Genomic DNA, 115343 nt, shown 5'->3' with positions numbered 1-115343 from the left:
CGTCAGGTGGCTTCTTCGGGTAAATCAGCCAGGCCTGAAGCAGGAAATCCATATAAATATGATGTGCAGTTGCTGGTCAGCGATAAAAAATACACCCGCAATGCCGCCATTTTCAATAAACTGAGAGGCACCATCCGGAAGGAACAGCTCGTGATGAACAGTAAGAAAGTAAATAAATATAAATACATCTGGGGCAGTTTTAAGTCCCGTTCTGAAGCTAATGCTGCTTTGCGCCAGGCAAAGCAGCTTGGCTTCAGGAAAGCTACGCTGATGGGTCAGGACGATGAAGAAGTACAGCTGGCAGCCGCTAAATCCCCCTCCCCTACTCGAACAAGCGTCCCGAAGGTCAGTTTCAAATATGATGTGCAACTGCTGATCACCGACAAGAGATATACACGTAGCGCGCCTATTTTCAAGGGCTTACGCGGCACTATCATCCGCGAAACCGTTGTGATCAACCGCAAATCCCTTAATAAATATATCTGGGTCAACTTCAAAACTGAAAAAGAAGCCAATGCTGCATTGACCAAAGCTAAAAAAGCAGGATTCTGGAACGCTTCTCTCGTATCCGCAGATAATATTGCCAGCCGCTAAGAGCCTCCCAAAGGATAATTAACCCGATACATACCCCTACCCCACCATCTCCTTTTAACATATTATTACTTTACTTTTTCTCCTGAAAAGCTGCATATTTGTCTGCCGTTAAAAAACAGGCAACGGATTCCGTGTTCGCCCCAGAGGGCAGGAGCATGATTGCCCGCAACCTTTTTTGATTATTTTTGCAGCAACGTATAACGTATTCTATGTTTAAAGTATCAAACGAAACCAAAGTAGGCGTTCTGGCAGCCGTCTCGATTGCTATGCTGATTTTGGGTTTTAATTTGTTAAAAGGTAAAAGCCTTTTTTCAAAAACAAAGAAAATTTATGCCGTATATAGCCAGGTAAATGGACTTCAGCCCTCTAACCCTGTACAGGTGAACGGCCTCGTAGTGGGTAACGTATCCAACCTGGAAATTATGGATAAGAATGCCGGCAGGATCCTGGTTGAGCTAAGGATCACCAAAAAAGTGGATATTCCTCAGAACTCTGTAGCCCGCATAGCCAGCGATCTCTTAGGCACTAAATCTGTACAGATTGACTTTGGTAACGCTAATGCCTATCTTGAGGATGGCGATACCATCTATGCCGCTGTAGATGGCTCTATTACCGATGCGCTTAAGGAACAGCTGAGCCCATTGGTAAAAAAACTGGAAGGAACACTCGGTACTGTTGATTCAGTACTCCTAACCGTAAATTCCATTTTCGACCCTGCTACCAAAGGAAATCTCCGTGAGGCTGTTGCTCATCTGAATACCACCATGAACAACTTCACACGTACTTCTGCTTCCCTGAACAGTATGCTGGATCCCCAGCACGGGAATGTAAAAGCTACGTTTGATAACCTGGAGGCGCTGACTGCCAACCTGAAAAATAATAACGACAAGATTAACGCCATCCTGGGCAATGCGGAAAAAACAACCGCCGCCCTGGCAAATGGCCAGCTCGATAAAACGTTGCTGGATCTGCAGCAAATGGTAACGCGCCTGAACGAAACAATTGCTAAATTAAACAGTACGGATGGGTCTATCGGCTTGATGCTGAACGACAAGAAAGTATATAATAACCTGCAAGCTTCGCTCAACAGCCTGAATAAATTACTGGAAGACCTGCGCGTAAACCCAAAACGTTACGTACACTTCTCCCTGTTTGGCAAAAAGTCTAAAGTACAGCCCATACCATCTGATACCGCAAAGACACTATGATCTTGAAAATGCAGCAATTAGCAAAATGCGGGCTTATCCTGGCAGGGCTCTTTCTCGGCAGGTTATTTCCGGCTACCGCGCAGGAGACACAACCCGCGGCAAGGGACTCGAATAATGTAATACATATCATTCAGTCAGATAAACTGAATGTACTTACCAAGGACAGTGTTCAACTGAACCGGTTCATTGGCAATGCCATTTTCCGCCAGGGTAATACCTTATTTTATTGCGATAGTGCATTGATCAACAGGGCATCTAACATACTGGACGCTTACGGTCATATCCACATTAACCAGGCAGACAGCATCCACATCTACGGAGAATACCTTCACTATGAAGGCAATACCAGGATGGCTACCCTGCGGGATAATGCCCGGCTGACTGATGGCAAGGTAACTCTTACCGGCCCTGAGCTGCAATATGACATGAATGCCAGGATCGGTACTTATGTAAAAGGCGGGAAACTGGTGAATGGCAGCAGTGTGCTGACCAGCCAGGAAGGATATTATTATGCCGATACCAAAGATGTATATTTCAATTACAATGTACTGCTGGTAGATCCGGAATATACACTCAGCACCGATACTTTATTATATAATACCCAGTCCAAAATAGCCACTATTGTGGCCCCTACTACCATCAATGATGGGAAGACGGTCATGTATGCTACTTCCGGGGAATATAATACCGAAACAGGACAGGGTAATTTCGACAGCAGGCCTACTATTGAAGATAGTACTGCTACCATTACTGCCGATAATATCCAGATGGATAAGCGTACCGGACTGGCCTATGCCACCGGCAATATGATCTATCGTGATACTGCGCAGCATATGACACTTCTGTCCAACTACGGTACGGTGAACCAGATTGAAAAGACTGTGCTTGCCACCCAGCATCCGCTGATGATCCTGGAGCGGGAAAAGGATACGCTTTACCTGGCGGCAGATACGCTGTTCTCCGGTGTACTGAAAAGGGATACGTTCACCGTAGCTCCTGTCCGTACCTCGACAGACAGTACGATATCGGTTGACAGCACTTCAAATGTACCCGACTCACTACGAAAACCGCTGCAGGATTCAACGGAAGTTATGCCGGCAGATACTTCTGCCTTTGCTAAGAAACTGAAGAATGCATTGGCGCCGGGCGATTCGGGCAAATTGGTCCCGGTGATGGTGGCAAAGGATTCCGCGCTTATTACACTTAAACCTAAAGCAGTCGGTATACTCAGCGACACCGCCAAAGCAATGGCCATCCTGCGGGATAGCACACGTGCGTTGAAACCAGACAGTATCGTATTGTCGAAAGATTCCGCAGTGATAGGTTTAAAATCAAAGGCACTGGCATTAACGAAGGATTCACTACGTTCACAACCGCCTGCCCTGGCTATGGAAACAGATACCAGCGCAACAAAAGATACCAGTGAGATCAGATACATCCGTGCATGGCATCATGTGCGCATCTATTCCGATTCCCTGCAGGGAGTAGCAGACAGTATCTACTATTCCAGCAAGGATTCCATCTTCCGCTTTTACCGGAACCCGATACTGTGGGCCAATGAAACGCAGCTTAGTGGAGATACTATCTTCCTCTATACCAAAAACCAGAAAGCAGACAAGCTGTTACTTGATCAGAATGCCCTGCTGGTAAAAGAGTCTGATCCACAGTTGTACAACCAGATCAAAGGCAACCAGATCACAGGTTATTTTTTAGGTCAGGCCCTTGATTGGATGCATGTGGATGGAAATGCGGAAAGTATTTATTACGTCCGGGACGACGACTCGGCATATGTCAGTGTGAACAGGACCCTGAGTGGTATCATCAATATCTATTTCAGAGAAGGGCAATTGCATCATATCTCCTTTATTAAGGATCCTGAAGGAACGATGTATCCTTTCACACAACGCCCGCTGGACCAGATGCAACTGGAGAATTTCCACTGGGATATCAGGCGTAAACCTAAAAGCAAATATGAGCTGATGGGCACTGTGAGTGAGGCTAAAATAAAAGAAGAAGAAAAACCGGTACCAAAAGCGGAAGACGAGTTTTGATAAAGCGATTATTATCACCCATTTACGAGTTTTTACAGGATAGCCGGGCAGTAGGGATTGTGTTGATCATCTGTACGGCTATCTCACTTTTACTCGCTAATTCAGCCTGGCAGCAGTCGTACATTGCCAGCTGGGATACCCTTGTGCATATCCCCATCCCACAGCTGCATCTGCCACATACCATCCTTCACTGGATCAATGATGGCCTGATGGTTCCTTTCTTTTTCCTCGTAGGGATGGAGATCAAAAGGGAAGTGACTATCGGGGAATTGTCTTCCATCCGCCAGTCAGTGTTGCCTATACTCGCTGCTCTCGGCGGTATGGTCTGCCCTGCCCTGATCTTCACAATATTTAATGGTGGTACTCCATTCGCCAATGGCTGGGGTATTCCGATGGCTACGGATATCGCATTTTCACTGGGGATCCTTTCCCTGTTAGGAAACAGGGTGCCACTTTCACTGAAGATCTTCCTGACGGCACTCGCCATCATTGATGATCTGGGTGCTATCCTTACCATCGCAGTTTTCTATACTGCCAGTATACAAGTGGGTTACCTGCTGGCTGCCGGTGTTATACTTATCCTGTTGATTATCCTGAATCGCTGTAAGGTACGCCAGCTATGGTGTTATTTTATTCCGGGCATTATACTCTGGTATTGTATTTACAATTCCGGTATCCATGCCACCATTGCGGGTGTGCTCCTGGCAGCCTGTATACCACTATCTAAAGTCTCCCGGCTGATCCACCAGTTGCATGATCCTGTCAATTTTGTGATTATGCCCATTTTTGCACTATCGAATACGGCTATTGTTTTTCCGCCGGATATGCTTCATACTTTCAACAGTAGTATTAGTTATGGTATAATTGCCGGATTGGTGATCGGCAAGCCACTGGGGATCTTTCTTTTCTCTTATATCGCAGTACGGCTTAAACTGGCTGCCTTACCAGACCAGGCTAGCTGGGGGCAATTGATCGGTATAGGGATGATTGCCGGTATTGGTTTTACGATGTCAATATTTATTTCAACCCTGGCGTATACACAGGTGGAATGGCAGATTATCTCCAAAATAGCCGTCATTGCTGCATCTCTGCTTGCCGGTATCGTAGGTTACTGCTATTTAAGGATAGCAAAATGACCAGTTATTTACAATACAAAAAATAATAATCTGTATCTTGGCATCGTTATTGCCATTGCATTGCAATAACATGAAAAAGCGCCTTTTCATATTCATAGCCCTGCTACTTGGAGTTGGTATTCAGATAGTGAATGCCCAGACAAAGAGTAATGCACAAGTGGGACTACGCCTTGGCCTACCGTTGGGTGGCACCGTACGTTATTTCTTTGACGATGCGAATGCCGTCGAAGGTATTGCCGGCGTATACTCCGGGACCTTTACCGTGACTGGCCTCTATGAACGGCATTTCGACCTTTCAGCACTTACAACTGAAGGTTTTGCATGGTTTATCGGAGGCGGGGCACACATGGGAACACGAGACACAGATGGGAATGTGAAATTTATAGCTGGCATAGATGGCATCGGGGGGATTGATTATACATTTCCAACATTGCCACTGAACCTAAGTCTTGACTGGAAACCGGCAATCCACTTCAATACCTCTTCCGACCTGACGGATTTCGCAGTATCCGTTCGGTACACCTTTGGAAGATAACAGCATAGAAAAACCTAAAACGCAATTTCTAAACAGTAACAAATATGAAACAACTTGTGTTATTATTTAGCCTGTGTGCAATGATGGCAGTACAGGCAAATGCACAAAGACGTGGTGCAAGCGCATCATCCAACTATGAAACGGCTGTAGGTATACGCGTAAATCCCTGGCTGGTAGGTGGTACCATCAAGCACTTCATTGCAGGACCTCATGCAATAGAAGGTTTGATCACCACAAACGTGAGCAACAGGCGGAACGTAACCTTCACAGCCCTGTATGAATATCACATCGCTCCATTCCCTAAACCAGAATTCCGCCTGTATTTCGGTGGTGGTGTACACCTGGGTATTTATGACCGTTATGACTATGATCCTGACCGTTATTACAGACATGGTAAGGGTACCTATGTTACTCCGGGTATGGATGGTATCGTAGGTCTGGAATATAAATTCAAAAAAATTCCTTTAGTGGTAAGCGGCGACCTGAAACCTTTCTTCCACTTCACCGGCGAGACCAACTTCATCGGAGAAGAGATCGGTGGTGCTTCTGTAAGATATACCTTCTAAGCAGGGACCAAAATATTGAAAAGCGATCATGCCTTACGGGACATGGTCGTTTTTTTTTGCTTATATTTATAAGCTATGCCCCTGGCGGATACTGACTATGAAAATATTTACAGCCCAGCAAATACGCGACGCAGATGCCTATACAATAAGGCATACACCCATCAGCAGCCTAGCCCTGATGGAAAAGGCAGCCATTGCCTGTACGGCGTGGATCTGCCGTCATTATAACGAGGATACACCGGTCTATATATTCTGCGGAATGGGCAACAACGGAGGTGACGGACTCGCCATTACCCGGCTGTTGCGTAACAGGGGGTACAATGCAGTGGCCTACATCCTCCACCATAGTACTAAAGCTTCTGATGATCATACTGCTAACCGGGAGGCATTGCAACAACAATACCACGCCGCAATACATGATATTCCTGACAATGGCCTCCTGCCCCAGTTAGACAGGAATGCCCTGATCGTAGATGCGATCCTCGGCACAGGTCTGAGTCGTCCGGTGGAAGGCTGGATAGCCGGTATCATTGAGCAACTCAATGATCTGAAACCGCAGCACGACATTGTAGCCATCGACATGCCTTCAGGATTACAGGCGGATGCTTCTTCTGTAAATACACCCGTTATAAAGGCAGATCAGACGCTTAGTTTTGAGTTCTATAAACTGGCCTTTCTCCTGCCTGAAAACGCAGCATTTGTGGGGGAAATATGCATTCTTTCCATAGATCTGTCACCGGATTATATTGCGCAAACCCCTTCCCGTTTCAATATAACGGACGCTTTCCAGGTACGCAGCATTTACCGGCCGCGTAAACCATTTTCCCATAAAGGCACATTTGGACATGCCCTGCTGATAGCCGGCAGCGAAGGCAAGATCGGCGCGGCCGTATTAAGCGCCAAAGCCTGTCTGCGGGCAGGCGTAGGACTGCTGTCCTGTCATATTCCCAAATGCGGATATCAGATCATGCAGATTTCAGCGCCGGGAGCGATGTGTTTCATTGACGAACAGCAGGACCACAGTTCCGGCTTTCATAATCATGTGCTCACGCCTGAAGCAGCGGCTAAATATAAAGTCATAGGTATAGGCCCGGGGCTGGGCACTGCGGCAGGTACTTCCTGGGCATTTGAAAAGCTGCTGGAACATTATCACCAGCCTATGGTTATAGATGCTGATGCACTGAATATCCTCGCCTCCTCTCCTGCCCTGCTGAAGAAAGTGCCGGCGGGATCTTTATTGACACCGCATCCGAAGGAATTTGAACGCCTTTTCGGAACAACAGCCAATGATATGGAAAGGCTGAAAGTATTATCTCAGCATGCCGTTGAAAGACAACTGAATATCCTGCTGAAGGGTCGTTATACGGCCATGGCATTCCCCGATGGCTCCATCTGGTTCAATGCCACGGGCAATCCCGGTATGGCCACAGGTGGCAGCGGGGATGTATTGACCGGTATACTCACCTCTTTATTGGCCCAGGGGTATAGTCCGCAGGAGACCATGCTACTCGGCGTTTACCTGCACGGCCTTGCCGGCGACCATGCCGCAGCAGCCCACTCAGAAGAAGCCATGATAGCGGAAGATATTGTTGAGTTCCTCGGTAAGACCTTCCTGGAGTTGCATAAACTAAAACCCTGCTGACCTTTTTTTACCCACATCATGTCAGTAAAACCCCTCCTTTTATAAACCATAAAAGGTTATATTTATAGAATTGTTAAAATCACGTATATGAATATCGTTTACCTCGTTCCATGTTTTGGATTACTAGCTTTGTTATTTACCGCTATCCGGAGTTCCTGGGTATCCCGCCAGGAGGCCGGCAATGAAAAGATGAAAGAAATAGCCGCACATATTGCTGAAGGGGCAATGGCGTTTCTCAAAGCTGAATATAAGATCCTTGCCTATTTTGTGGTAATAGCCGCGCTGTTGCTGGGCTATATGGGAGCAACAAACCATAACTCCGACTGGACTATCGCCGTGGCCTTTATTATCGGAGCCCTGTTTTCTGCCACCGCAGGCTTCATAGGCATGAAGATCGCAACCAAAGCTAACGTACGTACTGCACACGCAGCGCGTACCAGTCTTTCCAGCGCATTAAAGGTATCCTTTACAGGAGGTTCCGTAATGGGAATGGGGGTAGCCGGGCTGGCCGTATTGGGTCTCGGCTCACTATTCATCATACTGAAATCATATTTTGGCGCTAATGCCAATACCGAAGAAATGATCCGCACCATCGAGGTACTGACAGGTTTCTCCCTCGGTGCGGAAAGCATCGCTCTCTTTGCCCGTGTAGGCGGTGGTATCTATACCAAGGCCGCCGACGTAGGTGCTGACCTGGTGGGTAAAGTAGAAGCAGGCATCCCTGAGGATGATCCCCGCAACCCCGCTACCATCGCTGATAATGTGGGCGACAACGTAGGCGACGTAGCTGGAATGGGTGCTGACCTCTTCGGATCTTATGTAGCCACTGTACTGGCCACCATGGTACTGGGCAGTGAAATTATTTCCAATGACAAATTCGGTGGCGTTGCCCCTATCATATTACCTATGCTCATCGCGGGCCTGGGTATTGTTTTCTCTATCATCGCTACTTTCTTCGTAAGAATATCCGATAGCGTAGGTTTAAATACAGGCTCGGTACAAAAAGCCCTGAACATGGGTAACTGGGGCTCTATCGTCCTTTCTGCTATCGCGAGCGCAGCCCTGGTATATTATATCCTGCCAGGAGAAGCCATCTATCTGAAACGTGACTTCGTGCCAGGCACCAGTGAGCTCAAAGCCGGCACCAAAGCCATCACCCAGAACGGCGTGGTAGGCGCCATCTTCGTAGGTCTGGCAGTAGGTACATTAATGAGCCTTATCACAGAGTATTATACAGCTATGGGCAAACGTCCGGTGTTGTCGATCATCCGTCAGTCTTCCACCGGCCATGCTACTAACGTAATTGCCGGTCTGGCGATAGGTATGGAGTCTACCCTGCTCCCTATCATCGTACTGGCAGCAGGTATATATGGTTCATTCGCCTGTGCAGGTCTCTACGGCGTGGCGATTGCAGCCGCAGGTATGATGGCCACCACCGCTATGCAGCTGGCGATCGACGCTTTCGGTCCTATCGCTGACAATGCCGGTGGTATTGCAGAAATGAGTGAACTGCCAAAAGAAGTGCGTGAAAAAACCGATATCCTGGATGCTGTAGGTAATACCACTGCCGCTACCGGAAAGGGTTTCGCGATTGCCTCCGCAGCTTTGACAGCGCTGGCGCTCTTTGCAGCCTTTGTAGGTGTAGCGGGTATTGATGGTATTGACATTTATAAAGCTGATGTACTGGCAGGCCTGTTCATAGGCGCCATGATTCCTTTCATATTCTCCTCTCTCGCTATCAGAGCGGTAGGTGAAGCGGCTATGGCCATGGTAGAGGAAGTACGCCGCCAGTTTAAGGAAATTCCAGGTATCATGGAAGGTACAGGTAAACCTGAGTATGATAAATGCGTGGCGATCTCCACACAGGCTTCCATCAAGAAAATGATGTTGCCGGGTGCAATTGCTATTCTGACGCCTTTAGTGGTGGGTTTCATCTTTGGGCCTGAGGTGCTGGGTGGCTTCCTGGCGGGAGCAACTGTGGCGGGCGTGTTGATGGGAATGTTCCAGAATAATGCTGGTGGTGCGTGGGATAATGCGAAGAAGTCTTTTGAGAAGGGCGTGGAGATCAAGGGACAGATTTATTATAAGAAATCAGAGCCGCATAAGGCTTCTGTTACCGGTGATACTGTAGGGGATCCATTTAAGGATACTTCTGGTCCTTCTATGAATATCCTGATTAAACTGATGTCGATTGTGTCATTGGTGATAGCGCCGACTTTGGCGGGGATACATCATACAGGCGCGGTTGCAGGGAAAAAGGCGCCGGCTACTGAGCAGGTGGCGCAGGTGAAGGTGCGGGCTGTAGCGCCGGCGAATAATTGACCGATTAGATTACTTTATATAAAAGGTGCATTCTATCTGGAATGCACCTTTTTTGTTTTATTCGGTTTTGTTTTGGACTGACGGTGATTATTTCGCCGATCGTCTTGCTCACGGTGGGGGCATTAGCTAGGTTCTTTGAAGATTCTTACTATTAAGCTTTGGAGGGCGGTTGGGGGTGTTTTTTTGCGAATGTGGGCTGACGGCGATTAAGCGCCGACCGTCTTGCTCACGGTGCATAACTATCAGCTTATAATAGAAAAACACTATAGCTGGCTAAAGAATAAGTATATGCAAGCTATAGCCATGGCCTCATAGGCTTATGGGGACAATTTTCGGCCAGATGAAAGAAACTCGCCCTTGCCTATTTAAGCTTACTTGGACTAACACCAAATTTCTTCTTGAAGGCAATACTGAAGTGCTGTATAGAGGAGAAACCCAGTTGCTCAGCAATCTCAGTCAGCGAAAACTCCCGGGTGGCGATCATCTTCCTGGCATAATCCATCCGGTGATCATTGAGATAGCCAAATACCGTATTGTCAAAAACCTGGCGGAAGCCATTCTTTAATTTGAATTCATTCAACCCTGCCTGTCTTGACAACTCTGCCAGTGAAGGCGGGTTTTCCATATTTTTTAGTAAGAGGTCCTTCGCATAGTGGATCTTTTCTTTATCGGCAGGGGATATTGTAAAGGAATCAGTCCGCACATGCTCTACCCGCTCATATTGTTCACATTGGAGCGCCAGGAGTTCCAGCGCTTTGGACTGCAGGAACAATTTTTTTACACCTCCGGTGAACTGGCACTGGCGGATCTCTTCCAGTACCATCAGCATACGGGTGGTAATGGGTGGATTGAGTTTTTTGTTAAGGTAAGCGCCCTTGCCTCCTGCTACTTCATTGGCCAGATTATCGAGTACGCGGCCCCCATTTGCCGCGATGTCGAGGAAACGTTCGGTAGAAAAGGCGAGCGCCATCAGTTCAAAGCCGCGCTGTTTGTCTACATCGATGTTTTCTGCCGGACTGGGATTAAAGAAAAGATTGTGCTCAAGGGATTGATAACGCCGTTTGCCAAAATTGCCGGTAACCATATCCGGACCTGCCACAAACTGGCCGTTCAGCATGAAGATCAGCGATATTGTCGGGATATGCTCTGTAGTATAGATGTGCAGATTCTCATATACATGGACATCTCCTATAGCGATATGGTATCCGTCAAAATAGATCTCCTGAAAATTGGCATCTGCAAAATGATAGTTGAAATGCTGTTTTTCCTCAATCAGGGAAGGAGACAGGAACTTCGGCATCGGAAATTCCATCTGCTCACTGAATATCAGTTCACTTGCATCATTTTTAATCTGGATATCCATAAAAATCCTTTAAATATAAATTTTAATCCCTTTTATGTAACAGCTATCCGGATGAAGAGCATCAATTTTGCACAAAAATATTCCTAAATATTTAATATCATAGTTATGGAGATTGGAATATTCCGTACAAATATATGCACCCATCAGGATAAGAAGGATGTCATAGAAGCAATACAGCAACACTTTAACATTACTAATTGTAGTATCGATATTGAGGACTGTGATAAAGTGATGCGTATTGTGGCCGGCCCCACTACTGTAGTTGAAAACGATATTATACTTTTTATCCGCCGCATGGGCTATCAATGCGAAAGACTTGACTAGATATCCGGACTAAATTATCCAGTTCAAAAAAAATCCCCTATAGCCTTATAGGGGTACCCCCTTCTCCCCACGTCATATATGCGTAAATAAAACATGTTATAGCAAGGCCAGCTATCCGCAATTAAAAAATACAAGAACCTTAACCTTATATGAAGACAAAATTACTTATGCTGCTTGGCGTATGCCTGCTGCTTATGCAAGCTCGTCATGCCTGCGCACAACAGAAATACACTGTAAGCGGTTATGTAAAAGACCAGCAGAATGGAGAAAGCCTGATCGGAATATCCGTATCAAAAGCGGGAACCAGTATGGGCACAGTGACCAACGAATATGGCTTTTACTCTCTCACCCTACCTGCGGGCGATCATGAGATCCAGTTCTCCTACATTGGTTATGCACCCATTAAAATGAGTGTGTCACTGAAGTCCAACAAGAACCTGGATGTTAAAATGGAGAAGTCCAGCAGCCAGTTAAGTACTGTAACCGTAACCGGCAATAAACAGGAAAAAGCGGTGAATACACTTACTACAAGTCTTAACAGGCTGGATATAGCTCAGATGAAGAAAATGCCCACATTCATGGGTGAAGTGGATGTACTCCGCTCTATCCAGACCCTTCCCGGTGTGAATACAGTGGGTGAAGGCGCGAACGGTTTCAACGTGCGTGGTGGTGCGGCAGATGAGAACCTCATCCTGCTGGACGAGGCCCCTGTTTATAACTCTACGCATATGATGGGTTTCTTCTCTGTGTTCAACCCGGATGCGGTGAAAAGTATCAATCTCCTTAAAGGCGGTTTTCCGGCCGAATACGGCGGTCGTACTTCCTCTGTACTGGATATACGCATGAAGGATGGAAACAACCAGAATTTCAACGTAAATGGCGGTATAAGCAATGTATTCAGCAGGCTGTCCCTGGAAGGACCGATCAAAAAAGATGAATCCTCTTTCATCCTGGCTGCCCGCCGTTCTTACATCGACATCCTGATGAAGCCTTTCCTGAAAGGAGACATGAAGGACACCAAGCTGAATTTCTACGATCTGACCGGTAAGGTGAACTTCAAACTGAACAAGAACAATACCCTGTTTGCCAGTGGTTATCTTGGAAGGGATGTCTTTGGTTTCGGTACTCAGATCAATATGAACTGGGGTAATAAAACAGCTACTGTACGTTGGAATCACGTATTTACCAACCGTACGTTCCTGAACCTGACCACTTTCTACAGCAACTATGATTATAGCCTCAAATTCAACAACGAAAGTAAGAAAGGCGCAGACGAAGAAAATCAGGCTTACCACTGGACATCCAACATCATCAACTACGGTGTGAAACCTGCATTTACTTTCTACATCAATACACATAACAGTCTGCACTTCGGTCTGCAGGGTATTTACTACACCTTCAAACCAGGTACCGGTACAGGTGTGGAAGGAGACGAAACAAGCGTAAAGCAACTTACACAGCAGCATGGTCTGGAAGCAGCCGCTTACCTGGATCATGAATGGAAGCCCAGCGATAAGTTAGGCATCCAGTACGGTGTGAGGTTCTCCAACTACCAATACCTGGGTAAAGGCACTGCATACTACTATAATGATACTACTGCCGGTATCCGTAAAACACTGGTTGGAACCAGAGAGTATGGTGCAAATGAGCTGATCAAGGCTTACAGCTACCTGGAACCAAGGATTACAGCACGCTATGCACTTACTCCGGATCATGCGATCAAGGCGTCTTATGCACGTACTACACAGTATATGCACCAATTGTCCAACACCGCATCTCCTACTCCACTGGACATCTGGACGCCAAGCACAAACAATATACAACCACAGGTTGCTGATCAGTACACCATAGGATATGTATACGATGCACCGTCTAACATTTTTGAAATATCAGCAGAAGCTTTCTACAAAAAGATGGAGCATCAGCTGGATTATATTGACAACGCAAACCTGGAACTGAACCAGCAGATTGAAGCTGATCTGCTCCAGTCACACAGCCGCTCTTACGGGCTGGAACTGATGGCCAGAAAAGATGTGGGTAGAACTACCGGATGGGTAAGTTATACACTATCCCGTTCCGAAAGACAGACCAATGGCATCAGCCAGAATGAGTGGTTCCTGAACCGTTACGACCGTACACACAACCTGAACCTTGTTGTTACACATGAACTGAGCAAGCGTACCTCTCTTTCCGCCAACTGGGTTTACGCTTCCGGTACACCGGGTACATTTGCCGACAGCCGGCTGGAGTTCCAGGACTGGGACATTCCATACAACAGTACCGATAAACGCAACAACTACAGGCTGCCAGCCTTCCATCGTCTGGACATGTCCTTAACGCTGAAAGGAAAACAGCTGCGCCGCTGGAAAGGCGAATGGGTATTCTCTCTGTATAATGTATATGGCCGCAGAAATGCCTACACCATCTACTTCAGGCAGAATGAAGATGATCCATCCAAAAAAGAAGCCGTTCGCCTTTCTATCATCGGTTCTATCATTCCTGGTATCACCTACAATTTCAAATTCTAAACCATCCTTTAAAAAGAATACAGATGAAAAAGATAAGATTTAGCATATTAATAGCGATGGTGGCAGCTTTCACTGCCTGTGAAGATGCGATAGATATCAACGTAAAGAAAGGAACTTCCTATCCGGTACTGGATGCCTGGATCACGACAGAACCGGGTGTACAAAAGATCAGGTTCACGAAATCAGTGCCATACACCGATCAGGCGCCGGCTCCGGTAATAGACGACGCACGGATCACGCTCATCGATGAGACAGCAAACAAATCCTATCTCTTCGCATTCGCCAACGGGGTTTATTCATACGATCCTGGAGATAATGAAACCCTTGGTGTAATCGGACATGCTTACAGATTGAGAATAGAGTATAACACGGAGGTGTTTGAAGCAGTAGATACTATCAAAAGGATAACACCGATCGATTCCATCTCTTACAAGTATGAAAAGAAAGATGAAAGTTTTGTGGAAGAAGATGGATATGTTGCGAAGTTCCATGCCATAGATATCAAGGGTGGAGTGGATTATTACTGGATGCGTTCTTACAGGAACGATCTGCAGCATAAGGTAGGCGATGAATTCTCTGTTGATGGTTATTTTGATCAGAGTGTGAAAGACGGTTCAGCATTTATATTGCCGATCCAGGAAGCGGTGACAGACTTTGACAAACCATTCCAGAAAGGAGAAAAAGTGATCGTGAAATTGCGTTCACTCACCTATCAGAGTCATTTCTTCCTGACACAGGTAGACGATCAGCTCGAGTCCGGCGGTCTCTTTGCCAAGGTATTGGAAAATGTAAGATGTAATGCCATCAATGTAACTACAGGCGGAAAACAAAAGCTGTTAGGCTGGTTCGGTACTTCTGCTGTAAGCAGTAAGGAAAGGGTTATCGAATAATATTAATCTCTCACTATAATATCAAGCTGGCTAAAGAACACGCTTTAGCCAGCTACACTCAAAACAATTTCAAGCAATTTTTTATGAAAAAGATTTTATCAGCGCTGCTGGTGCTAGTTGCACAGCAGGCCTGGGCACAGCATGCCACAACCGAAACATTATTTTCTTCTAAAAGTGGTAAAAAGACAACTATTGGAGCATATGGCGCGCCTGCAGCTAAATTTACACCCATTGATGGTAAATTTGGATTGCTGACTGGTGGATACGGTGGTGTATTATTGAATGGCAAGGTGATGCTCGGAGCGGGTGCCTATTCACTGGTTAACAATGTGGACATGCCGACACTGAATACGAATGGTCAGAAAGAATACCTGAATCTTTGGTACACTGGTCTGGTATTCGAGTACATCCATAACTCAGACAAACTGATACACTGGACAGCTGGTACATTGATTGGTGGTGGTGCGGCAGGCCGGAGAAACAAGAACTGGTGGGATGATGGTGAATTTGACAATGACCACACGTATGATAACCACGGTTTCTTTGTAGCAGAGCCATATGCCAACGTTGAGCTGAACATTACAAAATTCCTGCGTCTGGATATAGGAGCTTCATACCGTTATGTGGCCGGTTCCAATACAACGGGTATTACTGACGGAAAGTTAGGCGGCCCATCTATTAATGTTGGCCTCAAAGCCGGTAAGTTCTGATAAAACAGGTATTACTGACGGCAAATGTAAGTAGCCCGTCCGTTAATGTTGGCCTCAAAGCCAGTAAGTTCTAAGTAGTCATATTGATACAGGCATCGTTGCCCATCTAGCTGAACGATTTCATGCAGAGGGGTGACATGCCTGTTTTTTTTGCGCCCCATTTAACCCTGATAATCACCGTTCCCCACCCTTCCCTAAAAAATTATTCCTTCACATTTGGCAATTACGAAAACTATCGTACATTTGTTACGAAAATATTCGTAGATCAATAATCATTGGAAAATAAAATGAGTACCGCCAAAAACATCAAGCCGACAGAAAGTGAGCTGGAGATCCTTGGGATATTGTGGGAGAAAGGTTCCGGTACTGTAAGGGATGTGCACGAAATACTGGAGAAAAGCAAAGACGCGGGTTATACTACTACCCTCAAGCTGATGCAGATCATGCATGAGAAAGGGTTATTAAAGCGGGATACCAGCAGCAAGACACATGTGTACGAAGCTGCCATTTCCCAGGAAAGTACGCAGCAGCAACTACTCAATAAGATGATTGATACGGTGTTTAACGGCTCTGCCTCACAGCTTGTGTTGCAGGCACTGGGTAATCATCGTTCTTCACAGGAAGAGCTGGATAAGATCAAACAGTATCTGAATGAGATAGAGCAGCAACAGAAAAAGTAAAACCGCGTTCAGACGCGTTAATCTGTACAATCATGATTGCACAACTTCCTTTCACCGCAGACCTGATCCAGGCTTTCGGCTGGGCCCTTCTGCACTCATTCTGGCAGGCATTTTTCATCTTCGCCTGTCTGCGGATCGTTTTACTGCTCTGGCCACAGGCAAGTTCCAGTATAAAATACAACCTGTCTTACATTTCGCTGGCAGGCATTTTTACCTGGTTTTCCGTGACACTTTACTTACAGGTAGAAGCTGTAAGAAGAGTGCATCAGGCGGCTTATTTAATGATAGAAACCGGTATACGGCCATCTGCTGCAGTAACCGTTCCGGCCATCTATAAAAGCCAGGCAGAGCTTACAGATCTGTTGCCTGGCCTGGAAATGTGGTTCCCTGTATTAGTAGCCATTTATGTGGCCGGGGTTGCCGTCATGACCATCAAACTGACTGTGGACCTGTTACAGTTACAGCAGATAAAGAAGAAACAGGTGCTCCCTATTGACGACGCATGGGAAAAACACCTGCAGAAACTTGCTGCCCAACTGAAGATCCCACGCCGGGTGAAACTGTTGATATCACAGTACATCCAGGTGCCGGTCATGATCGGCTTCCTCAAACCAGTCATTTTATTACCCGTAGCCATGTTCAACAACCTGACGGCAGAACAGCTGGAAGCTATCCTGTTGCATGAACTGGCACACATCAAACGCAATGATTATCTACTGAATATTTTCCAATCCATTGTAGAAACCATCCTGTTTTTTAATCCTTTCGTGTGGTGGATATCAAAGAACATCCGCCTTGAAAGGGAACACTGTTGCGACGATCTTGTACTTACAAATCAGGTGCAACCGCTGCATTACGCCAAAGCCCTGGTAGCATTGGAAGAATACCGGTTAACAGTCAATGCTATGGCCATGGCGGCGGCAGACAATAAACAACATTTATTTCACCGCATCAAACGCATCATGGAAATGAAAACTAAAAATATTAATTATACGCAAAAGTTATTGGCTGTCATGATCATTGCAGTAGGACTGGTGTCCATTGCTTGGCTCAATCCTTCCAATAAAGACGAGCAGCGCGAGAATAAAAAACCTGCTGTAAAGGAAGAAGTCGCCGATGCTCCCATCGCTCCTGCTATAGCAGCTCCGGTTGTTACACACGCCCTCAGGATGGCGCAATATTTCCTGGACACTGTACCAGGAAATGATAAACGCCGGGCCGAAAAAGAAGCCGCTGAGAAAGCTGCAAAAGAAGGCCTGGACGCAGCCCAGGAGGCAATGAAAAACATAGACTGGAACCAGATCAATAGCGAGGTTTCCAATGCTATGAAGAATGTCGACTGGAAGAAGATCAACGAAGAAGTTTCCACTGCTATGAAAAACGTTGACTGGAAAAAGGTCAACGAAGAGGTATCTACTGCGCTGAAGAATGTGGACTGGAAAAAGATTAACGATGAAGTTAAAACCAGTCTGAAAAACATGCCTGATACGCTGGTAGATCCAAAGATGATTGAAGAAAGTATACGCATTGGTATGGAAAGCGCTAAAGCTGCTATGGCCAACATCAATATTGATGACATCATCAAAAAGAGCATGGCGGAAGCCAGAGGTGCCATGGACAGTAAAGAGTATAAAGAGGCGATGGAAAATGCCAGGAAGGAAATAGAAAAAGCAAAGCAGGAAATTAAAGAAGCTCAGAAAAATGTCAGAAAAGAGATCACGGCCTCTGATAAGCATGTAATCGTTGACAAGAAGATATCAGATAAATACAAAAATATGGTTAAGAGAATGGCCGAAGATAAACTCATAGATGTGGAAGAAGGATTCACCATCGAAAAAAAGGACGGTATCCTTACCATTAACGGTGTGCAACAGTCTAACGATGTGTTAAAGAAATATGCCGACGCACTTGGCAAAGCCGATGAGGCTACCATCACGGGCAAAGGAGATAACCTGAGTGTCAGCGTCAACGAAAAATAACTTACTTTTTTCCGTCATTCTATGCGCCACTGCCGTTCATACAGCAGTGGCGCTTTTTATATGCCTTTAGCCCTTATCTTTAGGAAGTAAATCTCCCTTTATATGAGATCATATCTAGTATTATCAGCGTTATTCCTCTGCATACAGGGCCGGGCCCAGGAAACAAAAACCCTCGAGGAGATCCGGATCATCAGAAATAACCCTGTAACATCTGTAAAAGACCAGGCGAATACCGGTACCTGCTGGTGTTTTTCCTCTACCTCCATGATCGAATCGGATTGCCTTCGTAAAGGCCAGCCAACGCTCGATCTCTCCGAAATGTTTACCGTGCGTAACATATATCTTGAAAAGGCTGAAAACTATATTCACAGGCAGGGATTTGCCCGTTTTGATGAAGGAGGCCTTGGCCATGATGTACTTCACGCGGTAGCTGCATATGGTATCATGCCTGAAAACGTCTATAGTGGGCTAAAAGATGGCCGTATTTCGCATGATCATGCGGAGATGGTGTCTGAGATGAAAAGTTACCTTGACAGCATTCTGAAGCTTCCTAAGCCGATTCCTGCTACCTGGGAAACAGGTTTCACCGCTATCCTGGATAAATATCTGGGTACGCCGCCGGCAAACTTCAGCTATAATGGGCGTAATTATACGGCCAAAACATTTGCCAAAGATGTGATAAAGTTCAATCCTGAAGATTATGTCAGCCTCACTTCTTTCACGCATCATCCTTTCTACAGCTCCTTTATCCTGGAGGTGCCCGACAACTTCTCCAACGGGGCTTATTTTAATGTGCCTATCAATGAGTTGATCGATATTGCCAAAGATGCGGTTAAAAGCGGGTATACCGTGTTGTGGGATACAGACGTGAGTAACCGGGGATTCATGGTGGGCAAGGGATATGCCATGCGTCCTGTAGTAGATTCGCTGACGCGCGGCAACATTATCAATCCGGATCTGGAGGAAAAGAAATATACACAGGATGAGCGTCAGCAGTTATTTGACGGCTTAATAACCCAGGATGACCACCTCATGCATATTACAGGTATAGGAAAGACTGCAAAAGGAAAAGAATTCTTTATTGTGAAGAACTCCTATGGCAGTAAGTCAGGGCCGTTTGACGGGTTTATCAAAGTATCTGTTCCTTATTTTGCTATTAATACGATCACTATCATTGTACCTAAAGCTGCTCTTGCCCGGGACAAATCGTTCAACGGCAGGCTTGCATCGAAGTGATCATCATAAAAGTGAACCGATATACAAAAGGGCAGCCCTGTGAACCCACAGAACTGCCCTTTTGTATGGTAATTTGTTTGAGGGAAAACACTTAAAGATGCGCTCAACATCTGCTAATATCACAAAGTTCAGCACACTTGCAGCCGCAGCAAATATTTGCTGACACTGCAATTATTTGCAGCTGCAACAGGCACCTGCAAACAAAAACCTATATAAAACTATTAAACAATAACAGCATCAGCGGATCTCAGTGCACTACATCAAACGCTTTGTAATCCTGTAAAGGGGCAACAGTAATAATCAGCTCAGTAACTTTAGCAAAAGGTGGTCCCTGTCTGCACCAGGCAATAAACGCTTCCATCTTACTCTCATCTCCTTCTGCAGTAATCAGTACATTACCATTGGGTAAATTCCTCACTTCTCCTGTAATGCCAAGATCATCTGCTGTGTGTTTCGTACTGGCCCTGAAATACACTCCCTGGACTTTTCCTTTTACCAGGATCTGCTTATGTATCTTTTCCATATAACGCGGTGATGAAGGATGAGTAATTGTATTGCTCAAATCTACAAACAGCCATGTAAACGGAAAAATTAAAATCTGAATGAGAATGGGTTAACAAACATGGGATAAAAGCCAATAAGAAAAGGTATTTTATGTATTTATGTTATATTGATAATGCGGACTATGCAGTGTTATGAAAACAATGCAGCGACGCAGAATTATGTGGTTTTATGAATATGGCCGCAAATGAAGTCTGTCGGGTATTTCGCAATCACCCGCTTATATAACAACACAGACAATGCTTGCTATGCAGTTTTATAGAAATGTGATCGCAGATGAAATCTGAGGGTATTAAAAATCATCGCTTATAAAGTAACACAGATCATGCAGCTATTATATTGTATAGATCCGCACACCGTATACACCTGAACTAACTGCCTATGCAGCTTTCAAAACACATGGCATATGCAGATTATAGCAACAGTTTACCGGATAATACCGCTCAACAGACCTAACTGACGATGTAATATGGAAAATATACAGCGACTATATTGCGTACGCAACCATGTAGCCTACCTCGTTATAGCACTACAATTTATACGATTATGCAGCGTAATTCGCGTAGTTAAACAGCGTTGCATCCTGCTGAACAGCTTCATCTCCGAATACAAATTCCTTCACAAGTTCATAGCTACCGCCACTGGCTGGCTTACGCAATAATGAAAAGCTCTTGCATTGGAAACTACGTACAAAAACCTGGTTGTAGAAGTGATCATATACTTTATCAAATTCAGGTGTACTGATAGCTCTTGCAATGGTGATATGTGGCTTGAATGAACCTGGCTTTATATCAAACTCCTGCAGTATTTTTTTATGCAGCTCAGCGAGAGGTTTGGGATTAGCTACATTGATATAAATGGTACGTTTGTCAGGACCATGTTCAAAATGATCAAACTTTGAGGTATATAACGTGAAGCCTGATTGTTTCTTTGCTACATCATCCAGCAGATGAATAAAATCATCCTGAAATCTTGCAGGAAATACAGATCTGAAAAGGCTGATATGGGCTTTGGAAAAGCGACTGCCATACATTCCCAATTCCTGGGCTACTAATTTCTTCAATGCTGTTACGTCATTGGTAATGTTAGTACCGGGACTTACTACCAACAAGTAATCATACAATGTTTCCTGTTCAAATGCAATGTTGTTATTTGTATGCATAACCAAGTAAGTTTTTAACTTAAGATGTACTGGTTATTTGAATATTGACAATACAAATATAAAGAAGATTTCCTGAAATACTAACTTTTTTAGCATAAAATACTAACTTTTTTTGCTCGCTGATATATCAAACTGGAACTGAATCTGATACGCCAATCCTATGTGGGGCCTTATGCATAAAAAAGCAGCCCACCCGCGGCGGACTGCTCTACAATGATATATTCTTTTACAATTATCCCAGCTTCTGAATAATAGCGAGGAAATCAGCAGCTACCAGAGAGGCACCACCGATCAGGCCCCCATCCACATCCGGACAAGCGAACAGCTCTTCCGCATTGGAGGGTTTAGCGCTACCGCCGTATAGGATAGTCATACGTAATGCTGCTTCCCTGCCATATTTAGCAGCTATCTGAGCCCTGATGAAAGCATGCATATCCTGAGCCTGAGCAGCGCTGGCAGTCAGCCCGGTACCGATCGCCCAGATTGGCTCATAAGCAATCACTACATTTTTTACCTGCTCTTCAGTCAAATGGTACAGACTTTCTTCCAGCTGTTTTGCTACATATTCGTTTTGTGTTTCTGCCTTTCTCACTTCCAGTGGCTCTCCACAGCAGAAGATTGGTTTCAGGCCGTTAGCAAGGGCCAGGTCAATCTTCTTCGCGAGCGTTGCATTACTTTCCTGGAAATACTCCCTTCTTTCAGAGTGTCCCAATATTACATAATCAACACCTACAGACTGTAACATCTCAGCAGATACTTCACCGGTATAAGCGCCTGATTTTTCAGATGCGCTGTTCTGGGCTCCCAGATAAAAACCAGGAGTGTTTTTTAATAATGACTTTGCTTTCAACAGATACGGAAAAGGCGTGGCCAATACCACTTCCTGTCCATCTTTCAATCGCAGGCCAGCCTGCAAAATGTCATTGATCAGCTGTTCTGCCTGGCCCAGGGTCAGGTTCATTTTCCAGTTTCCAGCAACGATTTTTTTTCTCATGTCTATCGCTATATTGATTTTAAAAAGTGTTAATCACGTAAAATTGTGAAAAGAGCTTCCAGTACCTGTCTGTCCGCCGCTTCCATTTGCCTCCCTTTAAACTGCATCCACATACCAGCATCCCTCACGGCCTGTTCCAGCCGGTAAGGTTCCAATCCGTCGGCCCCACCCCATGAAAAAGAAGGAATGAACTTAGGAGGCAGGCTTCCGCCGAAAATGTTGCAGGATACGCCAATGACCGTTCCGGTATTGAGCATCGAACCGATCCCGCAGCGGCTGTAATCACCCATCAACAGTCCGCATTTCAGACCAGCAGACTCGGTTCTGTTATAGGCTTCCATCCATACTTTTACAGTGCTGGCATTGTTCTTTAGATTGGAAGCCGTTGCGTTTGCCCCAAGATTACACCATTCCCCGATCACGGCATCTCCCAGATATCCATCATGTCCTTTGTTGGAATGGCCGAACATTACCACATTCTTGATCTCTCCCCCACCTACACTGCCGGGTCCCAGGGTCGTAGCTCCATATACCTTACTTCCCATCTTCAGTACGGCTTTTTCTCCCAGTGCCAGCGCTCCCCTGATCAGGCAGCCCTCCATAATCTCCGCATTTCTACCCACATATATAGGGCCAGTACTCGCATTGAGGATACTATGTTCTACAACGGCTCCTTCTTCCAGGAAAATGCGCTCGGGCGCTGTCACCTTATTGGTATCACTGATGGGAGCAGATACCCTCTCTTTTGTCAGCAGTTCAAAATCACTCCGGATAGCCTGATCATTCAGTAAAAAGAAGTCCCACGGCATCCTGATCCGGGATACCGCACCAAGATACTCTTTTCGTTCTACAGCTTCTGCATCCAGGTTGTTTCCGGCAACAACTTTTGCAATCGGCTCATCGCCTTTATACAATTCCTGGCCTGGTTGGAGCTCCTGTATAGCCTGCACCAGTGTCTCATCTGGCAACACATGCCCATGGATCAGGACAGCATATACTGCCTCGTCTTTCTTAAGAGGATATTTCTTTTGTAAGTGGGGAACGGTAAGGTAACTGATACCGGCATTCAGCCAGTATTCCCATTTTTCCCGGATGGTCAGTATACCAATACGGCAGGCTGCGACCGGTCTTGTATGGGTGAAGGGATATAACAACTCTCGTGCAGGTGTGTCAAAAAGAATGTAATTCCGCTCCATAGGGGATAAAAATAAAAAATCCCACCGGAAATGCCGATGGGATTAGTAAAATTATTTTAAAGGCCTTATTAGGCTTTCTTAGCGTAACGCTTGTTGAATTTGTCGATACGACCTGCTGTATCCACCAATACGTTCTTCCCGGTATAGAAAGGGTGAGAAGTATTGGAAATTTCCAGCTTAATTAACGGATATTCATTACCATCTTCCCATTTGAGAGTTTCTTTGGAAGGAGCGGTAGAACGGCTTAAGAAAGTGTGTCCGTTAGACATATCTTTGAATATTACAAATCTGTAATTTTCTGGATGGATTCCCTGTTTCATCTGAATTTAAATTTTCTTTTTGTTACCAGATGCAACCCCGCATATTCATTCCTCTGATTGCATGATGAATGCCATGCTTGGTTTCAACCAATATTATTAGACAGGGTGCAAAGGTAAAATAATTTTTTCAAAAACAACAAGAAAAGACTAAATATTTTAGCTCTTCATGTTGGTATACTGTAAAGGAATGCCTAAGTTCGCTTCCTTTGTTTTCTGTATAACCTCTTGTAAATCATCTATTTTCTTGCCGGTAACCCTCACAATATCATCCATAATGGCGGCCTGCACCTTGATACCAGAATCCTTTATCAGTTTTACAATCTTCTTGGCATCTTCCTGTTTGATCCCGTTTCTTACCGGAATCTCCTTTTTTACCACTTTTCCACTCTGATATGGCTCCTTGCTCAGGTCATAGATATTTGCGTCAAGTCCCTGGCGCATTGTACGGCTTATCAGCACATCTATTACCTGTGTCATCTTCATTTCGCTTTCCACTTCCACATTTAAGGACAGGTCCTTTTTATTCAATTCCATGTTTACATGGGAATCTTTAAAGTCGAACCTGGTGGTAATCTCCTTTTTTACGGTATTTACCGCATTGTCAAGTGTCTGAGTATCTACTTTGCTAACAATATCAAAGGACGGCATGATAAAATAATTTTATAGCGTTAATGGCTTAAGGGAGACAAATATAAATCATACTGAGGAGTTATAAAAAAACCCCGGGACGATACCCGGGGTGTGTTAACGGAATGCTTTCCGATAACCGGCTGCGTTGTATGCAGCCAACAACTGTGTTTAGTCTATTTTGGAGATCTTAGCCATACCGGAAGAGGACTGATTAATAACAGGTGATCCTTTATAGCGGATTTTACCCATTCCGGATACGCTGAGATCCAGTTTTTTCGCAACAGCCACATCCAGCTTGCCGGAACCTGAGATCGAGATATTAGCATTATCAGACTGCAGATCCAATGCTTCCACGTCAGCAGAACCGGATATATCATACCTGGTGGCAGGGATACTTCCTTTCAGGTTCAGATGGCTTGAGCCCGATACCTCTACCCGCAGATCATTTGCATTCAGGTCCAGTTCGGTATTTGTAGAGCCGCTGAAAGAAAATTTCACATTACCTCCTTTGAGTTTGCCTTTGCTATAGAAACCTCCGCTTCCGCTGGAAGACAGCTCTTCCAGCTGGTCCAATGTTACATAGACATTAATGGTTTTGGAAGGCTTGATATCATATCCTTTTTTTGTATAGATCTCAAGATCATTACCGCTCACCTTAGTGATGATCAAAGGCAGCAGGTTATCATCCGCTTCTACCCTTATATCGTGTTTCGCGCCCTGTGTAATGTATACATTATAGGATCCGGAGGTCCTGATACTTCTGAATGGTCCTTCAGTGCGGGCCTCTTCTTTAATATTTCCACTCCCCCTTACCTTTTCATTGTTAATGATGGTAAACGCAGAAAATGTGAACACGGAAAAGAGCAATAGTACTGGTAATAACCAGCCAAGACGTAACGTTTTCATAAATGAGATTTAGCGGTGAGAGTTTACATGTTTAACGAAGGAATTATTTGTCAACGGCTTTCAAAAGCGATGTTGCTGTACACGCCATTCACACTTATGGATGGAGATCTGTCATCAGCAGAATTGGTAGAAGCCGTATATGTTAACTGCGAGTTTTTCTTAATGTTGACAACATTTTTCAGTGAAAGCTCTCCCGTGCTCACATCTCCCCGGTTAAACTGCACCTTTATGTGTAGGCCAAGCCGTTGTGGTACGCCCACCTTCACATCTGTATAGGTCAGCTGGAAATCTCCACTCTTAAATCCTGTGCCTAATGTTTTAGCCGAGAAGTCGCCGTACACCAGTTTTGAACTGATCTCTGTCTGTACTTCTGCAATACGGAAATCAGTGTAAGTATTCTTGCCGTTAAAAGAGCCTACTTTGTTTACATTATATTCATCATAATTGCCGGAAGTGTTCAGACTACCCACAGTACCCAGGTTATATTCGCAATAGTTTGATCTGGTTACGAGTGATGAAATCGCATCACTTTTAAGATTGGAATAGTTAGCTCTTATGTTTACTGATTCTGCCTTTCCTATACGCCCGCGATCGCAATAATTCATATTGAGATCAAGTTGCCTCTCCGACTCCTTAATATCGTAATTACAGTAGTTCATGTTGATCGATGTAGGAAAGGAAAGCACATCAGTGATAATATCTCCGAAATTATTGTCGAGGGATAGTTTAGCCAGTCTTTCAGGCACATACAACTCATAGTCGATGTTCACATAATCCTTGGAATCTTTTTTACTTCCCCAGGAAAACCATTTGCTCCCGGACGCTGAAGGATTGTATACGGTTTGCAGGCTTGCATTATTTCCGCTGTTGTTCATATCAATATCTACCATATTGACAATGGAAGTAGCTTCTTCCACACTCTTACCAAAACCGGTAATCGTGATTGTTGCCTTCACTTCATTCTTCTGCCATGTATGGACAACGATCTTACCATATTTGTTAGATATACTAAGGTTTGTACCAGCATTTGTACTGAATTCTTTTACTATAACTTTTTTGAATTCACTATCGCCTTTTTTACCATAGGTAAGTATAGGTAACAATAAAAATAACAGAATACTAAATTTCTCTTTCATAATCAGATTGCTTTTGGCTTACGGGCTGTTTTTCTCTCAGCTCTTCTAATATTTTATCCAGCAGGTCCAGTTTAAGTTGATAGTAGCGGACCATTGCTGCTTTAATTCTTTCGTTACCTGGATTCTGTATCAGTTCGGTTTCAAGTACCTGATACGTTTCATTGCGCAGTTCGAGCTCTTTACGCGCCATGCTATCCAATCCCAACAATGCATCAGGATAGCGTTTGATAGTTTCCAGCCGCTGTTCGATCTGTGCGGTGTAATACATTTTGGCTTCCTGCATTTCAGGCGAAACATTTGTAAGATGTTGCGCTTTCTTCATCTGAATAAACTGATAGATCATGACACTATTTACCATCAGCACCAGCACGGCGGCAGCTTTCAGCCAGTGACGGCCCATCAGTTGTATTACTTTCCTTTTTTTACCTGGGGCTAGTTGCTGTTCTAACTCTGCCCAGACTCCCGGAGGAGGTCCGGCCTCTTCAAAATTCTGACGGTGCTGCCTGACAAAATCTTCAAAGTTACTTTCCGACATCAGCGTATTACGTTTTTTTGTTTAATTATCTGTCTCACTTTATCTTTTGCACGCATGTACTGTGTTTTCACTGTTGACTCAGAAATATCAAGCATGTTGGCTATTTCTTTATGTGAGTACTCTTCAAATATGTACAAGTTTAAAACGGTACGGTAACCGGGCGGTAAAACGTGTATGGCCTCTTTTATCGCTGCTACCGTCCATGCAAAATTATCTTCGTCTACGATTGCGTTATCTTCTTCTATGTCTATATTATCTACTTCTTCAAAGTATACTTTCTTCCTCCGCAGGTGACTCAGACAGTGGTTGACCACTATTCGCTTGATCCAGGCTGTCACACTTCCTGCATTCTCCAGGCGCTCAATGTTCCTGAATATCTGCATAAAAGCCTCCTGCAAAGTATCTTCAGCATCCGCCGTGTTCCCTGTCATACGCAAACAGATGTTATACATTGCACCTGAATATGCGTTGTATAGCTCACGGAATGCGTGCACATCTCCCTTTTTACACCGGGATACCAGGTGGTCTGTTATGGTAGTATTGTTCAAGTTGTTGGCTGATGCTTGCATAATAAAGACATTATTTCAGAAAAAGGTTGCACGGAACGGGGAATATTTTTGGAGACAGCAGGGGCTAAAAACACTCAAAACATCACAACTATATAACTATCAATAATTTACTAATTCAAGAAAGGACGCAACCTAAGAATAGGTCGCGTCCCGTTCCATCCTTATATATACCTAAAAACAGGTCATATTAGTTTCCGTTTTTTACGCGGTTCTGTTCATCTTCCAGACCCGTTTTACGGGTGCGGGCGGCTTTAATGCTTGTGTTTCCAAAACGGTAGTTGAAGGTGAGCCTTACCTGCCGGCTTTCCCATTTGCTGGTTACACCTGTGTAACGGCCTGCATTTTCAAAACTTCCGCGGAAACGCTGTACGTTAAAAACGTCACTTACGTTGAGTTTAATATTTCCTTTCTTGTGCAGGATCTGCTTGGAAACGCCCAGGTCAACAGCAGACATTGGCTTCATTCTGAACAGACCCTCATCGGCGATCTGTGGAGAAAGATAGAAGACACTTACTTCAGCCGCGATACCTGCCGGTAAGGTGAAAGTCTGTTGTGTGCGTCCCATAAATCCACCGCCTGAAACACTTACAGACTGGTTATCGACAATAGTCTGGTACTTGTTATAATACGCTGACAGATAAGTAAAGCTGCTCCACCATTTGGTGATCGTCACCGGGAAGGAAATATTCAGGTTTACAATGTCTGATTTTGCAACGTTCAGGTATTTATAACGCAGGGTGAGTGTATCTCCGGTATTTACATCCTTGTCAGCTTCCACGATCTGTGTGATCTTATTTTTCGTGTGTGTATAGCCGACTGAAGTAGTCAGGAAATGTTTAAATGTATGTGTCAGCTCAATATTGTTAGAATAAGAAGGCTTAAGATAAGGGTTACCTGCTACGATGGTATATCTGTCCAGGTAGATCTCAAATGGATTCAGATCTTCGTAATCAGGTCTCTGCAAGCGACGGCTGTAAGAAATTCCAAGCTGATGATTTTTTGCGGCATCGTAGCTTACAAAAACACTTGGAAAGAGATTAAAGTAGCTGGTATCTGTTACCCGGTTGATAGTAATGGAATTGCCTTCGACATTACTCTGTTCTGCACGTAAACCTAATTGTACATTGACTTTTTTGAACTGTTTCTGGAAGTTGATGTACGCTGCATTTACATTTTCTTTATAAATAAAATGATTGGAACGGTTCTTATCATATACCCAGTTACCGCTACGTAAGGAATCAAATCTTACGTCGTTATCCGTTTTTACAAAGCTCAGTTTAACCCCTGCTTCGAATTTAGCCTGGTGAGGTAAAGGATGAACATAATCAGCTTTAACCGTTTTAATATCGATCGTATTAGGCTGGTTATTACGTGAAGTATCACCATGCATATAGTTCTTACCAAGAGCATCCCAAATAGTAGAATAAATGCTGTTACCCTGTTTATCTGTATTGCGTGCATAGTCCAGGTCCACATTCAACTCCCTGCCTGTTGTATCAAGAATAGCTCTGTAGTTTACATTATAGGCCCATCTTCTCCAGTTTCCTTTATTGAAGGTATGTGTCTTCAATGTTGAATCTATTGTTTCCTTACCTCCTATTAAGGTGATAGAATTTGCCGGTTCACTTTGGTCCCTGAAGCCTGCATCTACCATTACGCCAATCGTGTTGTTCTTATTGAGGAAATAGTCCATACCAACTTTAACGCCGTGATAATCTGATTTCCTGTTGCGAACGTTCTGCTGATCGAATACGTTGTACTGTCCGTTCGTAGTACCTGTACGGTATAATCCAAGATGCTGTTCATTCTCCCTGTGATTATAGTTATAGGATCCGAAGAGGTTGAACTTCTCATTGCGATGGTTCAGGTTCAGCGAGCCGCCCCATTTAGGAGTCAGGCCATAGGCGCCAAATATTGAGACGTTACCGTTAGAGCCTACTGTTTTGTTTTTCTTCAGTTTAATGTTGATGATCCCGGCGTTGCCCGCTGCATCGTATTTGGCGGAAGGATTGGTGATCAGTTCAATTTGCTCAATATTACTACTGGGCATACTTTTCAGCAGCTGGGCAACGTCCTGGGAACTCATATTAGTGGGTTTACCATCAATCATGATGATAACACCACTCTTATTTTTGAGGTTAATGTTATCGTCTTTGTCTATTGAAACACCGGGTGATTTTTCCAGCACTTCCATGGCAGTACCACCGGAACCGATGATGCTGTTTTCGACGTTTACTACCGTTTTATCGGCCCTCTGCTCGATAAATGGCTTTTTTGCAGTTACATTCACTTCTTTCAGATTCTTTGCATCTGTACCCAGTGAAAGTGTTTCAATGTTTACAGGTGCGCTTCCCCTGATCTCAAAAGGTTTGCTAAAGGCTTTTGTCATACCGACATAGGCAGCAGCGATCAGGTACTTGCCCTGTTTCACCTGCTCGAATTCATACTTACCGTTGATGTCGGCAATAGCCCCTTTCACCAGGGAGGAGTCTTTTGCTTTTAATAAGGTAATGGTGGCAAATTCAACAGGCTTGTCCCCTGTTTGTGTTACGCGGCCAGCGATCCTGGCGGTCTCAATGGTCTGTGCCTGGATGGTTTTGATGCTGCACAGTAATAAGAAGGAGGCCAACAATGTAGTAGTCGATTTCATATAAGGATGATTTAAATTTATTATAAGCTTCTTTTCAACTTTTTGCTGTTATAGAACCATTCTTGATAAAGAACCTTTCTTAAACAGCTACAGTGTAAAGGTAGGTATTGTGCAATGCATAGTACATAGTTTTACACAAGCGGTATCCTGGCAGGGATGATTGGCAAAAGTTCAAGAAAGGTGACAGGGAGTTTTTTATAAAGACGATCGAAAATGGGTTTCGTTACAGGATAGGCTACAATGAAAAAGGCATTGCCCCAAAAAAGCAATGCCTTGATAATTATAAGGTTATTGAACTCAGGTCCACTTTATAGCTTCCAATACTTCGGGAAGTTCTGTCTGCAGTTTCTCAAAGAATACCCTCTCTTCCTTTCTTATGTGCTCCTCCAGGCTTCTGGCCAGCACGTCCATTGCGGAAATCAGGTCTGTATTTTCAGTGAGAGCGCTATACATACGGGAGATCTTCTGATGCTCCTGATTCAGTTCTTTTATTATTTCGTCTATTTCGGGATGACGGCCGGCACATACTTCAAAAAGATATTCTTCTTTCTGGATATGAGGGACCATTACTTCCTGGAAGACATTCACAATATAGGCAAGCTTCGCATTGGTTTCCAGGGGGAATCCTTCATAAGCTGCTGCATCTTTTTTTAAGTACCTGCACACGAACAGTAAACGCTGGTGTTCATGTGACAGCGGTATCAGGACCGGGTGTCTTTGCATGTTCAGGCTGCTGGTTTTGGCGCTTTATATATTTTACGGCAATACCAGACTAATGCGGCGCCACCTATTATCATTAAAGAAGAGATTATTTCTGCCTGAGTAGGACGAAATCCAAAGATGTCATATTTCGTGTTTACCCTTATTTTTTCGATGAAGAAACGCTCTAATCCGTTCATTATAAGGTATACTCCGAAAATAACACCCGGAACAGTGATCTTTTTACGCAGGCTCCATAAAACAGCGAAGAGTAAGAGACAAACGATGATCTCGTAAAGGGCTGTAGGGTAAACCGCTATAGGCAATACGCTACAGTATTTGCCCGTGCAGCCAGCCATCTGTACACCTTCGTTGATCACGTTATGAGGATATCCATAGGCAAAGAACCAGTCTGGCAGGAAACTTAAGCCGCCGGGTTTAGTAAACGCAGCATGAGGTATGTGCTCCAGGCTTCCATACTGCCGTATGAAAAACTGTTCATTTGCTTTCAGTACTTCCTGGAATTTTGATGGATCCACTGCCTGCACCTTGCCTGCTGCGTCGGTGATATAACTGCTGTTATAAATTCCCCAGTCACCATCTCCGGAAAAGTGGCATCCCATACGTCCTACTCCATAAGCCAGCATCAGTCCGGGAGCTGCACTGTCTATCAGATGCCAGATATTGATCCCTTTTTTAGCTGCATAACGGATAATAACTATAGATGCGAGGATAAGTCCGCCGTAAAACGTAAGACCACTAAAAGACAACAGTGCGCCTATAGGGTCCTGTACAAAGTCGCCCCAGTTCTCCAGGTTATGAAAGATCTTGGCGCCCAGCAGACCGGCAACAGCTGCCATGACTGTAAAATCGGGTACCCGCTGATGGGGCATGATCATGACAGTTTCTTCTTTCGGCTTGGGCAGCTCCTGCTTTTTGGCAGTTCTGTATTTCAGGTAGGCGAAAACACCTCCCAATACAATTCCTCCCAACAGGCTTCCGCGGGCGGATAATATATATGACTGAAGATCCTGGGAGGCTTCCGCCCATTCAAAGGCTAATCCTAATATCTTGTATCCTAACACAAAGCCCAGCAAACCATGGATCAGTACTTCCGTCATGTTAACCGGCTTACCGGTGATCACTTTCTCCGGTACTCCCGTCAGCCATCCTAATTGTTCTCTTCTTTTTAGCTCGCTTGTCAATACATAAGCGGCCGCCAGAAAAGCAACGGCTACAAAAAAACCGAATGTCTGCAGAAGTTTAAGTAAAGGGATGTCTACACCGAATAGGTCGTGAAACGCGTAATATAAATTAGGATACATAGCCAAAAAAAATTGGTGATCTGAATTTTCCTATGAACAAAGCCGAATTAGTCAAATGGAAAATCAAACCACCAAAGTAAGCTGTAAAAATCACAAATTCCAAATCATAATTCCTTTTTCTATTGTGTATATAATATGTTAACAGTAGAAAAAAGAATTACGATCCGGATAAATTTTAGCAGTATTGCTCAAACGCGTCAACCAGGTTTGCAGCGATCATCTGTGCAGGACGACCTTCGATCATATGACGCTCAATAAAGTGTACCAGCTGACCATCTTTAAATAAAGCGATCGCAGGTGAAGATGGAGGGTAAGGTAACAGGTGAGAACGGATCTGTTGTACAGCGGCCATATCAAACCCTGCGAAGCTGGTTGTTAATCTGTCGGGTTTCTTCTCGCTATGAGCTACAGCTAATAAAACACCCGGACGAGCAGTACCGGCAGAGCAACCACAAACCGAATTGATCATTACAAGTGTCGTTCCTTCCTGTTTTAAAGTCTCATCAACTTTTTCTGGTGTGAGCAATTCTTCAAAACCATTATCTGTCAACTCTGCCTTCATTGGCAGTACAAGTTCTGCTGGATACATATAACTACAATTTTTTTTGTTCGATAGTTTTCACAAAGTTAATCATAAGCTGATAAATAGAAAAACATGAATGAATATGCCGTAATGTCACTTAAAAGTAATCGAAAACGACAAAAAGTCTGTCGCATAGCCCCATATTATAGCAAAATAGCAGGTTTAATGCCATGGTATTCTGTTTGCATATACTCTCACGAACAAATTTTTAAAACAAACACTAAAATTTATAAACTATGACATTCGTAAAATTCAACCAGGCACCTGCAGTAAAATCCTTCGGTGGTTTAGTAGAAGAAATTTTTAATAATGCCGGTTTTAACAAAGCCTGGAAAGACGATTTTCACACACATGATTTTTATGGCGCTTATCCCCCAGTGAACATCACAGAAACTAAAGATGCCTACCAGGTAGACCTGCTGGTTCCGGGATTATCTAAAGAAGATTTTAAGATCAATCTTGAAAACAAGACCCTGACTATCAGTGCAGAGAAAGTTGCAGAAAGCAAAGATGAAAACCAGAAACAATTACGCAGGGAGTTTAGCTTCCGTTCATTCAAACGTTCCTTTACCCTGAATGAACAGGTGGATGCTGAAAAGATCCAGGCTAAATATGAAAATGGTATACTGAAACTGCAGCTGGCTAAGAAAGAAAATGTGCAGGACGCAGCTAAAGTGATTGTTGTAGAATAAGAGAAAGGTTGAATAAGTGTGAAGTCCCCTCCTTACCGGAGGGGATTTTTTTATTTTAGCCTGTTTATCAAATTCGTGAATAATTCACACAAACGTTTAAGAACGAAACTGTTTTTAAAAGATAATTTGCCATACAACTATATGGGCCATGCCGCAACTGTTCAAAAAAATATCTACACTGGCAGTTAAAGTCTACCGCAGCACTGAAGATGCGGTGATTGGCAATGCGTTACATATTACTACCGACTCAAGGGATAGATGTAATGTGAGGCTATTATTTGATTATCTGTTCTTTCACCTGCTACTTTTAATCCCTGTAGCCCTCATTGGACTATATACACATAATACAACGGAACTGTTACTGATCGTCGCCTTTCTGGTCTCCCTCGGGGGATGCCTTATAATGGTCCGTGCCGGCGTACCGGTCAAAACCGTTAGTATCATTGCGGCCTTTGTTACATTTATCATTCCTGCGGCCTGTTCCTTTTTAAATAACCAGGACCTTTCCCTCAGATACTCCATGATCTGGATACTGAGTGTCCTGTTTTGTTATATTACTACCAATATTGCGGCTACACTTGCCCTCGGCGGACTGCTCTGCAGTTATCTAAGCCTGGTGGCCTGGATGAAGGTGAATAATGTGGTGACTTACGTGATGCCTGGCTTTACCCCGGAACAGAGCTTTATTTTTACTCCCGTGCTGGCCGGTTTTTACATCATATTCCTTATCAGGGTGTTAGGCGCTCACTACCGGAATATCTTCAGATCGGAACATGAGCGCACGCTGCAGAAACAAAGACAACATTCCTCTTTGCTGAGCCAACACCTTACCAAACAATTCATTATTCTCAAAGGACTCTCCCGCTCGGGGAAATCCAAGTACCTGGATGGAAACAGGGAACTGCTGGAAGCCTGCCTGATAGAAATTGAAAAGCAATGCGAGAGTGCTATAGACTACCTGGATAATAGTCCGCACCTGGAAAGTTAAAGGCCAAGTCCGGCGGGTACACGTCCGTGTGAGAGGTATGATATTATGGTAAAGAACCAATTAAAAAATTACAACTTTCGGGTATTTCCCACCTTTCAGAACGCCCTTACCTTTGTTATGTAAACAAACAGGGTCCTATTCTCCCTATACACCGACTGATTCTTTTTCTCCCTATACACCACAAACCTTTTTATCCCTTCTCAGTCTTATTTTCCTATATGCTTTTGACGGTAAACCTATGCCATGAAATCCCCCGGGGGTAAATTCCTGGGCTACAAACACGTGACCCTTAACCGGGTCGAATGCCGGAGAAACAATTCACCGCATTTCAGCCCGCCTCTGGCGGGCTATGTGTTTTTTGGCAGGAACGATAATCCGGAGTATACTGTTAAGGGCATATACCAGACGCATACCGGACGTATACCAGACGCATCCCGGGATAAACACGAGACATACACGACGTATATACGGCGCATACACGACGCATCTTCCGCTTCAAGACAATGCCTAATGGTATAAAAACAAAAAACCCCGCGAGAAATCGCGGGGTGTGTCAGTGGATTACTAACCCATTTTTTTAATAACCCAAAATCTTTAACATACTCTGGGCGGTCTGTTCCTTGGCATACAGCCAGTCTTTCAGTTGCCCGTTTTTGTCATATCCGACGATCACATGTTTCGGTGATGGTATCAGACAGTGCTTGATACCGCCATAACCGCTCAGCTGATCCTGGTAAGCCCCTGTATGGAAGAAACCGATGTAAAGCGGTTCTTCTCCGGATAACTTCGGCAGGAATACTGCATTTATGTGTTCTTCAGAAGTGTAAAAGTCATAACCGTCACAGGTCAGCCCTCCAAGGTGTACCTCCTGGTATTCCTGATCCCATTTATTGATCGGAAGCATCAGGAACTTCTCACCTATTCCCCAGGTATCCGGCAAGGTGGTAATGAAGGAACTGTCAATCATATACCAATTTTCCCTGTCGTTCTGCATCTTTTCCCCTACCACGCTGTAAATTACAGCACCGCTTTCGCCTACGGTAAAGGAACCGAACTCAGTATAGATATCAGGTACCGGCACCTTGTTCTTCTTACAAACACTCTTGATGTTGGCTACGATCTCATTTACAATGTAATTGTAATCGTAATCGAAGCCCAGGGAATGCTTGATCGGGAATCCGCCACCTATGTTGATACTATCCAGCTCAGGACAGATCTTCTTTAACTGGCAATACAGGTTCAACACGCGGTTAAACTGGCTCCAGTAATAGATATCGTCCTTGATACCCTTGTTCATGAAAAAATGCAGCATTTTCAGCTCAAATTTTTCATTTCCCTTCAGCTTGTCTACATAGAACTCCAGCACATCGCGGGAACGGATACCTAATCTGGACGTATAAAAGTCAAAGGTAGGTTCCTCTTCAGCTGCAATACGCAGCCCCAGTTTCACCTTATCCTTCGCGCGGATAAATTTCTGGTAGTCTTCCAGTTCCTCTTTGTTATCCAGTACGGGGATCACATTGCGGAATCCGGAGTTGATCAGACGGGCGATCGCTTTTGTATACGGTTTGGTCTTATAACCGTTACAAATCACGAACGTATCCTTGTTGATCTTCTTCCTTTCGTACAACTTGGTAATGATATCAATATCATACGCGAAGGAAGTCTCGATATGTATATTATGTTTCAGCGTTTCCTCCATTATAAAGGAGAAATGCGAGCTTTTGGTGCAATAACAATAGTAGTAGTTCCCATCGTACCTATTCTTCTTAATTGCATCCTGGAACATTTTCTTGGCCTTGTTTATCTGCATTCCAATCTTCGGCAAATAAGTCAGCTTGAAAGGTGTCCCGTACTTGTCGATTAAAGCCTTGATATTAACCCCGTTAAACTCCAGGTAGCTGTCCTGTACGTCAAATCCTTCCTGTGGAAACTCGAAGGTCTGGTTAACGAGATCTGTGTAGGTGCTGTTCATTTAAACCTATGAAACATTTTAAGGATTAGTAAAAAGCAATCACAACCCTCGCTGGAAAACTCCTGGTTTACACACCTACGTCAGTTCGAAACCCAGCAAAATTGGTTGCAAAGCTAAATATTTTGTCCAATTGGCTGGGCAAAAACTTTCAATTTTTTTTAAATGGTTAGATATTATGCTAAAACGTTACATATCAAGCAATTGATGCTAAATACATATGTCATTTTTATACTATCTAAGCAGCTCGATACTCCGCTTTCCTTCGCAGAAAATCAGGTCAAGAATACTCATATCCGGTAGGAAACCAGTCCTTTCCTGGAAGACCTGGGTATAGCGGACTGTATCTTCGTCTACCTCCTTCGTTGAGGGATGCATGACATCCCTTACATCAGTAATTCCCTTACCGGCCTCATATATTTTATGATACTCATCCGTAAAGGTGATCGGAGAAGTCACACCCACAATCTTATTAGCCCATTCCAGACACATGAGGTTCCAATCAAGCAGATAGGTTACCTCTTTTGTAAAAAGCCTGCCCAGCTCATCCTCGTAATATTCAAACCAGGGAGAACGGCGGTAAGCAGACACAAGCGTCTTCCAGTGCAGGGCCTGCCATCTTTCATCATTACTGATTCGAACATCTTTCATGACAGTTCTCTGGTTCTTCCCACGAGCCAGGGGAACACTCAAAAGTATGCTTCCGTTCGGTCCGGCTATATAACACCTGTTACGAAAACTGACCTTCTGGTAGTGTTCATATCTTTCAATCAATAATATATCGTGGTTAATTAAAGTTTTATAAAAGGAAATGTTCGGAAAGTATTGTGATTCAATAAGTAATATCTTCTTAGTTGTCTCAGCTGCCATATCGTCAAAAATTGGTGTTTTAGAGCTAAAAATGTATGTTTCAATTAGTTGAAAGGTTTACCTTTAATTAACTGACAGGCAGACTTAATTTCCTGATAAACAATTCATAGAAAAATTATAAATATGCTATTTTCATTAGCATTTGAGTACTTAAAGTAAATAATTAAATGCCTGCAAATTTACTAAACTCTTTAGTAGCTTTTTCAGTTCATTTTTCCTTTTTTTCACTTCAAGTAAAATGTTAGGTTATGGTTTTGAGGCCGTTAAAACTTTCCTAATTCCCCATCCACCCCTTGACGTTCTATTCAGTTTGCCGTAGGTTTGGTAAAAATTTGTCATGAGATTTTTTAGACTGGGTATACTTATTATGACAATCTGGGGCGTAGTTAGTTCATGCGAAAAAGCAAAAGATCTTGAATTTGTCAGGGTTGCCGGAATCAATTTTGACAACCTCGGCTTTTCCAAAAGTGTCGTACGGCTGACCCTGGCTTATTATAATCCGAACAATTTTAAGCTGAAACTGAAGGACGCTTCTTTCGATCTTTTCCTCGACGATACCCCGGTCGGACATTCTGTTCAGGACACCATGATCGCCATTCCGGCAAGGGATACTTTTTACTTTCCGGTAAGACTGGAGGTAAACATGGATAACATCTTTAAAAATGCTTTAGGCGCCCTCATGAATAAAGAGGTGACCATTAAGGCTACGGGAAATTGTAAAGTAGGTAAAGGCGGGGTTTATCTGCCGTTCCCAATAAAATGCGAAACAAAACAGCCACTCAAGTTTTTCTGATCATAACCGTGTAAAAACTAAAAAGGCCTCGTTGCTAAGCAACCGAGGCCTTTTCGTTAATACGCTTTTCAATGGGCTTAGTGTTTCTTGTTTTCACCACCACCATCTTCCGGCTTTTTACAGCAGGTAGGTAATTTGGCGTAAGCCTCCTCACTGGCAGTTACATTGTCTGCATCATACCCCGCATTGGCAATTGCCGTCTTTACGTTTTCTATATTGGTACGATCACTGAAAAATTTCACGGTAGTAATACCTTTTTTGAAATCCACTTTTGAGGACTGTACGCCCTCTTCCCGGGAAAGGTATCTTTCTATGCGATTTTTACATTGTTCGCACTGCACTGTCGGAGTATTTATTTTGGCAGTTACCAATGTGCCTTTTTTTGTCTGGCCCATGGTAATACCGATACCCGCAAATAATAATACCATTACAAGTTTAACGATACGCATAAGTTACTTTTTACGATCCTAATATAGTAAATACTTGTTAACTGAAATATCTTTTGGGAAGAACGGCATCTTATACAGCAGGAGCTGCATTCCATTTATCAGGAGCGCTTCTCCAGGCTTCCAGGGTAGCTTGCTCTTCTGCTGATACCAATCCTTTTTCAATTGCCACCTCAATCAATGCACTGTAATTGCTCAGAGAATAGAAAGGCACTTTCGCCGCTTCAAATGCTTTTACCGCCACATCAAAACCGTAGTTAAAAATAGAGACCATTCCAATCACTTCCCCACCTGCCGCTCGGATAGCGTTCACCGCTTCCAGGCTGCTCTTTCCGGTAGAGATCAGGTCTTCCACCACTACTACAGGTTGTCCTGGCTGTAATACTCCCTCGATCAGGTTACCCATACCGTGCTCCTTTGCCTTCGCCCTTACGTAGATAAAAGGCAGTTTCAGCTGGTCGGCCACCAATGCGCCCAAAGGAATACCTCCCGTGGCTACGCCGGCCAGTACCGCCGCATCAGCAAATGTTTCAAATACTACATTACACATTTCGGATTTTACGTAGTCACGCACATAAGGATAAGACAAAATCTTACGATTGTCGCAATAAATAGGTGACTTCCAACCGGATGCCCATGTAAACGGTTCTGACGGACGCAACTTTACCGCCTGTATCTGTAATAGCTTTTCTGCTATCTGTTTTTCGCTGATCTTACTCATAAGCAGCAAAATTACTTAATTACGGATTATTTTTGCTGCATGCAAAAAGATACAGTCATTTATATCAACGAGCGTCCGCTGATCATTACTGCAACCCACCAGGGCATTCCTGCGAAGTATAAGGACGCACCATTGTACACAGAGCCCGATGCGGCCACCATAGAATCGGTCTTACAGGCATTGGAAACGGAAAAAGCCGAAGCCGCGATTTTTATCCATCCGGATACTGACACATTGGTTGAAACCGTAAAAGGCTATTTCCGGGTACTTGTGGCGGCTGGTGGTCTGATCACCAACGCAGAAGAGGAAGTATTACTGATGTTCCGCCGTGGTAAATGGGACCTGCCCAAAGGCAAAAGGGAAAAAGGAGAAACCCTGGAGATAGCGGCTGTCAGAGAAGTAGCAGAAGAAACAGGTCTGCGCTCCATCGAGCTGGAACATAAGATTGGAGAAACTTTCCATTTCTATACCACAAGGGAGAAAAAGACCCTGAAACACACTTACTGGTACAAAATGAAGTTTACCGGTACAGAACTGACCGTCCCACAGATAGAAGAAGATATTGTTGATATTCAGTGGATCAAGCCGGAACATCTGTCCAAATACCTCAAATTCTCTTACCAGAATATTGTAGATGTATTTGAAAAAGAAGGTTACGCTATCTGACCCCGCTGGGCTTAATGCTGTATGTGCATACCGGCATCCGGCATTAAGCCTTTTTATCTCTTACCGCTACTGTTAAGCGGCTGATACACACCAGTTTATTTTCATCGTCACAAATACGGATATCCCATACATGGGTGGTTGATCCCAGGTGCAGTGGCCTGGCTATGGCATGTACATAACCCTCTGAAACGCCTTTGATATGATTTGCGTTGATATCCAGCCCCACACAGATCTGCTTCTTCGTATCAATAACAAGGGAAGACGCCACACTACCCACGGTCTCCGCCAGGGCGGCAGACGCGCCTCCGTGTAAAAGCCCGTATGGCTGTTTTGTCCGGCCATCTACAGGCATGATCATCCGCAGATAGTCGGGACCTATCTCTGTAAACTCCATGCCAAGACATCCTGCCATGTTACTTACGCCGAGTTCATTCAGTTGGTCCAGGGAAACATCCAGAGAGTGCCAGATCGGTTTCATGAGTGATGACGCTATTAAAGGTTAAAAATGGATTCTGTTAACTTACGCTTTCTTTAACTCCCTGAGGATATTTTCAGGCAATAACCGGGAGGCATCTCCGCCATATTTCAGCACGTCCCTTACCAGTGAAGAAGCCAATGTGGAATAACGGGGCGAACAGCTCAGGAAAATAGTCTCAATACTACTATCCATCATGCGGTTTACGTCAGCGATCGCTTTTTCATACTCAAAATCGCCTATGCTACGTATACCCCTTAATATAAACTGGGCGCCGACTTCCTTACAGCTCTTAATAGTCAATCCCTCATAGGAGATCACTTTTACTTTAGGCGTATGGCTGTAAATATCCCGGATCCATTGCATTCTTTGCTCCAGGGAAAACATAGGTGTTTTGGCTGAATTGACTCCTATCCCTACCACTATTTCATCAAAAAGGTCCAGCGAACGGTCTATAACATCAGTATGCCCCAACGTGATCGGATCGAATGTACCGGGGAATAAACAAATACGTTTCATGCCAGTTTATTTTTTCAGCTCCTCTCTGTTTATAAAGATCGAAAAGATGGTGGTACCATAATTACGCTCCGTACGGTAGTAAGAGTAATTTTTATAGTTATTGCGGGGAGTATGTTCCAGCACAAACCAGCCCTCGGGCTCCAGCAGCTGCTTTTCAAAAATGATTAGTGGTAACTGGTCTATCGTGGTCAGGGCATATGGCGGTCCCGCAAATATAAAATTGAACTTTTCTGTGCACTGCTCCAGGTATTTGAACACGTCCATACGCTGCAGCTTTAATGGCACATCCAGTGTTTTGGCGGTCTTCTTAATGAAATCGGCCATCTCAGGATCCTTCTCCACAATTGTCAGGTCGGTCACACCCCTGGAAGCCAGTTCGTAACTGATGCTGCCTGTTCCGCCGAAAATATCCAGGGTTTTCAGTGAAGAAAAGTCCAGGTTATTTTCCAGGATGTTAAACAGCCCACCTTTTGCGATATCGGTCGTAGGCCGGGTGTGCGGCATATGTGCCGGCGGCTGAAACCGCAATCCTCCCTTATCTCCCCCGATTATACGCATAATGCCATTGCATAAAGGTTATTGAAATAGTAGCCGGGAATCTCTTCCATCTTTGGAATATAACTAAAGCCTGGCAGGCGCGGCATCCATTCCAGTTTAGGAATAAAGCGACGTAATTCTTCATGGATCTGGGAATCGGAAGTTACCGCCCCTCCCACTTTTACTTTCACCAGCTGTTCGTCCAGACCTGTCTGACGCAGAATATTTACTAGATGGTATACCACATCCAGCCCTGTCTGGCTGGTTACGTCCTGTTGTATCAGCAGTTTGCCGAACCGGAAAATCGTCAGCGAGAATTTATGCTGCTGGATGTCCACATAGGCCACCCCGTTCAGCTCCAGGAAATCACCATCAAAACGGTACGACTTCAGCAATCCCGTATTGGCGTGGATCACCTTGTCAGTAGAAAATTCTTTTCTCAGGTATCCCATCACATCCTTGTCAACAGCATATATGTTCACCAGTTGCTGGTCTGTCAGCACATCTGCCAGCACCAGCTCCTGCGTTTGTTCAGGATAGATGACATGCAGGTAATCTTTCTTCAAGGATGGATTGTAATGCTGTTCCGGTACCAGTGTATTGTTCACTCCATCAAAAGCCAGCTGTACCAGGTTAAAGTTGGTGAATAACAACTTGTCGGCATCGAATATCTGTTCGATCATCTGCAGGTCTGCCGTGGCTGTCTTCTGCGGCAGGAAGTGGTAAGACTTCAGGGCCAGAAACTTTTTAATGGCCGGATTATATACCACATAACTGAACGTTCCCTTTCCAATTAGCACCAGCAGCTGGCAGGAGGTAAGATCAGTTTCAAGCAGAGAAGTATCATCAGCTGCAAAGGCAGGATGAATATTGTACGTCACAGACATTAGTAATACATTAGATATGGCACAATAATAACCAAAAAACGTGACTTTTGCTCCTATGCAATTTGAAGTAACAACCCGACAGATCATAAAAATAGCTGCTCCTATATGCCTGGCTCTCATTATTCCACAGATAAATCACATGACAAATACCGCTTTCCTTGGTCGCCTGGGAGAGTTCGAACTAGCCGCTAATGGCATTGCCGGTATCTATTATCTTGTCATGTACATGGTGGCCTACGGCCTTAACAATGGTCTACAGGTGCTGATAGCCCGCCGCGCCGGACAATTAAATACAAAGGGTATCGGGCAGTTATTCTCCAACGGACTGGAACTCGGGCTGTTTTCTTCTTTTCTGGTGATTGCCGTTACCCTCTTCCTGGCCCCCTGGTTCTTTGCCCATAGTCTTCATAATAAGCAGATCTATGAGGCAGCCGTATCTTTTATCCGGATCCGTATCTGGGGACTGCCTTTTCTGATGATGTTAAGTATGGCCAATGCCTTTTATATCGGCAGTGGCAACTCTAAAGTATTGGCTGTCACCTCGCTTTGCCAGGAAATGGTCAATATCTTCTGTGATTATGTGCTGATCTTTGGTAAGCTCGGACTGCCCGCCCTGGGACTGAATGGAGCTGCTGTTGCCTCCGTGATTGCAGAAAGTACCGGTATGCTGGTGGCTTACAGTATCCTTTTCGGGAGAGGGTTTCACAAGCGTTTTTACCTGTTTGACTATCTGAAGCCATCCTGGCAGATCTTCCGCAGCATTCTGTCTATATCCGCCCCGCTGATCGTTCAGTTCCTGTTCAGCATCGGCAGCTGGTTCGTGTTCTTCATTTTTATCGAGCACCTGGGAGAAAGACCGCTGGCCATTTCCAATATGCTGAGAAGCATCTTCGGGTTCTTTGGTGTCTTCACCTGGGCACTGAGCGCTACCTGCAATACGATGGTCAGTAATGTGATCGGTCAGGGGAAAGAGGACCAGGTATTCAGGGCTATCCGTAAAATAGCGGGTATCAGCCTGTTATGCGCTTTTGTAGTGTGTATACTGGTCAACCTTTTTCCCTCCACTATCCTGCAGATCTATACGACAGACATGGAGCTGATTAAAGAGTCGATTCCCTCTGTGAGGATCATTACATTGAGCACCCTGCTCATGGCCATTTCGGGTGTATCATTGAGCGGAGTGACAGGCACAGGTAATACCCGGATCAACCTCGGGATAGAATTCGCGGCCGTGATCGGGTATTTGCTGTATTGCAGTATAGTAGTAGAACGCTGGCGCAGCCCATTGCATATTGCCTGGCTGGCAGATTTCATCTACTGGATCATTATTTTTGGATTGAGCGCCTGGTATCTGAAAAGCGGGAAATGGAAGGCGAAGTCGATCTGATGAACTATTCAAGCTCTTCCAGCATCTTTTTACAAGATGATTTGATACCGAGATCGTCCTGGTAGATAGGACGTAATGTGACCGCTTTGCGCAATACTTCGATGCACTTGTCCAGTTCATCGTTCTCTTTATAGGCTTTGGCGAGTTCAAGGTAATTGGGCAGAAAGGAAGGATCCATCTTACGGCATTTCTCATAGTTGGCAATGGCTTCCTGCAATGTGGCCTCAGGTAAGCCACCGAACAGCATTTTGGCAGCGGCTCTTTCCAGGGCGTTCATATTCGCCACTTCATAATTCCATTTGCCCAGCACATGATAAGCCTTTGCATATTTGGGGTTGAACTTGATAGCCAGTTCCGCATATCTTTTCACTTCCTTGGAAGCGGCCACCTTTTCTTTTGCTCCTGACGACAGGGCTATACGCCCGATGGCTACTGCCATTACATAGTTGGCGTCTGCATTTTCCGGCGCCAGTTTCAATGCCTGTTCTGCGTAACTTTTCGCCTCGGTATAGATACGGCTCTTTTCATCTTTGTCGGTTGCACGGAACCCTTCACGTGAGCACAACTCACTGGCGCCTGTCAGGGCAGCAATATTGTCAGGTTGTACTTTCAGCGCGTCTTTATACAAAGAAAGGGCGGCAGCGTCTTTCATCTGTTTTTCCTGCTGCCTGGCCTGTTCAACAATTTCGTCGGCAGTCTGGGCAAAGGATACAGCGGAAATAAAGAATAAAGCAGCAGATGCAAATACCTTAATTAACATAGGGCGGAAATTTACACATATTAAAATAACTAAATTTAATGCTTTATTGACACATAATTTATACCGGAAATCCGTGAATCTGTAAACGATGGGGCTGGGCGTCACTTTAGTAGTTCTTTTCGAGGCTCACCACCGAATTCCGGATGGAAGCACCCATGGGAGGATTCATTTTACGCAGGGAAACGATAGACTTCTGGATTTCGGGATACTTATGCTTGATGGCATCGCTCATATTATAGACCACCTGTTCCAGCAATGGCTGGGGAACGGCCATGATCTTCTTCACAATATTGTAAAGCCCCTGGTAATTAACAGTTTCGGAAATATTGTCAATATGATGCGTACCCGGAATGGTCACATACACATCCACAATAAATTCATTTCCTATAATTCGTTCTTCCGGGTATAAACCGTGGAAGGCATGAAAATGTGCTTGTTCTACTCCAATGGTAAGCATGCGGATTAAAATTAAAGATCAGGAATGTAAGTACCGGCAAAATCCGGTCCGTTCATTCCTGATCCCTTAATTAAGTATTTTGATTACTGGTGTTCCAAAGCAGATAAATATCTTTCTGCATCCAGTGCAGCCATACATCCGCTGCCGGCAGCAGTTACCGCCTGACGGTAGATCTTATCCTGTACGTCGCCGCAGGCGAATACGCCCTCCAGGTTAGTACGGGAAGTACCCGGTACGGTTTTAATATACCCCTGCTCATCCAGCTCGAGGTAATCTTTGAAGATACCGGAATTCGGCTGGTGACCGATGGCTACGAAGAAAGCGCTCACAGGAACGGTTGTTTCTTCGTTTTTAACAGTATTCAGCAGTCGTACCGCTTCTACCTTATTTTCTCCCAGTACTTCCTGTGTTTCTGTGTTCCAGTACACCATGATATTGGAAGTTTTCAGTACGCGGTCCTGCATTACCTTAGACGCACGCATTTCATGGCGGCGTACGATCATATGTACGTTGGTACACATTTTAGAGAGGTAGAGTGCTTCTTCGGCGGCAGTATCACCTGCACCTACGATAGCTACTTCTTTACCGCGGAAGAAGAATCCGTCGCAAACAGCGCAGGCAGAAACGCCGCTACCATTGAGACGTTGTTCAGAAGGCATTCCCAGCCATTTGGCAGAAGCGCCGGTAGCAATGATCACAGCATCTGCGGTCATTACCTTTGATTCATCGATCGTTACTTTATATGGTTTGCTGCTGAAATCTACGGAAGTTGCCAGGCCGAAACGGATATCTGCTCCCATACGGGTTGCCTGTTTTTCGAAGTCCACCATCATTTCCGGTCCCTGGATACCTTCAGGATAACCTGGATAGTTTTCCACTTCTGTTGTGATGGTTAGCTGCCCTCCCGGCTGAATACCCTGGTACAATACCGGTTTAAGATTCGCTCTGGCGGCATATATGGCGGCAGTATAACCTGCCGGTCCGGAACCTATAATCAATAGATGTACATGTTCCTGTTGGTTAGTTTCCATGCTTACTATGTAATGTTAGAATGATCGTTTATTAATTCCCGTATCCTGAATGCGTACATGACGAGCAAGGGATGATGCGGAGTCATGTGGCATGCAAAAATACATTTCCCCATAAAATAAAAAACACCGGCTATAAAATATACAGCCGGTGCGTCTATAGAATTGATATAGATCTATGATTTGAATGGCAACTGTTATTGCCTCTCTCTTCGTTTGAAGCCTTCCTGGGAATTAACCCAGGTAAGATTTCAGTGCTCCGCTGTAGCGGGCTTTTTGCAGCCTTTTGATGGCGCGTTCTTTGATTTGACGAATTCTTTCTTTTGTAAGATCGTACTTCTGACCAATCTGTTCGATCGTAGCTCCGTTCTCTCCATCCAGACCAAAGTATGCGTTTACGATTTCCGCTTCACGTGGGCTGAGTGATTTCAGTACACGGCGGATTTCTTCACGCAGTGAATCACGCATTACATCATCATCAGTAATATCTCCGCCTTCCAGCAGGTCGCCCATAGCCACGTCTTCTGCTTCGTGTACCGGAGCATCCAGTGACATGTGACGGGTATTGCTTTGGAAGATGTTATTGATTTCTGATTCAGACATTTCCAGGATCTCTGCTAACTCCTCAGTTGATGGCTCTCTTTCATTCTCCTGTTCAAATGCCATATAGGCTTTGTTAGCTTTATTGTAAGTGCCGATTTTATTCTGCGGCAGACGAACCAGACGGCCCTGTTCTGCTAAAGCCTGTAGTATGGATTGACGAATCCACCAAACAGCATAAGAAATGAATTTGAACCCTTTCGTTTCATCGAATCTTTGCGCAGCCTTGATCAAGCCGAGATTGCCCTCGTTAATGAGGTCGCTGAGGCTAAGCCCCTGGTGCTGATATTGCTTTGCTACTGATACTACGAAACGAAGGTTTCCTGTAGTTAAACGTTCAAGAGCCTTCTGGTCACCCATCTTAATGCGCTGCGCCAAAACGGTCTCTTCCTCAGGTGTTAACAAAGGGATCTTTGAAATCTCCTGCAGGTATTTTTCTACCGCCTGCGAATCACGGTTTGTGATCTGGGTGGCAATTTTAAGTTGCCTCATATTGAAAGTTTATTAGTTTATAAATTGAATAACATCAAAAGATTTATTTTGTTGAGATATTTTAAATAATTATCTTACAACCTATTCCACTCTTCCAATATTATCGTTTTAACAAATTAGCCTGCAAAGATCGTGCTAATACCCCATACTGCCAAATCCTTCTCAAGCCATTTAATTAGTATAACAAAGTACTCCATATAAACGATATTTAATAGCCCTTTATTAGGTATTTTTGCGGCTTTAGTTAAATTTTAACAATTGAAAAGTAATCTACTTCAAATTAGTAACTTCACTAATTTATTGTTCTATACATTGCAAATTCTTCAATGATGATTATTGATTTCAGGAGTGATACATTCACCCGGCCCACCCCCGGTATGCTCCGGGCTATGTCAACTGCTTCTACCGGTGACGATGTATACGGAGAAGACCCAAGTGTAAACGAATTGGAAAGCCTTATGGCTGCCTATTTTGGCAAGGAGGCGGCCCTGTACTGCCCTTCCGGCACCATGAGTAATCAGATAGCCATTAAGGTGCATACCCAACCAGGCGATGAGGTCATCTGCAGCGACCTTGCCCATGTCTATATATATGAAGGAGGTGGTATCGCATTCAATGCCGGCGCCCAGGTACGCGTATTGGAAGGCGACCGCGGTATGATCACCGCCGCACAGGTGGCAGCGGCCATCAATCCTGATGATGTGCACAAAGCTACTACCAGCCTGGTTTGCCTGGAAAATACATCCAACCGCGGGGGCGGCTGCTGTTATGATATGGAAGAGATCAACAGGATCAAAAATGTTTGCCGCGATAATAACCTTAAGCTTCATCTCGATGGAGCACGCCTGTTCAACGCACTTGTCGCAACCGGCGAAAACCCAAAGACTTATGGCGAACTATTCGACAGTATTTCCGTATGCCTGAACAAAGGAATGGGCTGTCCCATGGGCTCTGTTCTACTGGGAAGCGCTGCCTTTATCAAATCTGCCAGAAGAGTCAGAAAAAAACTGGGTGGCGGTTTGCGTCAGGCTGGCTATATGGCAGCTACCGGACTTTATGCCATGGAACATCATATTGCCAGATTGGCAGAGGATCATCACAGCGCCAAACAGATTGCCAAATATCTCCTGCAGAGAACCTTCGTGGGTCACATGCTGCCGGTGGAAACCAATATCCTCATCTTCGATGTACAGGACTCCTGGACTCCCAAACGGTTTGCGGACTACCTGAAAAAGGAAGGTATTCTCGTAACACCCATCTCTGAAACACAAGTGAGAATGGTAACCCACCTGGATATTACTCCCGAGATGGTGGAAAAGACCTGTGCTGTTATTTCACAGATGGAATAACCATAAGCGGATATCGTTCTAATCGGTTATTCTCTTATTTTTGCACACTTATATAAATGACATATCGCTAGCATGGAACTTTCAAAAAATTATACGCCTGCTGCTGTTGAAGGCAAATGGTACCAGCACTGGATGGACAAAGGTTATTTCCGTAGCAAACCGGACAACCGTCCCCCCTTTACCATTGTGATCCCTCCTCCTAACGTGACTGGTGTGCTGCACATGGGTCATACCCTGAACGAAACCGTCCAGGATATCCTGGTGCGCCGTGCCCGTATGAGTGGATATAATACCTGCTGGGTACCAGGCTCCGACCATGCTTCCATCGCTACCGAGGCGAAAGTGGTGAATATGCTCAAAACCGAAAAAGGTATTGAGAAATCACAGCTCACCCGTGAAGAGTTCCTCAAATATGCTTTTGAGTGGAAAGAAAAGTACGGTGGCATCATTTATAACCAGATCAAGAAGTTAGGCTGCTCCTGCGACTGGGACAGGGTAACCTTTACAATGGATGATCATTACTATCAGGCAGTTATAAAGGTATTTGTTGACCTGTACAATAAAGGAAAGATCTATCGCGGCGCCCGTATGATCAACTGGGACCCGAAAGCGAAAACGGCCCTCTCCGATGAGGAAGTACAGTACAAAGACCTGCAGGGTAAACTGTACCATGTGCAGTATGCTATCAGTGATTCTGAGAATAATCTGACCGGCGAATACATCACCATCGCTACACAACGTCCTGAAACCATCATGGGAGATACCGCTATCTGCGTAAATCCTGATGATGAACGTTATAAACACCTGGCAGGTCGTTTTGCCATCGTACCGCTGGTAAACCGCAGAGTGCCCATCATCTTTGATACTTATGTAGATAAGGAATTCGGTACAGGCGCACTGAAAGTAACACCAGCTCACGACATCAATGACTATAACCTGGGTCTGAAACACAACCTGGAAGTAGTAGATACCCTCAATGATGATGGTACCCTCAGTCCTGCTGCCGGTGTATTTATCGGTGAAGACCGTTTCAAAGCCCGTAAACTGGTTATAGCTGCTCTCCAGGAACAGGGTCTGCTGGTAAAAGAGCAGGAATACACTACCCGTCTCGGTTACAGCGAGCGTAACCCTGATACAGTAGTTGAGCCGCGTATCAGTACCCAGTGGTTCGTGAGAATGGCTGAACTGACCAAACCTGCGCTGGATGCAGTTGTGAATGGCGATGTGAGCATACATCCCGGCGATCGCTTCCTGGCTACCTATAAATACTGGATGGAGAATGTGAAAGACTGGTGTATTTCCCGTCAGCTCTGGTGGGGACAGCAGATCCCGGCATTCTATGCTCCGGATGGTACTTTTGAAGTAGCGCAGAACATGGATGCCGCTATCGCACAGTTTAAAGCAAAAGGTTTCAGTTACACTGCCGCCGACCTCCGTCAGGATGAAGACTGTCTCGATACCTGGTTCTCCTCCTGGCTGTGGCCGATGGAAGTATTCAATGGTATTTCCCAGCCTGATAATGAAGACATTAACTACTACTACCCTACCAATGTACTGGTAACCGGACAGGATATCATATTCTTCTGGGTGGCCCGTATGATCATGGCAGGGTTGGAATATAAGCAGGTAAAGCCTTTCAATGATGTATACTTTACCGGAATGGTAAGGGATAAACAAGGCCGTAAGATGAGTAAGCAGCTGGGTAACTCTCCTGATCTTCTGGAACTCATCGATCGTTTTGGCGCTGATGGCGTTCGTTTCGGCATCATGATCTCCTCTCCTGCCGGTAATGACCTGCTGTTTGATGATGCCAGCTGCGATCAGGGAAGTAAGTTCACCAATAAGATCTGGAATGCCCTGAAGCTGGTGAAAATGTGGGAAAGCAATGTAGCAGCCAGCAATACTGAAACTGACCATTTTGCAATACAGTGGTTTGAAAGCAGACTGAATGAAGTACAGGTTGAGGTGGCAGAGCTGTTCAAAGATTTCAAGCTCAGCGAAGCCCTGAAAACCATCTACAGCCTGATCTGGGACGATTTCTGCAGTTGGTACCTGGAATGGGTAAAACCTGGTTTTGAGCAGCCTTGTGATGCTGGTATCTATAACAAAACCGTTTATTTCTTCGAGCAACTGATGCAATTGCTGCATCCTTTTATGCCTTTTGTAACAGAAGAAATTTACCAGCACCTGCGTGAACGTGGCGAAGGAGAAGACCTGATCATCAGACAATACACCGCTCCAGGAGCTTCCGACGCCGGTATCCTGGCACAGGGCGAGCTGTTGAAAGAAGTGATCACCAGCATCCGCGATGCACGTAATAAAAATCAGATCAAGCCAAAGGATGAAATAGGGCTGCATATCGATACACCACAGGAAGCTACCTTCAAACAGATCGAAAGCATGCTGGCCAAACAGGTGAATGCGAAATCCATCAAGTATACAAAGGAACCTGTCGGCGGTTGCATTACCCTGGTAGTACAGAAAGACAAGTTCTACCTGGAAACAGAAACCGTGCTTGACCCTGCTGCACAGAAAGAACAGCTGGAAAAAGATCTGGTTTATCTCCAGGGCTTCCTGGTATCGGTGGAGAAGAAACTGAGCAATGAAAGATTTGTCCAGAATGCCAAGCCGGAAGTAGTTGACGCAGAACGAAAGAAGAAAGAAGATGCAGAGGCAAGGATAGCAACCATAACGGAAAGTTTGAAATCATTATAATTTTCAGGATCGCCCGGACGTTAACTATTCCGGGCGATTTTTTTATATCCCTTATTCTACTATGCGTAAATGTTATTTAATATCAGGTATGTTCTTACTGTTTTCCAGTATTCCGGCACTGGCCCAGACTGGCAAACCCAAAGCACCTGCTGCTAAAAAACCAGCTGCCACTACGAAAACCACTACTACTGCACTACGTTTCAGAAGCACCTGGGGCATTTTCCTAAGCGATTCCCTTCCCCGCCCTGAGATTTTGAAACTGCTGGACTCCCCACTGGTAGTACGGGATCAAAAGAATAATAAATATCCTGTAGTATCCTTTGATTTCACCTACGAAAGAAAGGAGCCTTACCTCAATGACACCACCGGCAAACCCGGCATCTACACCGACTTTGTGGGCGACTCTTTTAAAGGAGACAAACTGCCTTCCCTCTGGGTAGAGCGTATCAAAGAGATGCTCGAAAGAAATGAGGTATTCTACTTCGATAATATCATCATCAACTATACAGGCGATAAGTTGTATAGAGCGCCTAAATTAAAATTCAACGTTCGTTAATAATTGAACAGCTGCTGTAAGGGCAGAATAAATGCGAATCTTTGGGTTGCATTATCCAGCGGATCTTTGTCAAAGAGATGGCTGTAACGCACACCGAAGGTGAAAGGAAGTTCGTTACCTATTTTGGTATCAAAGAACAGCTCCCCACCGGCAGAAGTATACTTTGTATTCGCTTTGGTGATAAAATTATATGCCCTGCTGTAATCGTAGAATACGTTACCACGGATCCGCATGAAATACAGTAACTGAGCAAAACCCCAGTCAGGATATGCGATAGGGAAATGATAATTTACACCCAGTTTATAGATATGCTCGTAGAACGGCTCATTGTATCCTCTCGCATAAGCGAAATTATCTGTGAAAGAATAATTCCGTAACGTATCCCGCTGCTGCCAGGCTCCCTGCAATACAAAGTTGTGATTCGCAAACAGGCCAGGCAGGTACAGATCAACCCTTGCATACAGTTGCTCAGCAAATACAGTTGTCAGTGAGCGGTTGTACTGCAAAGCGACATATTGTCCGAAATGAGAATAGATATTTTGCCTCCCCCGCATGCGCTGGTTATTAAATACCAACGTATTGCTAATGTATTGTACTGATGGATGGGTAAAACGGAAATTGCCCTGCGGATATCTTTCCAGGTAGTGATACATGGAAGACAGCGACAGGCTGCGGCTGTACAAACCAGATGACAGATTCAGCGGAACGGTGAATCCTCCGTGCAGATCCATTTCCTTCCAGTACAGGCGTCCTTTACCAGAGAAAATATCCGAACGGTTAAAAGTGTATTTTGCTCCTGCCTGCAAATAAGGGAACCAGGCTCCGTAGATGAAATCACCGGTAAATCCTGAGCTTCCTTCATTACGGTTATACGTATAACCCAAAGCGGTAGACGCCGTATTCAGGATGTTATCTCCATACAGAGTGAGGCTATAATCAGGATCATCAAAAGTAGGCAACCAGCTGTGGAAGTTGAACAGGCGGGTTCCCTTGGCGTATTTCTTTATGTCATACTGCTCCTGCGGCACTTTGTCTAGAATGTTGCCACCTTCCTGGAAATCAGGCTTCAGCCAGGCACTGTGATAGTTCCTACCGGTATCGATCTGCTGCCAGCTATCCGGCGTCAGCGGTGTAGCATACAAAGCATATCCTTTAGTACCAAAAGCGCTGTACACAACCTGGTTGTCAACAGCAGCGTGCACTACACTGTTGGGATGAGCTGTTACCTGGTAAATCTTCTTGTCAGAGAGTGTAAGGGCATACACATTATCGGCATCTTTATACGCAGCAGTGTAGTATACCGTATCCTGTTTTATGATCGGAATGCCCAGCACGATATAGCTGAACGGTGTCAGTTCTTCCGTTTCACCAGTGGCCAATGACTGACGGATCATAGCCATTTGTCCGCGGTCATTGCGAACATTACTGATCACCCATTGCTCATCAACAGAAAATTTAGGATAGGTATAATACCAGTTATGCGGATTGGGCAAGGTCGATATTACGGCGCCAGTTTGTCCGTCCAGTAGTTGCAGACCGTACTGCTGTGAAGTCAACGTCAATGACACAATGATCCGTTTACCATCTGCGCTGATATCAGGCGAGAAATAACGTGTCATATGCGTCAGTGTGCTGGTATGACCAGTAGCCATATCATAGGTCTTCACAACCGAATAATCTTTCCATGACCAACGGGGATGAAAGCGGGCCTCGGTCCATACCAGCCTGCCATTGCGATAGCTGAAATAGTCGTCGAAGTTCATACCCGGGCGGGTCACCAGCTGTTGATTGCCGGTGCTGTCTAACAGGTAGAAGCCTGGTACTTTGTTATAAGCATCCTTGTATACGAGCCATTCGCCCGGTTTTACAGGATAAATGTATTTATAGTTGGTAACAGTATGAGGGGCTTCCAACAATGCTTTGCCAGGCTTACTTTCCTGTGTGGCGTAATTATTCCAGAGCGGTTGATACTCCTGCAGCATAGCCTTGTAAAAATCAGTCACGTTATGCCCTGTGCGCCTTTTCAGGCTTTGGGAGAAAGGATAGAATATACCACGGTAACGCACCGCATCGGTGGTCACATCTTTCCAGAACGTACGACCATAATGTTCACGGCCATATACAGACATCAGGTATCCCAACGGATAATGATTGGGTGTGAAGTCTATATAGGAGCCGTTCCTTATTTTCATGTAGCTGTAGTCCTTATGTTCCAGCGATAAGGCCCTGAAGCCATCAAAGAAAGCAGGCAGCCTGCCCCTGCCCTGCGCACTTAAAGCTGTTTCCATAGTAACGGCGTCTCCTTCCCAGAACCAGTTAGGCACTGCTATATTAGTAGCCGCAGCCAGCCCCATTTCTCCCAGTACAACGGATACCACTTTGGATACGCCCTGGTTGAAGTTACGGTTCTGTAATACATGCCGGTATTCATGTATGGCCAGCTGGTCTTCCCATTTCAATGATCCGAGATCTGAGGAGTTGGGTGGCGGTGTGAGATAAAATTCTGAGCGGAAAGGGCCGAGTTGTACATAACCATTGGATTCCAATGTCTGGTTCTGTAGTACGATGCTGACCTTTTTATTTCTGTTCCCGATAGAATAACGGGTATATCTATCCAGATAATGCACGAGATCTGCCACCCGGCGGCCTTGTTTTTCCAGTCCTTCCGGGAATATGATACGAGCAGTATCGTTATTGATCTGCCGCCATTTCAAAGAAGGAGGATTGCCACCGAATGTTTGTGCCAATGCAGTAAAGGGGAATACTAATAAGAGTAGGCACGTGAAAGTTCTCATAATCAATTGGAGGTATAATCAAACAAGATACGGAAATAATGCAGAACGCTGCATGCAATAATAAAGTATCCTCATTGCATGCAGCGCGTTGCCGGCGATCAGCACTCAGGCAGGCTGATTGGTATGTTTACAGCCAGACCACCGTCTGATGTTTCCTTGTATTTGCTATTCATATCCAGTGCAGTATCCCACATGGTTTTTACCACAGCATCCAGCGACACCTTTGCCAGTTCAGGATTACTTTGCAGGGCCAGCTGAGAAGCGGTGATGGCCTTGATAGCGCCCATGGTATTCCTTTCAATGCAGGGTACTTGTACCAGTCCGCCGATAGGATCGCAAGTGAGACCCAGGTGATGTTCCATGGCTATTTCAGCCGCCATCAGCACCTGGCGTTGTGAACCGCCCAGGCATTCGGTAAGCGCTGCTGCCGCCATTGCAGAAGATACCCCTATCTCTGCCTGGCAACCTCCCATAGCGGCCGATATGGTAGAGCGCTTCTTGAAGATACTGCCGATCTCAGAAGCAGTGAGCATAAACTGCATGATCTTTTCATCCTGGTAGCCGTCGCAGAAAGTGATGAAGTACTGCAATACTGCAGGTATCACACCAGCGGCGCCATTGGTGGGAGCAGTCACCACTCTGCCAAAAGAAGCATTCTCTTCATTCACAGCCAGTGCAAAACAGCTTACCCAGTCCAGCGTATAGGCAAAATGGTTGCCACCCTGCCTGATAGCGGTGATCCAGGAATCGTAGTCTGTATAAGTATTTCCTTTTAATAATTTCTTGTTCAAAGCGGCAGCACGTCTTGCTACACGCAATCCGCCGGGCAATTCTCCCGCGGTATGACAACCCCTGTAAATACATTCTTTCATCACACGCCAGATATTCATCACACCTGCCCGTGTTTCAGATTCAGGACGCCAGGCCTGTTCATTTTCCATTACCAGTTCTGAAATGGAATAACCTGTTTTAATACACCATTGCAACAGCTGCCGGGCTGTATCTATCGGAAATGGCAGATCTACCTGTGAAGCAGCGCTGCCCTGGGTCTCACCTTCTTTTACAACGAAGCCTCCACCGATAGAATAGTAGGTAGCCGCCTGTTGCTCACCATCTTCGAAAGTGACCAGGAAAGTAAGTGCATTGGGGTGAAAAGGCAATGATTCATCATACAGGAAAGAGATATCCTGTAATGGATCAAAAGGAATAGCATGGCTTCCTCCCAGTAACATGGTCTTGTTACGGCGGATGTCATCCATTTTACTATTGATCTGGTTGACATCGAAAGTAACGGGATCATCTCCGCAAAGTCCTAACTGTACAGCGATGTCCGTACCATGGCCATGCCCGGTTTTTGCCAGGGAGCCGTATAATAAAACGCTGACTTGTTTAACAGAATTGAGTGTTCTCCCCGTAGCCTGCACTTCCCGCAGGAACTGAAGAGCCGCCCGCCATGGGCCTAAGGTGTGTGAGCTGGAAGGACCTACGCCTATCTTGAAGATGTCAAATACCGATATGCATTCGTGTGCCACTACTTATAATTTGAGCAAATTTAAGGGATTCCGCATATCCAAAAATCCATGCATGACATGAACGAACAAGCCGCACCAGAACCGGTCAGAACAGGACTTCCTGATATACGGCTCAAAGCACAATAAATACGATGGCATGACTGCAAAAAACAAGTCCCGCCTGAGCTGGTCAGAACGGGACTTGCCATATAAGTGCAGAGTACAATACTATGGATTGGTGACATCGGTCAACTCGACGTCGAAGATCAGCACGGAATTGGCAGGGATATCTTTATTCACCGCCGGACCATATCCGAAATAGGAAGGAAGATACACACGGATCTTACCTCCTTTGGTGATCTTTGTCAAAGCGAACTGAAATCCGGTGATCAGACTTCCCGCAGCTCCCAGGTCGCGGGGAGTAGTTCCGGTAGAGTCAAATACCTTACCTGACAAAAGCTGTCCTGTATATAATGCTTTTATTTGGCTTTTGGTGCTTTTAACACTGTCTACACCATTTCCGATCGCTGAGATGTTATAAAAAATGCCAGAAGCTGAATCCTGGGTGGCCACCAGGTTCTTAGCTTCCAGGTATGCCTTAATGCTATCCACATCTTTGTTGAACTGTCCCAACGCATCATAAGTGTCGTTGTCTTTACTGCAGGCTGCAAACAAAGCCATCATCAGTACTGCCCCCAGCAGGAAAAATTTCCTCATGCTTAATTTTTTCATTTGAAATGCTCAGATTTTTTATGATAGTCAGTGATTAAATACGGAAGGAACTTATTTGAAATCAACTAATTCAACATCGCACACCAGAACGGTATTGGCAGGAATGATGTTACCTACGGCGGCTGTACCGAAAGCCAGCCTTGAAGGGATGATCATAAAGATCTTACCTCCCTTGCCTATTTTCTGCAGTCCGATCTGCCAGCCTACGATATGGTCTTTCAGCGCGCGGCCATCGAAGTCAGTATCTCCGAAAGAGGCGTCCAGTAAAGAGTCGTTCAGGTTGCGGCGGGTATAATTGATGGTTGGTACGGAATTGAGGGTAGGATGAATGGAATCGCCCGGTTCTTCTATTTTGAAATAGAGTCCGCTGAAATCGTGTTCCATAGCGAGATTATGATTCTCGATATATTGCTGGATAAGGCTATCCTGTTTCAGTATTGATCTTTCAATAATATTGTCTTCATAGGCGCCGGAATATTCATTCTTAGCGCAAGCCGTAAGCAATAGTACGGGCAGTAAAAAACAAAAAGTGGCGCGTAAAATAGCGTTCATACAGTTATAACGGAGAAATAGGGCTAAAGTTACAGGAAAGGTAACAAAAAGGAAAGGGTGTCCGCCGATGGCAGACACCCTTTCGCTTATATTTTGGATACTGTTTTTATTAGTAGTCCATACCCATACCGTGGCCACCATGCGGAGCAGGAGCAGCGGATTTAGGTTCAGGTTTGTCAGCGATCACACACTCGGTGGTCAGCAGCATACCTGCGATAGAAGAAGCGTTTTCCAGTGCAATACGGGTAACCTTAGCAGGGTCGATAACGCCAGCTGCCAGCAGGTTTTCATATACCTCAGAACGGGCATTGAAACCGAAATCACCTTTACCTTCTTTTACTTTCTGTACTACGATAGAACCTTCGATACCGGCGTTAGCAGTGATTTGACGCAGAGGCTCTTCGATAGCGCGTTTAACGATAGCGATACCAGTCTGCTCATCTTCGTTTTCGCCTTTCAGTGTTTCCAGGCTTTCGATAGCGCGGATGTAAGCAACACCACCACCTGGTACGATACCTTCTTCCACAGCAGCGCGGGTAGCGTGCAGGGCATCGTCAACACGGTCTTTCTTCTCTTTCATTTCTACTTCGGTAGCAGCACCAACGTACAATACAGCCACACCACCGCTCAGTTTAGCAAGACGTTCCTGCAGTTTTTCGCGATCGTAATCGGAAGTAGTAACTTCTATCTGAGCTTTGATCTGGTTGATACGAGCCTGGATAGATTCTTTTTCACCTTTACCACCAACGATGATAGAGTTGTCTTTATCGATAGTTACGGATTCTGCACGACCCAGGTAGCTGAGGTCAGCATTTTCCAGTTTGTAACCTTGTTCTTCGCTGATAACAACACCACCGGTCAGGGTTGCGATGTCCTGCAGCATTTCTTTTCTTCTGTCGCCGAAGCCTGGAGCTTTTACTGCAGCAACTTTCAGCTGACCACGCAGTCTGTTTACTACCAGGGTAGCCAGTGCTTCACCTTCCAGATCTTCAGAGATGATCAGCAACTGCTGGCCGTTCTGAACGATTTTTTCCAGGATGTGCAGGATGTCCTTCAGGGTGCTGATCTTTTTGTCGTAGATCAGGATGTAAGGATTCTGCAGTTCAGCGTGCATTTTCTCGCTGTTGGTAATGAAGTATGGAGACAGGTAACCACGGTCAAACTGCATACCTTCTACTACTTCTACAGTAGTGTCAGTACCTTTTGCTTCTTCAACGGTGATAACACCATCTTTGGTTACTTTATTCATCGCTTCAGCGATCAGTTTACCGATCTCAGCGTCGTTGTTAGCGGAGATAGCAGCAACCTGCTCGATCTTTTTGTTGTCGCTACCAACTTTCTCAGCCTGTTTGCTGATGTTGTCAACGATAGCCTTAACAGCTTTGTCGATACCACGTTTCAGGTCCATTGGGTTAGCGCCGGCTGCAACGTTTTTCAGTCCTTCGCCGATGATAGCCTGTGCCAGAACAGTAGCGGTAGTTGTACCGTCACCTGCAATGTCAGCGGTTTTGGAAGCCACTTCCTTCACCATCTGAGCACCCATGTTCTCGATAGGATCTTCCAGTTCGATTTCTTTAGCAACGCTCACACCGTCTTTTGTTAAACTAGGAGCGCCAAATTTCTTTTCAATAACTACGTTGCGACCTTTAGGACCCAGGGTAACTTTCACTGCATCTGCCAGGGTGTCCACGCCCTTCTTCATCTTATTGCGGGCATCAGTGCTAAAAAATATCTGCTTTGCCATAATAGCTGTGTGTTTTTTTAATTTGTGTTTTGGTTTGCCTGTAATGTCAGCGTGATTGATTAAACAATAGCTAAAATGTCAGACTCACGCATGATTAAGTAATCGCCGCCTTCAATGCTGATCTCTGTACCGGAATATTTACCATACAATACAGTATCGCCTACCTTTACAGTCACCGGCTCATCTTTCTTACCAGGACCGGCAGCTACTACCGTACCTCTCTGTGGTTTTTCTTTTGCAGTATCAGGGATGATGATACCACCAGCTGTTTTTTCTTCTGCGGCTGCGGGTTTCACGATCACCCTGTCAGCTAAGGGTTTAATACTTAAATCTTTTGCCATATAATTATACTTTTTAAAAAGGTAAGATGAAGATTTATTGTGTCTTGGCACCTCGATAATTGTGCCAAGGCGCTTTTGATAGTCAAATTTTCAGTCACCAACGGATAGGCTTATCAGGCACACTGACAAAAATGCCATTTTTTCAGCAAAAACCTGACAGAATCTGCCGTAAGATAGTAATTAGGAAATTAAGAATTCCTAATTCCCCAATTTTCCCCTAGCTTTGCGGCCTCATACAGTTCTTGATTATAAGATGATTAGCAGAAGAAATATCCGGGTAAAGGTCATGCAGACCCTTTATGCCCTGGAAACGATGGAACAGGGTGCCATTAAGCCGGGCACGGCTACCAGTTTACTGAACGAGAAACTGGACCAGACCAGTCAGATCTTTACATACTTATTATACTGCCTCACTCAGGTAGCACAGTATGCAGAAATCGACGCCCAGACTCGGGCATCCAAACATCTTCCCTCAGCAGCCGACCTGCAGGTAAATACCAAGATCGCCGGAAATGAATTTATTTTCCAGATAATCAATGACAAAGGCTTTCAGGTAAACCTGGAACAGTGGAAACTCAAACACCTTCCTGAGCCGGACCTGATGCGTAAACTTTACAATACGCTCACCGCTACAGACATTTACCAGCAATACATAAAAGATCCTGCCCGTAACAAAACCAGCGAGAAGGAGATCATGGAATATCTCTACAAAGAGATCCTTTCCAAAAATGAGCTGTTCGTTCAGCACATGGAAGACAATTTCCTGCACTGGGGCGACGACGCAGATATGATGGACCTCCTGGTAGCCAACTACATGCACAAACCGCACCTCTTCAACTTCCTTCAGCTGATCAGCAAAGAGAAACTGGAGTATGCGCGTGACCTGCTGCTTACCGTACTGGATAAGAAGGAATACTGCCTGGAGCTCATCAAGCCCAAATTACAGAACTGGGACCCTGAGCGTATCGCCGCAGTGGATATGTTACTGATGGAGATGGGTGTATGCGAATTCCTGTACTTCCCGACCATCCCTACCAAGGTGACAATCAATGAGTACATTGACCTGGCAAAGGCATACAGCACCCCGCAGAGCGGACAATTTGTGAACGGTATCCTGGACAATATCTTAAAAGACCTGGATCAGGCGAATCTGATAAAGAAGGTAGACCGTACAAAAAAATAGCTATTTTTGGGTCGAACCCAATAACAATATGAGAAAGATATTCTTTTACCTGATAGCCGGAAGCCTCGTGGCAGGCGCCTGTAATTCAAATAGCGGTAAAACCGGTGGCCAGGAAACTGCCGCTGCTGCCAGCACCGACTCAGTGAAAGGTACTCCTGTGATCACTTTTGATGAGATGGTCCACAATTTCGGCACCATTACGGAAGGTGAAAAAGTGGAATATGCTTTCAAATTTACCAACACGGGCGACAGAGACCTGCTCATCACAGACGCTACCTCCAGCTGTGGCTGTACTGTGCCGGATTGGCCTAAAGAGCCTATCAAACCCGGACAAAGCAGCTATATGAAAGTAGTGTTCAACAGCGCAGGAAAAGAAGGATATACCGAGAAGGAAATTATTATAAGGGCCAATACGAAACCGGAACAGGTGCAGGGACCTAAGATCCAGTGTACTATCCAGAAGCAGAAATAAGCTGCCAGGACAATTGGAGACCGGTATCAATATTGTGGGACAATAGGAAACAAGAAACAACTAAACAACTAAATACAACTTAATACGATGTACACTAACATGCTGAACGTTTTACTGATGGGTGGTGGTGCAGCTGGCGCACAAGGCGGTGGCGGCTTCCAGTTCATATTTATTGGCGGTATGATCCTGGTGATGTGGTTATTTATGATCCGCCCTCAGACCAAGAAAGCAAAAGCGCAGAAAGATTTCATCAGCAATCTGCGTGAAGGCGACAAAATCGTTACTATCGCAGGTATCCATGGTACTGTGAAGAAGATCAACGAAGATGGCACTCTCAAGATTGAAGTAAGCGCTGGTACCTACCTGACTATCGAGCGTTCTGCAATAAGCATGGAATACACTACTGCTCAACAGAAAGCAGCTGCAACACCTGCAAAATAATTGCTGTCTACAGATAGCACATCCCAAATTCCTGACGGAGTTTGGGATTTTTTTTGGAATTTGGACGTATGTTAAAAATTGGTATTACAGGCGGCATAGGCTCAGGCAAAAGCACAGTAGCGAAGATCTTCGCACTACTGGGCGTTCCTGTCTATTATGCTGATGATGCAGCCAAAACGATCATGCAGACGGATGAGCTGCTGATACAACAGGTAAAGGCACATTTCGGCAACCATATGTACGATAGCAATAATGTGCTGGACAGAGCCGCATTGGGCAAGATCGTTTTTAATGATAAGGATAAACTGGAGCTACTCAACTCTCTCGTACATCCTGCCACCATCCGTCACAGCGATGAATGGGCAGACCGGCAAACGGCCCCCTATGTGCTGAAGGAAGCAGCCCTCCTTTTCGAATCCGGCTCTTTTCAGTACCTGGACAAATGTATCGGCGTATCTGCCCCACAGCCACTGCGTATATTGCGTGTCATGAAGCGGGATAATATCGGCCGTAGTGATGTACTCGCGCGGATGTACAAACAGATCGATGATACTATCAAGATGAAACTGTGCGATTATGTGATCCGCAACGATGAACAGGAAATGGTCATTCCACAGGTGCTGGCATTGCATGAAAAGCTGCTGCAGCTGGCTGCGGAACATTAACCCGATCAATTATAACCATATTATTACATGGGGAAAACCATCACTCAAGGCAATAACAACAAACATAAAGCAACGCCTGTATTGCTGCTGGAATTACAGTCCAATCACCCTACCCCGGTGAAGATCAGTGCAGGCATTCTGAAAGAAGATGCCGGCGGCCGTACCTGCCAGCGCATGCCCCTGAACGATAAAAAGTCATTGTCCATCTTCAACACCCTGCCTGCCGGTGTGCAACACCTCCTGCAGCCCTGCACGCAGGAAGCGATGGTCTATAAAGAACTGCAACTCAAAGAGAAATTCCGGGACAATCCCGTGAAATCCCTTACCCTGCAACAATATGTGCAGGAAGGTATGCAACAATACCTGTACCACACATTGCAGCAACTGCGGCCACTGACGCCGGTACTACCCTGGTATACCATGATCACGGACGACAGTATGCTGCTCAAACATACACGGCCTGCCACGGTGAACAACTTTCCGCCGGTGCTCTCCTTTGAACTGCAACGCAGCGCTACCGGCGCATTGAGAGTGCTTGCGCTGGTCACCATCAACGGACAGGCCTTCCCGCTATCCGATTTTGAGCATTACGGATTTGTGCTCCGCAGTCGTGGGGAACTGTTCATCCTCCCTCCTGCTGCAGCCGCCACATTGGAGCAATTTCCCGGAGGATTCATGGATATCCCGTCACATGAGGAAGCCACCTTTATTGAACACACCCTGCCGGCCCTCAGTGAGCAGTACAGCGTGAATAAAAGCATCCTTTTACAAAAAGAAATTATAGACACACCGCCGGAATGTAATATCTGGCTGAGTGAACTGAATAAATCCTTCCTGGTACTGACGCCCCAGTGGCAGTACGGAAACTTCAGCATTGAGGATACCAATGAACCGGTCATTCTCAAGGCCGAAGGCGATATCCAGTATGAGATCAGGCGCCATGTAGAGGCTGAAAAAGAACTGATTGCCTTCATCCGTGGGTTGCATCCCCGTTTTGCCCAGCAACGGAATGGCTATTTCTACCTCCCTTTCGCAGATGCGGAGAAGAGCCAGTGGCTGGTGAAATGCTACCGTAAGCTGACAGACAGGAATATCGGTGTGTACGGCATGGACCAGCTGCAGCATTTCAGGTACAATACCAATGTACCCGTTATGGACGTGCGCTGGCATGGGGATGATAAGGATAGCTTTGACCTGGAAATAGACGTCCGTTACGGTGATATCCCTGTAGCACTGACAGATATTCAGAAAGCATTGCTGCACCGGCAACCGCACCTGCTGCTGAAAGACGGTACAATCGGCGTTATTCCCGACGAGTGGCTGCACAAGTATGACCTGCTCTGGAAACTGGGACAGGTCAACAAAGACAAGCTAAAGCTGTCAAGACTGCATTTTACCGTTGCCCAGGAGATGATGGAAGCCAGGGGTACCGTAGTCAAGGAAAATGACCTGGAGCAACTACGACGCCTGCAGGCAAAATCGTCCGAACACTTCCCGGTACCATCAGCCATACAGGCGCAACTCCGCACTTACCAGCAGGCCGGCTTTGAGTGGATGTGCCTCCTCGATGCCATGCGCTGGGGTGGATGCCTGGCGGATGATATGGGTCTTGGTAAGACCCTCCAGACCATCACTTTCCTGCAACATCTCTGTGAGAAATATCCCGGAGAAACACACCTCGTAGTGTGTCCTACCTCCCTTATTTATAACTGGCAGGCCGAACTGCAGAAATTTGCCCCCGGATTGCGCTACGCCGTGTATCATGGCGGCAACAGGCAGTATAATGCGGAGCATTGGAAGCAGCATCAGCTCATCATCACCAGTTATGGTACCGTGCGTAGCGATACTGCCGTTTTTACCACACATGTATTCGGGTATGTGGTGCTGGACGAAAGCCAGGTGATCAAGAATCCCTCCTCCCAGACCACGAAGGCGCTACAGGTACTACAATGCCGTAACCGACTGATCCTCAGCGGTACGCCTATCCAGAACAACACGATGGACCTCTATGCGCAGATGAACTTTGCCAATCCAGGGCTACTGGGCAACCAGGCTTTCTTTCGCTCGGAATTTGCCATGCCCATTGACAAATATGCCGATGCCGAAAAGGCAGGCCGTCTGCGTAAACTGATCTATCCATTCCTGTTGCGACGTACCAAGGAACAAATTGCACAGGATTTGCCGGATAAGACGGAGATCATTATGTGGTGCGAGATGGGCGACGAACAGCGGAAGGCTTACAACCGCATCCGCGACCTGTACAAGGCAAAACTCATGCAGCGTATCAATGAGGAAGGTATGGCTGCTAGCACGATCTATGTACTGGAAGGCCTGACCCGCCTGCGGCAGGTATGTAATGCCCCTCAGTTGGTGGCGGAAGAGTCGGATGTAACCAGCTCTGTCAAACTGGATGAACTGATGCGTGAGATCAGCGAGAACACCGGTACACATAAGGTACTCGTATTCTCACAGTTTACGGGTATGTTGCAGCTCATTGCGAAGTCGATGGAAACTGAAGGGATCCCCTTCTTTTACCTGGATGGCAGCACAAAAGCGGAACACCGTCAGCAACTGGTGAACCAGTTCCAGGAGGACGAAAATATCAGGGTATTCCTTATCAGTCTTAAGGCCGGTGGCGTGGGCCTAACCCTGACCGCTGCAGATTATGTGTATCTTGTAGACCCCTGGTGGAACCCCGCGGCAGAGCAGCAGGCTATTGACCGTACACACCGTATCGGGCAGCAGAACAAGGTATTCGCCTATAAGATGATCTGTAAAGACAGTGTGGAAGAGAAGATACTGGCCTTGCAGGAGCGAAAGAAGATGATTGCGGATGACCTGATCAGTGAAGACACTGGTTTCGTGAAAAAGCTGACAGAAGAGGATGTGGCATTCCTGTTCAGCTAACTACAATGCCTTTCGGCCTGAAAATGAATCCCTTCCGGCGAAGGCTCTTGAACGTGAACACTAATTTTCGAATATTTGTACTATGCTAAATATCTACAAATCACTTACTGCCACATTGTTCATCCTCATGCTGGCGGCCCCTTCTGCCATTGTTTTTGCACAGGATGCCCCCAGGATGCCTGAGGGATTTAACATTCAACGCGGCGTCAATATCAGTCACTGGTTGTCGCAGTCCGGTGGCCGGCATGGAGTAGCCCAGGCCGATTATTTCACTGAGAAAGATGTTGCCCTGCTGGCAGATAAAGGTTTTGATCATATCCGCATTCCTGTAGAGGAAGCGGAACTCTGGGACTATCGTGAAGAGAAGTACAAAGATGCCTGGGCACTTTTACATAAAGCGATCGGCTGGTGTAAACAATACCATCTGCGGGCGATAGTAGATATGCATATTCTCCGTAGTCATCATTTCAATTCCAAAAACATCGCGCTCTGGGAGCAATCAGCCGCGCAGGAGCGCTTTCTCCAATGCTGGCGGGAGCTGAGCGCAGAGCTGAAGAAATATCCTACCAATCTTGTTGCTTACGAGTTGCTGAATGAACCCGTGGCAGACAGTGCTTCCCAATGGAATGACCTGGCGGCGCGCGGTATTGCCCTGATCCGGGAGCTGGAGCCTAAGCGGGTGATAGTGATTGGCAGTAATCATTACCAGTCCTTCAGCACCTTTCCACAGCTAAAAGTACCTGCGGGAGATAACCGGCTGATCCTAAGTTTTCACTACTATAATCCCTTCTACTTTACGCATTATAAGGCCAGCTGGACTGCTCACAAGGATTACAGCGGCCCTGTACATTATCCCGGCGCTACTATTACTTCAAAAGAGATCGCCCAGCAACCGGCTACTATCCGCAACCTGCTGGCGGGCAGCTCAGAAGAATATGACGCTGACGTTATTGAGCAGCAGATCATGACCGCCGTGAAAGTAGCGAAGAAGCTCAAACTCCCCCTTTACTGCGGAGAGTGGGGCTGCCTCAATACTGTTAACCGCAAGGACAGGCTACACTGGTACAGGGACGTCAGAAAGACCCTGGAAAAGAACAATATTGCCTGGACTATCTGGGATTACAAAGGCGGTTTCGGCATTATCGATGACAATGGCGAGCCGGATGATAAGCTGATAAAGCTGCTGACCAGGGATTAGCCACCTTTTTCTTTATTACGTAGTATCAGATCCCGACCGGGATTAGCCACAGTGTCCTCCCTGGGAGGCATATGTGCCGGACATTTCATGTTTATAGTTCAAGGATTTGACCCCATCTCGGAGCCAAAAAAGGCACACTACTTTCGTTGCCGGCGGATCCCGCTGTTATATTCTTTCCTCCCGCCATCCCTATAACATACCATTCCTCAGAATACAGCATTAAGAATGCTTCTTTGTAGCATCTTTTCTCGCTTCTTCCATATCACTTTACCGTCATTTCCATATCATTTCACCGGCATCTCTATATCGATTCGATATAGAGATGAGCCTAAAGTGATATCCAGATGACGGTATAGCGATATGGAGATATAGAACACAAATGCTACACAAAGCGAATTTGAATCGATCTAGGATGAAGGAATGAGCGCATGAGGGCGCTGGTTAGGAATGAAATAGTACAGTCATACAATGGATGCCTGTGATTTAAAGCCATTTTTAAGCCCGTATTCCGATTTTTGCCTGATAGGAGATATAACGGTAGTAATTGGAAGCGATAGCTTAATATAGACCTCTAAAGACCGGAATTAAGGCAGATTTAGATGCGGGACATGAGAGTTTGTGGTGGCAGAGAGATGTTTGCTGCGGTTTCAGGTGGGACCACGGGCTGTACCCCTTTCCGAGGCCTGCTATTGGGCTCTGTTGGTCGTATTTAGCTTCAGAATATCTATTAAATCCCTGGTTGATCGTATCAACCTCTCCAAGGGCTAAGGCCCTTAGGTCTCCACCTGAAACCCTCCGCTACATTGGGGGGATAATAGAGGGAAGACGGGCCTTGGTTCAAGTCGCCCGCCATAGGCGGAGTTATTTGTAATACCATTAGCCTGGAATACTCCGCTACGTTGGGCGGGGTAATAGAGGAGGACAATCTTGGTTCAAGTCGCCCGCCATAGGCGGAGTTATTTGTAATACCATTAGCCTGGAATACTCCGCTACATTGGGAGGGGTAATAGAGGAGGACAATCTTGGTTCTAGCCGCTGCTTAGGTGGGCAGGTGTTTGTAACTGGGTGATCCCATGGAGCATGAAAAAAGCCCCTCGGTTGGACCGAAGGGCTTTTAATTATCAAACATTTTAGTTGAACACTACTTTTTAGCGGTAGCCGGAGCAGCTGTTTCTTTTACAGGAACAACGTCGCTTTCGTTAGACAGCTCGTTCTTCTTGTCGAAATCTACCAGTACAGGAGCCGCCACGAAGATGGAGGAGTAAGTACCGGTTACCACACCGATCAGCATTGCGAATGCAAAACCGCGGGTTACCTCACCACCGAAGATGAACAGGATCAGGATAGTCAGGAACACAGTCAGGGAAGTCATTACGGTACGGCTCAGCGTATCGTTGATGGCTTTGTTGATCACCTGGTCTCTGCTTGCACCCTTCATTACACCTGTACGGAAGTATTCGCGGATACGGTCGAACACGATCACGGTATCGTTCATGGAGAAACCAATCACGGTCAGGATCGCAGCGATGAAGTGCTGGTCAACTTCCAGTGCAAACGGAACGAAATCGCGGCAGTAAGAGAACACTGCCAGTGTTACCATCACGTCGTGCAACAGGGAGAAGATAGTACCGATTGAATATTGCCATTTGCTGAAACGCAGCAGGATGTACAGGAAGATCACGATCAGGGACAGAACGGTCGCTTTCACGGCGCCTGCACGTAAGTCGTCAGAAATGGTCGGAGATACTGTCTGGGAAGCTACGATGAACCTTGGTGAAGAGAATACTTCATAAGTCATTCCCGGCTCATAGAATTTCTTCAGACCGTTGAACAGTTTCTGTGTTACTTCTTTATCTACTGCTTCGCTCTGTTCGTCGATTTTATAGTTGGTAGTGATGCTCAGCTGGTTGCTGGTACCGATTGTCTTTACATAAGGTTCGCTACCGAATTCTTTTTCCAGTACATTACGTACTTCTTCCGCCTTCATTGGTTGTTCGAAACGAACAGTGAAGTTACGACCACCGTCGAAGTCAACACCGTGACGGAAACCATGGAAGAAAGAGGATGCGCCTAATGCGATCATCACGAATGATATGATGTAAGCGTATTTTCTCTTTCCTACGAAGTCGAAGGAAGCGTGTTTGAAGATCTTTTTAGAGATCGGAGTAAAGTATTCGAAGTGTCTTTTCTTGTTAGTCCACCAGTCAGTAACGATACGGGAAACCATGATACCGCAGAACAGAGACAGCAGCAAACCGATGATCTGTGTGGTAGCGAAGCCCAGTACCGGACCGAGACCAAAGTAGAACAGGATGATTGCAGTGAGCAGGGAGGTAATGTGACCATCCAGTACAGGTGCATAAGAACGTTTGTAACCGTCTTCTACTGCCTGTTGATAGCTCTTACCGCGGGTCAATTCATCTTTAATACGTTCGAATATGATTACGTTCGTATCCACAGCCATACCCACGGTGAGTACCAGACCAGCGATACCTGCCATCGTCAGCGTAGCACCGAGGGAAGCGAGGATACCGAAGGTGAACAGCAGGTTGAGTACCAGTGCGATGTTCGCTACCCAACCAGCAGAGTTATAGTACACCAGCATCAGGACGAAGATCACGATGAAGGAGATGATGAAAGATTTAGCACCTGCTGCGATAGATTCCTGACCGAGGGATGGTCCGACGATCTGCTCCTGAACGATTTTCGCAGGAGCCGGCATTTTACCGGATTTCAGGATGTTTGCAAGGTCGTTTGCTTCTTCCAGGGTAAAGCTACCGGAGATAGAAGAACGGCCACCTCCGATCTCACCCTGGATGGACGGAGCGGAATAAACGATGTTGTCCAGTACAACGGCTACATAGTTCAGTGTAGCAGGATTGCTTGGATCTGTAGGAGCCAGTTCGCCGGTCAGTTTTTTCCATTCTTTGGCACCAATCTGGTCCATCGTCATGGAAATTTCAGGACGGCCGCTCTGGTCGTAATCCTGTCTTGCGTCCACTACCCTTTCGCCACCTACACGTGGAGTCGGGTTGATCGGATTTACTTTGATAGCATATACCGGCAGTGGTGCGTGTTTATTTTCTTTGTCTTCAGCGCCGTATACAAACACCAGGTCTTTAGGCAGTACATTTCTTACCGCCGGGATCTGGAGGTAACGTCTGAAGGTAGCAGTATCTGTAGGGAGGATATTACCAATCACCGGCCCATAAGCGATACCTTGCTGAGGATGATATCTTGGAGCGAAAATGCTGAAGAAAGGCTCAGCTTTTGCCAGTTCAGCTCTGCGCTCAGCATCTGTTTTCAGGGAGTCAGCTTTGCCGGATTTTGCAGAGTCGTTTAAGATAGCAGTGAGGCTACCTGTAGTTGTGGTATCACCAGCAGCCTTTGCTACAGCAGCAGTAGTGTCGGCAGCCTGTTTAGCGGTACTATCAGCAGCCTTTGCAGGTGTTGTACCTACAGCAGCTTTGATAGCCTCGTTCATCGGCTGGAGAATAGTGGAGATGAACTGCTCATCATTTTTATATACCTCACGGAATTCCAGGTTAGCGCTGGCCTGGAGGTATTTTCTCACGCGCTCAGGATTGTCAACACCTGCCAGTTCCACAGAGATAATACCTTTACTCTCGTCCAGGCTGATGTTTGGAGATGACACCCCGAATTTATCGATACGTTTCTGCAACACCAGGTAAGTATTTTTGATGGCTGCGCTTGCCTCACGGCGGATCACATCCAGTACTTTGCTGTTGCTTGTAGTGAAGTCAATGTCTTTCTGGTATGCATTGGCAAAAATGGTAGCAAGACGGCCCTGCGGCTGTACTTCCTCGTATGCCTTCCCGAACAATGTAACGAAGTCAGACTGACTGGTTTTCTTACGCTGTACAGCCAGATCCAGGGCTTTGTTGAAAGCCGCATCCTGTGAATGACCGCTCAGTGAACGGATCACATCTTCCACACTTACGTCCAGTACTACGTTCATACCACCCTGAAGGTCAAGCCCCAGGTTCAGCTCTTTTTCTTTGGCTTTTTCATAAGTAACATACCAAGGAAAACCCGCCATTTCTTTGTTGCTGGTACTGTCCAGAATCCTTTGTCTTCTTTCCTTCACCAGGTCTGCCAGTGAGTCCTCATAAACAGCCTGCAGCTCTTTATTACCAGGATACTTCTGTTCAGCAGTTGGGAATGATTTGCTAATATCACTCTGAGCTTGCGCAACTACTTTCTTCTCGTAGCCACGTACCAAAAACGTGAACGACAAATAATACACAGAGATAAGGATCAATGCACCGGCAAAAAATCTAACCAGTCCTTTAAGTTGCATATTGTTTCGGGTTTATAAAAATTTTTTAAGAGTTGCAAAGATAGAATTTAAATTGATATATTAAAGCCGTTCCACGGTAGAAAAGGAAAAAGGTAGAAATAGTTGATTATCAGTACATAATACCCTTACTTTCCTGCCAAAAATTAATCTTTATTGTATGCGTCGTTCTATTTTTCTCTGGTTGATGCTATTCTTTGCAGCCTGCAATACTAATAAAAATATGGGAACAAGGCATTATCCTGTTAAAGACTCTTTTCTCGATACCCTTTTAAGTGCGCATGCGGACAGGCTGGGGCCTGTGTTCCGGCAACCGCAGGACTTTGGTTTACAGATCATTTACACCCGGATAGACCGGGATGCGGCGAACCGGCCGCATTTCACTGATTATTATTACCGGGTGGACACTGGCCGGTATTTCTACCCTGCCTCCACCGTAAAACTGGCCGCAGCCGCCCTCGCCCTGGAAAAGCTGAATGACTTGAACATTCCGGGCCTGGACAGGCATACACCCATGTTCACCGACAGCCTGAAGGATATTACGCCTGAAGTATTGTCAGATACGACTGCTCCCGGCGGACTACCTTCAGTAGGGCAATATATTAAAAAAATATTATTGGTTAGCGACAATGATGCCTATAACCGGTTGTATGAGTTCATCGGGCAGGAGACCTTTAATAAGAGATTGTGGGAGAAGGGCTTTACGGATGTCCAGATAAAACACCGGGTGGGGATTACGGGAGTAGACCCCGAGGAAAACCGGCATACCAACCCCGTCACCTTCCGCCAGGGCGACCGGGTGATATACAGTCAGCCGGAAGGTTACAGCCACCTCTCCTTCTCTCCCCGACATGACCTGATGGGCAAAGGATACTATAATGACAAGGACGAGCTGGTGAACAGTCCTATGGATGCCTCCCAGAAGAACAGGGTACCGCTGGCCGACCTCCATGGGATCCTCCGGCAGATAATTTTTCCGGAAGCTGTAACAAAAAAACATCGATTCCGTTTAAAGGATAGCGATTACCAGTTTTTGTATCACTGTATGTCTGCTCAACCGGAAGAATCAGCGTATCCCCGTTATGACACAGCAGAATTCCATCACAATTATGTGAAATTCCTGTTATTCGGAGGGGTACAAGGCAACAACATTAATGCGAACATTCGTAGTTTCAATAAACCTGGCTGGGCATATGGATTTCTGACAGACGTAGCCTATATAGCGGACTTCACACATCATGTAGAATTCATGCTGTCGGCCACTGTATATGTAAATGAAGACGGCATTTTAAGCGACAAACATTATCAGTTCGAAGAAACGGGGAAGCCATTCTTAAAAGCATTGGGCGAAATTATTTATGAGTATGAACTACAACGTACGAAAAAACATCTTCCGGATCTGTCTAAATTCAGGTTCGATTATACCAAAGATCTTGAATAACCTTTTATAACCAAATCAAACTCGCACTAAAAGATAGCAAAATGACAACTAAAAAAACTCGTGTTTGGGCAATAGCGGCCCTTGTGACAGCGGTAACCAGCTTCAGCGCCTGCTTAAAAAGTGACAACGTAACACCTCAGCGGGACAGGGCTGCGGTAGCTATTATCAATGGTATCCTCACCAGCGGAGACCTGGATTTTTATGATAACAGCACCAAAGTGAATAACAATGCCCTTTCTATTGGTTTTACCTATATCGGATATCCTATTTACGGAGGCATCCGTACGTTCTCCTTTAAAAAGGCCGGCCAGACTACTGACTTTGTAGCGGTAACCAACCTGTATGATTCCCTGACATATAATACAGTAGTGGCTTATGGCGACTCTACTGCTCCGCAGATGAGAAGCATTAAAGATGATTTCACCGGTGCTAAAGAAACTGCTGTGAACATCCGTTTCTTCCATCTGAGCCCTTCTGCCGGTCCTGTTGACCTATACATCGACGATGTAAAAGTAGACAGCAACCGCACTTACGTGGGTACCAGTGGTTTCAGAACAGCATTCACTCCGTTGACTAAATCAGTTTACACCAACAATATCAAGGTAAAAACAGCAGGTACAAGCACGGTGCTGGCAGAAAACTCTTCTCCAAGCGCCAGCTTCTCCAACGGCAGGGTTTATACCATTACCCTGATAGGTTCCAAAGATTATACAGACAAGAGAAAATTAACTGTAAATAGTTTGTACAGTCTTTACTAGTCTGTAAAAACTACGTATATACACAAGCAGGCGGCCGGGATCAACAGCAAAGTTGATCCCGGCTGCTTTTTTGTTACAGTGTATCTCTGTACATCCCATTTCTCCATTATAGCTTTCTTTTTTTTCTACTATGACACTTGCAAATTTATTGTAGGTTTGTCTCCAGTTAACCCTATAAAACTGTTATTGTATGAAGGAAATGGAACTCGCCGAAAGGCTGTCGAGGATATCCGAGCCTCAAACGATTAAGATGGCTAAATTAAGCCGTGAGCTGAAAGCCCAGGGTATAGACATTGTAGATCTGAGCATTGGAGAGCCTGATTTTGACACACCTGCCCATATCAGGGAGGCTGCAAAGAAAGCCATCGATGAAGGCTTTACACATTATACGCCTGTTGCGGGTATTCCGGAACTGCGCAAGGCTGTGGTGCACAAGCTGCAGCGCGATAACGGACTGGAATATACGCCTGAACAGATCGTGGTGTCAACAGGCGCAAAGCAGAGCATAGCCAACGCAGTACTGAGTATCATCAATCCTGGTGATGAAGTGATCATCCCTACTCCCTACTGGGTTACTTATTCAGAACTGGTGAAACTCTGCCAGGGAGAAGTAGTATTCATTCCCTGCAGTATCGAAAACAAGTATAAGATCACGCCTGCCCAGCTGGAAGCGGCCATTACACCGAAGACAAAACTGTTTATGTTTTCTTCTCCCTGTAATCCAACCGGCTCCGTATACAGCAAGGAAGAGCTGAAAGCGCTGGCGGATGTATTTGCAAAACATCCCCAGATCTATATCATGGCCGACGAGATCTATGAATATATCAACTATGTTGGTAAACACGAAAGCATTGCCCAGTTTGAAGGCATGCAGGAACGTACCATCATCATCAATGGTCTCAGTAAAGGCTTTGCCATGACTGGCTGGCGTCTTGGCTACCTGGCCGCTCCAAAGGCGCTGGCAAAAGCTGCTGAGAATATCCAGAGCCAGTTCACTTCTGCTACCAGCTCTATTACCCAGCGTGCTGCTGTTGCCGCCCTCAATGGCGATCTGACTACTGCACATGCGATGGTGGATGAGTTCAGGAAAAGACGTGCTTTCGTTTTCGAACAGCTCAGCAACATACCTGGGCTGAAACTGATCGAGCCGGACGGCGCATTCTATATGTTCCCGGATGTAAGCGCATTCTTTGGTAAATCCTACGACGGTGAGGTGATCAAAAATGCAGATGATGTATGTATGTACCTGCTGCATAAAGTGAACGTTTCTACTGTAACAGGAGCCGCCTTTGAACAGCCTGACTGTATCCGCCTCTCCTATGCTACTTCCATGGCGAAACTGGAGGAAGGTATGAAACGCCTGAAAGAAGGGTTTGCACAATTAAGCTGATCATTAAATCATCATTAATATTTGTAGCTCCGGTATCATCAAATGCCGGAGCTTTCTATTTTTGGAAACCCTTGCATATTAATTCATTTCCATATATTTGCATCTGTAATAATCAATCTGAATGGGCAACATTTCTAATAGCACTTTGCTATTTATCGTACTGGGCGCCGGTGTGCTGGCAATCCTTTATATGACCTTAAAAGACATGATCCGCAAACCGGAAGCCGCTCCCGCGCCAGCGGAAAATGCATCAAAACCAGCTGTTGATAAAGCGATCCTGCCATTACAGCTGCAGGCTTATGAGCGCCTGGTATTGCTGGTAGAGCGTATTAACCTGCAGAACCTGATCGGACGCATATTCCAGCCGGGATTAACAGCAGTAGATATGCAGGTGGGCCTGGTACAAACTATTAAAGCTGAATATGAACACAACATTGCTCAGCAGATCTATGTGTCTCCTATCGCCTGGGAAGCGGTAAAAACACTGAAAGAACAAACCATCACCATCATCAACCAGGTAGCGAGCCAGCTTCCTCCTGATGCTACGGCAATGGACCTGAACAAACAGATACTGGAAATATTCCTGCAGGCGGAAACTTCTCCTTCCGAACTGACTTCACAGATATTAAATGCAGAAGCTAAACGGTTATTTTAACCGCTTAGCTTCTCTATAATTACTTCTTCACCATCTGTACCCGCTGGGGTCTTATCACTTCATACAGCAGATACCCTCTTCCGTTAAAATGGATATAGCGGGGTGGCGACAAATACCAGGGGATGCCCGGCACTTTTACATGCGCCTGTATATGCAGATGAGGTTCTGAACTGAATCCTGAGTTACCCACACATCCCAGGGGATCTCCCTGCTTTACCACATCTCCTTCTTTTACGATCACACTGCCATGTTTCAGATGGGCCAGGAACACATAGCTGTTCACCGTTTCTATCAGCACCTGGTTGGTATTGTGCGGTCCCCTGATCATGTCAGGCGGAATATTGTCCGGATCGTCCCCTATGGCTTTGACAATACGGCCGTCACAGGGACTGTACAGCGTATCGCCGTATATTTCGTAATCTTCCAGGCGGCGGCTGAATATCGCCCTGGCTCTACTGCCATTAGGCCTCAACTTCACGATATCCATGGCATATATTGCTCCACGCAGACTGTAATGGAACAGGTTTGTAGGCAGCCCCTTTCCCCCCTGCAATACAAAATACCGGCCTGTCTTCAGTGGGAAAGCCAGGTCTATAGCCCGCGCCTTTCCTGTTGTACCGGTAAAGTACAGGATGCTAAGCGTGATGAACAATGCCGAAAAGAACATATTACCGATAAAACGCCATACACGTGGCACGGGTGTATTTTTCTTTTTGCGAAAGAAGCCCAGTAACAGGGTTAGCAGCAGACAGATGCCAAATCCCCATTTAGCATCAACACTAAGGTAAATCCAGGTACCATAGAGATAAATAAACAGGCCGAGGGAAAGTCCCAGGATAAACAGTGACCAGCCATGCCGGAAGATCCTGCCGGATGCAACAAAGACCAGGAAAATGCTTAGAAGAGCCAGGGCAAATGTGAGTAGTAACAAAGCGTAAATAAACATGGCTTATCAGAAAAAAACTTTTTGCAAATTATCAAATTTGAGCTCCACCGCAATGCCGTAATAATTATGTAACATTGCTCTTACGACATTTCATTCCACGAAAATCAGATTATGAAAGATAGTATCAAAACAGATGCCGGTATCACGATTGCACCTGTATATACCGAACCAGTGCCGATGCAGGAGTTACCTGGCGAATTTCCTTTTACAAGGGGTGTACACGCTTCCATGTACCGGGATAAGCTGTGGACAATGCGGCAGTATGCGGGATTCAGCACTGCAGAAGCTTCCAACGAACGTTATCACTACTTACTACAGCAGGGAGTAATGGGTCTCAGCGTGGCTTTTGACCTGCCTACCCAGATTGGCTATGATTCTGATCATGCCATGTCGGAGGGCGAGGTGGGGAAAGTGGGCGTTGCTATCGACTCACTGGAGGATATGGAGCGCCTCTTCAAAGGCATCAAACTGGAGGAGATCTCCACCTCCATGACCATCAATGCCACTGGCTTTATCTTACTTGCGCTCTATATTGCCCTGGCCAAAAAGCAGGGCGCTGATCTGAAGAAGATCTCCGGTACCATTCAGAATGATATTCTAAAAGAATATGCTGCCCGGGGAACCTTCATCTATCCGCCCAAGCCTTCTATGCGGCTCATTACCGACATCTTTGATTATTGCAGTCGTGAGGTACCTAAATGGAATACCATCTCCATCTCCGGCTATCATATCCGCGAAGCGGGTGCTAATGCGGTGCAGGAGCTGGCGTTTACGCTTGCTAACGGTAAGGCGTATCTAAAAGCAGCATTGGACAAGGGGCTGGATATAAATGTCTTCGCCCGCCGTCTCTCCTTCTTCTTTAATGCGCATAATCACCTGTTTGAGGAGGTAGCCAAATTCCGTGCTGCCCGTCGTATGTGGGCGCATATAACGAAAGGAATGGGAGCGACAGATCCCAAGGCACAGATGTTACGTTTTCATACACAAACAGGCGGCAGTACATTAACAGCACAGCAGCCGCACAACAACATCGTGCGGGTGACGGTGCAGACATTGGCGGCAACGCTGGGTGGTACGCAGTCGCTGCATACCAATGGCTACGACGAGGCGCTGTCCCTTCCTACAGAAGCCGCGGCACGTATCGCGTTGCGTACGCAGCAGATTGTGGGGTATGAGAGCGGTGTTGCAGATACGGTGGATCCGCTGGCGGGATCTTACTATGTGGAAGCGCTGACAAATGAAGTAGAGTCCCGTGCATGGGAGCTGATTGAACGGATAGATGTGATGGGAGGCGCTGTTAGTGCGATTGAGCAAGGGTTTATGCAGGATGAGATAGCAAGGAGTGCTTATCGTTATCAGCAGGAGATTGAGAATGGAGAGAAGATCATCGTGGGGATGAATAAATTCGCTGTGCGCGAAGATGTTGGTACAGAGGTGTTCCGGATCGATGATAGTATCAGGCAGGTGCAAACCGAGCGACTGCAGGCGTTACGGGCCAAACGGGATAATACTGCGGTGGCAGCATTGTTGCAGCGCCTGGAAAATGCGGCACATACAGACGAGAACCTGATGCCGATTGTAGTGGAGGCGGTGGAGGCGTACTGTACGCTGGGAGAGATTGCGGATACTCTGAGGAAGGTGTGGGGAGAGTATAAGGGAGTTTGATTATTTACTACAGTAGTTCCCTTTCATTGGACTACTGGTTATAGTTGTTTGCCGTGCAATTCGCATTTGATCATCTGTAATTCATAATAGTATTGTATTTTTAGGCCATGTCTTCTATTTATTATAACGCCTGCCCGGTGTGTGGGGCGGGCAATATACACAAGGTACTGACTGCCAGGGATTATACTGTATCGGGCGAATCGTTTGACATCTATCATTGCGGGCATTGCAGCGGAAGGTTTACCCAACATGTTCCGGGCCCTGCGGAGATAGGACGTTACTATCAATCACAGGATTATATCTCTCATTCTGAGACACGCAAGGGATTGATTAACCGCTTGTATCATAGCGTGAGAAAGATCACGATGCGTTCCAAACAGAATTGGGTGAAGGCTGCCACAGGACTCAAACAAGGTACACTGCTGGATATAGGTTGTGGTACCGGCGCCTTCCTTCACTATATGAAACAACTTGGCTGGCAGGTAACTGGCCTGGAACCTGACGACATCGCCAGGAATAATGCCAAAACACTTTATAATATTGAACCACTGCCATCTTCTGAACTGTTCTCCTTACCGGCGCAACAGTTCGATGCGATCACCATGTGGCACGTGCTTGAACATGTGCATTCCCTGCACGATTATTTAAGACAGATCCGTACGCTGCTGAAACCAGAAGGCTCTCTCATCATTGCAGTGCCGAATTATACATCTCCGGATGCAGAACATTATCAATCATTCTGGGCTGCTTATGATGTACCACGCCACCTTTATCACTTCTCCCCTTCTTCTATGGAAGTCTTGCTGAAACAACATAAGATCCGGATCGTGCGTAAACACCCGATGGTGTTTGATGGATTCTATGTGAGCCTGCTCAGTGAGAAATACAAGACCGGTGGTAATGGATTGTTTAAAGGCTTCTGGAACGGGTTTATATCTTACAGGAAAGGACTCAAAAATGTAGATCGATGCAGCTCTGTTGTATATGAGTGTAAAGCTGAATAAACAGTACTGTATAACAGGATAGTACCGCAGTATAGTATAACAGTACAGTACAACATTGCGGTAACTTCTATTCTATATAAAAAGGCAGAGACGTAGTTATTCGCTACGTCTCTGCTTTTTTTTAACGATAGCCACAGCAACAGTACCTGAAGGTATGCTGCCCTGTACTATCGTCGTTGCTCATGCATCAGCTAATAAGGGATCTTATTAATTAATACAAATAGTTGAGTGCGATAAGGTCGTTTGCATTGAACGTACGATCGCCACCATTAGAGCATGCCAGCATCCAGGAGTTGGCATCAAATCCTGTTGGCGTTCCGGGAATATGGATAGCACCATAACCGGCATCACCTTCATTCACGTTCTGACCACAGCTGCTACGCGTGTCGTAATCTGTATGACGGAAGCCGATACAGTGGCCGATCTCGTGTTGGATCACAGAACCTACATACAGTACATTTGGATTTGTTCCGTATGCCTGCCGGTGAGTGTTCATCAGGACCTGGCTATACGGATTGCCTGCTGCTGTAGGGAAACCAGAAGATCCCAATGTGATAAAACCACCGCTGGGTCCCTGAGAGAAGCCCTGGATAGTGATATCAGCAGTACCACTGGTAATGCGGGTGAAAGTGATATTCAGACCCGCCCTGTTATAACGGGCAATAGCTGTGTCAGTACCTGCTACATAAGCAGCACCGAGGCCGCTTACCAGCACGGTAATATTACGGCTACCTGATACTGATACCAGGTTGGTAGTGCGATACTGCTCGCTTTCTGCCACCCTTAAAATAGGACTGTTGACTTTTGTATTCAGATTTTCTTCTGTCAACACGATATCATTTTCCACGAGATAACCTCCGGCTACTTTTCTTACATTGTCAGTACCAAATCCCAGGGCATAGATCTTCGCTTTTGTTTCATCAGAGATCTCTGACGTTGCCGTCGATTTTACTGCATCTTTTTTACAGGAAACCATCAGTGTACCTGCCAGCAGACAGATGAAGGCGCCTATTACGTGCTTACGCATATCGTTTAAGTGTTTTAATATTTTATACAGATTGTGCTCATGCATCAGAGGATACGGGCTGTAATATCAGTCTACATGGTATCGTTTTCAACTTATATCCATCTTAGTTCACCCAGGAGTGATGTCAGTTCTATTGAAACAATATCAGTCTACCTGATATCAATGCTGTTCTTCTGATAGCGGGATTAATACAGATAGTTCAAAGCAGTGATATCGTTAGCATTAAAGGTACGGTTGCCACCGTTAGAGCAGGCCAGCATCCAGGAGTTGGAGCTAAAACCGCTTGGTGTGCCAGGGATCAGGATAGCGCCCACGCCCGCAGAACCTTCATTAGTAGCAGTACCGCCGCAGCTGAGTGAACGGTTATAATAATCGGTATGACGGAAACCGATACAGTGACCGATCTCGTGCTGGATAACAGATCCTACGTACAATACGTTTGGATTAGAACCGTATGCTGCTGAGTTGGTGTTCATCTGAATAGAGTTGTAAGGATTACCGCTGCTGGTAGGGAAACCGGAAGATCCCAGGGTGATGTAACCACCACTTGGTCCCTGGTTGAAGCCGGAGATAGTGATATTGGCGGTGCCGCTGGTGATACGTCTGAAGGTGATGGTCAATCCCAGTCTGTTGTAACGTGCGATAGCAGTGTCTGTACCTGCAACGAAAGCAGTACCGAGGTTAGATACCCTGATGGTGATCACGCGGGGTAAACCGGTTACCAGGTTGTTGGTGCGGTATTGCTCTTCTTTGGCAGTGCGTAAGAATGGGCTGTTCACCTTTGTTGTAAGGTCGTTTTCGCTCAGTAAGATGTCGCCTTCCACGAGATAGCCGCCATCTACTTTACGTACTTCAGCAGTGCTGAATCCGAGGGCACTGATCTGGTCCAGTGTTGTCTGAGAGACACCTGCTTCATTGGTCGTTTTAGCGGGTGCACTTTCTTTTTTACAGGAAACGATACAGGCGCTTGCTCCTGCCATCAGGCAAAAGAGGGCCGTTAATGTGTGTTTACGCATACATTGTAAGATTTGGGTTTCGATAAAATGAAGATATTATTAGCTGATCAGCTGATGATAAATGTACCGGCCATAGGTAACTTATTCAGTACCGGCTGATGACAATTACCAGTAGCAGGACTGCAGTGGGTGGGCTGCGTACCGCAAGGACATATCATTCCCCGGAGACCGAAGGGCAAAAGATTAACTCTTGTTGCGTTCATGGAATACGTACATTGTTCATCAGTAGATATAGCTAACCTGACAGATAAATTTACTTAGCTCATGCTTTCATTTTTGTAAAGCAAGACATGCGGCAACTCGCGATTTACCGCGTCATTGCTGGATTTTCGATTATTTGATTACTCGGGTAACACCGGGTGTGCCCGGCTGTAGACTTTCGACTTTTAGTGCTCGATTTTTTAGTGTTTAGATTTCAGTTGCTCTATATCAATATTACAACTTTCCGTGATACTCAGAAAATAAAAGTTAAATGGAACTTAAAGAACAGGGATTGACGAAGTAAGCGCCTGGATATGTATGCAGAAGGGCGTGAAGGATTACGAAAAAAGCCCTCCTGCAAAGCAGAAGGGCTTCTCAATATAGAAGAGTTAATTATTACAGGTGAATCGCCTCGCCGTAAGCAACCTCGATCGCATCTTTTACAGATTCGCTCATGGTTGGGTGAGGATGGATTGAATTCAGCACTTCCTGATAAGTAGTCTCCAGTGTACGGGCAGTTACTGTCTGCGCAATGATTTCGGTAACGTTAGCACCGATCATGTGTGTACCCAGCCACTCACCGTATTTAGCATCGAAGATCACTTTGATGAAACCTTCTGGTGCGCTGGCAGCAGTAGCTTTACCGGAAGCAGAGAATGGGAATTTACCTACTTTCACTTCGTAACCTGCTTCTTTCGCAGCTTTCTCAGTGTAACCTACAGATGCGATTTCCGGAGCACAGTAAGTACAGCCAGGAATGTTCATATAATCGATAGGTGCTGGTAAATGTGCGTATTTCTTTTCGTTGTAAGCAATTGCTTCCACGCATACGATACCTTCTTTAGAAGCAACGTGTGCAAGCGCCTGACCAGGTACCATGTCGCCGATAGCGTATACGCCTGGAACGTTGGTCTGGTAGTATTTGTCAACGAGTACTTTACCCTTGTCGGTTTTAACACCCAGTCCTTCCAGACCGAGGTTCTCGATGTTAGCAGCGATACCAACAGCGCTCAGTACTACGTCAGCTTCCAGGAAGATCTCACCGGTAGCAGTTTTCACTTTAGCTTTCACGCCTTCGCCTGCAGCTTCTACAGCTTCAACGGAAGCGTTGGTCATGATCTCGATACCTTTCTTCTTGTAGATCTTTTCCAGTTCTTTAGAGATATCCTCATCTTCAACCGGAACGATACGCGGCATGAACTCAACGATGGTCACTTTAGTGCCCAGGGTTGCATAGAAGTAGGCAAATTCAACGCCGATAGCGCCGGAACCTACAACGATCATGGATTTAGGCTGTTTTGGCAGTACCATTGCTTCACGGTAGCCAATTACCTTCTTACCATCTATTTTCAGATTTGGCAGTTCACGGGAACGTGCACCTGTTGCCAGGATAACATATTTCGCTTCGTGTATTGCAACTTTACCGTCTTTATCAGTTACTTCGACCTGGCTTTTGGATTTCATCTTAGCCGTACCCATCAGCACTTCGATCTTGTTTTTCTTCATCAGGAACTGTACGCCCTTGCTCATCTTATCAGCTACACCACGACTACGCTTGATTACAGCGTCAAAATCAGCACTACCCTCACCTACGTTAATTCCGTAAGTTTTAGCGTGCTGTATATATTCCAGGACCTGTGCAGACTTCAGTAATGCTTTCGTGGGAATACAACCCCAGTTCAAACAAATACCGCCCAGGCTCTCTCTTTCAACGATTGCCGTCTTAAATCCCAGCTGAGAAGCACGGATAGCAGCCACATATCCGCCAGGGCCACTACCAATTACGATTACGTCGTATGCCATATTGCTTAATTTTAATTTAAACTTGCCAAAGGTAATAATAAAATGGAAAAAGCCCGGCCAAAAATAGCCGGGCTTTTATTGTCTCCGGTTGTACGAAGACCCTTCAATATTTTAGCGGAGGTCTACCACTTCTACACCTGGATACTTTTTAGGATCGAAGCTGAAAGTCGCGTCTGATACGTTTGTATTAGGCGTAAAGCTGGTGATCTCATATGTATAGTGATTGCCGTTCTTTTCAAAAACCCTCATTTTGGAGATGCTCTGGTTCTTTTTATCGATAGACACGATCACTTTAAATACGTTCTTGGACTTGTCTGTAGGCGTCATTTCGATGTTCTGCAGCACCTTGCCTTTCTCAGTAGTTTCTCCATCCAGGCGGTACAGATAGTCTTTATCGTAGAAATTGGTGAACAGTTTAGCTGGCGACAGGGAAGAGCTATTTGGATCTACATTATTGATTGTTACCTCGTTAGCATCTTTCGCGTATGTCCAGGAAGTTTTGTTGTCGCTGATGATCTCCTGACCATCCAGGTTCACTTTATATTTTGCACCTTTCAGATAAACGGTACCTTTCTTAGAATCTGTTACACTATTGTTAGCACCTTCTATTTTCAATACAAAATTGGCCACCACTGATTTCAACTGTGAAAATTTCTTGCTTACACCGTCCAGGATTGCCTTTGCTTTAGGGTCATTCTTTCCCAGGCTGTTCAGGCTTGCTTTGGACTGAGCCATTCCATTCGTTACTACACCGCCTGCTAATATGGCCAATAATAAAATTCTCTTCATTTTTCGTAAGTTTTATTTTCTGCTGTTTGTAAAGACAAATGTTATGCCGATACCCCTCTGTCTTAAGTTAATATAAAGCCAAATGTACTACGATCAGCCGAGATCGTTCAGAATCTCTTCAAGATCGGCTTCTGTCTTGACATTGACCTCCCTGGCCTTGCTTCCCATATTCGGACCGACAATACCGGCTGCTTCCAGCTGATCCATCAGCCTGCCCGCCCTGTTATAGCCGAGCTTCATACGACGCTGTAACAGGGAAGTAGAGCCCTGCTGGTTCTGTACAATGACACGGGCGGCCTCTTCGAAGAGCGGATCCCTGTCCTGCAGACTGATCTCCTTGCCTTCCATTTCCTTCTCATCCACATATTCCGGTAAGAGGTAGGCTTCGGGATAAGCCCGCTGCTCTCCGATGTATTCTGCCACTTTTTCCACTTCCGGCGTATCAACGAAGGCACACTGCAGACGTACCAGCTCACCGTTGAAGGATACCAGCATGTCACCCTGCCCGATCAGTTGTTCAGCACCGCCGATATCCAGGATAGTACGGGAGTCGATCTTGGAAGACACCTTGAAGGCGATACGTGCCGGGAAGTTGGCCTTAATGGTACCGGTGATGATATTGACAGACGGACGCTGCGTTGCAATGATCAGGTGGATACCTACTGCACGGGCCAGCTGAGCCAGACGGGCAATCGGCATTTCCACCTCCTTACCGGCTGTCATGATCAGATCCGCAAACTCGTCGATTACCAGGACCACGAATGGCAGGTAGCGGTGTCCCCTTTGCGGGTTCAGCCTTCTCTGGACGAATTTGTGGTTGTATTCCTTGATGTTACGGGTACCTGCCTCTTTCAGGAGGTCATAGCGGAGGTCCATTTCAATACAGAGTGCATTGAGGGTATGGATCACCTTTTTGGTATCGGTAATAATAGCTTCCTCTTCACCCGGCAGCTTGGCCAGGAAGTGTTTCTCTATCAGCTTATAGAGCGACAGTTCCACCTTTTTAGGATCCACCAGTACGAATTTCAGCTGAGAAGGATGCTTTTTATAGAGGAGAGAAACCAATAATGTATTGATACCGACCGACTTACCTTGTCCGGTAGCACCTGCCATGAGCAAGTGCGGCATTTTGGCCAGGTCGGCGATAAAGTTCTCATTATCAATCTTTTTACCGATGGCGATAGGGAGTTCCATGCTGCTTTGCTGGAACTTCTCAGAGGCCAGCAGGTTCCTGAGCGATACGATGCTCTTCTTCACATTAGGCACCTCGATACCGATGGTACCTTTACCCGGGATCGGCGCAATGATACGGATACCCAGGGCGGAAAGGCTGAGGGCAATATCATCTTCCAGGTTCTTGATACGGGAAATACGCACACCGGCGGCGGGTACGATTTCGTATAAGGTTACGGTCGGTCCTACGGTAGCGCTTATCTTCTGGATGGAAATATCATAGTTCTTCAGGGTGTCGATGATCTGGTTCTTGTTCCTGTCCAGTTCACTGGCGTCCTGTACGATCTTTTCGGTACTGTGGTTGTCCAGCAGTTCCAGGGACGGGTATTTATAATCACGCAGGTCGAGGGTAGGCTCGTAAGGGTCCATCTGAACGGGTTGTCTTACGGGTTCCTCTTCCGTTTCATCTTCTGCTTCTTCTACCGGAGGTTTGATCTCCCAGGCTACATCCTCTGTATTAGGCTTCTTTTTATTACGGGAAGCCGTCTGTTCGACTGTCTCTTCTATATATAATAATGGTCCGGCCTCTTCTTCTTCCAATTCCTCTTCTTCCACATCTTCCTCTTCGCGGGCTGACAGATTAGCAGGCGGAATCAGGGTAATGGAAGCATCTTCGCGCTCAATGAGCTGCATTTCAGGCAGTTCGGAATCTTCTGAGGGAGGCGGTATTACAGAAACACCTGATTCCCTGAGCCCGTTTTTCTTTCTGGGTTCCTTTTCCTTCGCGGCAGGCTGTTGCGGTGTAACGGCAATGACAGCAGGTTCGGGCACCGCTGCAGGCGCTACGGCAGGTTTGGGTTTAGCCTTCAGTTTCTCTTCCAGCCATTTGAAATCGAAATTATATTTCCAGATCAGCCATGACAGTCCGGCTACCAGCAGGAGCAATGCGGCCCCAGCTCTTCCGAGGAAGCCGATCAACCAGTTATTAACAGCATCCCCTACTGCGCCTCCCCAGGGGAAGTCGGACAGCATGGATACGAAAGCGGCTGTAGTACTGATAAACAGCAGGCCAAAGAGGATATATTTAATATTGCGCCAGAGGCGGAACACACGACGCCCCACCACAGCGTTGACGCCAAGGATAAAAAACAGGTAACAAAACAGATAGGAAGCTATACCGAATCCTTTATAGAAGAACCAATGGGAGACAAAAGCGCCTAACCTCCCGAGGAGGTTTTCCACTTTCACGCTATCCATGTCCATCAGCAGCAGACTGGTTGAATAACGGAATACCTTATCCTGGTCTTCTTCCCAGGTAAAGAGATAAGATGTAAACGCGATAAAACAGTAGAGCGATAACAACAGGCATATTACTCCCAAAACCTTATGGGTCCTTTCGTCTTTTACCAGTTCTTTTACTTTTACCTCTACTTCCTTGTCCTGCTTAAGTACGTTGGGGTCGTTGCCTCGAGGTTTCTTACTCTCCGGTTTTTCTGTTTTCAGTTTATTTTTAGACATACATTATAGCGCTCCAAAATTACGGTCGCTGGGCGATATATTAAGAATTTATTTTCAATTAAGAATCAGTAGCTAAGGATCAAATATCCTGCTTTCAGCTGCCGGTTCTCAATTTTCAGGTCCACCCATTAATACAACAACTGTACCCATCTTGTGATAAACTCCAACACAGCCGGGTTTATTGTCTCGTCCAGGGTACCATATTCCTCCAATGTACAGGATTCGCAATGCTGGAACAGGTGGTTCAGTCCGGAGAAACTTCTGATCGTAACCAATTCATTTCCACCTTTTACCAGCCCACTTTCGAGGGCTTTCAGGTTGGTGTTGGCGTCTGTAATTACATCTTCGCTTCCGTTGATGGCTAATACCGGGCATTTTATTTTAGCAAGATAAGTAGCGGGATCGTACTGGAGGAGGGACAATGCTTCGGCTTTGTTATCGACGGCATAAGTCGCTTCTATAAAGTTTTCCCGGCCAATGGTATTGGTACTGTCGCTAAAGTGATTATAGAGGGCGGTCAGTTCTGCGTAGGCTCTCCGTTGTCTGTCGGCCGGATCGGCAGTGAGGGTCATCACATTCAGGTAACGCTGGTAGCTGGCTACGTAAGCCTCAATATGGTTATCCTTTTCTCCCAGCATTTTGGCCACCTGTGCCAGTTTACGGTTGTAATACTCCCTGCCGTCCAGTCCGGGGGAGGCCATGGTGATCATAAAAGCGATCTTAGGATCGGCGGCTGCGGCTATCTGGGCCACAACTCCGCCTTCACTGTATCCCAGCAATCCGATGGCGGCAGTGTCTGCGTCGTTCCGTTTACGCAGGTAACTGACAGCAGCTTTGACATCTTCAGCGAAATTGAAGATACCGGAGGAGTCATAGTTACCGGTGCTCTCCCCTACTCCACGGTCGTCGAACCTGAGCGTAGCGATGCCATGTTTTACCAGATAGTCAGTGAGCACTGCGAATGAGCGGTGGTCAAACTGTTCATTATCACGATTTTGCTGGCCGCTTCCGGAGATCATGACGATAACAGGATACGGGCCTTTCACGCCTGGTTTGGTGAAGGTACCGCTCAGCAGGACCTTGTCTACCGGGTTCACGAACTTCACTTCCTGTACATCATACGCCGGGTGTTCAGATGGATCCTGGGGGCGGGTGACAGGCAGGTCTTTGATATCGTCCCGGGAGAAGTACAGGGGCGTGCGGTTGCCGACCTGTTCAAAATATCCTTCATAACGGTTGCGGATACTGTTCCAGTAGCCGGTGTATTTAAAGCTGATATTTTTAATAACAAATGTCAGGGTTTTATCCCTGGCGATGGCGGTATCCAGCGCTATTGCGTCGGCTGCGATGTCTGTTTTCAATTGTCCTTTGAGCTGATTTCCCTGGCGTTGGAGTTGTAGCTGCAGGCGTTGTTTCTGGCCTTGCGGATTGGTAAAGACGCCATACCAGTTGCCGTTGATATCTTGTGCTGTCACTGTTCCTGCGAGGCTGAGGCAAATGATAATCAGGTATTTGAACATGCGTGTTGTTTTATTGTTTTCAGGCGCAATTGCGTGTTGCAGCGCAGCTATTGTTTAATTAGCAGTAATGTTACTATTGTCCCTTTACTGCTGAGGCGTATCGTCCCCTAAAATTACAGGGGCTAAACCATAAGGCAGCCCCTGGATAATTAAATGATATGTTAATGTTTGTTACTATTTCTTCAGCAGCGCTAAGAGCAGGCAGATCCAGCCGGCAATGAAGAATAAACCTCCGATTGGTGTAATGATGCCTATTTTGCTTAACCCTACGGTTTCGGTCGCCTTTATTGCAGTTAATACGTACAAGGAACCGGAGAAGAGGATCACTCCGATTAAGAAGCAACGACCTGCCCATTCCAACAGGTTAGCCCCCGCAGGGAACTGGGTAAATAAAATACCTACCGCCAGCAAAGCGAATGTGTGATAGAACTGATAAGTAACGCCTGTCTGAAATGTACCTACTGTTTCCGGGGGCACCAGTTCCTTCAGCTTGTGAGCGCCAAATGCGCCGAGTGTTACGGCCAGCGCGCCCAGTACTGCTGCGATAATGAGAAATCCTTTATGCATTGGTATATTGCTGTTTGATTATTTAATGCAACAAATTAATGACAACGAATTGATGCAAAAAATGACGGATATCAACAAATGATATTCCGGGTTTGCCCCACCCCGGGGTTGCACCCCGCGCTACAAACAACTGGACTCCTAATGGAGTCCCATCATCGCGAATGATCGAGTCACCTCAGGCCTTTATATCCAGCCGCTGCATAAACGAATCGAGGCTAATAGTCTCGGATTCGGCAATGGTGATCTGTGCCTGTTCGTAGAATGGTACACGTTCTGCCAGCTTTTTCTCAACGAAGTCGAGCAGTTCATCGTCAGCCAGATCCTGGATGAGCGGGCGTTTGGACTTCTTACGTTTCAGGCGCTCTACGATCAGTGAGAGGCTTGGATTGAGCCAGATCGTTGTACCACTGTTATTCATAATATCCATATTATCCTGGAAGCAGGGCGCGCCACCACCACAGGATATGAGGAAGTTTTCGTTGCGGGAAAGTTCTTTGAGCCAGTAGTTCTCCTGCTGACGGAAATAGTCTTCTCCTTTTGTGGCGAAGATGTCGCTGATAGACATTTCTTCTGATTCCACGATCACATCGTCAAGGTCGTAGAACGGCAGCGACAGGTGCTCTGCCAGTTGTTTTCCCCAGTAAGTCTTGCCGGCGCCCATAAAGCCGAGTAGAAAGATTTTCAAATTGACTGTTTTTAAAACTTTAATGTCATGTGTGTTCTGAACGGGCCGTATCTGCGTTGTCCACGCTGACAGCTGAAAGCTCCTCAGATCCGTTCGTCCAGGTTAAGCATAACCCGTCTTCCATCAGATATTGCAAATATAACCGTGCAATTTTATCTGCTTTGTTAAAATTGCAGGTCAGGAAACCTTTCTGCTGGAATATAAAGGGTGCAAGTTGCATATTTTCTTTAAAATCAACGCCTCCCAGTCCATACCACTTATAAACAGCCTCTTTGGCACTCCAGCAGATGGTTTTATGGGGCAACGTATGTACGGGATCGATAAAAGACTGTTCCTCCGGCGACAAAAACTTGTGCGATACCGCTTCTATCTTGTCTTTTATCTCTTCGATATCAATTCCTACGGCGCTTCCGCTGCTCACGATAGCAGCCACATTGTCGCCACAGTGCGAGATGGAAAAATGCAGGTTATGGCTGTCCAGGTAGGGCTTACGGCTCTGCATCACCTGAATTTTTTCAATCGGAAAGCCGGGATACAGTTCCTGCAGCAGGTACCGCCCCGCAAAATGCTGTAAACGCTTGTGCGGATGGTGGATTGCCGGGGAAATATTCACCTTCTTCCGGAAAAACGCCTCATCCTCTTCTATTTTCCACACACCTAAGCGGCTGCCGGGATTGATTTGTATGGTACGTATTAATGGCATATCTTGCCAAATTAATGCAAAAAGCTGAATGCAGAATGCATTAACACGGAAGCGCAATACTAACACAACTATTTACTACAAACTAATTACACCCGATCTATGATCCTGTCAGACAAAAGGATATTGGAGGAAATTGAAAAAGGCACTATCGTTATATCGCCTTATGACCGGAAGTATCTCGGCACCAACTCTTACGACGTACACCTTGGTAAATACCTGGCCACCTATAAGGACAGAATACTGGATGCCCGCGCCCACAACGAGATTGAACATTTCGAGATCCCGGAAGAAGGATATGTGTTGCAACCCGGTACTCTTTACCTGGGCGTAACCCTGGAATACACGGAAACACATGCCCATGTGCCTTTCCTGGAAGGTAAGTCCAGCACCGGCCGCCTGGGTATCGATATCCATGCCACTGCAGGTAAAGGAGACGTGGGTTTCTGTAATACCTGGACGCTGGAGATCTCCTGCGCTCAGCCCGTGCGCGTGTATGCCGGTATGCCAATCGGACAGCTGATCTATTTCGTGGTGGAAGGAGAAGTGGAAACATTCTATAACAAGAAAGGCAATGCCAAATATAATGGCCGTACCATCAAGCCTGTAGAAAGCATGATGTGGAAGAACCAGTTCTGATCATTTTAGGGAAAATACTATTAATACAAGAGATAAAAAAGGCCCCCGGAATAATTCCGGGGGCCTTTTTACAACCATCTTGATATTGATTTTCAACCAGTTAATGTAAACACACATTCCGGTATGTTGTCTATATAGCTTCGACATGCCTTATACCCGACGTATACCAGGCGTATACACGACGCATACATGACGCATACGTGGACTTGAAGCCAATCCAAAGCAATATTATTTTAACTCAGCTTACTGTACTTCACGATAAGCCTTAAAAAGCGTCCGGCCGGAAATGATCCGGCCGGCATACTATTTATTTCAATGAGTTGATCCAGTTTGCAATCTTCAATGCGTCGGCACGTGGTACCTGTGGCATTGGCGGCATTTCTGTTGCATAATCAGGCCAGTTCTGTGGCTTTGGATTAGCCAACAGTTTCAGGATCTGCTCGGCAGAATATTTACGTTTCGCAACATCCACGTATGCTGGTCCTACCTGGCGTTTGCTTGCATTATGGCAAGCCAGACAGGTATACTTTGCCAGCAGTGGCTTTACTTCATCGTAAGTAGGCGCTTTTGTAGCAGCCGTTTTAGCTGTGGTTGCAGCAGCACCTTTCGCAGCGGCTGCATCTTTTGCAGTAGCAGTCTTTCCTTTATCTGTGGCAGCAGGAGCAGCGGCGGCTGATTTAGCAGAATTGAATGTACTGGCCTGGCTTAAAGGCAGTTTATCGCCTTCGGGCAGGTTGTGCAGCGTATAATAACCGGTTGGGTGTACCAATGAATAAGAATTATCTTTTTCACGTACACCTTCCAGTGTAATGTTGTGTACATAATCCAGACGCAGGCTATCTACGATCAGTCTTACTTTCAATCCGTCTTCAGATACTTTCACTCCTTTCACAGGACATTTTGCAATGTTCACCATCGGACTTCCGTATACAGAATGGTATTTGTAGGTGAAGCTTTCTACTGAGTAAGAAGCCAGATCTTCTGCAGATTTCTTATTTACCGGCAGGGTAAATTCGATCTCAAAACCATCAGGTTTAGATCTGATCGTCTTCATTTCAAAAGGCATCTTTTCATTCCACACCAGGCGCTGTAAACCTTCGTTGGCTTCACCGGCAGAACCCCAGCCACGATTGGTTTCACCTACGAATAAGGTAGAACCATCTTTCGCCCACGCCATACGCAGTACACCTGACTGGAAACCGCTACGGAAGTCGAAAGACACACCCTGGTATTCACCTTTCACTTTTTCCATTACCACACGCATGATCTTACTCTGACCCTGGTCGCCTACCAGCAGCTGGCCGGCAAAGGGACCGAAGGAACCCTCAGGGATCTGAACGATCTCAGAGTTGGAGATACCCTGGATACCGTGCGGCAGCACTACAGCAGGCAGGCGCAGTTCCGGGATCTTCTTTTTCACGTCCATCAGTGTTACAAAAGGACCTGTAACGCTGTTCTCAGGCTTGGTGTAGTTGCCATTTGCGTCTTTAGGACGACCTTCGTCTACGAGAGAGAAGAAACGCTCCTGTGTGAGTTTCACAGGGGAGTTAGGTTCTTTTGTCCAACGTAAGCCAGCAGGGTGACCGATGAAATCGCCCTGTTTTACCTGCCATACACCACCGGAGCCGAACCAGTCACCCTGGTTATCTGTATAGAACAATTCACCGTTGATCATACCCAGACCGCATGGAGAGCGAAAGCCGGTAGCATATGGTTCCATATGTCCGTCAGGGAAGATGTGCATCATCCAACCTCTCCAGGGCACACGGCTTTCACCACGCCACCATTCCTGGTTACCGAAAGCTACGTTGCCAGATACGAAGAAAGAGCCATCAGGTGCGATCTTCGGACCGAAGCTGTATTCATGATAGTGACCGGACAAAGGCCATGCGAATACTGTTTCGTATACGTCAGCCTTGCCGTCCATGTTGGTATCTACCAGTTTGGTGAGTTCACCACGCTGTGCACAATAGAACGCACCGTCTTTCCAAACGAGGCCCAGTATTTCATGCAGACCGCTGGCAAACTTGCGGAAGTAAGGTTTACGGCTGGTAGGATTCTCTACTACATATACATCACCACGACGGGTAGATACGCCCAGATCACCATTCGGCAATACGGTCAAACCACCTACTTCCAGCAGCGTACCTTCAGGAGAAGATACCTTCAGGATCTTATAAAAATCTTCTTCTTTAGGCGTTTCCTGGGCACGTACCCCGGAAGTCACACCCGTTGCCGCAGCTATCAGCAGCGAATACAACGTGGTCTTTTTTATGAATGCCTTATAAATGTTTTTCATTTGTAATAGTCGAAAGGAATTAGAAAAGGATGGAATAGCTCAGTTTACTGTGAACAGGGATGATCAGCTCTTTTGCCGCACCTGCTTCACGAATCACAGGTTTCTCACCACCGGCATCATCAACCTGGAGATAGTAAGATTTTCCATCAATAATATACAGATCCTTTGAAGGTGTTTCTATGGTAGTACCTTCTGCGAGTTTAGCATACAGTCCGTCAACAGGTGTAGCTACTGTCAGTTCACGGCGTACACCATGTCCTTCAGGAAGAACACGCACTACGTCAGATACGGCGGTACCATATACCTGGTAGCGGAAAGTAGGCAGGTCATTTTCATCGAGTACATAACCTTTAGGACGGTATCCTGAACCGGTAGTATCGGTCATCCAGGTGGCCTGTGGAGAAGACAGTTTGCTCAGCGTAAAGAATGGTTCGCCCAGGAGCTGTACAGCGCCACGTGGACGGGAACAACCATTTCCTCTTTCATGCCACATAGGTGTAGCGTCGAGGAATTCGCCGCGCCAAACCTGTGCTACCATGCCTTTATCGAGGTCGTAGGTGTAGTGCACTTTTTCAGGAGAACCTACGGAAACAGCGTGTACTACACGTTTGTTATTCTTCACATCCATGAAGCTGCGCAGGATAGTGTTTACCGGTGCGTCCACCAGGATAGGATCTACTGACCTGTCTCTTTCGTTTCCAGCATGTGCTGCGGATGGCTTGTTAATAGTGATATTACGGAAGGCGACAGCACCGTGATCGCCCTGTAAGCGGAGCGGACCAGTTGCCTTCTCATCGCCACCACCAATGGAGCCACGGGTAGGTCCCATTAGTTCTACATTCTCGTGAATGGTCACACCGTTCAATTCTACCAGTAACATACGCGCATTGGCGATCTTTTTACCGGAAGCGTCAAAACGGGGTGCCAGGAAGGAGATCTTCATATGCTGCCAGAGGCCCGGAGCACGGCTGGCATTCACACGTGGAGCATGGCCATCGTATCCCTGCTGACCAGCAGGACGGCTATCGTCCCAACGTTCGTAGATACCACCATTGTCGCCCGGCTTAGGTACTTTGGTGTTCCAGCTGTCCAGCAACTGGATCTCATACCTACCCTGCAGATAGATACCTGAATTGGAACCAGGTGCCATCATGTAGTCCAGTTCAATATCCACGTCACCATATTCTTCGGTGGAGAAAAGGTCTTTACCGGGATGTTTTTTATCCGGCATATTGAATAACACTCCAGTACCAGCTACAGCATCCAGTACATGAGGATTGTCGAGTTTTGCGGAAGCATCGCTGGTAATACTCCAGCTCTGTCCTGGCTCGCGGAAGGCAGATAGGTCCTGCAATGGCAATTTGCCTGACTGCGCGGAAACGGGATGGGCAACTGCCATTCCTATACCATAGAGGCACAGAAAACCCATCAGAGACCGGCTTGCATGATTCTTCGATCTAAGTAACATAACGTTCAAATAAGATTAAGTCAAAAGTGGAATAATAGAAAGTTGAGACCTTTTGACGTCCGCTAATATAGAGATAGTTTGTTGCGGACACAAGTTAATACGGAAGAATTTGGGATGAACGGAAAGATTTTATAGGTGAAATATTAAACGAATTGTTAAGCTATTTTTTACTTTTGCCGTTTGACACAGTCTAATCTACCTGCGAACTATTAACCAAAACCGCCATTCTATATGCGTAAGATCTTTACGATGATCCTCACACTATGTACCATTAAAAGTTATGCACAAAATTACACCGGCACTGTATACGATCGTGAAAGACATCCCTTACAGGATGCGACCATCTCTAATATGCGTACCGGTACACATACACATACCAATGAAGTTGGCGCTTTCCGCCTCAAAGACGGGCAACAGGGAGATACAGTAAAAGTATCACACGTTTCTTACAAGACACAACTTGTAGTACTTGACAAACCATCTCAATATATTGTTCTGAACGCATCCAATCTCGAATTGAATGAGGTGGCGATCACATCTTCTATCAAACATCTGAACATCATATCAGATATTGATCTCAAGACCAATCCTGTAAAGTCTTCACAGGAGCTGCTCCGCAAGGTACCAGGGCTGTTCATTGGTCAGCATGCAGGAGGAGGTAAAGCTGAACAGATCTTCCTGCGCGGATTTGATGTTGATCATGGTACTGATATTAATATCAGTGTAGATGGTATGCCGGTGAATATGGTTAGCCATGCGCATGGACAGGGTTATGCAGACCTGCATTTCCTTATCCCGGAGATCATCGAGAATATTGACTTTGATAAAGGACCTTATCATGCAGATAAAGGAAACCTCGCTACAGCAGGATATGTGGCTTTTAAGACGAGGGATAGACTTGATAACAGTGGCATCACCCTGGAAGGTGGTAAATTTAATACCTACCGGACCATGGGGATGTTTAATCTTGTGAATGATAACAAACAGTCTGCCTATGTGGCGGCAGATTACCAGATGACAGATGGTTACTTTGTATCTCCGCAAAACTTTAACCGTATTAACCTGATGGGGAAGTACACCGCTTACATGGAGAATAATGATAAACTGTCTGTATCTGTTTCTCACTTCAGCAGTAAATGGGATGCCAGCGGACAGATACCTCAAAGGGCTGTTGATGAAGGCCTGATCACACGTTTTGGTGCTATCGACAATACTGAAGGAGGTAATACACAACGCACCAATGTCAATCTTCAATATCTCAAACATGTAGATGCAAATACCTTTGTAAGAAGTACTGCATTTTACAGTCATTATAACTTTGAGCTGTATTCCAACTTTACTTTCTTCCTTGAAGATCCCGTGAACGGAGACCAGATCAGGCAGAAAGAGAACAGGAATATCTTCGGATTTGAATCAGAGTTGAACAAGAGTTTCTATCCCGGAGAAAATCCACTTGAATTAAAAGTAGCTGCAGGATTACGCAATGATGATGTGAATAACATTGAGCTGTCGCATACGGTGAACAGGAAGACGACATTAGAGCAGCTAAAGCTGGGAGATGTGAATGAAACCAACCTGTATGCTTATGCCAGTGCAGAATATAAAGCCGGTAAATGGTTGATCAATCCGGCGGTGCGCGTGGATCATTTCAAATTTGATTATGTAGATAAACTGGCTGCTGCTTATGCGACACAAACACAGGGTAAATCTATTGTGAGTCCTAAGCTGAATTTCCTGTATAATCCTAATGATAAGGTCCAGTATTTCTTAAAAATGGGTAAAGGATTTCATAGTAATGATACCCGTGTTGTAGTAGCAGAGAATGGGCTTAAAACATTGCCTGCAGCTTATGGTGCAGACCTTGGACTGGTATGGAAACCCGTGCCAAAGCTGGTGCTGAATACTGCGTTGTGGTACCTGTTCCTGGAGCAGGAGTTTGTATATGTGGGGGATGCGGGCATAGTGGAACCCAGTGGTAAAACCACGCGCAAGGGTATTGATTTCGGAGCCCGTTATCAGTTGGGTAAATGGATCTTTATCAATGGCGACTTTACTTATACGCACGGTCGTTCCAATGAGGCAGCGAAAGGTGAAGACCGTATTCCATTAGCGCCGGTAATTACTGCAGTTGGTGGTATCAGTATTCATCATCCCTCAGGTATTAATGCGGGTGTTAATACACGCTATCTGGGGCACAGACCCGCTAATGAAGATAACAGCATTGTGGCGAAGGGATATTGTGTGACTGATGCGAATGTGAGTTATCAGTATAAACAGTTTACTATAGGATTGATCACAGAGAATATATTTAATACGGCGTGGAATGAGACGCAGTTTGCGACGGAGAGCAGGTTGAAGAATGAGGCTGCGCCGGTGACGGAGATACATTTCACACCGGGGACGCCGTTTAATGTCAGAGGGACGTTGACCTACAGGTTCTGATCGCGAATCACATTTTTCAGGGGTTAAGCTGGAGGCGAAATGGTCTTTAGTTTAACCCCTGTTAGTTTGTACTTCACTCTTGTTCATTTTGTTCACTTCCTGCACCTTCGAGCCATTGCATTCGTTTTGGCACTGTTAACTAGCTATTAACTTATTTACAAAGAAAAAAGTTGAATTTCGTTTTGTATAGCATTGATTGCCATGTAAACCGGGCATTTGTTTCAATCAATCTCTGGCATGTGTATTCACATAGTTAATCCACACATTTAAACAGAGATAAATGGCAAATACATTTAAAATTAACTTCGACGATGTCTATGATATTAATACAACATCTTGTGAAATGAGATCGGCCAGTTTTGACACAGAGCTTGCAGATGGAGGTAAGAAAAAGCTAATGGTAGAAATAAGCGATCAAGCACATGAATTAATGCCAAATGTCTATAATTTGGCATTTGGGCCACTAAAGGCAAACGGCAAGATTGACGATAAAGCACAAATAAAACACAGGGACTATTCGAAAGCCTTTTCTACCATTCTTTTACATGCCCGCGCATATCTGGCCAATAATCCCGGGCATTATCTGGGAATTGATGGTTCCAACAATTCACGGGCTATGCTATACTATAAAATTATTCTGGACAATTTCGAGTATCTAAGCAACTATTTCAATATAGGGGCTGTGAAATATTATGTAAGAATCACCAGATTGGGTAAGCACCAATATGAAAATCCATTTGATTTTCAGGATATCAAACCCGATGCTGTAAGAATTACACGAGATAGTCCAAGATATCCGGAATACTTGTATAACTATTTCATTTTTACAAATAAACAAATTGCTTATCAACACTAATTCTATAAAAAAATTAATTTTATTATTATGGAAGATGAAAAAGTAGAAGAAAAGATTAGGTGCTTAATTGAACAAGCCAGGACAACCGGTAAACCAACTAAGCGCCGAAGACTTGTAAGTGGCATCCCATCGCTGTTTCAAATCATCAAAACAAAAGAACAGGCAGATGAATTTATGGAGATGTTAAACAGAGTTTTTAATAAAGTTCCATAAAAAGAACCAGTCGTGGGTGTATCAGATGTACGATACACCCACTTTTTATTCAGGTACCTGATGGATCAGATAGTCACTTAGGGTATTCTCAGCGCCTCGTTTTACTTTTGAGCTTTCCCCTTTATATTTTGTCATCTGATCTTCTCCACAAACCTTTTCGTCGCATCCTGATAAACATTTACCAAATGCGTTCGCACCATATCCGCTTCCGCTGTTGATGCATTCGCCAGTTTCAGCGTTATTTTCTTTGATGGCAGCAAAGGCATATGACAGTCAACACAATTATCCGCCAGCACTATTCCTGCCGGTGGTTTATAAGAACAGCTATCATGGGCAACACCATTTACATTATGACAGCTGATACAGCGCTGAGAAAATGCCGTCATGTTCTGTCGTTCGCTGACGTGTACATTATGACAGGAAGAACAATCCAGTTGGGCAGCCATTTTAAAACATCTGCAGGCAGTCAGTAAGCCATATTGGTTACCGTGTACATCCAGGCTGCCGACAGTATCGACATCATAATTTGGTGTGGAATAGTCATCCAGTTTTTGTCCCACTGTAAAACTAAACGCAGGTTGTGTATGTTTCCTTAACCCGGAATGGCATTGTGCACAGGCATCCAGACGTTGCTGGCGGCTGAAGTTTTTCGTACTGATGATATTACTGGCAGTCTTTGCCTCCGGATGTTGTGTATGGAATGCGACATGTGCTGCACCGGGACCATGGCATCTTTCACAATCGACACCATAGAGGATGGATTTTTTATTGAATACGGTACTTCCATCTTTCTTTTCTTTTGATTCAGCATAAGTGGCATGGCATTCCAGGCAGGTAGCAGGAATTGGTCTGTCGAAACGGATGTAGTTCTCTGAATAGCCCGGACTATTGCACCAATCATTGGCCGGTGTGTAATAAGATACCGGCAGCTGGAACAGGCTGTTCTTGTCCCAATACAGGTAAGTCTGCCCCTTCCTTCCCGAACCGACCACAATACCAAAGGCCCTTTGCTCCGTAGGGAAACCATTCATATAAGCAGTTTGCAGGAAAACGTCTTTTTTCTTTTCCAGCTCCACTACCATCCATTTATTGTACACAAACTGGTTTTTACCGGCGGCAAAGCTGCCTTTGATATGTTCATCGTCCGGCAGTGCAGAGGTCAGAAAATGGGCTGTATGACGGCTGCTTTTGAAGATTTCACTATGGCAGGAAGCACATGCTGCCGATCCGGCAAAAGCCGGGGTTTCCTTTCCGGATGGCACAGGTCCGGGATTAAAGGCAGCGCATATAATACTGCCTGTAAATATCACAGATACGATTATTAAAAATATGAGACCTTTCATTGTTACTGTATGATCATATATGTAACAACGAGAAGGCCGGTAAGGTTACACCTCCGGCCTTCTTTCTCTTAGCGCACATGATAAATTACCTCATGCGCTTCTGTCAGATCAGGGATCTCCAGTTTATTGATCAATTTCTGCATTGCATTATAGGGCACAGTTGCCTCCCGGCTCCCATTCTGCCGAAATAATTCCTTATAAGGCACTTCCACATATACGACCGTCACACAGGCATCATACTGCAGACAAAGGGCTATCAGCTGTTCCCGCATCTGATGGGTAGTATTGGTGGCATTCCAGACAAATGAACGCTTATTTCTCAGGTACACCCTTGCCTGTTCTTTAGCAGCCTGTACTACTTTTCCGGTGCCGCTTTTATCGGTGGGACTGATCTTCATCTGTACCCGGAGCTTATCCAGTGAGATGATCTCCCAGTCTGGTTGCTGATAATGTTGCTGCACATAAGTATCCTTACCGGCGCCGGGTAGTCCGCTCATGATCACTACCTGCACTGCAGGTACTTTATAAGGGACATAACCCGGTGCGGCATCGCCTTTCCGCAGGTAATGCATACGGGCCTGTGCGTTCCCGAAAGGCCACGGCGTTCCCCAGCATTGATGCTCTTTACAATATTCCTCGAAGCAGTCAATGCGGTACAACAGTTCCGCAGTATCAGGTGCAATCCGTCCGATCATATCAGCCCGCGCCAGCAGGGCCAGGTGTTGCGTGTTTACCTGTAGTGATGCATGAATGATGGTGCGCAGCGGGTCACGCCTTTCCAGCAGCCATAAAGGCAAGCTATGATATTTCACCAGTTGGGTGATCTGTTCGCGGATATGGAAAGGTGTCGCGATTTCCCGGTACAATATCTGCCGGGCAGTATCAGCTCCTTTTCTCGCATGACCTGCAGAAGTGATACGTCCATCCGGTTCTGTAACCGTAGTACTGCGTTTCTCTACATCATGCAGGAGTGCAGCAGCCCAGAGTATCTCTTTTTCCTCCGGGGATAATGCCTGATAAGCAGCTTGCTCCTGCAATGCCGCCAGCACCATTTGCGTGTGAATGGCCACATTTCCTTCCCCATGATGTATGGAATCCTGCGGTACGTCCTGCATATCGCGGACCCAGTCGTGCGTCTGCTCCAGGTATGACCATGATTTATTTTCAGTGATTGTCCACATATTTACCTCCTTCATACTGAAGGGTTGCACGCCGCCAGTTGCGCGTCCAATGCACGTCTGTTTTTACGTGTCCCTTCCTTACATATTTAAATACATTTTCTGCGAATGCATGTACCGGAAAACCGGCTGCATTACGTGTAACGATCCCCTCCATTGTAACAGGTGAGCCTGTAGCTGCGTCGTGTGCATGAAAGCTGCCAGGCCCTTTTACAATGTTTAAGATGTTACTTTCAAAATCAGCCTTCACCAAAGGCGTCTGCAATTGTTGAATGACCGGTACTGTAGGCAGATCCAGCATCGCGGCATAAAAGCTGGTCTCTTCCCAGCTAAGCCAGCGGTCATGTTCTCTCACAGCAAACACATAGAAATGATGGTCCAGGTTTTTGTATGCAATAGAGTGTACGGCATACAGATTTTCCAGGAATATTTCAAGGTTGCCCAGATCATGCTTTACCAACTGCCAGTAACGGCGCAGGCTTTCTGTCCACGGAGACGTGGTAGGCGCTACATGTGAGCGCGCAAACACACCATAGCGGGACAGACAATTATTTTCACCGTCCAGTTTTTCCGTATGCATCAGTGATGGTATCGCAGAAATACACTGCCAATAATCATGCTGAATGCGATCATCGCTGGTAGTGCCCGGCGAGAACGGAAAATGATAGGTACGGCCATATTTTTCTGAAATAGCCATATCGGGGTATTTTCGTTAAACAAAGAGATTCACAGGCCATTCCTGCAGAACGCAGGTGGCGTAGTTAACATTCGTATGCCTGTGATATTACATGACGCAAGGTTTGTCAGTTTTTATAATTGTTCGCAAAGGTAAGTGTTTTCTTCACATATTTTATGACAATCAAAGTATCTGTCGTGTTTCCGGAGATTATTAAATAAAGAAGCGTTGTAGGTTATGCGACTATCAGTGCAGGTCGGGTTATTATCTCCCGACCTGCACTGACAATGGTGATTATCCTTTGCCAATCACATACCATCCTGTGCCATTGCTCCTATAGGTGATCGCCTGCTTTGCGGTCAGCGAGCTTGTCTCCCCGGCAGCAGCACCACTGATATTTACTGTGTTGCTGGCGTGGATGTTTTTTACAGTCACCTCTCTTCTGGGATAGGTAGATGCGGAAGGCAGAGTAATCGTAGCTGTTCCTCCGGTATAATTTACATACACCATCCCTACTGTACCCGTAACCGTGTAGCTGGAGGTGGTTACTGTATTATCTGCCCTTTCATACAGGACCGCACGCTCAACACCTCCTTTTACTTCGTACGCAAACTGGATATCTGTCGAGGGTGTATTGGTGTAAGTGATCATATCGATATTAGCAGGAATATCGCCTCTGGCTGTAGCCGATAAACTGGTCGCGCCAACAATCGACAACCGGCCTGCTGCACCGCCTATGGCCTGATGTCCTAACAGTGAAAAAAGTTAAAAGCAAGACAAGCGTTTCATATATCCATGCAATCCTCAAAAAACACTAAATTACGTTTATGAGAAACTTACTATTCCTCTGCCTGCTTGGAGCAATCATTCCAGCAGTAATGTCATGTGGCGGCCGTTCCACCCGTCAGTTGGTGAAAGACAGCACCGCTGTTGATTCCACTGCCTTATCCACAGATTCTATATTCAATATTGTTGAAGAGCATACGTTCCAATACTTCTGGAACGGTGCAGAACCTGCCAGTGGTATGGCCAGGGAACGTTATCATGTGGATGGTGACTATCCTGAAAACGATATGAATGTTGTTACCTCCGGAGGTAGTGGCTTTGGCGTAATGGCCATCCTGGCGGGAATTGAAAGAGGTTACATTACCCGTCAGCAGGGATTGGACCGGCTAACGAAGATCGTCTCCTTCCTTGAAAAAGCTGATCGTTTTCATGGTGCATGGCCACACTGGATGTATGGAGAGAATGGAAAGGTAAAGCCATTCGGACAAAAAGATAATGGTGGTGATCTTGTAGAGACGTCTTTCATGATACAGGGCTTATTATGTGTACGCCAGTTTTTTGCTACAGGTAATGAACCCGAAAAGGCACTTGCTGCGAGGATTAACAAGTTGTGGGAAGATGTGGAATGGAGCTGGTACAGGAACGGTAAGAACGTGTTGTACTGGCATTGGTCGCCTAACTACCAATGGGAGATGAATTTCCCTGTAACAGGTTATAATGAATGCCTGATCATGTATGTGCTGGCCGCCTCCTCTCCTACGCATGGCATTCCTGCAGAAGTATATCATGAGGGATGGGCGCGTAACGGCGCTATCAGGGATAGTATCAAAGCTTATGGATATACGCTGAGCTTATCACACAACTATGCAAAACAATATGGCGGACCATTATTCTGGGCGCACTATTCCTACCTGGGACTTGATCCGCATGGCTTAAAAGACAGGTATGCCGACTATTGGGAGCATAATACCAACCAAACGTTGATCAACCGTCAATGGTGTATAGAGAACCCTAAAAAGTACAAAGGCTACGGTCCTGATAGCTGGGGATTAACGGCCAGTTATTCCGTAAACGGATATGCAGCACATGCACCAGGTGATAATACTGACCTGGGTGTCATCTCTCCTACTGCGGCACTATCTTCCATGCCTTATACACCGGAATATTCCAAACAGGCAATGGTGCACTGGTATAAGGATATGCGCGATAAAATATTTGGCCAATATGGCTTTTATGATGCATTCAGTGAAACAAACAACTGGTATCCTCAGCGATACCTGGCTATAGACCAGGGACCAGCTGTAGTGATGATGGAAAACTACCGCAGCGGATTACTGTGGAAACTATTTATGAGTTGCCCCGAAGTGAAAGCAGGATTGAAAAAACTGGGGTTTGAAAGTCCTTATCTGAATAAATAATATCAGCTGGGCTGTTGCCTGTACCGGAAACAGCCCAGCCGATACTTTGTAGTGTCAATCAACCGGCACTTCCCGTTTTACACCCTTATTAGAAGAGCGCAAACTGGGTGTTGCCAATGACAGGATACGTTGCCTGAGTTTCAAAAAAGGCTTTTCGATGATCCTGTTTAGTAACAATGCAGCCAGTACACAGGTGATCATGCAGATGATAAACATCACAGTACCGTTCTGCTCTATCCCCATATTTCCCACCCATAATTGCGTCAGGTGTATCACACCTTTATGCGAAAGATAGATACCATAAGACAGCATCGCCAACGTTGCAGTGAAGCGCAGCTTCTTCTTATACAGGAAACTGTTTTCACTAACCGCTCCTGCTACCATAGCGCCATAACCGATCGCTATCAGCGGAAAGCCGAAGATAGATGCATAGAATGTAGCAGGATCTTCACAAAGAAACCAGGCGCCCGTTAACAGTACCAATCCTATCAGCAGTAATTTATTTCCCAATGCCATGATCTTTTGTTTGATAACTGGCAGGAACCGGAAGACAGCAGCGATTGTCACACCTGTCAGTAATCCGTCAAGACGTGTAAACGTGGGATAATACATCCACCTGTACCAGCTTACCCAGTAGTCGTCTGCCCCCATAACAGGTTTCAGAATTGCGAACCAGCAGAACAAACGGATAGCAAATCCGGCGATAAATAAAATGCCAAGCAACCAGGGGCCGATCTTTAATGCTTTCCAGCGCACCAGCATAATCAGGATGATGGGCAGCAGGAAGTAGAACTGCTCTTCAATACACAATGACCAGGCATGTGAAAAGGTACCTCTGTCTTTCAGATGCAGACCGATATTCTGCGTAAAGGTGAGGAACTTCCAAAGCGGTGGCAGGGCTTCTCTTTCACGGAAATCAGGCATCAGGAAATACAATGCCAGTACAGTGAGATAAGCAGGAATGATCCTGAAGAAACGTTTGATGAAGAACTCACGAAAGGAGATCTGTTCGTTGTTGCCGATCTGCGTAAACAACTGCGACGAGATGAGGTAACCACTCAGTACGAAAAACAAGTCTACGCCTGTCCATCCGAAACTGCCGATGGTATCTATCCATTCAGGGTGTTTGAAGATGCGGTAATGGTAAATGAAAACAAAGGAGATGGCAAAGGCGCGCAAGTGGTCTAATCCGGCGAAGTGCTTACCGGTTCCTGGTATCTGTGACATTAAAAAGGGGGGCTGCGGATTTTATTTTGCAGGCAACAAAATTAAGGAGATCCTGATATCTTTTTGAGGACATTTATGAACGGTTTTATAGCAGGATGGTCCGGTGTAAGTCAATGACGGCGCTATTTTACAACGGCATGTAATTTGTTTCTATAATAGTGGATCAAAACGGACAACATGAAACAGATCAGATTTTTGCCCGTGGTATTGGGATTGTTGTTAGCAGGAGCGAGTTGTGTACCACCTCATCATCCTGGTCCTCCACCGAAACCACCAAGACCCCCAGCTCCGCCACATGGCGCAGTGCAACTTAATATTCCCGACACTACCTTCCAGCAGCCGACGGTAGTGATTCATTAAAACAGAAAGACCGGGAATCAGAGATTGAATCGATGACGGTCTCGCATTCAATTTCTGGCTCCCGATCCTTCCTTACTATTGTTTTCTCTTTTGCAATTTCCTCAATACTGCTTCCAGCTTTACCGGATCATTCACATACGGTTGCAGGTCGAATAACTCTACTTTCCTGAAATCTACCGGGTGACTTTCACTCTGCAGGGAGATAGATCCCTCATTCAGTAAACGTCCCGCTACTGTGAGTGTACTATCAGCATCCGACACATTTCCACCGCCGGTTTGTGGTTTATTATATACGATTACGGTATCATTAAACACAAAATGCTTGATCACAGAGTCGCCTATTACCAGCGCACCGGCTCTTACCCATTGTTCACCAGCATAAGTTTTCGAAGTGGAAGAGATACAGTGGTCTGTGATCAGTTTTCCGTTCATTACCACGTTGGTACCCGGTGTGCAGAGATTAGCGGTAGAGCGTGGATCCTTTCCATTGCCACCTAACAGCTGTTCTTCCAGGGAAATAGGGAAATCCTGGTCTTTACCCATGCTGGCAGCAGTTTGTCCGTGCAACATGATTCCGCTGTTGCGCAATGCCCATCCGGGGCCACCCGCTACCTGCTTTCCCACAAAGCGGTATTCCACCACGATCACATAAGCGGAGAAATTCTTTTTATAAAAAATATGCCCATATTGCTCATTGAAGTTGGTGTACTGATCATAACGCACTTTCAGCAGTCCATTTTCTACCCTGAAAGTGTTGCCATAGTTCTCATTCAGGTCATGTCCTTTGATCTTAATGTCCCAACCGGTCAGGTCTTTTCCGTTGAATAGCTGGATCCACCCGTCAGCCTTTTTCTTCTGGGCCATCCCTGTGAGTGTCAGCATCAGCAGTCCACACGTGAATAGTTTTTTCATACGTCAGTAATTTATGGCTTTAAGATAGGGAGTAAACGGTAATTATTTCTCCGGAATTTTCATAAGGTGCGCTTAAAGGCAACAAAGCAGCGGAATTAGCTGTTTCTTATATGTCCCCAGGTTGGCATGTATTTAGAAATACTCACTGTAAAGACTATTTATGAGGGCATTTATTACGCTTGTATTGGTATTGCTGACAACGGGATTGATGGCACAGGGAGAAACAGACTGGAAGCAATCGCTTAAAGAAGAACTGACACAACTGGATAAGACCACTGACTTTACTACCTGGCAACAGGGAGCAGAAAAGATCGGTAACCTGGCGGCGGCACATCCCGAGGAGTGGCTGTTGCAATATTATACCGGCTGGGCTTATACGCAATCATCCTTTAAAGCTCCTGAAGGAGAAGCAGACCCCTCTACAGAGAAGGCGGAGCCCTATGTAAAGAAAGCGCTGCATCTGCAACCAGACAATACCGAGACACTGACATTAATGGCATACTGGCTGTCTGCCCGTATAAACGCAAGGAATTCCCGGGGGATGTCATTGGGGCCTGATAGCCGTAGCTACTCAGACAAGGCTATTAAAGCAGATAGTGCCAATCCCAGGGCATACCTGATGAAGGCGCTGGTGGTCTATCACACTCCTGCACTGTTTGGAGGGGGTAAGAAAAAGGCAGCCCCTATAGTGGAAGAAGCAGGCCAGCGGTTTGCTGATTTTAAGCCGAAGGATGAGCTGGAACCACATTGGGGGAGTGATATATTCAAAGAGCTGGAAAAGGAACTGGAGGGAGAGAATTAGATGTGGCCATCTGGGCAATTTTATACGCAATTCCACAGTGCAGAAATAACATAACAAACTAATTATCAATACATTTTGATTCGAGCAGGATTTTCGCTTATCTGATAACAAAAACCCGTTGTTTATGAGTACATATCAAAGTTTGAACGGACACGGCGAGCCCCGCGCTACTATGCTCTACGAGCAGTCGAATGTCCTGAATGTAAGCAAGCAGGGGCGTATTGCATCTATCGTCGGTGGCGCTCTTCTTACAAATTCCGCAATCAGCAACGTTACCAAACATCCCTTCAGAAGCCTAATCAGACTGGTAGCCGGCGGTTACCTCTTATACCGGGGAATATCAGGGAACTGTCCTATTACCGCCTATGCCGGCAGAAGAATGGGTGAAAGACACAGCCGTACAGTAAAGGTCAGGACGAAATTTATCGTTGATAAACCCAGGGATGAAGTATATCATTTCTGGAGAAGGCTGGAAAATCTGCCTCATTTTATGCGGCATCTGGCATCTATTACAGAACATGACGATTTCCATTCCCATTGGGTGGTAAAAGGCCCCGGTGGCGTCGGTACACTGGAATGGGATGCCGAGATCATCAAAGATGAAGCTGGCGCCTTTATAGGCTGGCGTTCTGCTCCGGGCTCCAATATAGCCACAGCAGGTAAGGTGATGTTTGAAGACGCTCCAGGTGGTGGGACTGAGATATCCGTAGTGATCGCTTATCGTCCACCGGCTGGTTATGTAGGTACCGGACTGGCCTGGCTGCTGAACAGTGCATTCCACAGGATGGTAGAAAAAGATGTGATGCGTTTCAAGCATTATGTGGAAACAGGCGAGATCACGGCTTAACTGGCCTAATATTTGGAAACTCTTTACAGCCTTTTTATTACACCTTTAAAAATCTTTTATTATGAGCACTGGTAAAATTTTATGTGGGGCCCTGATTGGTGTAGCTGCAGGTCTGGCTATTGGTATTCTGACTGCTCCGGATAGCGGAGAGGAAACACGCAGAAAGATCAGAAGATCTGCCCATCACCTGCAGGGCCGTGTTAAGCGGGTATTAGGAAAAGGGAGTGATGGTTTAAGTGAGCTGAAATATATCGTAGAACATGAAGTTACCGGCATGAAAGATGATATAAAACAAAGGATCCTCACACTGATAGATGAGGCAATTGAAACCTTTCAGCAGTTTAAAAAAGAAGCTGTATAAACTTATATATAACGGATGACCAGCAATAAAGGAAAAGTGGCGGTAGCTTGAAAAGCTTTACCGCCACTTTATGTATTGGGTTAGTTAGTATGTCTATTTCTCGGAAAGCAGACCATCTACCAGGCCGTTGAATTCCTTCTTGAAGGTTTCAAAATGCTCTCCTGTACCAGGACCGGAAAAACCGGTATGCACTTCCCGCACATTTCCTTTTTTATCTACAAAGATAGTAGTTGGGAAGCCCTTAATCTTTGTTATCTGTGGCAAAGTTTTTTCTGTTCTTTCAGGATCGCTTGTAGTTACGCCTGTGATCAGTACCGGATAACGTACATCAAAGCGTTTCAGGAAACCCTGCAGGCTTTTCTGAGATTTGGCAAAATCGGTAGTACGCTCGTATGCCAGTCCGATCACCTCTACCCCACGCGCTTTGTTAGCCTTATACCATTCTGAAAGGTACCCTGTTTCATCCATACAGTTCGGACACCAGGAACCCATAATAGTGATCACCACTACTTTATTTTCAAAGCGCTTATCTTTAATACTTACTTTCTTTCCGTTAATGTCAGGGAATGTAAAATCCAGCTGGCTATTGCCGGGTTTTACGGAAGCGAGCGCTTTCTCATCAGGCAATGCAGCCTTATCATCTTTCACGGCTGTCCACTGTTCTCTGCCATCGCCGATACCTGCATAAAAGATCCCGTCTTCCAGGGTATTGTTTTTCACCAGTGCGGTGAAATAATACGCATGAGAACCATCAAAAGTGGAGAGCTTCAGTGTATCACCGTCTACAATTCCTTCGAGGAAACGATAGTCGCCGGTAGGCGTCAGGAAAGTACCATGTACGATATTCCCCTGCTGTTTGAACTCGCCTACTGCATAGGAAGAGTCATTTTTACCTGGCGTGGTAAACCAGGTAGACCAGCGTCCGCTCACATCACCTTTTGCCGGCTCATGCTGAACAAAGCGTTGTTTTACATTGTGCGCAGCTGTAAAAGGAATGCTCACGTCCCTGTCTGCCAGGTGACGGATCCAATTGCCCTGGATACGGCCTTCTTTGGTGAAAGCGGCCCTGAACTCAGAGTCGAAGAAAGGCATTTTGATGAAAATAGAGTCTCCCTGGATCTTTACATCATCTACCAGCATACGGTCGTTGGCATTTAATACATATACCAGTTTCTGGCGGGCGCTGTCTTTTACTTCGAAGTTAAAAACAATGTTTGCTCCGTCTTTTCTATGCAGGCTGGCTTGCCATACACCGGGTTCCAGGTCCCATTTTTCAAGTTGTGTTCCAAATATGAATGCCGGAAGGCATAATAAAAGCCAAAGTCTGTTCATAAATCTGTTTACGTCTGTCTGATCTGTTTACGCTAAATATCCTACTATATTAGTAGAGTATAGCAAAGATAGTAAAAGAATCCACTTTCTATTACTTTATCAAATTTTCTACCAGTTCAACTCTCCTGCCGTCGGCATCTTTCACCACTGCTACATATCCCCACTCTGTGCTGGCGGGCGCCTGTACAGTTTCAACACCCAGTTCTTCCAGGCTTTTCAGGGTTTCGTGCAGATTTTCTACGGTAAAACCGAGACGGGTGGTAGTATCAGCGGCTGTTGCATCTTTGTGTAATGGATAAATTTCAAAGGTTAAGCCGTTCAATACGCCTGAATAGTGGTATGGGCCATTTCCATGGCGGTGGTGTGTGAATGTGATCCCTAAAGTACTGTAAAATTTTACCTGCTCTTCCTGTTTGTCAGTCCGGATCACTACCAGATTTAATTGTATCATCCTTCCTTTGCTTCCTGTTAAAGATATTCCCAAAGTAAAAAACTTATTCAGCATTACAAACTATCACTATATAGCACTTAACTTTGGCGGTACGCGCTACATGAATCATCATAGTTATCAAGCGGTTAAAGCAACGTCATGAAAAAATATAAGTTAGCCTTTTCAATTATTGGCAGCATATCTCCCAGGATTGCGGCGAAAACATTTCTTCATTTTTTCAGCAAGCCACCTAAAAGATCCTTTCGCGCACATCATTTAACACTCAGGGAATCTGCTACAGAGACAGATACTCCGTTGACAGCCTATGCTTTCAGCAAACAGCAGATAAAGGTGAAAACCTATACCTGGGGTACCGGCGAAAAGAAGATCTTACTATTACATGGCTGGGGAGGCAGTGCGCTTGATTTCAGTCACCTGATCAAAACACTGGTAGAGCACAATTACCAGGTCATTTCTTTTGACCAACCGGCCCATGGATTCACAGAAGGCAAAAATAGTAACCTTATTCAGTGGATGCATGTGGTCACCGCTTTCCTCGATACCTATAAAGATCTGTATGCCATTATCGGGCACTCATTCGGCGGACTGGCGGCCAGCCTTACACTGGCAAGGGAACAGGTACACATCCCCAAACTGATCATTATGACGCCCTCTGTTTCAGCCCCTGTTATTTTTGACGACGCCTATAATATGCTGGGACTTAATGACAAGGTGCGGAAAGCGGTACCGGGCATTGTGCAGGATACATTAAAAGATGACCTGATGGAAATGGATATGCATAAACACTTCAAGTCCATCAAAGTGGATCATATCCTGTTTATTTATGACGAAAATGATGAGGTGATCCCTCCTGAACGTTCTAAATATTTCTTATCGCAACATCCTGAGGTAGAGGAGTTTAAGATCCACGGAGAAGGGCATTACCGTATTATCAGGGACCCGCAGGTACTGGCAAAAATACTGGCATTCCTGGCTGCCGGATAATTTTTTTTAAAAACCTGTCACGTTTTGATTTCCTGACCTGTCATATTACCGTAAGCGATTTAATTACCTTTAAAAACTACGAATATGACACAGAGGATTTCATTTCAGGACCTGCCTAAAAACCTGCTGGACGGATTATTTAAAACAGGAGCTTTCCTGAAAAACAGCGACATTGACCAGAAACTGCTCGACCTGCTGTATTACCGTGCATCACAGATCAATGGCTGTGCAATGTGCCTGGATATGCACTACAAAGAGGCTATTCATCACGGAGAAACACATCAGCGGCTGCATGGCGTGATCGCATGGAGAGAAACACCTTATTTTGATGAAAGAGAACGCGCTGCACTGGCCTATACAGAGGCGCTGACCAATGCCAATCAGCAGGATATCAGTGATGATATTTATGAAGCCCTGGAAGAACATTTCACCAAAGCTCAAATAGCTACCCTGGCCCTGGCAGTTGGTACTGTCAATGTCTGGAACAGGCTTAACAAAACATTCAGAACTGTACCCGGTCATTACGAAGTAGGTCAGTTCGCTTAAAAACTATTCTTTATTTTAGCACCGATCACTCAAAAGACATATGCTGCAAGATTATCAACACACGTTGTTCCCATACGCTTATAATATCCTCGGCTCTGTGGAAGATGCAAAGGATACGATACAGGATGTGCTGTCCAATTATATTTCCACCCCAAGGGAAGGAATAGAAAATGAGAAAGCGTACCTGGTGCGCAGCGTCATCAATCAGTCGATCAATGCTAAAAACAAGCGTAAAACTGTCAACTACGAAGAGGTATGGTTACCCGAACCTGTAGCAACAGGAGAAGAAGCGGATAAAGCGCTTCACCTGCGGGATATTGGTTCATATACAATGCTTATACTGATGGAAGCACTCAACCCTAAAGAAAGGGCTGTATTTATACTGAAAGAAGGCTTCGGTTACTCTCATGAAGAGATAGCCGAAGTCCTTTCAGGTACTGTTGAACAATCCCGCAAACTACTTAGCCGCGCAAAGGGGAAACTGGACGAGCATAAACAGGGATCGATGCTCAGCAATAAAACTGTTTCTGCAGCCATACTGGATCAATACCTGCATGCCCTCCGTAAAGGTGATGTACAGCGACTGGAAAATCTGCTATCCCAGGATATTCAGTTCTTTGCAGATGGCGGTGGTAAAGTTAAACTGGTGAAGAAGTTCTGCAGCGGTTTACACGATGTATCCGAGCTGCTGCTCTTTGTGTTCGATAAATACCAGCAGAATTTCACTTTCGAATTCACCCTGATCAACCACGAGCCTGCATTACTGTTCTTTCTGAACGAAAAACTCTATGGTTGCCAGGTGTTCTCTATTTCTTCTGAGGACAACAAAATACTGCGGATCTCTACTGTTCTTGATCCGGATAAATTGAAGAATATGGGGAGATAATAAAGCGGCTTGGGGGCTGCTGTTCTTCCCGCTTGTTCCTTTGCTATTTTAAAATAACCAATGACGGTAGTGTTCAATGAGTGGTCATTTAGTACCGGGCGCCAAACAACATACTACCGATACGCACCATAGTACTGCCTTCTTCCAGTGCGATGGTATAGTCGCCACTCATGCCCGTTGATAGTTCAGTGAGTGCATCCTGATCCGGGAAGAAGCGGGATTTAAAATGTTGTCTGAGCGCATTCAGCTGGCGGAATTCATTCCTTACCTGCTCCATATTTTCGGTATTGCTGGCCATACCCATCAGGCCGGCAATGCGAATATTGGTAAGGCGGGACTCCTGCTGTTTGTACGTTTCCAGCAATTGTTCCAGCTCTTCTTCATTCAATCCGAATTTGGTTTCTTCTACAGCTATATGCACCTGTAACAGGCAATGAATCGTGCGGTTATTTTTAGTAGCGTGTTTATTGATCTCTTCGAGTAGTTTGAAGCTATCCACGGCATGGATCATGGATACAAAGGGGGCGATGTATTTTACTTTGTTGGACTGCAGATGTCCGATAAAATGCCACTGTATATCTGCAGGGAGGATAGGTTGTTTTTCCTGCAATTCCTGTACATAGTTCTCCCCGAAGATGCGTTGCCCGGCGTCATACAATGCCTGTATATCTGCCGGTGGTTTAATTTTGGAAACAGCTACGAGTTTTGCCTGGTAGGGTTTCAGTTGTTCGTTGATTTGCTTATAAGCAGGTAAATTCACTGACATCCTGCAAAAGTAGGGATTAATCCGCACCACCGCAACCTGAGCCACTCTACTACATCCGCTTCCGTTAAAACTGCTTGTATCAGGCCTGATCTACGGCATCGGAGGGAGTTTCTTCCTCTGTGCATACTACACAGAGGAAGATGAAACATTAGCCCAATATCGCCCGCCCTATCACGATACGCTGCACTTCACTTGTTCCCTCATAGATCTGTGTTATTTTGGCGTCGCGCATCAGGCGTTCTACATGGTATTCTTTTACATATCCGTAACCACCATGTACCTGTACAGCCTCTGTGGTAACCCACATGGCGGTTTCTGATGCGAATACCTTTGCCATTGAACCACTGAGGGTATAATCCTGGTGCAGGTCTTTTTCCCTCGCTGCTTTGAGGCATAACAAACGGGATGCCTCTATACGGGTGGCCATATCTGCCAGTTTAAACTGGATGGCCTGGTGTTGACTGATCTCTTTTCCGAAAGCTTTTCTTTCCTTGGCATATTTAACAGCCAGCTCATACGCGCCACTGGCTATGCCTAACGCCTGTGAAGCGATGCCGATTCGTCCGCCCGCCAATGTTTTCATGGCGAATTTGAATCCGAAGCCATCCTCCCCTATCCTGTTTTCCTTCGGTACTTTTACATCCTGGAACATAATACTATGGGTATCGCTACCGCGGATGCCCATCTTATTCTCTTTCGCTCCTACTGTGACACCGGGAGAATTCTTTTCGACGATCAGGGCGTTGATACCTTTACTGCCCAATTCCGCGTGGGTCTGTGCAATCAAAAGATATACACTGGCGCTGCTGCCATTTGTGATCCAGTTCTTTGTACCGTTCACCAGGTAATAGTCGCCTTTATCTTCTGCACTGGTACGCTGGGAGGTTGCATCAGAACCGGCTTCGGGTTCGCTTAACAGGAAGGCTCCTGTGATCTCTCCTTTGGCCAGGGGTACCAGGTATTTCTGCTTCTGTTCTTCCGTACCAAAAGTTTCCAATCCCCAGCAAACCAGGGAGTTATTCACACTCATACATACCGAAGTGGAAGCATCTATTTTGGAGATCTCTTCCATGGCCAGCACATAGGACACGGTATCCAGTCCGGCGCCACCATATTTCGGGTCCACCATCATACCCAGGAAACCGAGTTCACCCAGTTTTTTGATCTGTTCTGCAGGATATTTTTGCTTTTCGTCACGTTCTATTACGCCGGGGAGTAATTCGTTCACGGCAAAATCGCGTGCCGCTTTCTGTATCATGAGGTGTTCTTCAGTGAGTTGAAAATCCATGGAATCTTTTTTTACTTGTTTTGGTACATAACTGTAACCAAATCTATTTTTTAATACCCATGTAAAAAAATACGGCCTCTAAAATTCATTGTTATCCATCATTCCCATCAAAACATTAAAGATTATTTGAAGATACAGCATCCTTATTGCAATTGTTTTATCGTTTATGGCAAGTCGATATACGCCTTAATGGTAAGGGATGAAAACGGTTCTGTTAAAATCCTGTAGCTTGTAGCAGGATAACTTTCTTTTATGAAGAATATCAAGATCATTGAGGTTAAATCGGAAATTGGGGCGGGTACCCGTGGTGCCAGCCTTGGAGTGGAGGCTATTAAAATAGCTGCTCTGGACTTTATGAGTAACTTTTTTGTGCACTTCCCTACAGAGGCCATAGAAACAGAAAACAAGCTGCTTTTTGAACCTATAGAATCCCCCTACGCCAAACGAATCAAAGGAACACTGACCTTGTATGAAAGGATCAGTAAAAGTGTCTGTGAAACAGTGAAAACGAACTGGTTCCCGGTCATCCTTTCAGGCGACCACAGTACTGCAGGGGCTACCATTGCCGGTTTAAAAATGGCCCATCCCAAGGCTAAACTCGGGGCAATCTGGATCGACGCACATGCCGATCTGCATACCCCTTATACTACCCCTTCCGGTAATATGCATGGTATGCCGGTAGCGATCTCTATTGGGGAAGATAACCTGGAATGTAAGGTGCATGACCTGGATGATAATACCATCAAAACATGGGAAGCACTGAAGAATATCGGGGGTATTACACCCAAGATATTACCGGAGGATATTGTATTCATTTCCCTGCGGGATTATGAAAAAGAAGAGGAACACCTGATCAAGTCTTACGGCATGAAGGTGATCTCTACCAACGAGGTACGCCGTAAAGGGCCGGAGCAGATAGCACGTTCGGTATTCCGCTACCTGAGCGACTGCGAATACATTTATGTTTCTTTCGATGTGGATAGCCTGGATGCTTCTATCTCCAAAGGTACTGGCACCCCGGTTACGAATGGGTTAAGGGAACGTGAGGTGGAAGACCTGATCTCCAAATTCATGCAGCACCGTAAGATCTGCTGCTTTGAGATCACAGAGGTTAACCCTACCCTCGATAAAGAGAATTTGATGGCTGAAATAGCTTTTAATATACTGCAGCGCAGCGTCAATGTGCTGCTGCTGAATTAGTGCCCTTGATTTCAGGTACAATCTTCGTCCTGAACAGGTATAAGCTATGGTTCTCCTATGGGTATCTTACGTTCATCCTACGTCTTTGAACGTAAGATGAACGTAAGATACCCATAGGAGAACCATAGCTTGTCAGGTCCTGAAATAGGTTTACACTTTAAAAAGTGTAAAACATGCAAAATTCAAACAATCAGGGACGCAAGGGACGTCTGGGCCCGCAGTTCCAATATGAGCAGTCGTTCATGGACAAAGTAGTGGCCGATTACATGGCCGGAGACCAAAGCATGAGCCAGGTCGCAGCTCGTTATAGGATCACTAAAACCCAAGTGGCTTATTGGTACTCTCTTTTTTCTTCCGAACTTAGGCAAACGACTTTGGAAAAAACCATAATATCTACGGCCATGAC

At 45.6% G+C, this 115343-nt stretch carries 105 protein-coding genes (1 of these 105 running past the window's edge); 49 read left to right on the top strand and 56 right to left on the bottom strand.

From position 1 onward, the window contains the following. The 8 genes from BLR32_RS27860 to BLR32_RS27825 form a co-directional block, all read left to right on the top strand. On the top strand, nt 1-594 hold the 3' portion of the coding sequence (locus BLR32_RS27860; RefSeq protein ID WP_089836864.1) for an N-acetylmuramoyl-L-alanine amidase. The gene continues 1065 nt to the left of window position 1, outside the view; only the last 594 of its 1659 coding nucleotides appear in the window; the start codon falls outside the window, past its left edge; its stop codon occupies nt 592-594. Nucleotides 595-803: 209 nt separating this feature from the next. Then, the gene (locus BLR32_RS27855; RefSeq protein WP_089836862.1) at nt 804-1802 is read left to right on the top strand and encodes an MlaD family protein; all 999 of its coding nucleotides are present in this window, start codon (nt 804-806) and stop codon (nt 1800-1802) included. An 8-nt stretch (nt 1803-1810) separates the two neighbouring features. Further along, nucleotides 1811-3853, top strand: coding sequence for an OstA-like protein (locus BLR32_RS27850; protein WP_218124265.1), 2043 nt, complete (start codon nt 1811-1813; stop codon nt 3851-3853). After that, nucleotides 3850-4989, top strand: a complete 1140-nt coding sequence (nhaA, locus tag BLR32_RS27845) for a Na+/H+ antiporter NhaA (protein WP_089836859.1) — start codon at nt 3850-3852, stop codon at nt 4987-4989. The genes BLR32_RS27850 and nhaA overlap by 4 nt, the downstream gene beginning before the upstream one ends. Before the next feature lie 70 nt (nt 4990-5059). Then, entirely contained in the window at nt 5060-5524 is a 465-nt protein-coding gene (locus BLR32_RS27840; protein WP_089836857.1) for a hypothetical protein, read from the top strand. Nucleotides 5525-5568: 44 nt separating this feature from the next. Further along, the gene (locus BLR32_RS27835; protein ID WP_143011614.1) at nt 5569-6090 is read left to right on the top strand and encodes a hypothetical protein; all 522 of its coding nucleotides are present in this window, start codon (nt 5569-5571) and stop codon (nt 6088-6090) included. 97 nt (nt 6091-6187) lie between these two features. Beyond that, a complete protein-coding gene (locus BLR32_RS27830) occupies nt 6188-7732 on the top strand; it encodes an NAD(P)H-hydrate dehydratase (RefSeq protein WP_089836853.1) in 1545 nt (514 codons plus the stop codon). 87 nt (nt 7733-7819) lie between these two features. Next, entirely contained in the window at nt 7820-10054 is a 2235-nt protein-coding gene (locus tag BLR32_RS27825; protein ID WP_089836851.1) for a sodium-translocating pyrophosphatase, read from the top strand. Nucleotides 10055-10415: 361 nt separating this feature from the next. Here the strand turns inward: BLR32_RS27825 and BLR32_RS27820 are convergent, their stop codons facing one another. Further along, on the bottom strand, nt 10416-11417 hold the full coding sequence (locus BLR32_RS27820) for a helix-turn-helix transcriptional regulator (RefSeq protein WP_089836849.1): 1002 nt from the start codon (nt 11415-11417) through the stop codon (nt 10416-10418). 105 nt (nt 11418-11522) lie between these two features. Between BLR32_RS27820 and BLR32_RS27815 the strand changes: the two genes are divergently transcribed. From BLR32_RS27815 to BLR32_RS27785, 7 genes are all read left to right on the top strand, one after another. Next, a complete protein-coding gene (locus tag BLR32_RS27815) occupies nt 11523-11741 on the top strand; it encodes a hypothetical protein (protein ID WP_089836847.1) in 219 nt (72 codons plus the stop codon). A gap of 149 nt (nt 11742-11890) precedes the next feature. Further along, on the top strand, nt 11891-14269 hold the full coding sequence (locus BLR32_RS27810; RefSeq protein ID WP_089836845.1) for a TonB-dependent receptor: 2379 nt from the start codon (nt 11891-11893) through the stop codon (nt 14267-14269). A gap of 23 nt (nt 14270-14292) precedes the next feature. Then, nucleotides 14293-15159 carry a DUF4249 domain-containing protein gene (locus BLR32_RS27805; protein WP_089836843.1) on the top strand — a complete coding sequence of 289 codons (867 nt, stop codon included), beginning with the start codon at nt 14293-14295 and terminating at the stop codon, nt 15157-15159. 83 nt (nt 15160-15242) lie between these two features. After that, entirely contained in the window at nt 15243-15869 is a 627-nt protein-coding gene (locus BLR32_RS27800; RefSeq protein WP_089836841.1) for a hypothetical protein, read from the top strand. Between the two features lie 287 nt (nt 15870-16156). Beyond that, a complete protein-coding gene (locus BLR32_RS27795; RefSeq protein ID WP_089837250.1) occupies nt 16157-16549 on the top strand; it encodes a BlaI/MecI/CopY family transcriptional regulator in 393 nt (130 codons plus the stop codon). 32 nt (nt 16550-16581) lie between these two features. After that, on the top strand, nt 16582-18528 hold the full coding sequence (locus tag BLR32_RS27790; RefSeq protein WP_089836839.1) for a M56 family metallopeptidase: 1947 nt from the start codon (nt 16582-16584) through the stop codon (nt 18526-18528). A 102-nt stretch (nt 18529-18630) separates the two neighbouring features. Beyond that, entirely contained in the window at nt 18631-19764 is a 1134-nt protein-coding gene (locus tag BLR32_RS27785) for a C1 family peptidase (RefSeq protein WP_089836837.1), read from the top strand. Between the two features lie 247 nt (nt 19765-20011). Here the strand turns inward: BLR32_RS27785 and BLR32_RS27780 are convergent, their stop codons facing one another. The 14 genes from BLR32_RS27780 to BLR32_RS27715 all read right to left on the bottom strand — a co-directional run bounded on the left by BLR32_RS27780 (nt 20012) and on the right by BLR32_RS27715 (nt 33036). After that, nucleotides 20012-20287 (bottom strand): acylphosphatase, encoded by a 276-nt coding sequence (locus BLR32_RS27780; protein WP_089836835.1) that lies wholly within the window; start codon nt 20285-20287, stop codon nt 20012-20014. A gap of 582 nt (nt 20288-20869) precedes the next feature. Next, nucleotides 20870-21487 carry a 2'-5' RNA ligase family protein gene (locus BLR32_RS27775; protein ID WP_089836833.1) on the bottom strand — a complete coding sequence of 206 codons (618 nt, stop codon included), beginning with the start codon at nt 21485-21487 and terminating at the stop codon, nt 20870-20872. A gap of 232 nt (nt 21488-21719) precedes the next feature. Continuing rightward, entirely contained in the window at nt 21720-22481 is a 762-nt protein-coding gene (tpiA, locus tag BLR32_RS27770; RefSeq protein ID WP_089836831.1) for a triose-phosphate isomerase, read from the bottom strand. A 29-nt stretch (nt 22482-22510) separates the two neighbouring features. Further along, nucleotides 22511-23677: a putative sugar nucleotidyl transferase gene (locus BLR32_RS27765; protein ID WP_089836829.1), complete on the bottom strand. Its 1167-nt coding sequence runs from the start codon at nt 23675-23677 to the stop codon at nt 22511-22513. Nucleotides 23678-23745: 68 nt separating this feature from the next. Further along, nucleotides 23746-23997, bottom strand: a complete 252-nt coding sequence (locus BLR32_RS27760; RefSeq protein WP_089836827.1) for a type B 50S ribosomal protein L31 — start codon at nt 23995-23997, stop codon at nt 23746-23748. Between the two features lie 156 nt (nt 23998-24153). Beyond that, on the bottom strand, nt 24154-24645 hold the full coding sequence (locus BLR32_RS27755; RefSeq protein ID WP_089836825.1) for a YajQ family cyclic di-GMP-binding protein: 492 nt from the start codon (nt 24643-24645) through the stop codon (nt 24154-24156). Nucleotides 24646-24795: 150 nt separating this feature from the next. Continuing rightward, nucleotides 24796-25533 carry a head GIN domain-containing protein gene (locus BLR32_RS27750; RefSeq protein ID WP_089836823.1) on the bottom strand — a complete coding sequence of 246 codons (738 nt, stop codon included), beginning with the start codon at nt 25531-25533 and terminating at the stop codon, nt 24796-24798. 50 nt (nt 25534-25583) lie between these two features. Further along, nucleotides 25584-26669 (bottom strand): fimbrial protein, encoded by a 1086-nt coding sequence (locus tag BLR32_RS27745; protein WP_089836821.1) that lies wholly within the window; start codon nt 26667-26669, stop codon nt 25584-25586. Then, nucleotides 26653-27204, bottom strand: a complete 552-nt coding sequence (locus tag BLR32_RS27740) for a hypothetical protein (RefSeq protein WP_089836819.1) — start codon at nt 27202-27204, stop codon at nt 26653-26655. Before BLR32_RS27740 ends, BLR32_RS27745 begins: the two co-directional genes overlap by 17 nt. After that, nucleotides 27204-27773: an RNA polymerase sigma factor gene (locus BLR32_RS27735; RefSeq protein ID WP_089836817.1), complete on the bottom strand. Its 570-nt coding sequence runs from the start codon at nt 27771-27773 to the stop codon at nt 27204-27206. The genes BLR32_RS27740 and BLR32_RS27735 overlap by 1 nt, the downstream gene beginning before the upstream one ends. Before the next feature lie 187 nt (nt 27774-27960). Further along, nucleotides 27961-30423, bottom strand: coding sequence for a TonB-dependent receptor (locus BLR32_RS27730; protein ID WP_089836815.1), 2463 nt, complete (start codon nt 30421-30423; stop codon nt 27961-27963). 297 nt (nt 30424-30720) lie between these two features. Then, nucleotides 30721-31146, bottom strand: a complete 426-nt coding sequence (locus tag BLR32_RS27725; RefSeq protein WP_089836813.1) for a hemerythrin domain-containing protein — start codon at nt 31144-31146, stop codon at nt 30721-30723. A gap of 2 nt (nt 31147-31148) precedes the next feature. After that, complete coding sequence (locus BLR32_RS27720; RefSeq protein WP_089836811.1) at nt 31149-32447, bottom strand: prolipoprotein diacylglyceryl transferase; 1299 nt, start codon at nt 32445-32447, stop codon at nt 31149-31151. Nucleotides 32448-32622: 175 nt separating this feature from the next. Then, nucleotides 32623-33036: a BrxA/BrxB family bacilliredoxin gene (locus BLR32_RS27715; RefSeq protein WP_089836809.1), complete on the bottom strand. Its 414-nt coding sequence runs from the start codon at nt 33034-33036 to the stop codon at nt 32623-32625. Between the two features lie 230 nt (nt 33037-33266). On the opposite strand from BLR32_RS27715, the gene BLR32_RS27710 reads away from it, so the two are divergent. Next, nucleotides 33267-33722 (top strand): Hsp20/alpha crystallin family protein, encoded by a 456-nt coding sequence (locus BLR32_RS27710; protein WP_089836807.1) that lies wholly within the window; start codon nt 33267-33269, stop codon nt 33720-33722. 148 nt (nt 33723-33870) lie between these two features. After that, entirely contained in the window at nt 33871-34710 is an 840-nt protein-coding gene (locus tag BLR32_RS27705; protein WP_089836805.1) for a hypothetical protein, read from the top strand. A gap of 577 nt (nt 34711-35287) precedes the next feature. Here BLR32_RS27705 and BLR32_RS27700 read toward each other — a convergent pair. Together BLR32_RS27700 and BLR32_RS27695 are read right to left on the bottom strand one after the other, a co-directional pair. Beyond that, nucleotides 35288-36685: a type III PLP-dependent enzyme domain-containing protein gene (locus BLR32_RS27700; protein WP_089836803.1), complete on the bottom strand. Its 1398-nt coding sequence runs from the start codon at nt 36683-36685 to the stop codon at nt 35288-35290. Nucleotides 36686-36916: 231 nt separating this feature from the next. Beyond that, entirely contained in the window at nt 36917-37552 is a 636-nt protein-coding gene (locus tag BLR32_RS27695) for a WbqC family protein (RefSeq protein ID WP_089836801.1), read from the bottom strand. A 337-nt stretch (nt 37553-37889) separates the two neighbouring features. Here BLR32_RS27695 and BLR32_RS27690 point away from each other — a divergent pair, with 337 nt between their 5' ends. Beyond that, nucleotides 37890-38345 carry an LEA/WHy family protein gene (locus tag BLR32_RS27690; protein ID WP_089836799.1) on the top strand — a complete coding sequence of 152 codons (456 nt, stop codon included), beginning with the start codon at nt 37890-37892 and terminating at the stop codon, nt 38343-38345. A gap of 77 nt (nt 38346-38422) precedes the next feature. Here the strand turns inward: BLR32_RS27690 and BLR32_RS27685 are convergent, their stop codons facing one another. Both BLR32_RS27685 and pyrE read right to left on the bottom strand, forming a co-directional pair. Continuing rightward, nucleotides 38423-38794, bottom strand: coding sequence for a heavy-metal-associated domain-containing protein (locus BLR32_RS27685; RefSeq protein ID WP_089836797.1), 372 nt, complete (start codon nt 38792-38794; stop codon nt 38423-38425). A 70-nt stretch (nt 38795-38864) separates the two neighbouring features. Then, on the bottom strand, nt 38865-39512 hold the full coding sequence (pyrE, locus tag BLR32_RS27680; protein WP_089836795.1) for an orotate phosphoribosyltransferase: 648 nt from the start codon (nt 39510-39512) through the stop codon (nt 38865-38867). Nucleotides 39513-39551: 39 nt separating this feature from the next. Between pyrE and BLR32_RS27675 the strand changes: the two genes are divergently transcribed. Continuing rightward, nucleotides 39552-40178, top strand: a complete 627-nt coding sequence (locus BLR32_RS27675) for an NUDIX hydrolase (RefSeq protein ID WP_089836793.1) — start codon at nt 39552-39554, stop codon at nt 40176-40178. Nucleotides 40179-40221: 43 nt separating this feature from the next. On the opposite strand, the gene BLR32_RS27670 is transcribed toward BLR32_RS27675, so the two are convergent. From BLR32_RS27670 to BLR32_RS27655, 4 genes are read right to left on the bottom strand one after another with little or no spacing between them, the layout of a single operon-like run. Continuing rightward, nucleotides 40222-40656: a hotdog fold thioesterase gene (locus BLR32_RS27670; RefSeq protein WP_089836791.1), complete on the bottom strand. Its 435-nt coding sequence runs from the start codon at nt 40654-40656 to the stop codon at nt 40222-40224. 42 nt (nt 40657-40698) lie between these two features. Continuing rightward, nucleotides 40699-41172 (bottom strand): pantetheine-phosphate adenylyltransferase, encoded by a 474-nt coding sequence (gene coaD, locus BLR32_RS27665; RefSeq protein WP_089836789.1) that lies wholly within the window; start codon nt 41170-41172, stop codon nt 40699-40701. A gap of 6 nt (nt 41173-41178) precedes the next feature. Next, entirely contained in the window at nt 41179-41730 is a 552-nt protein-coding gene (locus tag BLR32_RS27660; protein WP_089836786.1) for an RsmD family RNA methyltransferase, read from the bottom strand. Beyond that, nucleotides 41721-42596, bottom strand: coding sequence for a DUF3822 family protein (locus BLR32_RS27655; RefSeq protein ID WP_176842454.1), 876 nt, complete (start codon nt 42594-42596; stop codon nt 41721-41723). Before BLR32_RS27655 ends, BLR32_RS27660 begins: the two co-directional genes overlap by 10 nt. A gap of 55 nt (nt 42597-42651) precedes the next feature. Between BLR32_RS27655 and BLR32_RS27650 the strand changes: the two genes are divergently transcribed. After that, nucleotides 42652-43983 carry an MATE family efflux transporter gene (locus BLR32_RS27650; protein ID WP_089836784.1) on the top strand — a complete coding sequence of 444 codons (1332 nt, stop codon included), beginning with the start codon at nt 42652-42654 and terminating at the stop codon, nt 43981-43983. Nucleotides 43984-43987: 4 nt separating this feature from the next. Here BLR32_RS27650 and BLR32_RS27645 read toward each other — a convergent pair whose 3' ends face one another. The 4 genes from BLR32_RS27645 to BLR32_RS27630 all read right to left on the bottom strand — a co-directional run bounded on the left by BLR32_RS27645 (nt 43988) and on the right by BLR32_RS27630 (nt 47320). Further along, nucleotides 43988-44743: a tetratricopeptide repeat protein gene (locus BLR32_RS27645; RefSeq protein WP_089836782.1), complete on the bottom strand. Its 756-nt coding sequence runs from the start codon at nt 44741-44743 to the stop codon at nt 43988-43990. 106 nt (nt 44744-44849) lie between these two features. Next, complete coding sequence (locus BLR32_RS27640; protein ID WP_089836780.1) at nt 44850-45200, bottom strand: dihydroneopterin aldolase; 351 nt, start codon at nt 45198-45200, stop codon at nt 44850-44852. Between the two features lie 83 nt (nt 45201-45283). After that, nucleotides 45284-46231, bottom strand: a complete 948-nt coding sequence (gene trxB, locus BLR32_RS27635; RefSeq protein ID WP_089836778.1) for a thioredoxin-disulfide reductase — start codon at nt 46229-46231, stop codon at nt 45284-45286. 231 nt (nt 46232-46462) lie between these two features. Continuing rightward, nucleotides 46463-47320 carry a sigma-70 family RNA polymerase sigma factor gene (locus BLR32_RS27630; protein ID WP_012793808.1) on the bottom strand — a complete coding sequence of 286 codons (858 nt, stop codon included), beginning with the start codon at nt 47318-47320 and terminating at the stop codon, nt 46463-46465. A gap of 326 nt (nt 47321-47646) precedes the next feature. Between BLR32_RS27630 and BLR32_RS27625 the strand changes: the two genes are divergently transcribed. From BLR32_RS27625 to BLR32_RS27615, 3 genes are all read left to right on the top strand, one after another. Next, a complete protein-coding gene (locus tag BLR32_RS27625) occupies nt 47647-48669 on the top strand; it encodes a threonine aldolase family protein (protein ID WP_089836777.1) in 1023 nt (340 codons plus the stop codon). Nucleotides 48670-48741: 72 nt separating this feature from the next. Beyond that, on the top strand, nt 48742-51384 hold the full coding sequence (locus BLR32_RS27620) for a valine--tRNA ligase (protein WP_089836775.1): 2643 nt from the start codon (nt 48742-48744) through the stop codon (nt 51382-51384). An 88-nt stretch (nt 51385-51472) separates the two neighbouring features. Continuing rightward, nucleotides 51473-51940 carry a hypothetical protein gene (locus BLR32_RS27615; RefSeq protein ID WP_143011613.1) on the top strand — a complete coding sequence of 156 codons (468 nt, stop codon included), beginning with the start codon at nt 51473-51475 and terminating at the stop codon, nt 51938-51940. Here BLR32_RS27615 and BLR32_RS27610 read toward each other — a convergent pair. The 6 genes from BLR32_RS27610 to BLR32_RS27585 form a co-directional block, all read right to left on the bottom strand. After that, entirely contained in the window at nt 51937-54735 is a 2799-nt protein-coding gene (locus tag BLR32_RS27610) for a TolB-like translocation protein (protein WP_143011612.1), read from the bottom strand. The two genes, BLR32_RS27615 and BLR32_RS27610, sit on opposite strands and share 4 nt — an antisense overlap. A 98-nt stretch (nt 54736-54833) precedes the next feature. Continuing rightward, the gene (locus BLR32_RS27605) at nt 54834-56267 is read right to left on the bottom strand and encodes an L-serine ammonia-lyase (RefSeq protein ID WP_089836770.1); all 1434 of its coding nucleotides are present in this window, start codon (nt 56265-56267) and stop codon (nt 54834-54836) included. A gap of 207 nt (nt 56268-56474) precedes the next feature. Then, a complete protein-coding gene (locus tag BLR32_RS27600; protein ID WP_218124264.1) occupies nt 56475-56963 on the bottom strand; it encodes an FKBP-type peptidyl-prolyl cis-trans isomerase in 489 nt (162 codons plus the stop codon). Nucleotides 56964-57029: 66 nt separating this feature from the next. After that, nucleotides 57030-57530 (bottom strand): FKBP-type peptidyl-prolyl cis-trans isomerase, encoded by a 501-nt coding sequence (locus tag BLR32_RS27595; protein ID WP_176842452.1) that lies wholly within the window; start codon nt 57528-57530, stop codon nt 57030-57032. Nucleotides 57531-57639: 109 nt separating this feature from the next. Then, complete coding sequence (groL, locus tag BLR32_RS27590; RefSeq protein ID WP_089836766.1) at nt 57640-59274, bottom strand: chaperonin GroEL; 1635 nt, start codon at nt 59272-59274, stop codon at nt 57640-57642. A gap of 59 nt (nt 59275-59333) precedes the next feature. After that, entirely contained in the window at nt 59334-59615 is a 282-nt protein-coding gene (locus BLR32_RS27585) for a co-chaperone GroES (protein ID WP_072356767.1), read from the bottom strand. Nucleotides 59616-59868: 253 nt separating this feature from the next. Between BLR32_RS27585 and nusB the strand changes: the two genes are divergently transcribed. From nusB to BLR32_RS27555, 6 genes are all read left to right on the top strand, one after another. Beyond that, nucleotides 59869-60798: a transcription antitermination factor NusB gene (gene nusB / locus BLR32_RS27580; protein WP_089836764.1), complete on the top strand. Its 930-nt coding sequence runs from the start codon at nt 59869-59871 to the stop codon at nt 60796-60798. 28 nt (nt 60799-60826) lie between these two features. Further along, nucleotides 60827-61270, top strand: a complete 444-nt coding sequence (locus BLR32_RS27575; RefSeq protein ID WP_089836761.1) for a DUF1573 domain-containing protein — start codon at nt 60827-60829, stop codon at nt 61268-61270. 99 nt (nt 61271-61369) lie between these two features. Beyond that, nucleotides 61370-61711: a preprotein translocase subunit YajC gene (gene yajC / locus BLR32_RS27570; RefSeq protein ID WP_245705536.1), complete on the top strand. Its 342-nt coding sequence runs from the start codon at nt 61370-61372 to the stop codon at nt 61709-61711. 68 nt (nt 61712-61779) lie between these two features. Next, on the top strand, nt 61780-62376 hold the full coding sequence (gene coaE / locus BLR32_RS27565; protein ID WP_089836757.1) for a dephospho-CoA kinase: 597 nt from the start codon (nt 61780-61782) through the stop codon (nt 62374-62376). 27 nt (nt 62377-62403) lie between these two features. Further along, nucleotides 62404-65283, top strand: a complete 2880-nt coding sequence (locus BLR32_RS27560) for a DEAD/DEAH box helicase (RefSeq protein ID WP_089836755.1) — start codon at nt 62404-62406, stop codon at nt 65281-65283. Nucleotides 65284-65365: 82 nt separating this feature from the next. Then, nucleotides 65366-66481 carry a glycoside hydrolase family 5 protein gene (locus BLR32_RS27555; protein WP_089836752.1) on the top strand — a complete coding sequence of 372 codons (1116 nt, stop codon included), beginning with the start codon at nt 65366-65368 and terminating at the stop codon, nt 66479-66481. A gap of 1141 nt (nt 66482-67622) precedes the next feature. Here the strand turns inward: BLR32_RS27555 and secDF are convergent. After that, entirely contained in the window at nt 67623-70802 is a 3180-nt protein-coding gene (secDF, locus tag BLR32_RS27550; RefSeq protein WP_089836750.1) for a protein translocase subunit SecDF, read from the bottom strand. Nucleotides 70803-70959: 157 nt separating this feature from the next. Between secDF and BLR32_RS27545 the strand changes: the two genes are divergently transcribed. The 4 genes from BLR32_RS27545 to BLR32_RS27530 all read left to right on the top strand — a co-directional run bounded on the left by BLR32_RS27545 (nt 70960) and on the right by BLR32_RS27530 (nt 75043). Continuing rightward, nucleotides 70960-72240, top strand: a complete 1281-nt coding sequence (locus BLR32_RS27545; RefSeq protein ID WP_245705535.1) for a serine hydrolase — start codon at nt 70960-70962, stop codon at nt 72238-72240. Between the two features lie 41 nt (nt 72241-72281). Next, nucleotides 72282-72998 (top strand): DUF4397 domain-containing protein, encoded by a 717-nt coding sequence (locus BLR32_RS27540; RefSeq protein WP_089836748.1) that lies wholly within the window; start codon nt 72282-72284, stop codon nt 72996-72998. Nucleotides 72999-73188: 190 nt separating this feature from the next. Beyond that, on the top strand, nt 73189-74388 hold the full coding sequence (locus BLR32_RS27535) for a pyridoxal phosphate-dependent aminotransferase (protein WP_089836746.1): 1200 nt from the start codon (nt 73189-73191) through the stop codon (nt 74386-74388). 121 nt (nt 74389-74509) lie between these two features. After that, nucleotides 74510-75043 (top strand): DUF7935 family protein, encoded by a 534-nt coding sequence (locus BLR32_RS27530; RefSeq protein ID WP_089836744.1) that lies wholly within the window; start codon nt 74510-74512, stop codon nt 75041-75043. A gap of 19 nt (nt 75044-75062) precedes the next feature. On the opposite strand, the gene BLR32_RS27525 is transcribed toward BLR32_RS27530, so the two are convergent. Further along, entirely contained in the window at nt 75063-75989 is a 927-nt protein-coding gene (locus tag BLR32_RS27525) for a M23 family metallopeptidase (RefSeq protein WP_089836742.1), read from the bottom strand. A 111-nt stretch (nt 75990-76100) separates the two neighbouring features. Between BLR32_RS27525 and BLR32_RS27520 the strand changes: the two genes are divergently transcribed. Continuing rightward, nucleotides 76101-77654, top strand: coding sequence for an acyl-CoA mutase large subunit family protein (locus BLR32_RS27520; RefSeq protein ID WP_089836740.1), 1554 nt, complete (start codon nt 76101-76103; stop codon nt 77652-77654). Nucleotides 77655-77761: 107 nt separating this feature from the next. After that, a complete protein-coding gene (locus BLR32_RS27515) occupies nt 77762-78658 on the top strand; it encodes a class I SAM-dependent methyltransferase (protein WP_089836738.1) in 897 nt (298 codons plus the stop codon). Between the two features lie 211 nt (nt 78659-78869). Here BLR32_RS27515 and BLR32_RS27510 read toward each other — a convergent pair whose 3' ends face one another. From BLR32_RS27510 to BLR32_RS27470, 9 genes are all read right to left on the bottom strand, one after another. Beyond that, complete coding sequence (locus tag BLR32_RS27510; protein ID WP_089837242.1) at nt 78870-79685, bottom strand: M57 family metalloprotease; 816 nt, start codon at nt 79683-79685, stop codon at nt 78870-78872. A 185-nt stretch (nt 79686-79870) separates the two neighbouring features. Continuing rightward, complete coding sequence (locus BLR32_RS27505) at nt 79871-80701, bottom strand: M57 family metalloprotease (protein ID WP_089836736.1); 831 nt, start codon at nt 80699-80701, stop codon at nt 79871-79873. A gap of 597 nt (nt 80702-81298) precedes the next feature. Next, nucleotides 81299-82705 (bottom strand): dihydrolipoyl dehydrogenase, encoded by a 1407-nt coding sequence (gene lpdA, locus BLR32_RS27500; RefSeq protein WP_089836734.1) that lies wholly within the window; start codon nt 82703-82705, stop codon nt 81299-81301. 111 nt (nt 82706-82816) lie between these two features. Further along, on the bottom strand, nt 82817-83494 hold the full coding sequence (locus tag BLR32_RS27495; protein ID WP_089836732.1) for an outer membrane lipoprotein periplasmic chaperone LolA1: 678 nt from the start codon (nt 83492-83494) through the stop codon (nt 82817-82819). A gap of 93 nt (nt 83495-83587) precedes the next feature. Further along, nucleotides 83588-86185, bottom strand: a complete 2598-nt coding sequence (locus BLR32_RS27490; protein WP_089836730.1) for an FtsK/SpoIIIE family DNA translocase — start codon at nt 86183-86185, stop codon at nt 83588-83590. Nucleotides 86186-86313: 128 nt separating this feature from the next. Continuing rightward, nucleotides 86314-87705 carry an alpha/beta hydrolase family protein gene (locus BLR32_RS27485; protein WP_089836728.1) on the bottom strand — a complete coding sequence of 464 codons (1392 nt, stop codon included), beginning with the start codon at nt 87703-87705 and terminating at the stop codon, nt 86314-86316. 174 nt (nt 87706-87879) lie between these two features. Beyond that, the gene (locus tag BLR32_RS27480) at nt 87880-88272 is read right to left on the bottom strand and encodes a DUF423 domain-containing protein (RefSeq protein ID WP_089836726.1); all 393 of its coding nucleotides are present in this window, start codon (nt 88270-88272) and stop codon (nt 87880-87882) included. A gap of 175 nt (nt 88273-88447) precedes the next feature. Next, nucleotides 88448-88957 carry a shikimate kinase gene (locus BLR32_RS27475; RefSeq protein WP_089836724.1) on the bottom strand — a complete coding sequence of 170 codons (510 nt, stop codon included), beginning with the start codon at nt 88955-88957 and terminating at the stop codon, nt 88448-88450. 25 nt (nt 88958-88982) lie between these two features. Then, nucleotides 88983-89660 carry a 4'-phosphopantetheinyl transferase family protein gene (locus tag BLR32_RS27470; protein WP_089836722.1) on the bottom strand — a complete coding sequence of 226 codons (678 nt, stop codon included), beginning with the start codon at nt 89658-89660 and terminating at the stop codon, nt 88983-88985. 99 nt (nt 89661-89759) lie between these two features. Between BLR32_RS27470 and dcd the strand changes: the two genes are divergently transcribed. Continuing rightward, on the top strand, nt 89760-90296 hold the full coding sequence (dcd, locus tag BLR32_RS27465) for a dCTP deaminase (protein WP_089836719.1): 537 nt from the start codon (nt 89760-89762) through the stop codon (nt 90294-90296). Nucleotides 90297-90603: 307 nt separating this feature from the next. Here the strand turns inward: dcd and BLR32_RS27460 are convergent, their stop codons facing one another. Further along, the gene (locus BLR32_RS27460) at nt 90604-92595 is read right to left on the bottom strand and encodes a hypothetical protein (protein ID WP_089836717.1); all 1992 of its coding nucleotides are present in this window, start codon (nt 92593-92595) and stop codon (nt 90604-90606) included. Nucleotides 92596-92614: 19 nt separating this feature from the next. Beyond that, nucleotides 92615-94063 carry a 3-keto-disaccharide hydrolase gene (locus BLR32_RS27455; RefSeq protein ID WP_089836715.1) on the bottom strand — a complete coding sequence of 483 codons (1449 nt, stop codon included), beginning with the start codon at nt 94061-94063 and terminating at the stop codon, nt 92615-92617. A 231-nt stretch (nt 94064-94294) separates the two neighbouring features. Here BLR32_RS27455 and BLR32_RS27450 point away from each other — a divergent pair, with 231 nt between their 5' ends. From BLR32_RS27450 to BLR32_RS27440, 3 genes are all read left to right on the top strand, one after another. Next, nucleotides 94295-96505, top strand: coding sequence for a TonB-dependent receptor (locus BLR32_RS27450; protein ID WP_089836713.1), 2211 nt, complete (start codon nt 94295-94297; stop codon nt 96503-96505). Between the two features lie 280 nt (nt 96506-96785). Then, nucleotides 96786-97361 carry a DUF6934 family protein gene (locus tag BLR32_RS27445; RefSeq protein WP_089836711.1) on the top strand — a complete coding sequence of 192 codons (576 nt, stop codon included), beginning with the start codon at nt 96786-96788 and terminating at the stop codon, nt 97359-97361. 27 nt (nt 97362-97388) lie between these two features. Continuing rightward, nucleotides 97389-97574, top strand: coding sequence for a hypothetical protein (locus BLR32_RS27440; RefSeq protein WP_089836709.1), 186 nt, complete (start codon nt 97389-97391; stop codon nt 97572-97574). 131 nt (nt 97575-97705) lie between these two features. On the opposite strand, the gene BLR32_RS27435 is transcribed toward BLR32_RS27440, so the two are convergent. The 4 genes from BLR32_RS27435 to BLR32_RS27420 form a co-directional block, all read right to left on the bottom strand. Continuing rightward, nucleotides 97706-98917, bottom strand: a complete 1212-nt coding sequence (locus BLR32_RS27435; RefSeq protein WP_089836707.1) for a multiheme c-type cytochrome — start codon at nt 98915-98917, stop codon at nt 97706-97708. Nucleotides 98918-98985: 68 nt separating this feature from the next. Next, nucleotides 98986-100113 (bottom strand): AAA family ATPase, encoded by a 1128-nt coding sequence (locus BLR32_RS27430; RefSeq protein WP_245705534.1) that lies wholly within the window; start codon nt 100111-100113, stop codon nt 98986-98988. Further along, nucleotides 100082-100792, bottom strand: coding sequence for an RNA ligase family protein (locus tag BLR32_RS27425; protein ID WP_089836705.1), 711 nt, complete (start codon nt 100790-100792; stop codon nt 100082-100084). The genes BLR32_RS27430 and BLR32_RS27425 overlap by 32 nt, the downstream gene beginning before the upstream one ends. A gap of 273 nt (nt 100793-101065) precedes the next feature. Next, a complete protein-coding gene (locus BLR32_RS27420; protein WP_143011611.1) occupies nt 101066-101488 on the bottom strand; it encodes a hypothetical protein in 423 nt (140 codons plus the stop codon). Nucleotides 101489-101598: 110 nt separating this feature from the next. On the opposite strand from BLR32_RS27420, the gene BLR32_RS27415 reads away from it, so the two are divergent. Beyond that, nucleotides 101599-102975, top strand: a complete 1377-nt coding sequence (locus BLR32_RS27415) for a glucoamylase family protein (RefSeq protein ID WP_089836701.1) — start codon at nt 101599-101601, stop codon at nt 102973-102975. A 54-nt stretch (nt 102976-103029) separates the two neighbouring features. Here the strand turns inward: BLR32_RS27415 and BLR32_RS27410 are convergent, their stop codons facing one another. After that, nucleotides 103030-104202, bottom strand: coding sequence for an acyltransferase family protein (locus BLR32_RS27410; protein ID WP_089836699.1), 1173 nt, complete (start codon nt 104200-104202; stop codon nt 103030-103032). 177 nt (nt 104203-104379) lie between these two features. Here BLR32_RS27410 and BLR32_RS33870 point away from each other — a divergent pair, with 177 nt between their 5' ends. After that, a complete protein-coding gene (locus BLR32_RS33870) occupies nt 104380-104562 on the top strand; it encodes a hypothetical protein (protein WP_143011610.1) in 183 nt (60 codons plus the stop codon). Between the two features lie 75 nt (nt 104563-104637). Here the strand turns inward: BLR32_RS33870 and BLR32_RS27405 are convergent, their stop codons facing one another. After that, nucleotides 104638-105474, bottom strand: coding sequence for a 3-keto-disaccharide hydrolase (locus BLR32_RS27405; protein WP_089836697.1), 837 nt, complete (start codon nt 105472-105474; stop codon nt 104638-104640). Between the two features lie 160 nt (nt 105475-105634). Between BLR32_RS27405 and BLR32_RS27400 the strand changes: the two genes are divergently transcribed. From BLR32_RS27400 to BLR32_RS27390, 3 genes are all read left to right on the top strand, one after another. Further along, on the top strand, nt 105635-106276 hold the full coding sequence (locus BLR32_RS27400; RefSeq protein WP_089836695.1) for a tetratricopeptide repeat protein: 642 nt from the start codon (nt 105635-105637) through the stop codon (nt 106274-106276). A 124-nt stretch (nt 106277-106400) separates the two neighbouring features. Continuing rightward, nucleotides 106401-107123 (top strand): SRPBCC family protein, encoded by a 723-nt coding sequence (locus BLR32_RS27395; RefSeq protein WP_089836693.1) that lies wholly within the window; start codon nt 106401-106403, stop codon nt 107121-107123. A gap of 61 nt (nt 107124-107184) precedes the next feature. After that, nucleotides 107185-107484, top strand: coding sequence for a YtxH domain-containing protein (locus tag BLR32_RS27390; protein ID WP_089836691.1), 300 nt, complete (start codon nt 107185-107187; stop codon nt 107482-107484). Between the two features lie 93 nt (nt 107485-107577). Here BLR32_RS27390 and BLR32_RS27385 read toward each other — a convergent pair whose 3' ends face one another. Both BLR32_RS27385 and BLR32_RS27380 read right to left on the bottom strand, forming a co-directional pair. Further along, nucleotides 107578-108816, bottom strand: a complete 1239-nt coding sequence (locus BLR32_RS27385; protein WP_089836688.1) for a TlpA disulfide reductase family protein — start codon at nt 108814-108816, stop codon at nt 107578-107580. Nucleotides 108817-108907: 91 nt separating this feature from the next. After that, a complete protein-coding gene (locus BLR32_RS27380; RefSeq protein ID WP_089837238.1) occupies nt 108908-109267 on the bottom strand; it encodes a VOC family protein in 360 nt (119 codons plus the stop codon). 138 nt (nt 109268-109405) lie between these two features. On the opposite strand from BLR32_RS27380, the gene BLR32_RS27375 reads away from it, so the two are divergent. From BLR32_RS27375 to BLR32_RS27365, 3 genes are all read left to right on the top strand, one after another. Further along, nucleotides 109406-110251: an alpha/beta fold hydrolase gene (locus BLR32_RS27375; protein WP_089836687.1), complete on the top strand. Its 846-nt coding sequence runs from the start codon at nt 109406-109408 to the stop codon at nt 110249-110251. A gap of 84 nt (nt 110252-110335) precedes the next feature. Continuing rightward, entirely contained in the window at nt 110336-110797 is a 462-nt protein-coding gene (locus tag BLR32_RS27370; protein WP_089836684.1) for a carboxymuconolactone decarboxylase family protein, read from the top strand. Between the two features lie 40 nt (nt 110798-110837). Further along, nucleotides 110838-111683 (top strand): sigma-70 family RNA polymerase sigma factor, encoded by an 846-nt coding sequence (locus tag BLR32_RS27365; RefSeq protein ID WP_089836682.1) that lies wholly within the window; start codon nt 110838-110840, stop codon nt 111681-111683. Nucleotides 111684-111771: 88 nt separating this feature from the next. Here BLR32_RS27365 and BLR32_RS27360 read toward each other — a convergent pair whose 3' ends face one another. Then, entirely contained in the window at nt 111772-112449 is a 678-nt protein-coding gene (locus tag BLR32_RS27360; RefSeq protein WP_089836680.1) for a YggS family pyridoxal phosphate-dependent enzyme, read from the bottom strand. A gap of 148 nt (nt 112450-112597) precedes the next feature. Beyond that, the gene (locus tag BLR32_RS27355; protein ID WP_089836678.1) at nt 112598-113737 is read right to left on the bottom strand and encodes an acyl-CoA dehydrogenase; all 1140 of its coding nucleotides are present in this window, start codon (nt 113735-113737) and stop codon (nt 112598-112600) included. Nucleotides 113738-113989: 252 nt separating this feature from the next. On the opposite strand from BLR32_RS27355, the gene BLR32_RS27350 reads away from it, so the two are divergent. After that, nucleotides 113990-114937 carry an arginase gene (locus BLR32_RS27350; RefSeq protein ID WP_089836676.1) on the top strand — a complete coding sequence of 316 codons (948 nt, stop codon included), beginning with the start codon at nt 113990-113992 and terminating at the stop codon, nt 114935-114937. Nucleotides 114938-115110: 173 nt separating this feature from the next. Further along, nucleotides 115111-115343: hypothetical protein (locus BLR32_RS34255; RefSeq protein WP_218124263.1), on the top strand; the 233-nt coding region annotated here is incomplete at its 3' end.

Source organism: Chitinophaga filiformis, from assembly GCF_900102545.1.
GTDB classification, from domain to species: domain Bacteria; phylum Bacteroidota; class Bacteroidia; order Chitinophagales; family Chitinophagaceae; genus Chitinophaga; species Chitinophaga filiformis.
Note: the sequence above shows the minus strand (reverse complement) of the source record. Positions and strands in the feature narration are given on the sequence as shown.

Excerpts from the sequence above, each read along its gene's own strand:
- BLR32_RS27595 (WP_176842452.1), bottom strand. The coding sequence starts at position 57,530 with ATGAACGCTATTTTACGCGCCACTTTTTGTTTTTTACTGCCCGTACTA.
- BLR32_RS27695 (WP_089836801.1), bottom strand. The coding sequence starts at position 37,552 with ATGGCAGCTGAGACAACTAAGAAGATATTACTTATTGAATCACAATAC.
- BLR32_RS27540 (WP_089836748.1), top strand. The coding sequence starts at position 72,282 with ATGACAACTAAAAAAACTCGTGTTTGGGCAATAGCGGCCCTTGTGACA.
- dcd (WP_089836719.1), top strand. The coding sequence starts at position 89,760 with ATGATCCTGTCAGACAAAAGGATATTGGAGGAAATTGAAAAAGGCACT.
- BLR32_RS27840 (WP_089836857.1), top strand. The coding sequence starts at position 5,060 with ATGAAAAAGCGCCTTTTCATATTCATAGCCCTGCTACTTGGAGTTGGT.
- BLR32_RS27375 (WP_089836687.1), top strand. The coding sequence starts at position 109,406 with ATGAAAAAATATAAGTTAGCCTTTTCAATTATTGGCAGCATATCTCCC.
- BLR32_RS27765 (WP_089836829.1), bottom strand. The coding sequence starts at position 23,677 with ATGGAGCGGAATTACATTCTTTTTGACACACCTGCACGAGAGTTGTTA.
- BLR32_RS27650 (WP_089836784.1), top strand. The coding sequence starts at position 42,652 with ATGCAATTTGAAGTAACAACCCGACAGATCATAAAAATAGCTGCTCCT.
- BLR32_RS27450 (WP_089836713.1), top strand. The coding sequence starts at position 94,295 with ATGCGTAAGATCTTTACGATGATCCTCACACTATGTACCATTAAAAGT.
- BLR32_RS27815 (WP_089836847.1), top strand. The coding sequence starts at position 11,523 with ATGGAGATTGGAATATTCCGTACAAATATATGCACCCATCAGGATAAG.
- BLR32_RS27385 (WP_089836688.1), bottom strand. The coding sequence starts at position 108,816 with ATGAACAGACTTTGGCTTTTATTATGCCTTCCGGCATTCATATTTGGA.
- BLR32_RS27670 (WP_089836791.1), bottom strand. The coding sequence starts at position 40,656 with ATGAAACCGATCTGGCACTCTCTGGATGTTTCCCTGGACCAACTGAAT.
- BLR32_RS27620 (WP_089836775.1), top strand. The coding sequence starts at position 48,742 with ATGGAACTTTCAAAAAATTATACGCCTGCTGCTGTTGAAGGCAAATGG.
- BLR32_RS27485 (WP_089836728.1), bottom strand. The coding sequence starts at position 87,705 with ATGTTCAAATACCTGATTATCATTTGCCTCAGCCTCGCAGGAACAGTG.
- coaD (WP_089836789.1), bottom strand. The coding sequence starts at position 41,172 with ATGAAACGTATTTGTTTATTCCCCGGTACATTCGATCCGATCACGTTG.
- BLR32_RS27855 (WP_089836862.1), top strand. The coding sequence starts at position 804 with ATGTTTAAAGTATCAAACGAAACCAAAGTAGGCGTTCTGGCAGCCGTC.
- BLR32_RS27560 (WP_089836755.1), top strand. The coding sequence starts at position 62,404 with ATGGGGAAAACCATCACTCAAGGCAATAACAACAAACATAAAGCAACG.
- BLR32_RS27410 (WP_089836699.1), bottom strand. The coding sequence starts at position 104,202 with ATGTCACAGATACCAGGAACCGGTAAGCACTTCGCCGGATTAGACCAC.
- BLR32_RS27730 (WP_089836815.1), bottom strand. The coding sequence starts at position 30,423 with ATGAAATCGACTACTACATTGTTGGCCTCCTTCTTATTACTGTGCAGC.
- BLR32_RS27545 (WP_245705535.1), top strand. The coding sequence starts at position 70,960 with ATGCGTCGTTCTATTTTTCTCTGGTTGATGCTATTCTTTGCAGCCTGC.
- BLR32_RS27700 (WP_089836803.1), bottom strand. The coding sequence starts at position 36,685 with ATGAACAGCACCTACACAGATCTCGTTAACCAGACCTTCGAGTTTCCA.
- BLR32_RS27685 (WP_089836797.1), bottom strand. The coding sequence starts at position 38,794 with ATGCGTATCGTTAAACTTGTAATGGTATTATTATTTGCGGGTATCGGT.
- BLR32_RS27820 (WP_089836849.1), bottom strand. The coding sequence starts at position 11,417 with ATGGATATCCAGATTAAAAATGATGCAAGTGAACTGATATTCAGTGAG.
- BLR32_RS27720 (WP_089836811.1), bottom strand. The coding sequence starts at position 32,447 with ATGTATCCTAATTTATATTACGCGTTTCACGACCTATTCGGTGTAGAC.
- BLR32_RS27575 (WP_089836761.1), top strand. The coding sequence starts at position 60,827 with ATGAGAAAGATATTCTTTTACCTGATAGCCGGAAGCCTCGTGGCAGGC.
- BLR32_RS27470 (WP_089836722.1), bottom strand. The coding sequence starts at position 89,660 with ATGCCATTAATACGTACCATACAAATCAATCCCGGCAGCCGCTTAGGT.
- BLR32_RS27455 (WP_089836715.1), bottom strand. The coding sequence starts at position 94,063 with ATGTTACTTAGATCGAAGAATCATGCAAGCCGGTCTCTGATGGGTTTT.
- BLR32_RS27615 (WP_143011613.1), top strand. The coding sequence starts at position 51,473 with ATGTTCTTACTGTTTTCCAGTATTCCGGCACTGGCCCAGACTGGCAAA.
- yajC (WP_245705536.1), top strand. The coding sequence starts at position 61,370 with ATGCTGAACGTTTTACTGATGGGTGGTGGTGCAGCTGGCGCACAAGGC.
- BLR32_RS27660 (WP_089836786.1), bottom strand. The coding sequence starts at position 41,730 with ATGCGTATAATCGGGGGAGATAAGGGAGGATTGCGGTTTCAGCCGCCG.
- coaE (WP_089836757.1), top strand. The coding sequence starts at position 61,780 with ATGTTAAAAATTGGTATTACAGGCGGCATAGGCTCAGGCAAAAGCACA.
- BLR32_RS27390 (WP_089836691.1), top strand. The coding sequence starts at position 107,185 with ATGAGCACTGGTAAAATTTTATGTGGGGCCCTGATTGGTGTAGCTGCA.
- BLR32_RS27350 (WP_089836676.1), top strand. The coding sequence starts at position 113,990 with ATGAAGAATATCAAGATCATTGAGGTTAAATCGGAAATTGGGGCGGGT.
- BLR32_RS27505 (WP_089836736.1), bottom strand. The coding sequence starts at position 80,701 with ATGCGTAAACACACATTAACGGCCCTCTTTTGCCTGATGGCAGGAGCA.
- BLR32_RS27740 (WP_089836819.1), bottom strand. The coding sequence starts at position 27,204 with ATGTCGGAAAGTAACTTTGAAGATTTTGTCAGGCAGCACCGTCAGAAT.
- tpiA (WP_089836831.1), bottom strand. The coding sequence starts at position 22,481 with ATGAGAAAAAAAATCGTTGCTGGAAACTGGAAAATGAACCTGACCCTG.
- secDF (WP_089836750.1), bottom strand. The coding sequence starts at position 70,802 with ATGCAACTTAAAGGACTGGTTAGATTTTTTGCCGGTGCATTGATCCTT.
- nusB (WP_089836764.1), top strand. The coding sequence starts at position 59,869 with ATGATTAGCAGAAGAAATATCCGGGTAAAGGTCATGCAGACCCTTTAT.
- BLR32_RS27825 (WP_089836851.1), top strand. The coding sequence starts at position 7,820 with ATGAATATCGTTTACCTCGTTCCATGTTTTGGATTACTAGCTTTGTTA.
- BLR32_RS27750 (WP_089836823.1), bottom strand. The coding sequence starts at position 25,533 with ATGAAAACGTTACGTCTTGGCTGGTTATTACCAGTACTATTGCTCTTT.
- BLR32_RS27515 (WP_089836738.1), top strand. The coding sequence starts at position 77,762 with ATGTCTTCTATTTATTATAACGCCTGCCCGGTGTGTGGGGCGGGCAAT.
- BLR32_RS27460 (WP_089836717.1), bottom strand. The coding sequence starts at position 92,595 with ATGAAAAACATTTATAAGGCATTCATAAAAAAGACCACGTTGTATTCG.
- BLR32_RS27530 (WP_089836744.1), top strand. The coding sequence starts at position 74,510 with ATGGGCAACATTTCTAATAGCACTTTGCTATTTATCGTACTGGGCGCC.
- BLR32_RS27490 (WP_089836730.1), bottom strand. The coding sequence starts at position 86,185 with ATGTCTAAAAATAAACTGAAAACAGAAAAACCGGAGAGTAAGAAACCT.
- BLR32_RS27710 (WP_089836807.1), top strand. The coding sequence starts at position 33,267 with ATGACATTCGTAAAATTCAACCAGGCACCTGCAGTAAAATCCTTCGGT.
- BLR32_RS27655 (WP_176842454.1), bottom strand. The coding sequence starts at position 42,596 with ATGTCTGTGACGTACAATATTCATCCTGCCTTTGCAGCTGATGATACT.
- BLR32_RS27600 (WP_218124264.1), bottom strand. The coding sequence starts at position 56,963 with ATGAGGAAATTTTTCCTGCTGGGGGCAGTACTGATGATGGCTTTGTTT.
- BLR32_RS27440 (WP_089836709.1), top strand. The coding sequence starts at position 97,389 with ATGGAAGATGAAAAAGTAGAAGAAAAGATTAGGTGCTTAATTGAACAA.
- BLR32_RS27380 (WP_089837238.1), bottom strand. The coding sequence starts at position 109,267 with ATGATACAATTAAATCTGGTAGTGATCCGGACTGACAAACAGGAAGAG.
- BLR32_RS27785 (WP_089836837.1), top strand. The coding sequence starts at position 18,631 with ATGAGATCATATCTAGTATTATCAGCGTTATTCCTCTGCATACAGGGC.
- BLR32_RS27510 (WP_089837242.1), bottom strand. The coding sequence starts at position 79,685 with ATGCGTAAGCACGTAATAGGCGCCTTCATCTGTCTGCTGGCAGGTACA.
- BLR32_RS27645 (WP_089836782.1), bottom strand. The coding sequence starts at position 44,743 with ATGTTAATTAAGGTATTTGCATCTGCTGCTTTATTCTTTATTTCCGCT.
- BLR32_RS27725 (WP_089836813.1), bottom strand. The coding sequence starts at position 31,146 with ATGCAAAGACACCCGGTCCTGATACCGCTGTCACATGAACACCAGCGT.
- BLR32_RS27830 (WP_089836853.1), top strand. The coding sequence starts at position 6,188 with ATGAAAATATTTACAGCCCAGCAAATACGCGACGCAGATGCCTATACA.
- BLR32_RS27805 (WP_089836843.1), top strand. The coding sequence starts at position 14,293 with ATGAAAAAGATAAGATTTAGCATATTAATAGCGATGGTGGCAGCTTTC.
- BLR32_RS27625 (WP_089836777.1), top strand. The coding sequence starts at position 47,647 with ATGATGATTATTGATTTCAGGAGTGATACATTCACCCGGCCCACCCCC.
- BLR32_RS27400 (WP_089836695.1), top strand. The coding sequence starts at position 105,635 with ATGAGGGCATTTATTACGCTTGTATTGGTATTGCTGACAACGGGATTG.
- BLR32_RS27395 (WP_089836693.1), top strand. The coding sequence starts at position 106,401 with ATGAGTACATATCAAAGTTTGAACGGACACGGCGAGCCCCGCGCTACT.
- BLR32_RS27835 (WP_143011614.1), top strand. The coding sequence starts at position 5,569 with ATGAAACAACTTGTGTTATTATTTAGCCTGTGTGCAATGATGGCAGTA.
- BLR32_RS27675 (WP_089836793.1), top strand. The coding sequence starts at position 39,552 with ATGCAAAAAGATACAGTCATTTATATCAACGAGCGTCCGCTGATCATT.
- BLR32_RS27355 (WP_089836678.1), bottom strand. The coding sequence starts at position 113,737 with ATGGATTTTCAACTCACTGAAGAACACCTCATGATACAGAAAGCGGCA.
- BLR32_RS27850 (WP_218124265.1), top strand. The coding sequence starts at position 1,811 with ATGCAGCAATTAGCAAAATGCGGGCTTATCCTGGCAGGGCTCTTTCTC.
- BLR32_RS27755 (WP_089836825.1), bottom strand. The coding sequence starts at position 24,645 with ATGCCGTCCTTTGATATTGTTAGCAAAGTAGATACTCAGACACTTGAC.
- BLR32_RS27775 (WP_089836833.1), bottom strand. The coding sequence starts at position 21,487 with ATGCATACAAATAACAACATTGCATTTGAACAGGAAACATTGTATGAT.
- BLR32_RS27760 (WP_089836827.1), bottom strand. The coding sequence starts at position 23,997 with ATGAAACAGGGAATCCATCCAGAAAATTACAGATTTGTAATATTCAAA.
- BLR32_RS27535 (WP_089836746.1), top strand. The coding sequence starts at position 73,189 with ATGAAGGAAATGGAACTCGCCGAAAGGCTGTCGAGGATATCCGAGCCT.
- BLR32_RS27640 (WP_089836780.1), bottom strand. The coding sequence starts at position 45,200 with ATGCTTACCATTGGAGTAGAACAAGCACATTTTCATGCCTTCCACGGT.
- BLR32_RS27735 (WP_089836817.1), bottom strand. The coding sequence starts at position 27,773 with ATGCAAGCATCAGCCAACAACTTGAACAATACTACCATAACAGACCAC.
- trxB (WP_089836778.1), bottom strand. The coding sequence starts at position 46,231 with ATGGAAACTAACCAACAGGAACATGTACATCTATTGATTATAGGTTCC.
- BLR32_RS27630 (WP_012793808.1), bottom strand. The coding sequence starts at position 47,320 with ATGAGGCAACTTAAAATTGCCACCCAGATCACAAACCGTGATTCGCAG.
- BLR32_RS27745 (WP_089836821.1), bottom strand. The coding sequence starts at position 26,669 with ATGAAAGAGAAATTTAGTATTCTGTTATTTTTATTGTTACCTATACTT.
- BLR32_RS27705 (WP_089836805.1), top strand. The coding sequence starts at position 33,871 with ATGCCGCAACTGTTCAAAAAAATATCTACACTGGCAGTTAAAGTCTAC.
- BLR32_RS27435 (WP_089836707.1), bottom strand. The coding sequence starts at position 98,917 with ATGAAAGGTCTCATATTTTTAATAATCGTATCTGTGATATTTACAGGC.
- BLR32_RS27480 (WP_089836726.1), bottom strand. The coding sequence starts at position 88,272 with ATGCATAAAGGATTTCTCATTATCGCAGCAGTACTGGGCGCGCTGGCC.
- BLR32_RS27610 (WP_143011612.1), bottom strand. The coding sequence starts at position 54,735 with ATGAGAACTTTCACGTGCCTACTCTTATTAGTATTCCCCTTTACTGCA.
- BLR32_RS27780 (WP_089836835.1), bottom strand. The coding sequence starts at position 20,287 with ATGGAAAAGATACATAAGCAGATCCTGGTAAAAGGAAAAGTCCAGGGA.
- BLR32_RS27365 (WP_089836682.1), top strand. The coding sequence starts at position 110,838 with ATGCTGCAAGATTATCAACACACGTTGTTCCCATACGCTTATAATATC.
- BLR32_RS27690 (WP_089836799.1), top strand. The coding sequence starts at position 37,890 with ATGAGATTTTTTAGACTGGGTATACTTATTATGACAATCTGGGGCGTA.
- BLR32_RS27370 (WP_089836684.1), top strand. The coding sequence starts at position 110,336 with ATGACACAGAGGATTTCATTTCAGGACCTGCCTAAAAACCTGCTGGAC.
- BLR32_RS27360 (WP_089836680.1), bottom strand. The coding sequence starts at position 112,449 with ATGTCAGTGAATTTACCTGCTTATAAGCAAATCAACGAACAACTGAAA.
- BLR32_RS27525 (WP_089836742.1), bottom strand. The coding sequence starts at position 75,989 with ATGTTTATTTACGCTTTGTTACTACTCACATTTGCCCTGGCTCTTCTA.
- BLR32_RS27425 (WP_089836705.1), bottom strand. The coding sequence starts at position 100,792 with ATGGCTATTTCAGAAAAATATGGCCGTACCTATCATTTTCCGTTCTCG.
- BLR32_RS27495 (WP_089836732.1), bottom strand. The coding sequence starts at position 83,494 with ATGAAGAGAATTTTATTATTGGCCATATTAGCAGGCGGTGTAGTAACG.
- BLR32_RS27430 (WP_245705534.1), bottom strand. The coding sequence starts at position 100,113 with ATGAAGGAGGTAAATATGTGGACAATCACTGAAAATAAATCATGGTCA.
- BLR32_RS27795 (WP_089837250.1), top strand. The coding sequence starts at position 16,157 with ATGAGTACCGCCAAAAACATCAAGCCGACAGAAAGTGAGCTGGAGATC.
- BLR32_RS27555 (WP_089836752.1), top strand. The coding sequence starts at position 65,366 with ATGCTAAATATCTACAAATCACTTACTGCCACATTGTTCATCCTCATG.
- BLR32_RS27790 (WP_089836839.1), top strand. The coding sequence starts at position 16,582 with ATGATTGCACAACTTCCTTTCACCGCAGACCTGATCCAGGCTTTCGGC.
- BLR32_RS27445 (WP_089836711.1), top strand. The coding sequence starts at position 96,786 with ATGGCAAATACATTTAAAATTAACTTCGACGATGTCTATGATATTAAT.
- pyrE (WP_089836795.1), bottom strand. The coding sequence starts at position 39,512 with ATGAGTAAGATCAGCGAAAAACAGATAGCAGAAAAGCTATTACAGATA.
- BLR32_RS27405 (WP_089836697.1), bottom strand. The coding sequence starts at position 105,474 with ATGAAAAAACTATTCACGTGTGGACTGCTGATGCTGACACTCACAGGG.
- BLR32_RS27810 (WP_089836845.1), top strand. The coding sequence starts at position 11,891 with ATGAAGACAAAATTACTTATGCTGCTTGGCGTATGCCTGCTGCTTATG.
- lpdA (WP_089836734.1), bottom strand. The coding sequence starts at position 82,705 with ATGGCATACGACGTAATCGTAATTGGTAGTGGCCCTGGCGGATATGTG.
- BLR32_RS27715 (WP_089836809.1), bottom strand. The coding sequence starts at position 33,036 with ATGTATCCAGCAGAACTTGTACTGCCAATGAAGGCAGAGTTGACAGAT.
- BLR32_RS27520 (WP_089836740.1), top strand. The coding sequence starts at position 76,101 with ATGAAAGATAGTATCAAAACAGATGCCGGTATCACGATTGCACCTGTA.
- BLR32_RS33870 (WP_143011610.1), top strand. The coding sequence starts at position 104,380 with ATGAAACAGATCAGATTTTTGCCCGTGGTATTGGGATTGTTGTTAGCA.
- groL (WP_089836766.1), bottom strand. The coding sequence starts at position 59,274 with ATGGCAAAGCAGATATTTTTTAGCACTGATGCCCGCAATAAGATGAAG.
- BLR32_RS27800 (WP_089836841.1), top strand. The coding sequence starts at position 15,243 with ATGAAAAAGATTTTATCAGCGCTGCTGGTGCTAGTTGCACAGCAGGCC.
- BLR32_RS27585 (WP_072356767.1), bottom strand. The coding sequence starts at position 59,615 with ATGGCAAAAGATTTAAGTATTAAACCCTTAGCTGACAGGGTGATCGTG.
- BLR32_RS27415 (WP_089836701.1), top strand. The coding sequence starts at position 101,599 with ATGAGAAACTTACTATTCCTCTGCCTGCTTGGAGCAATCATTCCAGCA.